Genomic DNA, 111506 nt, shown 5'->3' with positions numbered 1-111506 from the left:
CGGTCACGCGCTGTTCCACGAGCGGCTCGGGGCGCACCGCACGCTCGACCTCGTCTACACCGGACGGCTGATGTCGGGGTCCGAGGCCGTGGCGGCGGGCCTGTTCTCCCGCGCGATGCCCGCCGACGAGGTGCTCGACACCACGCGTGCCGCGGCCGCGACAGCCGCCCGCGGGGCGACGCAGGCGTTCCTCGCGTCGAAGGCGCTCGTGCGCGAGCTGCGCGACCGCCGCGTCGGCCTGTGGGAGTCGATGTCCGCGGAGAACCGCGCGCAGGCCGCCCTGTGCGACACCGACGACTACCGCGAGGGCTTCGCCGCCTTCCAGGAGAAGCGCACGCCGGTGTTCACCGGCGGCGAGCGCGGCGGTGTCGCATGAGCACGGCGAGGGTGACGGACCCCGGGACCGCTCCGGTCGGCGCCGGCAACTGGGTCGCGGAGAACGGCTCGGGCGAGCTCGCCGACATGATGGGCATCGAGTTCCTCGAGTACACGGTCGAGCGGACCGTCGGGCGGATGCCCGTGCGCGGCAACCGCCAGACGGTGGGCTACCTGCACGGCGGGGCGTTCGTCGTCCTCGGCGAGTCGCTCGGGTCGATGGCCGCCAACCTCCATGCCGGCGCAGGACGCCTCGCCGTCGGCGTCGACGTCAACGCGACGCACACGCGATCGGCGACGGAGGGCTACGTCACGGGCGTGTGCACGCCCGTCCACCTGGGGCGTTCCCTCACCGTGCACGAGATCGTCGTCACCGACGACGACGGCCGGCGCTGCTGCACGATGCGCATCACCAATCTCGTCAAGGACGCGCCCGTCCCGTAGCGGTCCGCGCCGCACGGCCCGCTCGTCCCCCCCTCACCGAAACGCTCGGTCGCCCCCGCGGGGTGACACCGCGCAGACAGGAAGGTCCATCCCCATGCCCGAGGCATATCTCGTCGACGGGGTCCGCACACCGGTCGGCCGGTACGGCGGAGTGCTCGCCGGCGTCCGCCCGGACGACCTGGCCGCGCTGGTGCTCGGCACGGTCCTCGAGCGGTCGGGCGTCCCCGCGGACGCGGTCGACGAGGTCGTCCTCGGCGCGGCCAACCAGGCCGGTGAGGACAACCGCAACGTCGCCCGCATGGCGGTGCTGCTCGCCGGACTGCCCGACTCGCTGCCCGGGTACACCGTCAACCGTCTCTGCGCGTCGGGCATGACCGCCGTCGCCAACGCCTCGCAGGCCATCCGTGCGGGTGACGCCGACCTCGTCGTCGCGGGCGGTGTCGAGTCGATGACCCGCGCGCCCTGGGTGCAGGAGAAGCCCGCCCGTGCCTGGGCCAAGCCGGGCGCACAGTTCGACACCTCGATCGGCTGGCGCTTCCCCAACCCCGTCCTCCTGAGGCGCGACAAGGCGACCTACTCGATGCCGGAGACCGCGGAGGAGGTCGCCCGCGTCGACGGCATCAGCCGCGCCGACGCGGACGCCTTCGCCGCGGAGAGCCACCGCCGCGCCGTCGCCGCGACCGAGGCCGGCCGCTTCACCGACGAGATCGTCCCGGTCAAGGCTCCGGCCGGCCGTGGGGAGACGCGGCTCGTCGACACCGACGAGGGCCCTCGTCCCGGCACGACCACCGAGGTGCTGGCGGGCCTGCCGCCCGTCGTCGCCGGCGGGAGCGTCGTCACCGCGGGCAACTCGTCGTCCCTCAACGACGGTGCCTCGGCACTCGTCGTCGCGAGCGGCGACGCCGTCGACAGGTACGGGCTCCGTCCGCGGGCGCGCATCCTCACGAGCGTGTCGGCCGCCCTCGCCCCCGAGATCATGGGCCTCGGCCCCGTGCCCGCGACGCAGAAGGCGCTCGAGCGCACGGGCCTGTCGCTCTCCGACATCGGCGCGGTCGAGCTCAACGAGGCCTTCGCCACCCAGTCACTGGCCACGATCCGCCGGCTCGGTCTCGACCCGGCCCTCGTCAACGCCGACGGCGGCGCGATCGCGCTGGGCCATCCCCTGGGCTCCTCGGGGTCGCGACTGCTCGTGACCCTGCTCGGCCGCATGGAGCGTGAGGGGTCCCGCTACGGCCTCGCCACCCTGTGCGTCGGCGTCGGCCAGGGGTCCGCCACCATCGTCGAGAGGATCGATCCGTGAGCCGAGCAACGACGGGCGTGGGACACCAGGCTCCCCTGAGGGTCGAGGACCGTGACACCCACGTGCTCGCGAGCCTCGACCGCCCCGAGAAGCGCAACGCGATCGACCAGGACCTGGTCGACGCCCTGCACGCGCTGTGCGCCGACCTCGAGGAGGAACCGCGCACGCTCGTGCTGCGCGGCGAGGGCGGCGACTTCGCCGCGGGCGCCGACATCGCGCAGCTGCGAGACCGACGAGCGGCAGATGCTCGTGACGGCATCAACACCCACGCCTTCCTGCGTGTCCGTGCCCTCCCGATGCCCGTGATCGCCGTGCTCGACGGCTTCGCGCTCGGCGGCGGCGCGGAGCTCGCCTACGCGGCCGACGTCCGCATCGGTACCCGCTCCCTGCGGATCGGCAACCCCGAGACCGGCCTCGGCATCATCGCCGCGGCCGGGGCGACGTGGCGCCTGCCGGAGCTCGTCGGTGAGCCCCTGGCGGCCGAGATGCTCCTGACAGGGCGTGTCCTCGACGGTGCCGAGGCGTTCGCCGCCGGGCTGGTCACCCAGCTGCACGACGACGGCGCCGCCGCGCTCGTGGCGGCCGAGGGCATGGCCGACCGGATCGCGAGACTCGATCCCGCAGCCCTGCAGGCGTCCAAGCGCGCGCTGCGAGCCCCGCGGAGCGAGCACCCCCAGGTGGATCTCGCGGAGCAGGCGATCCTCTTCGAGAGCCCCGAGAAGACGCGCCGCATGACCGAGTTCCTCGAGCGGAAGCAGCAGAGCAGATGACGACCGCACCCCGCCCCGCACCCCGGTCCCGCCCGGACGGCACGGTCCCCGCGCGCGTCGGCGTCCTCGGCGGTGGCCGCATGGGCGGCGGGATCGCCCACGCCTTCCTCCTCGCGGGGGCCTCCGTCACCGTCGTCGAGCGCGACGTCGAGTCGGCGGCGGGCGCACGAGCACGCATCGAGAGGAGCATCGACACCTCCCTCGCGCGGGGCTTCGACGGTGACGCCGCGGCACTGCGGCGGGCCCTCACCGTCGCCCCGGACATCGGTGCCTTCGGCGCCTGCCGGCTCGTGCTCGAGGCGGTACCGGAGTCGCTCGACCTGAAGCTCGAGGCCCTCGGCGAGATCGAGCGACAGCTTCCGGCCGACGCCGTGATCGCCTCGAACACCTCCTCGATCCCGCTCGCACAGCTCGCCGACGGGCTGGAGCGGCCCGAGCAGTTCATCGGACTGCACTTCTTCAACCCGGTGCCGGCCTCGACGCTGGTCGAGGTCGTCGTCCACGAGCGCAGCGGTCCCGGCCTGCCAGACCTGGCGCGCGGCTGGGTGCACGCGCTCGGCAAGACCCCGATCACCGTCACGGACGCGCCGGGCTTCGCCTCGAGCCGGCTCGGCGTCGCGCTCGCGCTCGAGGCCATCCGGATGGTGGAGCAGGGCGTCGCGAGCGCGCAGGACATCGACCTCGCCATGGAGCTCGGCTACCGGCACCCGACCGGCCCGCTCCGCACCACCGACCTCGTGGGCCTCGACGTCCGTCTCGGCATCGCCGAGCAGCTGGAGCGGGACCTCGGTGCTCGCTTCGCACCGCCGCAGCTGCTCCGCGACATGGTGGCCGCGGGCACGCTCGGCCGCAAGAGCGGCCGCGGCTTCTACGACTGGAACGACAGCTGACCGCGGCTCGGCCGCACGAACGGAGGACTGATGACGCGCACGTTGCAGAGCTATGTCGAGGACACCTGGTGGAGCCCCGCCACGAGCGCGACCGGCACCGAGGTGCGGGATGCCGCCACCGGCGAACCGGTCGCGATCGTGTCCAGCGAGGGCCTCGACCTCGCCGGCGCGATGGAGCACGCCCGCACCGTCGGCCAGGCGAGCCTCGGCCGGCTCACGTTCCACCAGCGCGCGGTGCTGCTCAAGAAGCTCGCGCTCGTCCTCACCGAGCGCAAGGCCGAGCTCTACGAGCTGTCCTCCCGCACGGGCGCGACGAAGTCCGACTCGTGGATCGACGTCGACGGCGGCATCGGGGTGCTGTTCACCTACTCCGGGAAGGGCAGGCGCGAGCTCCCGAACTCGACCGTGCAGCTCGACGGGCCGCTCGAGCCGCTCTCGAAGGACGGGTCGTTCCTGGGACGCCACGTCCGCACGGCCCTGCCGGGCGTCGTCGTGCAGATCAACGCGTTCAACTTCCCCGTCTGGGGTCCGCTCGAGAAGTTCGCCCCGGCCTTCCTCGCGGGCATGCCGACGATCGTCAAGCCCGCCACACCCGGCGCGTACCTGACCGAGCACATGGTGCGGATCCTCGTCGAGTCGGGTCTGCTGCCCCCGGGTTCGCTCCAGCTCGTCTCCGGCTCCGTCCGCGACGTCCTCGACCATGCCCGGCTCGGCGACGTCGTGGCCTTCACCGGCTCGGCGTCGACGGCCGACCTGCTCCGGCGCCACGACGCCGTCAGGTCCGGCGGCGTCGTCTTCGGCGCCGAGACCGACTCGATCAACGCCTCCGTGCTCGGCCCCGATGCGGTGGAGGGCACCGCCGAGTTCGACGCCTACGTGCGTCAGCTCGTCACCGAGATGACCGCGAAGGCGGGGCAGAAGTGCACCGCGATCCGCCGCGCGATCGTCCCCACGGCGAGCGCCGATGCCGTGGTCGAGGCCGTGCGACGGCGTCTCGAGGCGAAGGTCGTCGTGGGCGACCCCCGCGACGAAGGCGTCTCGATGGGCCCGCTGGCGTCGGTCGACCAGCGCGACGAGGTCCTGCGCCAGGTGCGCAGGCTCGCCGACGGCGGGGGGAAGATCGTGGTCGGTGACCAGCAGGAGGAGGGGCGTGACAGCGCCTTCCTCTCGCCGATCCTGCTGCGCTTCGAGGACGCCGAGGCCCCGCGGGTGCACGACACCGAGGCGTTCGGCCCGGTGTCCTCCGTGATCGCCTACGACACCCCCGAGCAGGCCGCGGAGCTCGTCGTGCGCGGCGGTGGCTCGCTCGTCACGAGCGTCGCCTCGGCCGACCCCGGGTTCGTCGCGACGCTGACGCGGCGAGTGGCCTCCGCCAACGGCCGGATCCTCGTGCTCGACGCCGCCGCGGCACGCTCCTCGACGGGGCACGGCTCTCCCCTGCCGATGCTCGTGCACGGCGGGCCCGGACGTGCCGGTGGCAGCGAGGAGCTCGGCGGCGTGCGCAGCGTCTTCCACTACATGCAGCGCACGGCGATCCAGGGCAGCCCCGAGATGCTCACGGCGATCACCGGCGTGTGGCACCCGGGCGCGGCGACCCGCGGCGACGCGCACCCGTTCCGGAAGTCGCTGGACGAGCTCCGCGTGGGCGACCAGGTGGTGTCGGAGGAGCGCGAGGTCACCCTCGACGACATCACCCACTTCGCCGAGTTCACGGGCGACACCTTCTACGCGCACACCGACGAGGAGGCGGCGGCCGCGAACCCGTTCTTCCCCGGACGGGTGGCCCACGGCTACCTGCTGCTCTCCTTCGCGGCGGGCCTGTTCGTCTCGCCCGAGCCCGGCCCCGTGCTCGCGAACTACGGACTCGAGAGCCTGCGTTTCACGACGCCGGTGTCCCCGGGGGACAGGATTCGCGTGGCGCTCACCGCCAAGCAGATCATCCCCCGCGAGACCGACGACTACGGCGAGGTGCACTGGGACGCCGTGCTGACCAACCAGGACGACGAGACCGTCGCCACCTACGACGTGCTCACGCTGGTCAGCAAGGACGGCCACGCGGCGTAGCGCGGGACGGCGCACGACGGGCCCCGGCGGAGACCAGCTCCGCCGGGGCCCGTCCTCGTCCTGCCGGCGGTGCGGCTCGTCCCCACCCTTCCGGCCCCGCTCCGACGGGCGCGGCGGCCCGCCCCGGGAACGACGAAGGCCGGCCCACCGTGATGGTGGACCGGCCTCGTACGACGTGGAGCTGAGGGGACTCGAACCCCTGACCCTCTGCATGCCATGCAGATGCGCTACCAGCTGCGCCACAGCCCCGTGAACCGACCGAAGGTCTGATTCGTGGAGTTCCGGGGGGCTTGCCCCCTCGGGAACGACGTTATCTTAGGCAGACTTCGGCTCAGGTTCCAAATCCGCGTGCGGGCCCGCCTGCCAGCGGTCCAGCGGGTAGCCGGCACCGACGTTGTGCGCCACCAGCCGCCACCCCGGGACCGCTCCGGGCGCGGATCGGTGCAGGTGGGACCAGTGCACGTTGTGCATGCCGGAGATCCCGCGCCATGCCGTCGCGTCCAGGTCGAGCAGTCCGGTGATGGCCAGCGAGATGGCTGCCCCGTGCGAGACCACGACGAGACACTCGTCACCGTCGAGCAGGTCGGCGTGGTCCCGGACCGCTGCGGTCGTCCGCGCGGCGACCTCGGCCTTCGTCTCGGCGTCCACGCCGCGGGGTTCCCCGCCGCGGCGCCACGTCGCGTACTCCTCGGGCCAGCGGTCGACGATCTCGTCCTGGGTCAGACCCTCCCACTGGCCGAAGGACCGTTCGCGCAGCCGCGGGTCGGTCTCGACCGGCAGGCCCATCAGCTCGGCGTAGGCGGCCGCGGTGTCGGCGGCCCGTTCGAGGTCCGAGGACACGACCCGCGCGGCACGGTGCGAGGTCGCCAGCGCGGTCGCGCCCTGCTCGGCCTGCCAGCGGCCGACCTCGTCCAGCGGGATGTCGACCTGGCCCTGCAGCCGCATGGTGGCGTTGTAGGCGGTCCGACCGTGCCGCAGCAGGACGACGGTGCGGGCGGTCATCGCCTCACATCCCGCCGTGCAGACGGATCGCACCGTCCGCGCCGTCGTCGCCGAACTCGGCACGGGCCGCGGCACCGTCGCCCCCGCGGGCGTCCGGCGGCAGGTCCACGGACGGGCAGTCCTTCCAGAGCCGCTCGAGCGCGTAGTAGACCCGGTCCTCGGCGTGCTGCACGTGCACCACGACCTCGCCGAAGTCGAGCAGGACCCAGCGCGCCTCGGACTTGCCCTCGCGCCGCAGCAGCTTGGCCCCCGCCTTGTGCATGGCCTCCTCGACGGCGTCGACGACGGCCACCACCTGGCGCTCGTTGGTCCCGGTGGCGATGAGGAACACGTCGGTGAGCACCAGCTGCTCGCTCACGTCGAGCGCGATGATCTCCTGCGCCTTGCGCTCGGACGCGGCTCGCGCCGCGACGACCGCCAGCTCGACGGCACGGTCGGTCGCGGTCATCGACGTCCTCCCAGATCGGTCGTGGCGGTCGCCACGGGGGTCGGCGGCACCGGCGCGGACGCCTCCTCCGGTGCGAAGTCGTCCGGCGGGCTGAGCACGAGGTTCCAGATCAGCAACCCCAGGACGAACGCGACCACGACCAGGATGATGTAGTGCAGCCACGTGTAGGAGGGCTCGTGCTCGTCGTCCCAGTCCTCCTCGTCGTCCTCGAGGTACCGGGGACCGGCCGGACCCGGGGGCTGGGCCGCCAGCCCGCCGAACGGCGAACCGGTGGTCGGTGGGACGGAGGCCGGCGCGGCACCGGTCCCCGACGACGGCGAGCCCCACGGCAGCGCGGGCCCGTCCGTGCCCGACGCCTGCCGCGAGGCACCACCCGGTCCCGGGGAGGCGCTGGGCCAGGCGGGCGGAGGCGTCGTGCCGGCCTGCGTCTCGCTCCGGCCGGGCGCCCCGAAGGGAGAGCCGGCGCCGAAGGCCGACCGGCGCCCGGGCGTCGTCCCCTCGGACGGTGCCGGGGCCGGGGAGGAGCCGGACGCCGCCCCGGCGGACGGTCCGGGGCCGAACGGGGAGGGCGGCGTGGACGCGGGCGGCGTCGACGCGGGCGGCGTCGACGTCGGCGGGGTGTCGTTCCGCGGCGCCGACGGCGCGGGGCCCGACGTGGGCGGGGTCGCCGACCGGGACTCCGGAGGCTGCCCGAACGCCCGGGTCGAGGCGCGGCGGGGCGTGGCCGACCCGCCCTGCGCACCGGAGGACGGGAAGCCCGCCGACGGTGCGGCGGACGAGCCGTCGCGCGGGGGCGCGGCGTCGTTGCGCTGCACGGGCGCCAGCCGACCGGTCTCGTCCAGACCGCGCACACCACCGGAAGAGCTCGGCGGGCGGACGGTGGGCGCGGGGGCCGGCGCCGGGGACGCCGAGGAGCGTTCCCGCATCGCCCGGCGGGACGGGGGCGGCGTCGGTGCGGCGCGCGGGGGCGTCGGCGCGTCGCCCGTGGCGGGGGCAGGCGTCGGCGCCGGACCCGGCGACGGGGCGGGGGCCGGAGCGGGCGACGGGGCCGGCGTCGGGGCCGGGGACGCACCGCTGCCGAACGCGGCAGGACCCGCACCGGGGACCGGCGCCGAACCCGCGGACTGCGCGCTCTCCCGCGCGGCCGCGGCCGCACGCTCACGCTCTCTGATCTCCCGACGCGTCATCGGCCGGGACGTGTTGTCACTCATCGAGACCTCGATACAGACCGTGCTTGGCGATGTACTGGACGACGCCGTCCGGGACCAGGTACCAGACCGGCAGGCCCGCGGCGGCGCGGCGGCGGCAGTCGGTCGACGAGATCGCGAGGGCGGGGACCTCGAGCGTCGTCACGCCGTGGGTCGGCAGCTCGTCGACCGTGAGCGAGTGGCCCGGCCGCGTCACCGCGACGAAGTGCGCCATCTCCCACAGGTCCCCGGCGTCCTTCCACGTGAGGATCTGCTCGATGGCGTCCGCGCCGGTGATGAAGTGGAGATCGGCGTCGGGACGCGCCGCCTGCAGGTCGCGCAACGTGTCGACCGTGTAGGTCAGACCCGGCCGGTCGATGTCGGCCCGGCTGACGGTGAACCGGGGGTTGGACGCCGTCGCGATGACGGTCATCAGGTACCGGTGCTCGGCCGGTGAGACCTGCGCGTCCTGCTTGAAGCTCGGCTTGCCGGTGGGGACGAACACGACCTCGTCGAGGTCGAGCAGCGCCGCCGCCTCGCTCGCCGCGACGAGGTGGCCGTGATGGATCGGGTCGAACGTCCCGCCCATCACCCCGATCCGGGGTCTCGCCTGCTCGCTCACGTGCTGTCGCGGCGTCGTCAGTGCTTGTTGTGCGCGTTGCGGAAGGCGTACGTCGCCAGCAGCGCGACGACGAAACCACCGAACGCGAGCACACCGAACAGGACCGGCGGGATCTCGAACCCGGAGTGCTCAACGGCCTCTTCGGCGGCAAGGACGGCGATGTGCAGCACGAGTGCTCCTCAGTGATGGTCCGGACGGGTCGCAGCACAGTCTCTCACGACGCGGGGTCAGGGCCGCACGTGGCCGTCGCCGTGCACGACCCACTTGGTGGTGGTGAGCTCGGCGAGACCCATCGGGCCACGGGCGTGCAGCTTCTGCGTCGAGATCCCGAGCTCCGCACCCATCCCGAACTGGGCGCCGTCGGTGAACCGTGTCGACGCGTTCACCAGGACGGCCGCGGCGTCGACCTCCGCGACGAACCGCTCGGACGCCGCGAGGTCGTTCGTGACGATGGCCTCGGAGTGCCCGGAGCTCCACGTGCGGATGTGCTCGATCGCCTCGTCGAGGGAGTCGACGACGCGCACGGCGAGCTCCGCCGCGAGGTACTCCGTGGCCCAGTCCTCCTCGGTGGCCGCCAGCACCTCGACGCTCTCGGGCGCCTGGCCCGCGGTCCGGTCGTCGACGTGCAGCACGACCCCGGCACCGCCCAGCGCCGCGAGCGCGGCCGGCAGGAACCGGTCGGCGACGTCGGCGTGCACGAGCAGCGTCTCGGCCGCGTTGCACACACCGACGCGCTGGGTCTTGGCGTTCATGACGATCTCGACGGCCGAGGCGACGTCGGCGGCGGCGTCCACGTAGACGTGGACGTTGCCGGTGCCGGTCTCGATGACGGGCACGGTGGACTGCTCGACGACCGTCCGGATCAGGTCGGCGCCCCCGCGGGGGACGAGGAGGTCGACGAGACCGCGGGCCTGCATGAGCGCGACACCGCCGGGTCGGCCGTGGGCGTCGATGGACTGCACGAGGTCGGCGGGCAGGCCCTGCGCCGTCAGACCCCGTCGCATCACGTCGACGATGACCGTGTTCGACGACGCGGCGGCGCTGCCCCCGCGCAGGATGACCGCGTTGCCGGACTTCAGCGCGAGCCCGGCGGCGTCGACCGTGACGTTCGGCCGCGCCTCGTAGATCATGCCGACCACGCCCAGCGGCACGCGCAGCCGGCGCAGCCGCAGGCCGTTGGGGAGCGTCCGGCCCGTCACGACCTCGCCGACCGGGTCCGGGAGCCCGGCGACCTCGCGCAGGGCCTCCGCGATGGCGGCGACCCGCTCGTCGGTCAGCGCCAGGCGGTCCAGGAGCCCCTCGCTCATGCCGTGCTCGCGACCGCGGCGCAGGTCCTCGGCGTTGGCGGCCACGATCTCGCCGGACGCCGCGACGAGGGCGTCGGCGAGGGCGTGCAGCGCGGCGTCCTTGGTGGCACGGGTCGCGGTCGTCAGGGACCGGGCGGCGACCTGGGACCGCCGGGCGACGTCCTGCACCGCGGCGAGCACCTCGGCGTCCGGCTGCGGTCGCTGCGCGGGTCCGGGCGTCGTGCCGGCTGAGGGTTCGAACGTCGTGGTCATGCGTTCGAGACTACGACGACGACGGCGGTGAGGACAGGCCGTTCCGCCCTTCGAGCACGAGGTCGTCGCGATGGACCACCTCGCGGTCGTACCCCTCCCCCAGCTCCTCGCGCAGGGCGTAGGTGGACCGTCCCAGCAGGTCGGGAAGGTCACCGGCGTCGTAGGCGACCAGGCCCCGGGCCACGACCGTCCCGTCGGGCCCGACCAGCTCCACCGGGTCGCCGGTCTCGAAGTGTCCCTCCACCCGGGTGATCCCGGCCGGCAGGAGGGAGGCCCGTCCGCCGAGCACCGCGCGGGTGGCGCCGTCGTCGAGGTGCAGCCTGCCCTCGGTGCGCGCGGCGTGCGCGATCCACAGCCGACGGGCCGTCGACCGCTTGCCGCCGGCGGCGAAGAAGGTGCCGACGTCCTCGCCCGCGAGGGCCCGCGCGACGTTGTCCGCGCAGGTCAGCACCACCGGCACCCCGTCCTGGGTGGCGATGCGGACCGACTCGAGCTTGGTGACCATCCCGCCGGTGCCGACCGCGCTCCCCCGGCCCGTGACCTCGACGCCGGCCACCTGCGCCAGGTCGGCGACGTGGCTGATCCGGCGGGCGCCGGGCCGGCTGGGCGGGGCGTCGTGCAGGCCGTCGACGTCGGTGAGCAGCACCATCGCGTCGGCACGCACCAGGTGCGAGACGAGGGCGGCGAGCCGGTCGTTGTCCCCGAAGCGCAGCTCGTCGACGGTGACCGCGTCGTTCTCGTTGACCACGGGCACGACGCGCAGGGCGAGCAGCTTCTCCAGGGACCGCTGGGCGTTGCGATACCGGGCCCGACGCACCGTGTCCTCGGCCGTCAGCAGCGCCTGGCCGACCCGGATGTCGTGCGTGGCGAACGCCTCGCTGTACCGGGCCACGAGCTGCCCCTGGCCCAGCATGGCGCAGGCCTGCATGGTGGCCAGGTCACGGGGGCGAGCGCTCAGTCCCGCCGGCCCGATCCCGGCGGCGATGGCCCCGGAGGTCACGAGGACGACCTCCTGACCCTCCCGGTGCCGTGCCGCGAGCACGTCGACCAGCGACCGCAGCGCACCGAGGTCGAGGTGGCCGTCGGCGCGCGTGAGCGACGACGAACCGATCTTGACGACGATCCGGCGGGCGGCCGGCAGAGCGGAGCGGGACTGGGCGTTCACGCCTCCATCATCCCCGACCCGGCGCTCAGTCGTCGGAGGGGTCCGCCCAGTGGCCGGCCTCGCGCTCGGTCCACAGCTCCTCGCGGGCGGCCGTCTTGGCGTCCATCCGCTCGACGAAGTCACGACGCTTCTCGGAGCGCGTCGGGCGGCGGCTCTCCTCGAGGCGGCGGTCCTGCCCGCGGGCGCCGAGCAGCTCCGCACCCGTGGACAGCGTCGGCTCCCAGTCGAAGACCACGGCGTCCTGGTCGGTGCCGATGCGGACCTCGTCGCCGGCCACGGCGCCGGCCTCGAGGAGCTTGTCCTCGACCCCGAGCTTGGCGAGGCGGTCCGCGAGGAACCCGACGGCCTCGTCGTTGTTGAAGTCGGTCTGCCGCACCCAGCGCTGCGGCTTGCTGCCCTGGACGAGGTAGTAGACGTCCCCGGTGGACCCGTCCGTGCGGCGCACGACGGTGAACCCGGAGTCGTCGACGGCCCGGGGCCGCAGCACGACGCGTGCGGGCTCCGGCGCCGGGGCGGCGGCCCGGGCCTGCTCCACGAGCTCGGCCAGGGCGAAGGTGAGGGCCTTCAGCCCCTCGTGCGAGGCCGTCGAGATCTCGAACACGCGCAGCCCACGGGCCTCGAGGTCGGGCCGGACGAACTCGGCCAGCTCCCGCGCCTCGGGCACGTCGATCTTGTTGAGCACGACGAGCTGAGGGCGCTCGGTGAGCGGCACGCGGCCGCCCTGGATGTCGAGGTCGCCGGCGTAGGCCGCCAGCTCCGCCTCGAGGACCTCCAGGTCGGTGATCGGGTCGCGCCCGGGTTCCAGCGTGGCGCAGTCCAGCACGTGCACGATGACGGCCGTGCGCTCGATGTGCCGCAGGAACTCCAGGCCGAGGCCCTTGCCCTCGCTCGCACCGGGCAGCAGCCCGGGCACGTCGGCGATGGTGTAGCGGGTCGACCCCGCCTGCACGACGCCCAGGTTCGGCACGAGGGTGGTGAACGGGTAGTCGGCGATCTTGGGCCGGGCCGCCGAGACCGCGGCGATCAGCGAGGACTTGCCGGCGCTGGGGAAGCCCACGAGGGCGACGTCCGCGATGGTCTTGACCTCGAGCGTGACGTCACGCTCCTCGCCGGGCTCGCCCAGCAGGGCGAAACCGGGGGCCTTGCGCTTCGGCGAGGCGAGCGCCCGGTTGCCCAGGCCGCCGCGCCCGCCCGCGGCCACGACGTACTCGGCACCGATCCCGACGAGGTCGGCCAGCACGGTGCCGTCGCGGTCCTTGACGACGGTGCCGTCGGGGACGCTGAGCACCAGGTCGTCGCCCTGGGCCCCGTGCCGGTCGCCGCCCATGCCCTGCCCGCCGTTGGCCGCCTTGCGGTGCGGCGAGTGGTGGTAGTCGAGCAGCGTCGTCGTCTGCCCGTCGACGACCAGCCGGACGCTGCCGCCGTCACCCCCGTTGCCGCCGTCGGGGCCGCCGAGCGGCTTGAACTTCTCGCGGTGCACGGAGGCGACCCCGTGCCCGCCGGACCCCCCGGCCGCGTGGAGCACGACTCGATCGACGAAGCTGGCCATGGGTAGATCCTCTCAGGTGAGCGTGCGCCACCACGACGGACGGGTGGCCGGACGCGCACGAGGGGCGCACCCCGCTCGGTGGTGCGCCCCTCGTGACGGACGGTGCAGCGTGGCTGCGGTGCCGGGTCGGCTCAGACCTGGGCCGCGACGATGTCGACGACCTTGCGGCCGCGACGGGTGCCGAAGGCGACCTCGCCGGCCGACAGGGCGAACAGCGTGTCGTCGCCGCCACGGCCGACGTTCTCGCCGGGGTGGAAGTGGGTGCCGCGCTGGCGGACGATGATCTCGCCGGCGTTGACGACCTGGCCCGCGTAGCGCTTCACGCCGAGGGACTTGGCGTTCGAGTCACGACCGTTGCGCGAGGAGCTCGCGCCCTTCTTGTGTGCCATCTCAATCCTGCTTTCTCGTCAGTACGAAGAGTGTGGGGAACCGTGCGGGCCGGGGCCCGCCGGACATCACTTGATACCGGTGACCTTCAGGCGGGTCAGCTGCTGGCGGTGACCCTGGCGCTTCCGGTAGCCGGTCTTGTTCTTGTACTTGTGGATCGTGATCTTCGGACCCTTGGCGTCCTTCACGACCTCGGCGGTGACCTTGACCTTCGCCAGCTTCTCGGCGTCGGTGGTCACGGTGTCGCCGTCCACGAGCAGGATCGCGGTCAGCTCGACGGTGTCACCGGCCGAGCCCTGGACCCGGTCCGTGACGACGATGTCCCCGACGGACACCTTCTCCTGCCGGCCACCGGCCTTGACGATCGCGTACACCATGTTGATGCTCATCTCTCCTGGTCTTGGCGTGCTCACCCGACGTCGGTCACCGGCTTGGTCTGGAACTCGCACCGCCGCGGCGGTGGAGTGCGGTGCGCCGAGGGCACACGGGACAGGCGCGCTCACAACGCGCCGACGCAACACCTTACGCGACCGGCCCTCGGCGGATCAACCTGGCCCGACGGGCCGGACCGTGAGGTGGGCCACGTCACGGGCAGGTCTGCGAGCGGGGCACGGCCGTCGGACCATGGTCGCATGAGCCCCGTCCGCGACGACGCCGTCCCCGTGGACGGGCACGACGCCGTGGCCGCCGCGATGCGCGCGGTGGACCGGCGCGGCTTCCTGCCGCGGGCGCAGCGGGCGTCGGCCGCCTTCGACCAGCCCCTGCCCATCGGCCACGGGCAGACGTGCTCCCAGCCGTCGACCGTGGCGGCGATGCTGCGGATGCTGCGGGTCCCGCGCGGCGCCGCCGTGCTCGACGTCGGCGCCGGGTCGGGGTGGACGACGGCGCTGCTCGCCCACCTCGTCGGCCCGGAGGGCGAGGTGCTGGGCGTGGAGCGGATCGCCGACATCGCGGCGTGGGGCGCGGCGAACGTCGCGCGCGCGGGGATGCCGTGGGCCCGGCTGGTGCCGGCGGCGCCCGGCGTCCTCGGCTCGCCCCGGCCCGGCGGGTGGTCCCGCGTCCTGGTCTCGGCGTCGGCCCGGTCCCTGCCGCAGGAGCTGGTCGACCAGGTCGCACCCCGCGGACGGATGGTCATCCCGGTGGGCCACCTGATGATCGTCCTCGACCGCGACGCCGACGGCACCGTCCGCACGACGCAGGAGGGCACCTACAGCTTCGTCCCGCTCGTGGAGGACTGAGCGGACCCGCGCACGCTGCGGTGGGCCCGGCAGCGCGCCTGGTAGCTCTCCGCTCCCCCGACGTACCCGGCCACGGTCGTCAGGGCGTCGGACGCTGCCTCGTGACCCGGCGCCCCGTGGAGCCGGACGTGGTAGGCGGCGTCCCGCCCGCACACCGTGCACACCGCCGTCAGCCGCGTGACGGACTCCGCCAGGGCCATGAGGGACGGCAGCGGCTCGAAGGGGCGGCCGTCGAACGTCACGGTCAGACCGGCCACGACGACGTCGACCCCGCGGTCGGCGAGGTCCGTGACGACGTCCACGAGCTCGAGGCCGAGGAACTGCGCCTCGTCGACGGCGACCAGGACCGTCCCGGGCCCCAGGTGCCCGGGGATCTCCGACGCCCGCGACACCGCCCGGGACGCCACCGCCAGCCCCGTGTGCGAGGCGATCCGCCCCGGACCGTGCCGCTCGTCCAGGGCGTGCGAGACCACCAGCACCTCGCGGCCGGCGATGCGTGCCCGGTCGACCCGGCGCACGAGCTCGGTGGTCTTGCCCGCGAACATGGGCCCACCGATGACCTCGAGACGGCCGGGGGCTCGACGATCGTCCATGACGTCCAGTCAAGCACCCCGGCCGTACGGTCGCTCAGGGGGTGTCGGTCAGCGACGCAGCCGGCGTCGCAGCCTGCTCAGGAGCCTCTGCGGCTCCGGCTCCTTTGGGCGGCGCGTCGCCACCGGCCGGGTTGTCCTCCGAGGTCTCCTCGGCACCCGTGGCGGGCGACGGGTCACCTGCGGCGTCGGGGTCCGGGGCGGTCTCGGCCGGGGTCCCGGCACCCTGCTCGACGGCGGGCGCTCCGGCCACGTCGTCCGTGGCGGTCGTGCCGCCACTCGTCGGCGCGGCCTCGTGCCCCTCCTCGTCCTCGTGCTCGTGGGCGTGCGCAGCCGCCGCAGCGATCGTCGCCAGGGTGGCCTTGACGGCCTGGCGCTTCTCGGACTCGTCGTCGGGAAGCTTCGGCACGTCGGCGTGCGCCGGCGCCTCCTCCTTCTTGGCACCCGAGCGCTTGCGGCGCGAACGCTTGGCCCCGCCGCCGTCGCCGTCGCCCGAGGACGCCGCGCTCTTCTCGACCGGGTGCTCGTGGACGATGAAGCCGCGGCCCTTGCAGTGCTCGCACGTCGAGCTGAAGGCCTCGACGAGACCCTGGCCGACGCGCTTGCGCGTCATCTGGACCAGTCCGAGCGAGGTCACCTCGGCGACCTGGTGCTTGGTGCGGTCCCGGCCCAGGCACTCCACGAGCCGGCGCAGGACCAGGTCGCGGTTGGACTCGAGGACCATGTCCACGAAGTCGATGACGATGATGCCGCCGATGTCGCGCAGCCGGAGCTGTCGCACGATCTCCTCGGCCGCCTCGAGGTTGTTGCGCGTCACCGTCTCCTCGAGCGTGCCGCCGCTGCCGGTGAACTTGCCCGTGTTGACGTCGATGACCGTCATGGCCTCGGTGCGGTCGATCACCAGCGAACCGCCGGAGGGCAGCCAGACCTTGCGGTCCATGCCCTTGGCGAGCTGCTCGTCGACGCGGTGCTGGGCGAACACGTCCCCGGACCCGGTCCACCGCGTGACCCGCTCGCGCAGGTCGGGCGCCAGCTCGGCGACGTAGGAGGAGATCTCCGTCCACGCGTCCTCGCCCTGGACCACCAGGGAGGCGAAGTCGTCGTTGAAGATGTCGCGGACCACGCGGATGGCCATGTCCGCCTCGCCCTGCAGCAGGGCGGGCGCGTTCGTCGAGGACTTCTCCGCCTTGGCAGTGATGGCCCGCCACTGCGACTGCAGCCGCTCGACGTCCGCGCGCAGCTCCTCCTCCGACGCTCCCTCGGCGGCCGTGCGCACGATGACGCCCGCGCCGTCCGGGACGACGTCGCGCAGGATCTTCTTGAGGCGGTTGCGCTCGGTGTCCGGCAGCTTGCGGCTGATACCCGTCATGCCGCCACCGGGGACGAAGACCAGGTACCGGCCGGCCAGCGTGACCTGCGAGGTCAGGCGCGCACCCTTGTGCCCGATCGGGTCCTTGGTCACCTGCACCAGCACCGAGTCGCCGGACTTCAGCGCCTCCTCGATGCGCCGCGGCTGCCCCTCGATCCCGGCGGCGTCCCAGTTGACCTCACCGGCGTACAGCACGGCGTTGCGTCCCTTGCCGACGTCGACGAAGGCCGCCTCCATCGACGGCAGCACGTTCTGCACGCGGCCGAGGTAGACGTTGCCGACCATGGAGGCCTGCGCCTGCTGGGAGACGTAGTGCTCCACGAGCACGCCGTCCTCCAGCACCGCGATCTGCGTGCGGCCGTCGTGCTCGCGCACGATCATCGACCGCTCCACGGACTCGCGCCTCGCCAGGAACTCCGCCTCGGTGATGACCTGGCGGCGGCGACCCGCGTCGCGTCCCTCGCGGCGACGCTGACGCTTCGCCTCCAGCCGCGTCGATCCCTTGAGCGCGGTGACCTCGTCCTCGGCCTTGCCCGAGCGGCCGGCCTCACGCTCGCCACCCCGTCCCCGGCGGCGCCGGCGGCGGCGCCGGCTGCTGCCGGACGTCTGCTCGGACTCGTCGGTGCCCTCGGACCGCTCGGCCTCGGTGGCCGATTCGCCGGACGTCTCCGCGCCCTGCTCCTCACGGCGCGCGCCGTCCTGGTCCGCGTCGCGGTCCTGCTCGTCCTCGGCGGCGGACGACTCGGAGCCGTCGCCCTCGGTGTCGTCCTCGGGACGACGGTCGCCCTTGCGGCCGCCGCGGCGACCGCGGCCCCCGCGCCGGCGCCGACGCCGGGGGCGGATGTCCGACTCGTCGCCGTCGTCGAGGAAGTCCGCGGGGCCGAACCCGACCAGCTCGACCCCCTCGTCGACGATCTCGGTCTCGATCAGCTCGAGCTCGTCGACGGCCGCCTCGTCCACGTCGCTCAGCTCGAGCGGGGCGGAGGTCGGCGCCTCGACGGGCTGCGCGGCCGAGGTCGCGGACGCCGCGTCCTGCGCTGCAGTCTCCGTGGTCTCCGTGGCGTCCTTCGCGGTGGCGTCCTCGGCGCGCCGCGACGTGGAGGACTTCCCGGCCTTCTTCGTCGAGGACTTCTCGGCCGTGGCGGGCTTCTCGGACGCAGCGGACTCGTCCGCGGCCGCGCTCCTGCGCTGCTGCCGTGCCGAGGTCGCCGGGGTCTCCTCCTCGCTGGGGCGCGGCGGGCCCGCCGGGGCCTGGGCGCGGCGCGCGGCCCGCTGACCCGACAGCTCCGGCGCCTGGAACAGCAGCGCCGTGGTGGCCAGGCGGGGCGTGGCCGAGCCTCCGGCCGTCCCGGTGGTGGTCGGCCCGGCCGGGCGCTCCGCGCTCGGGGACTTCTCGGACGTCGCGGACTCCGGCGCGGCCGTCTTCGACGTCGCGGCCGCGGTCTTCTTCGGCGCCGCCTTCCTGCCCGACGGCTTCTTCTCGTCCTCCGTGGCGGCGGCCTTCTTCGCACCGGCCTTCGTCGCACCGGACTTCTTGGCACCGGACTTCTTCGTCGCCGCGGGCTTCTCGGCCCCGGCGGACTCGTCCCGGGCCTCGCCCGGTGCGGGGGCCTCGGACGTCGCCTGCTCACCGGACGCGGCGTCCCGGCCGGGAAGCACGATGTCGTCGAGGGACAACGACGGGGTGGCGCTCGTCGGCGCCTCCTCCGCCTTCGTGGGCAGCGTGATCGGCTCCGCGGGGGGCGTCGCGTCGTCGGCGGCCGCCGGCTCGTCCGTCGCGGCCTGCTCCTCGGGGGCCGGCGCGGCCTCGGGCGTGGGCGCGGCCTCCACCGGGGCCGGGCCGCCGGCTCGGCGGCTTGCGCGCCGGGACCGGCGGGCCGGGGTGGACGAGGGCGCAGCCGTCGTGGACGACGCGGGCTGCGGCGCCGCGGTGGTCGTCGGCTCGGACGCCGCGGGCGTCGAGGCCGCGGTCGTGGCCGGCACGACGATGGGCGCGGGAGCGCTCGTGGTCGGTGCCGACGTCGCGCGGGTCACCCGGCGCCGCGTGCTGCGACGGGGCGTCTCCTCGGCGGAGGCCACGGGCTGGTCGGGGGTGTCGGATGTCACGGGGGTGCTCCTGCTCTGCGGCGGCCGGCCCACACCTGCCGGCCGCCCCGGCGGTCGTCGGCGACGGCGGCGCTGCGAAGCGCGCCGTCCGGACGGAAGTCTCGGTCGGCTGCAGCCCCACGACTTCGCGGACGCCAGGCGGCCGGGCCCTTCACCCCGGTCGCGGCACCGCGTGCGGACGCGGGAGCGGCGAGCTCGTCGATCCCCGGGGGATGTGGGCCCCGGAGGTCTCGATCCAGTATCGCACCCTTGGGCGCGCCCTCTCGCCCCGGTCCGTCCACCGGCGTGGCGACCGTCACGTCGCGCCCTGACGGCTTGACTTGCGGGGACCCTTCACGGGACAGTCGTGAAAGTCTTCACAAGTTGCGAGATGCCGCCTCTCCCCGTGCGGACCTGGGACGCCGGTCCTACCGTCGAAACAGCCCCGCACGAGGGGCGGCCTCTCCCCCTGGCCCGCATCGAAGGAGTCCACGTGGACGCTCTCGACCTGGCACGGTGGCAGTTCGCCATCACCACCGTGTACCACTTCATCTTCGTGCCTCTCACGATCGGTCTGGCGCCCCTCGTGGCCGCGATGCAGACGGCGTGGGTCGTCACGAAGAAGGAGCGCTGGCTCCGGCTGACGAAGTTCTTCGGCAAGCTGCTCCTCATCAACTTCGCCCTCGGTGTCGTGACGGGCATCTGGCAGGAGTTCCAGTTCGGGATGGCCTGGAGCGAGTACTCCCGGTTCGTCGGCGACGTCTTCGGGGCGCCGCTGGCCATGGAGGCCCTGGCCGCGTTCTTCGTCGAGTCCGTCTTCCTCGGCGTGTGGATCTTCGGCTGGGACCGCGTGTCCAAGAAGGTCCACCTGGCCTCGATCTGGCTCTTCGCCCTGGCCACCAACCTCTCGGCGTTCTTCATCCTGGCGGCGAACTCCTGGATGCAGCACCCCGTCGGCGTCGTCTACAACGAGGCGACCGGCCGCGCCGAGATGGAGTCCATCTGGGCCGTGCTGACCAACAACACGCTGCTCGCGGCCTTCCCGCACACGATCACCGCCGCCTTCCTCACGGCGGGCACCTTCGTCACGGGCGTCGCCGCCTGGTGGATGGTCCGCCTGGCCCGCACCAAGAAGGCCGAGAACCTGGAGACCGCCCGGGACGTCTACCGCCCCGCCGTGCGGCTGGGCGTGTGGGTGATGATCGTCGCCGGCCTCGGCGTGATCTGGTCCGGCGACGTCCAGGGCAAGCTGATGTACGAGCAGCAGCCCGGCAAGATGTCCTCGGCCGAGGCCCTCTGCGAGGGCACCGAGTCCGCGGAGTTCTCGATCCTCGCCGTCGGTCCGCTCTACGCGGGCTGCGAGGACGTGGCCCACCTCATCTCGATCCCCGGCGTCACCAGCTACCTGGGCACCGGGGAGTTCTCCGGCCCGGACTCCTACCTGCCGGGGGTCTACGACGTCCAGGAGGAGTACGCCGAGCGCTACGGCGAGACCACGGCCGACGGCCAGGAGGTCACCTACACCCCGCCGCTGGCGGTCACCTACTGGTCGTTCCGCCTGATGATGGGGTTCGCCGCGTTCTCCGTGGCCCTCGCCCTCGCGGCGCTGTGGCTGACCCGCAAGGGCCGGATCAGCGACAACGTCTGGCTCAGCCGGCTGGGGATCCTGGCCATCCCCATGCCCTTCGTCGCGAACTCGTTCGGCTGGATCTTCACCGAGGTCGGCCGTCAGCCGTGGGTGGTGGCCCCCAACCCCACCGGCATCGACCAGGTCCGGCTGCTCACCGAGCGCGGGGTGTCCACCGCCGTGCCGCCGGGCGTCATCCTGACCTCGATGATCGTGCTCACGCTCATCTACGCCGTCCTGGCCGTCGTCTGGTACCGGCTCATGCACCGGTACGCGATCGAGGGCGTGCCCGACGCCGTCCGGGACGAGTCGCCGGAGGCGCAGGACCCCGACGACGCCGACCGCCCGCTGTCCTTCGCGTACTGAGCGCCCGAACCTGAAGAGACTGGAGACCTGACGTGGACCTCGCGATCCTCTGGTTCGTCATCATCGCCGTGCTGTGGACCGGCTACCTCGTGCTCGAGGGATTCGACTTCGGCGTGGGCATGCTGCTGTCGATCCTGCCCCGGGGCGACAAGGAGCACCGGGAGAAGGAACGGCGCGTGCTCGTCAACACCATCGGACCCGTCTGGGACGGCAACGAGGTGTGGCTGCTCACCGCCGGCGGCGCGACCTTCGCCGCCTTCCCCGAGTGGTACGCCACGATGTTCTCCGGCTTCTACATCCCGCTGCTCATCATCCTGGTCGGCCTGGTCGCCCGCGGCGTGGCCTTCGAGTACCGCGGCAAGATCGCCGACCCGGTCTGGGCCCGCCGGTGCGACCAGGCGATCCAGCTCGGCTCCTGGATCCCCGCGGTGCTGTGGGGTGTCGCCTTCGGCAACCTCGTGCGCGGTCTGCTGCTCGACGCCGACCACCAGTACGTCGGCGGCTTCTGGGCCCTGCTCAACCCCTTCGCCCTGGTCGGCGGCCTGACGACGCTCACGCTGTTCCTGCTCCACGGCGCCGTGTTCATCGCCCTGAAGACCGACGGCGAGATCCGCGACCGCGCCCAGCGGCTCGCGTCCGGCCTGGCCGTGGTCGCGCTGGTCGTCGCCGGCGGCTGGGCGATCTGGGCGCAGGTCGCCTACTCGGTGACCTGGACCTGGGGGGCCGTCGTGGTGGCGGCGCTCGCCCTGCTCGGTGTCGTGGCCGCGACCCGGGCCCGCAGGGAGGGCACGGCGTTCACGCTGTCGGCCGTGACGCTCGTGGCAGCCGTCGTGCTCATCTTCGGGTCGATGTACCCCGAGGTCATCCCCGCGGTCGACGGCGGCAACTCCCTGACGATCGCGGAGGCCTCCTCGACGGACTACACGCTGACCGTGATGACGTGGGTCGCCGTGTTCCTCACGCCGGTCGTCATCGCCTACCAGTCGTGGACCTACTGGGTCTTCCGCCGCCGGCTCTCGACGAAGGACATCCCCGCCCCCGCGGGTCTGAGCTGGCAGAAGATCAAGGACGCGGCGTTCTGAGGTGAGACCGCTCGACCCCCGGCTGCTGCGGCAGGCCCGGGCCGCACGCTCGTACGTCCTGCTCACCACCGCACTGGGCGTGGCCTCGGCCGCCCTGGTGGTGGTGCAGGCCTTCGCGATCGCGTTCGTGCTCGGGCCCGTCGTGATCGCCACGAGCCCGGGCGGCGACGGCGTGGTGGACCAGAGCGGGACGGCCCGGTGGCTCGCCGTCCTGGCCGCCGCCGCCGCGGGACGCGCCCTGGTCGCCTGGGCGCAGGAGCGGTTCGGCCGGCGGGCCGCCACGGCCGTCGTCGCGGACCTGCGCGAGCAGGTCGTCGACCACGCCGTCGCCCTGGGGCCACGCCCGCCCGCCGGGGCGACGCCGTCCGACGTCGCCACCCTGGCCACCCGCGGGCTGGACGACCTGCAGCCCTACCTGGTGCGGTTCCTGCCGCAGCTGCTGCTGACGGCGCTCGTCACCCCCGCCACGGTGCTCGTGGTGCTCGGTCTGGACTGGGTCTCCGCGCTCATCGCGGTGGTGACGCTGCCGCTCGTGCCGTTCTTCATGTGGCTCGTCGGCACCATGACCGCCGGGACCTCGGAACGGCGGCTGGCCACGGTCGAGCGACTCGGGTCCCAGGTGCTCGACCTGATCGCCGGGCTGCCGACCCTGCGGGCGTTCGGCCGCGAGGTCGGCCCGGCCGCCCGGGTCCGGTCCCTGGGCGAGTCCTCCCGGCGCGCCACGATGGGCACGCTGCGGGTGGCGTTCCTGTCCGGGGCGGTGCTGGAGCTGCTGACCACCCTGTGCGTGGCGATCATCGCCGTCGGCGTGGGCCTGCGGCTCGTGCACGGGGGCATGGAGCTCGTCCCGGCCATCGCCGTGCTGGTGCTCGCGCCCGAGATCTTCCTGCCGCTGCGCCGCGTCGGCTCCGAGTTCCACGCCTCCACCGACGGGCTCGCCGCCACGCACCGGGCGTTCGCCGTCCTGGACCTGCCGGCGGACGACGGGTCGCGCCCCGGTGCCGACCGCGAGCCGGAGACCGCACCGGCGGTCGAGGGCGCGACGCTCGTGCTCGACGATGTCAGCGTGCGCGCACCCGGCCGGGACGTGGACGCCCCCGCGCACCTGTCGGCACGGCTGGCCCTCGGCACGGGCCTCGCCGGCGGCGGCCGCGTCGTCGCGCTCCGTGGTCCGAGCGGGGCCGGGAAGTCCACGCTCGTGCTGCTGCTGCTCGGTCTGCTGCGCCCCGACCGCGGCCGCGTCGTGCTCGAGCCGGCCGCAGGCGGCCGGACCGACGTGGCCGACCGGGCCGGTCGCGGCTGGTGGGACCAGGTGGTCTGGGTCCCGCAGCGCCCGGCGATCGGTCCCGGCACGGTGCGCGAGGTCGTCACCGACGGTCACGACGTCGACGCCGCCGCCCTCGCGGAGGCCGCGCGCACGACCGGGCTGGACACCGTGCTCGACGACCTGCCCCACGGCTGGGGCACCGCCGTCGGGCTCGGCGGGGCCGGGCTCAGCGTCGGTCAGCGCCAGCGCGTCGCCCTGGCCCGCGCCCTGGTCGGGGCCGCCGACCGACCCGTGGTGGTCCTCGACGAGCCGACGGCGCACCTGGACGCCCGCGGCGAGCAGGTCGTGCTCGACACCGTCCGCGCCTGGCGCGCGGCGGGCCGCACGGTGATCGTGGTCGCCCACCGCACGTCGCTGCTGGAGCTGGCCGACCAGGTCGTCGACGTCGAGGCGAAGGAGGCCGCCCGTGCCTGACGGCCTGCGCCACCGCGTCACCCGCGACCCGCTGCTGCGCCTCGCCCCCCTGCTCGAGATCCGCTGGGGCCGGGTCGCCCGGGCCGTCGGGCTCGGCACCGCCACGCTCGTGTGCGCGATCGGGCTGGCCGCGGCCGCGGCCTGGCTCATCGCCCGCGCCTCGCAGATGCCGCCGGTGCTCACCCTGTCGGTCGCGACCGTCGGCGTGCGGGCGTTCGGCACCGGCCGGGCGTTCTTCCGCTACCTGGAGCGGCTCGCCTCGCACGGCGTGGCGCTGCGGGGCATGGCCGCGCTGCGCGCCAACCTCTACGACCGGCTCGCCCGCGGCGGGGCCGACGTCGTGGCGCTGCACCGCGGCGACCTGCTCGCCCGGGTCGGCAGCGACGTCGACGACGTCGGTGACGTCGTCGTGCGCGCGCTGATCCCCGCAGCCGTCGCGGTCGTGACGGGGTTGGGGTCGGTGCTGCTGGTCGGGATCTTCCTGCCCGCTGCCGGCGCGGTGCTGCTCGCCTGCCTGCTGCTCACGGGGGTCCTCGCCCCGTGGCTGGCCTCGCGGGCCTCGCGGTCCGTCGAGCAGCGGGGTGCCGCGGCCCGCGGCGAGGTCGCGGCCCGCACCCTCGAGCTGGTCGAGAACGGCCAGCAGCTCCGCGTGGCCGGGCGGCTCGACGAGCGTGCCGACGGGCTGCGGGCCGCCGACCGGCGCCTCGCGGACGCGACCGACGACGGCGCCCGCGTCGCGGGACTCTCGGCCGCGATCGAGGCGGGAGCCCAGACCCTGGCCGTGCTCGGCTGCCTGCTGCTCGGGATCCCGGCCGCGCTGACCGGCGACCTCGCGGCGACCGAGCTGGCGGTGGTCGTGCTCACCCCGCTGGCCGTGTTCGAGGTGACGACCGCACTGCCCGCCGCCGCGGTGCAGCTGCGCCGGTCGCGCGAGGCCGCGCGGCGGCTGGTCGACCTGCTGCCGGCGTCCGAGGGCGTACCGGGCGGACCGCGCCCCGTCGCTGCCGATGACGCGACCGGGCTCGACCTGGAGGAGGTCTCCGCGGGGTGGCCCGAGGGTGGCCGCACCGTCGTGCGGGACGTCGACCTCACGCTGCGGCCCGGTGGGGTCGTGGCCCTGGCCGGTCCGTCGGGGGTCGGCAAGACGACGCTGCTGCTCACCGCGGCGGGGTTGCTCGCCCCCGTCGCCGGCCGGGTCCGCGGCGAGGGGCTGTTCGTCGCGGAGGACGGCCACGTGTTCGGCACCACCGTGCTGGAGAACCTGCGGGTCGCCCGCGCCGACGTCACCGAGGCGGACGCCCGCGAGGCGCTGGCGGCCGTCGGGCTCTCCACCTGGCTGGAGGGTCTGCCCGCCGGGCTCGACACCCCGCTCGGCTCGGGCGGCACGGACGTGTCCGGCGGGGAGCGCCGCCGGCTGCTGGTGGCCCGGGCGCTGCTGGCGCCGCACCGGGTGCTGCTCGTGGACGAGCCCGTCGAGCACCTCGACGCCGCCACCGCGGACGCTCTGGTGGAGATGCTGGCCGGGCTCGCCCGCACGACAGGGCGCGCCGTCGTCGTCGCCTCCCACCGGCTGACCCCGCTGGCGGCCGCCGACGAGGTGCTGCTGCTCGGCCCGGGCGAGGCCCCGGGCGATCCGGCCCGTGTCGTCGCGCGCGGCACGCACGACGCGCTGCTGCACGAGGTGCCGGACTACCGCTGGGCGACCGACCGGGAGGGTGCCACGCCCCGGCCCTGAGCGGGGTGGACGGTTCTCAGGGCTGGAACCGGGGTGGTCCCCGATGTGCCGGGACCCGCAGCTCCGTAGCGTCCGAGACATGATCAGGATCGCATCCCTCACCCGACGGTACGGGGACCTCACGGCCGTCGACGACCTCACCTTCACCGCGTCCCCCGGACGCGTCACCGGCTTCCTCGGCCCGAACGGCGCCGGGAAGTCCACCACCCTGCGGATCCTCACCGGACTGGCCACCCCGACCTCGGGGACGGCGACGGTGCTCGGCCGCCGGTACGCGGACCTGCCCAACCCCGGCCTGGACGTCGGGGTGCTGCTGGACGCCTCGGCCCAGCACGGCGGACGCACCGGGCGCGAGACCCTCGTGCTCGCCCAGCGCACGATGGGCCTGCCCGAGGCTCAGGTCGACGCGATGCTCGATCTCGTCGGCCTGACCCGCACCGAGTCGCGGCGGCGCGTGCGCGACTACTCCCTCGGCATGCGTCAGCGCCTGGGCATCGCCACGGCGCTGCTCGGCGACCCGCGCGTGCTGATCCTCGACGAGCCGGCGAACGGGCTGGACCCCGCCGGCATCCGCTGGATGCGCGACCTGCTGCGGTCGTTCGCCGACGACGGCGGCACCGTGCTGCTCTCCAGCCACCTGCTGGCAGAGATCGAGGCGATCGCCGACGACATCGTCGTCATCGGCCACGGCCGCGTGGTGGCCGCCGGCTCGACGGCCGAGCTGCTGGACGGGGCGGGGACCCTGGTCCGGGCGCACGACGCGGCCGCGCTGTCGGCGGCCCTGACGTCGGCGGGCTACCGTGCCACGGCCGGTGCCGACGGCGCCGTCGTCACCGACGCCGGGACCGTGGACGCCGGGCTGGTGGCCTTCGCCGCCGGCCTGCCCGTCACCGAGCTGCGGTGCGCCGACGGCACCGCGCTGGAGGAGATGTTCCTCGACCTGACCGCCGACGACCGGCGTGACCGCCCGTCCGTCGGTGCCGTCCCGATCCCGAGCGGAGCCCTCGCATGACCACCCTCGCCCCGGACGCTGTCCCGCCCCTCGCACCGGCGGCACGCCGACCGGTCCCCCTGACCCGGCTCGTGGACGTCGAGCTGCGCAAGCTCGTCGACACCCGGGCGAGCCGGTGGCTGCTCGCCGCCGTCCCGCTGCTCACGCTGCTCACGGCCGTCGCCCTGGCGGTCTGGGGCCCGGACACCGAGGTGACGTTCGGCGCGTACACGGCGACCAGCCTCATGCCGCTGGAGCTGCTGCTGCCGCTGGTCGCCGTGCTGTCCGTGGCCGGGGAGTGGAGCCAGCGCTCGGCCCTGACGACCTTCGCGCTGCTCCCCCGCCGGGGACGGGTGATGGCCGCGAAGGCCGTCGCCCTGCTGCTGGTCACGCTCGCCGCGGCCGCGTCGGTGGTCCTGCTCAGCGCCGTCGCCACGGTGGTGGCCGCCCAGGCCCGCGGGCTCGACGCCGTCTGGGACCTGTCGACGACCCTGACCCTGCGCTCCGTGCTGGCCTACGCGGCAGCCGTCGCGTTCGGGTTCACGACCGCCGTGGCGCTCCGGAGCACCGCGCCGGCGATGGTGGCCTGCCTGGGGTTCCTCTTCGTCGTGCCGATGGTCTCCTCCGTGGTGGCGGGGGTCTCCGGCTGGTGGGCCGAGCACGGCGCCTGGGTCGACCTGAGCTGGTCCCTGAGCTTCCTGACCCTGCCCGGGATCACCGGGGAGCAGTGGGCGCAGGTCGGCACCGGGGCGCTGCTGTGGATCGCCCTGCCCCTGGTCCTGGGCCTGCGCCGGCTGCACCGGGTCGAGATCCGCTGAGCCGCGGCGCGACCGCCCCCGGCTACGGCGCCGGGGGCGGCGTCGTGTCGGTGGTGGCCAGGTAGTGGTGCTCGTAGTCGGACAGGGCGATGCTGCCGTCCTCGGTGACGAGGACGGGGACCACCAGGTCCCCGGTGCCCTCGGGGTCGTAGGCCTCGGCGACGTTCCCGGTGACGACGTTGTGCGCGCGCAGGGAGTCCCCCACCCGCAGGTACACGAGCGCCCCGCTGACTCCCTCGACGGCCGTCTCCTGCCCGGAGGAGGACGTCCACAGCTCGGCCCCCTCGGCGTCCAGGCCCCGCACCTCGTCGACGTCCACGGTGATCACGGTGCCCGTCGTGGGGTCGACGCCGACGTCGGTGAACCCGTCGGCCAGGACGGTCCCGTCGGCGAGGTCGACCAGTGCCTCGGACGCGTCGTCGGTGCGCACCCGCACGACGCCGGGACCGGGTGCCGGCTCGGTGGCCGCCACGAGCGCCTCCGGGTCCCAGCCCTGCGCGGCCGCGTCCAGGCGCCAGCTCTCGGCACCGGCCGTGTCGGTGGCGACGAGGTCGTCACCCTGCCGGGTCACGACGGTGCCCCGGTACTCCCCCAGCACCGTGGCACCGTCGTCCTGCCCGAGCACCTGCCCCGTGCCGGCGTCGAGCACCACGCGTGCGTCGCCGGTGCCCATCGGCTCCGTCGGCTCCGCGCTGAACACCAGCCCGGGGCCGACCAGCGGTCCGGGGACGTCGACGGGTCCCCAGACCTGCTCGCCGGTGCTCAGGTCGTAGGCCGTGGCGCTGGTCGCGACCCCGGCCTCGCTCTCGTCGGCTGCGGGACTGTCAGTCAGCACCGCGAGCGCCCGGCCGCCGGGGGTGGTGGTCACGGCGTAGCCGGTACGGCTGACGGGCCGGTCCGCGCTCCACAACGCCTCGCCGTCGGCGGCCACGGCGGTGAACCGCAGCAGTCCGTCCCGTTCGCCGACGCCCAGGGTGATGCCGTCGGCCGACTGCGGGACGGCGTCCCACCCGGGGTCGACGATCCGCACGGTGTCGACCTGCAGCGGCAGGCGCAGGCCGTCCGGGTCGACCTCGGCCGGCGCCTCGACGGCGCTGGTCGGCGTGCGGTCGATCTCGACCGGGGGCGGTCCGGGCTGGTCCGCGCACCCGGCCAGCAGCAGGGCGCCCGTCAGCACGAGGGCCGGCGGGCCGGTCCGGCGGGTCCGCGTCATCGGGAGGCCTCCTCGGTCTCGGCGGCGGCGGCACGCTCGCGGCGCGCCCGGTGGCGGGTCCAGACGACGACCACGACGGCGGCGACGGCCAGCAGCAGCCCGACGTCGAGGACGGGGTTCGCCAGCAGGGCGCCCTGGCCCTGCAGCCACGCCTGGGTGCTCACGGGCACCAGCTCCGGCATCCCGACCAGGCCGTTGGTGGCCCAGAACAGGACGCCGGCCGCGACGAGCAGCAGGCCGGTGACGATCGAGGTGGTGTGCAGCTCACGCCCCAGCACGGTGACCGTCCGCCCCCGCAGCGCCGCACGACGGCGGTCGTCCAGCCGCCCCCAGAGCGTGGCCAGGACGAGCAGCGGCAGGACCATGCCGACGCCGTAGACGGCCAGCAGCAGCCCGGCGCCGACGACGTCGCCCTGGGCGGCGGCGAGGGTCAGCACGGCACCGAGGATCGGGCCGGCGCAGAACCCGGCGACGCCTCCGGCCGCGCCGAGCAGGAACGTCTTGGCCCACCCGGTGCGGGTGGCCGACGACCGCTGCACGGCCCGGACCCCGGGCACCACGCGGGCGAGGTCGACGCCGAGGCCGAGGAGCTGCACGACGCCGAGCACGACGAGCAGCACGGCGGCGACGGCGACGACCAGGTCGCGGCGGGTGACGAACAGGGTGCCGAGCGCGCCCGCGCCGACACCGAGCGGGACCAGCACGACGAGCAGTCCGGTGAGGAACACCCCGCCGTGCGCCCACAGACGGGGGCCGGCGCCGACGGTGGAGGCGAAGAACGCGGGCAGCAGCAGCGCACCGCAGGGGCTGAGGAGCGCGAGCGCACCACCGAGGAACGCGGTGAGGAGGCCGACCTCCATCGCTCAGTCCGCGCTCGCGGCGAGCGCCGCGTCGTAGGCGTCACGGAAGACCTGCGTCGGCTGCGCCCCCACGAGTGGCCGGCCGCCGAGCAGGAAGGCGGGTGTGGAGTAGGCGCCGAGGTCGAGGCCGAGCTTCTCGTTGGCGGCGACGGCCCCGGCCGTCTCGGACGAGGCCATGTCGGCGGTGAACCGCTCGACGTCCAGGCCCAGCTCGGCGGCCAGGTCGGTCAGCGCCTGCTCGGACAGCTCGGCCTCGGACCGCTTCTCCCCCTCGGGGTAGAGGGCGTCGTGGTAGGCCCAGAACTCGTCCTGGAGCCCGGCGGCGTAGGCGGCACGCGCCGCACGCTCGGAGGCCTCGCCGAAGACGTTGACGTCCCGGTACTCGATGCGCAGGTCGCCGTCCTCGGCGTGCTGCATCATCTCCGGCAGCGTCTCGTGGCTCCACTGCGCGCAGAACGGGCACTGGTAGTCGGAGAAGACGACGAGCACGACGGGGGCGTCGACCGGGCCCGCGGCGAGCGGGTCCTCGGGGTCGCGACGCTCGACGGCGGCGGGGTCGAGCTCGGCGGGCCCCTGCACGTCGGTCGGGGCGTCACCCTGCCCGGGGGCGGTCGCCGCACCGGGGGCCGCTGCCGGGCCGGCCGGTGCGTCGTCGCCGGACGACCAGAGCACGGCCGCCGCCAGCACCAGGGTCAGCACGGTGACGACGACGGCGGGCAGGACCCACGGCCGGGACGCGGTCGGGGTACGGGGGTCGGCCACGGGTTCCTCCGGGAGGTCGGCTTACTATCTTGCGTAGTCGACTATGCACCATAGTCGACGATGGGTCATCATGGCACCGTGACTCCCGTGACACCGACCCGCGCCTCCTGGCGCGACACCGCCGGCCTCGCGCTGCTCGGCCTGCGCACCTGGACGCCACGTCAGCGCGTCGTCGCCGTCGGGGCGGCGCTCGCCGTCGGCCTGCTCATCGGGTGGGCGACCGTGCTGATCCCCAACCCCGTCTTCTCCCGGGAGATCCCCCCGGTGTGGTGGAACTACCCCGTGTGGATCCTCACCTCGGCGCTGTCCGGGATGCTCGTGGCCACCTACGTCCGCTCGGCGGCGCCGGACCCGGACGAGGCCCGGTCCAGCCGGCTCGGCATGGCCGGCGGCGTGCTGGCCTGGTTCGCCGTCGGCTGCCCCGTGTGCAACAAGCTCGCCCTGCTGGCCCTCGGCTACAGCGGTGCGATCACCTGGTTCGCCCCGGTCCAGCCGTTCCTCGGCCTGGCCGCTCTCGCGCTCACCGCCGTCGCGCTCGTGTGGCGGCTGCGCGGCCAGGTGGCCTGCCCGGCACCCCCGGCGGCGCCGGCACCCACGCCCGAGGGGGCTGCTCGATGACGGCGCGCGAGCACGACGAACCGGCCCGCCTGGGCACCCTCGAGGCCCAGGTCATGGACGTCCTGTGGGACTGCGGCGGCTGCACCGTCCGGCACGTCATCGACCGGCTCGGCGGCCGCCCCGCCTACACGACCATCGCCACGGTGCTCGGCAACCTCGAGCGCAAGGGCTTCGTGGAGCACGTGCGCGAGGGCCGCAGCGCCCGCTACCTGCCGGCCTCCAGCCGGTCCGAGCACGCCGCCGAGATCATGGAGCACGCACTGGCGAGCAGCGGCGACCGCGCGGCCTCGATCCTGCACTTCGTCGAGGCCATGCCCGAGAGCGACCGCGCCCTGCTGCGCGACTACCTCGCGGGGCAGGACGCGACGGGGTCCGCATGACGACCGCCGTCGCCGCCCTCGCCGGCCTGGGCATCGTCCTCGCGGCGCTGAGCGGTCCGTGGCTCGTCCGCCGTGCCGCGCCGGCCCTGGTCCGGGCACCGCTGACCGCGGCCGTCGTGCTCACCGGCGGCGTCCTGCTCTGGCTGGCCGCCGTGCTCGCCGTCGGTCCGATGCTCGCCTGGACCCTCTCCGGTCCCGCCGTGCTGCCCGGGGCGGCGGGTGACGTGTGCCGGCGGTGCCTGGCCGCGGCCGACCCGTTCGCCGGCACCCCGCTCGACACCGCCGTGCCCGTGGTGCTGCTGCTGGCGGTGCCCGCCGTCGTCGCCGGGGTGCTGGCCACCGTGCTCGGGCGCGACCTGCTGCGGCGCCGACGCGAGACCGCCCGGACGGCCGCCGTCCTGCGGTCCACCGGTGCGCCGCGGGTCGTCGGCGGGCACCGGGTGCTGGTCGTGCCCGACGACGCGGCGGCCGCGTTCGCCCTGCCGGCCCGGCACGGCGGCGTCGTGGTGACGACCGGTGCCCTCGAGGCCCTCGACGACACAGGGCTCGCCGCCGTCCTCGCCCACGAGGACGCCCACCTGCGCCAGCGCCACCACCTCGTGGCGGCGGTCGTCGAGGCCCTGGCGACCCACCTGCGCTGGATCCCCGTGGTGGCCGCCGTCGCGGACGCCGTGCCCACCTACCTGGAGATCGCCGCCGACGACGTCGCCCGGCACCGCGTCGGCACGACCGCGCTCGCCGGGGCGCTGCTCACGCTCGGCGACGCCCCTGACCGTGCCCCGGTCGCCGTCGGTGCCCTGCACGCCGGCGGACCGGACCGGATCCGGCACCTCGTCGCTCCCGGGACGGCGTCCGCCGGCACCTGGCCGGCCGTCGCCGTCGGGGCGCACCTCGGGGTGCTCGCCGCCGTGGCCCTGGCCGTCCACGTGCCGTACGCGGGCGCCCTGCTCTCGGGGTGCGCCTAGTCACGCCTCAGTCGAGCAGCGCCATGGCGGCCGCCCGGCCCGGGATGCCGCTCACTCCCCCGCCGCGGCGCGCACCGGCCCCGGCGAGCAGGACCTGGGGGTGCAGCGTCTCCACGCCCCAGGTCCCCGGGGCGTCGAGTCCCTCGGGGTCGGTGTCCTCGTCCGCCCACGGCCACGACAGGTCACGGTGGAAGATGTGCCCGCCGGGCAGCCCGACGCTGCGCTCCAGGTCCACCGGCGTGCGCGCCTCGAGGCAGGGCTCGCCGTCCGGGCCCCGCCACAGCACGTCCTCGATCGGCTCGGCCAGCACGGAGTCCAGGGAACGCAGGGTGGCCGCGAGCGCCGCCTCGCGGGCGGTGTCGTGGTCCTCCCGGAACAGCCGGGCGGGCATGTGCAGCCCGAACAGCGTCAGCGTCTGCGCCCCGGCGGCCCGCAGGTCGGGACCCAGGATCGTGTCGTCCGTCAGGGAGTGGCAGTAGATCTCGCACGGCGGCGTCTCGGGGATCCGGCCGGCCGCGGCCTGGGCGTGGGCGGTCTGCAGCTCGTCGAAGGACTCGTGCACGTGGAAGGTCCCGCTGAACGCGGCGACCGGGTCGACGTCCTCGCGCAGCCGCGGCAGCCGACGCAGCAGCATGTTGACCTTGAGCTGGGCACCCTCGGGCGCCGCGGCCGTGGCCCGGCCCGACGGCGTCGCGCCGGCGGCGTCGAGCAGCGCGTCCAGCACGCTGGGGGCCGCCCCGCTGACGACCGCCCCGGCCCGCACCCCGCGGGTCCGCCCGCCGTCCGCGGTCCACGCGACCTCGGCGTCCCCGCCGGTCGGCCCGGGGTCGACCGCCGTCACGTCGGCACCGGTGACGATCGTCGCCCCGGCGGCGAGCGCCGCGTCGCGCAGCGCACCGGAGACCGCCCCCATCCCGCCGACGGGCACGTCCCAGTCCCCCGTGCCGCCGCCGATCACGTGGTAGAGGAAGCAGCGGTTCTGGATCAGCGAGGCCTCGTCCAGGTCGGCGAAGGTCCCGATGAGACCGTCCGTGGCCGCCACGCCGCGCACGACGTCGGCGTCGAACCGCTCGCGCAGCGTCCGGCCGAGCGGCTGTTCGACGACGGCCCGCCACAGGGCGTCGTCGCCCACCCGGGCGCGTGCCTCGGCCGCGGACAGCAGCGGCTCGGTGACCGTGGGGAAGACTCGACCCGCCAGCCGCTCCAGGTCGGCGGACAGCTCCTGCCAGCGGGTGTGGTCGCGCCCCGCCCCGATCGCCTCGAACGAGGCCCGGGTGGCGTCGTCGGACCCGGTGTCCACCAGCAGGCCGCGGTCGCCCACGGGCGTGTAGGAGGAGTAGCGGCGCCGGGCCAGACGCAGCGACAGCCCGAGCTCGTCGACGACCTGGCGCGGCATGAGCGAGACCAGGTAGGAGTACCGCGACAGCCGCGCGTCCACGCCGTCGAACACCGGGGCCGAGACGGACGCCCCGCCGACGTGGTCGAGCCGTTCGAGCAGCAGCACCGACCGGCCGGCCCGGGCGAGGTAGGCGGCGGCCGTCAGGCCGTTGTGCCCTCCCCCGACGACCACGACGTCGTAGCGGGCGGCGGTGCGGGGCGGAGGCGCAGGTTCCATGCGGGTCATCGTGGCACGGCGGGTAACGTCACCGCCGTGAAGATCCTCGTGCCGAGCAACGTGCCCTTCGACCTGACCGTCGACGTCGAGGGGGTGGACGCCGTCGGCTACGTCATGCGTGAGGAGATCCCCGCCGCGCACGTGGACGCCGAGGCGATCGTCACCTGGGCGAGCCCGCAGCGGGTCATGGACGACGCCGCGCGCCGGCTGACGAACCTGCGCTGGGTGCAGACCCTCAACGCGGGCCCCGACCAGGCGCTCGCCACCGGCTTCGCCCCCGAGGTGGTCATCTCCTCCGGGCGCAGCCTGCACGACGCGACCGTGGCCGAGCACACCCTCGCCCTGCTGCTCGCCTCCGTCCGGCGGATCGACCGCACGCTGGAGGCGCAGCGCCGGCACGCGTGGGACCGGGACCTCGGTCGCGAGCAGGCCCGCGACGAGCAGGCGTTCACGCTGCACGGCGCGCACGTCGTGATCTGGGGCTTCGGGTCGATCGCTGCTCGGCTCACCCCGCTGCTCGAGGCCCTGGGCGCCCACGTCACGGGCGTGGCGTCGTCGGGCGGTGAGCGGTACGGCCGTCCGGTGGTCGGCCAGGACCGCCTGGCCGAGCTGCTGCCGACGACGGACGTGCTGATCTCCCTGCTGCCCGCGACCGCGGCCACCCACCACGCGCTGGACGCGTCGGTCCTCGCGCTGCTGCCGGCCCACGCCCGGTTCGTCAACGCCGGACGCGGCACCACGGTCGACGAGGCGGCCCTGGCCGAGGCGCTGCGCTCGGGATCGATCGCCGGGGCCGCCCTCGACGTCACCGAGACCGAGCCGCTGCCCGCCGACTCCGCGCTCTGGGACACCCCGCACCTGATCCTCACCCCGCACGTCGCGGGCGGGCGGCCGCAGGAGGCGTCCGCGTTCGTCACCGCGCAGGTGCGGCGGTGGCGCGAGGGCGGGGCCGCGGCGCTGGAGAACGTCGTCGCGCGCTGACCGGCCGCCGGGGCGGAAGGCTCACGACCCGGCGGTCTCGGGAGCGGCGGGCATCCGCTGCTGACGTCGGTACCGGCGCTCCTGGACGAGGGTCGCGACGATGGTCACGCCGAAGAACAGCCCGACCGCGCGCAGCCGGTCCTCCACCGAGGACGTCGCCAGCACGGCCACGAGCAGGACGAGCACGGCCCCGAGGTAGAGCGCGAACCACCCGTGCTGCCGCGGGTCCCGCAGGTCTCGGGCCTCCCAGTAGCGTCCGGTGAGGAACGACGCCGCCATCGGCCCCGCGAGCGTCGTCAGCGAGCCGATCATCTGGGCGTCGTCCACGCGGTCTCCTTCGACGGTGCTGGTCACGGCGGTCCGAGCCTAGGGCCTCCGCCGAGTGCGCGGTAGGGCACGCGGCGATGCGACCGGTGCCGGGTCACGAGCGGTGCCCGTCGTCGCTCGACCCGAGGTGCTCGTCGAAGAAGGCCACGATGCGCCGGCGCGCGGCGTCGGCGGAGTCGGCGTGGTAGCCGGACCGGACGAACCGCCCCGGGACGAGCGCCCACAGCGGCATCTCCTCGCGGGGGTGGTCGTTGAGGAACGAGTGCCCGGCACCCTCGTAGACGGTGACCTGGTGCGGGACCTCGGCGCGGGTCAGGGCCCGCTCGAGCCGGGCGGGGGCATCGGCCAGGCTGCGGTCCAGCGCCCCGTAGCTGCCGAGGACCGGGCAGGCGTCGGCGAGGAGCTCGTCCGCGTCCTCGGGGACACCGCCGTAGTTGACGCTCGCCGCCTGGTACCGGCCGCCGCCCGCGAGCAGCACCGCGAAACCGCCGCCGAGGCAGAAGCCGATGACGCCCACCCGCCCGGTGCAGTCCTCGTGGGCGGCCAGCCAGGACCGGGTCGCCTCGAGCTCGTCGAACCCGCGGCCCCGGCGGCGCACGAGGGAGCGCATCGCCGACACCACGCACCACAGCCGCGGCCCGTGGTGCAGCAGGTCGGGCGCGACGGCGAGGAACCCGTGGTCGGCGAGCCACTCGCACTGGCGACGCAGGTCGCTCGTCATGCCCAGGGCGTCGTGGATCACCACCACGCCCGGCCACGGCGGTCTCCCGGCAGGACGCGCGAGGTAGACCGGCAGCCGGCCGTCGTCCGTCTCCACGGTCGTCAGGGACATGGGCTCAGCCACCCTCCATGAAGCGGTTCCGCTCTAGCGTAGTGACGCGGACGGGCCACGCCCGCTGTCAGCGCCCGGGGTCGTCGGCGAGCAGCTCGGCCAGCACCGGCAGGTGGCTGCCGTCGACCTCGCGGGTGGAGGTCACCAGCGTGACCGTTCCCTGTCGCGCGATGTCGCGCAGCTCGGCGAGTGCGTCCGCCCCCGGCCCCGGCGTCTCCAGCTCGGCCCGGTACCGGTCACGGAACTCGGCGGCACGGTCCGGGTCGTGGGAGTACCAGCGACGCAGCTCGGTCGAGGGCGCGACGTCCTGGAGCCAGACGCCGACCCGTGGGTCGCCCTTGCGCACGCCCCGCGGCCAGAGCCGGTCGGCCAGCACCCGACGGCCGTCGTCGGGACCGGGCTCGGTGTACACACGCGCGAGGTGCACCGTCATGGTCCGAGCCTAGGGCGCGGAGTCCACCGGCAGCAGGTCGAGCCGCCGACGCAGCAGGCAGAACTCGTTGCCCTCGGGGTCGGCGAGCACGTGCCACGGCTCGTCGCCCGTCTGGCCGACGTCGGCCGGGCGTGCACCCAGCGCCAGGAGACGCTCGAGCTCGGCGTCCTGGTCACGGTCGGTCGGGTTGACGTCGAGGTGCAGCCGCGGCTTCGCCGGCTCGGGGTCCGGGTGCGGACTGAGGATGATCGTCGGCTGCGGGCCACCGAACCCGGACCGCGGCCCGATCTCCAGGGCGCCGTGGTCCTCGTCGAGCACCACGTAGTCGAGGACCTCGCACCAGAACCTCGCCAACGCCTCGGGGTCCTTGCACTCGAGCACCAGCTCGCTGAGTCGACACGCCATGGTCGCGACCCTAGGGGTGCCCGTCGGCGGACGCGAGGGAATTCTGCGCGGTCACCAGCGGCCGTGGCGGGGGCGCGGCTGGCAGCGCGGGCAGGTGTACGACGACCGGTTCATGAACTCGTCCCGGCGCACGGGCGTCCCGCAGCGCGGGCAGGCCTCGCCGAGGCGGCCGTAGACGGCCAGCGACCGCGAGAAGTAGCCGGACTCGCCGTTGACGTTGACGTACAGGGCGTCGAAGCTCGTGCCGCCCTGCGTCAGCGCCTCGGCCATGACCTCCGTGGCGGCGTCGAGCACGCGCCGCACGACGGGGCGCGTCATCGTGTCCGTCGCCCGGGCGTAGTGCACGCGGGCCCGCCACAGGGCCTCGTCGGCGTAGATGTTGCCCACCCCGGACACGACGGTCTGGTCGAGCAGCGCCCGCTTGATCCCGGTCCGACGCCGGCGGATGCGTTCGACCAGCGTGTCCCGGTCGAGCGCGGGGTCGAGCAGGTCGCGGCCGATGTGCGCCACGGGTTCCGGCACCGCGGCCAGCGGGCTGCCGTGCCCGCCGGGTGCGCCGTCCGGCGTCGGGGCGAGGTCGGTGACGGAGAGGTGCCCGAAGGTGCGCTGGTCGACGAAGTCCAGGTAGTGCGCCCCCGACGGCGCCTCGTCCAGGTGGACCCTGACCCGCAGGTGGGGGTGCGCCCACTCCCCCGCGACGGCCGGATCGCGCACGAGGAGCTGGCCGGACATGCCCAGGTGCGCCAGCAGCGCGGACGCCGGGTCGCCCGTGGCGGCGGGGTCGGTCAGCGGGAGCCAGAGGTACTTGCCGCGGCGCGCGGCGCCGGCCAGCCGGCGGCCGCTGAGCTGGTCGGCGAACCCGGTCGGCCCGCCCTCGTGCCGGCGCACGGAGTAGTCCCGGAACACCTCGACGTCGCGCACGACGGCGCCGGTCACGAGCCGGTCGAGGCCGTCGCGGACGGTCTCGACCTCGGGGAGCTCAGGCACCGGCCGGCTGCTCCCCCGGACGGGCGCCCGCGTCCTGCGCCTGGCCCGGCAGCGGCAGGGCGATCACGGCGCGGTAGGCCTGCGCGGCGGCGGCCTGCTCGGCGTGCTTCTTCGCGGTGCCCTCGCCGAACCCCGTCACGGGACCGGCGGTGACCTGCGCCGAGAAGCGGCGGGCGTGCTCGGGGCCCTCACCGGTGACCTCGTAGACGGGGGCGTCGAACCCGCGCTCGGCGACCGCCTCCTGCAGGGAGGTCTTCCAGTCCAGCCCGGCCCCGAGGTCGGCCGCCGCCTCCATCGTGTCGTCGACCAGCCGGAGGACCAGCTCGCGCGCGACCTCGAGGCCGTGCGAGAGGTAGGTGGCTCCGAGCAGCGCCTCGACGGTGTCGGACAGGATCGAGTCCTTGTCGAACCCGCGGGTGCGCTTCTCGCCCTTGCCCAGCAGGACGTAGCGGCCCAGCTCGAGCCGGCGGGCCACCGCCGCGAGGGACCGCTGCGAGACCGTCGCCGCCCGCATCTTCGCGAGCTCGCCCTCGGGCTTGTCCGGATGGCGCCGGTACAGCGCCTCGGTCACCACCAGCCCGAGCACCGTGTCCCCGAGGAACTCGAGGCGCTCGTTGGTGGGGATCCCGCCGGCCTCGTGCGCGAACGACCGGTGGGTCAGGGCAAGCACGAGAAGCTCGGGATCCAGATGGACCCCGAGCTTCTCGAGAAGTGCTGACGGCTCCGGACGTTCTCCGTTGCCGCGTGCAGGCATGTCAGCCCGCGTGCTCGGTGCGCAGCGCCTCGGCGTACTGACGGCCCTTGTAGGAGCCGCAGGTCGGGCACGCGGCGTGCGACAGCTTCTGGCCCTTGCACTGGGGGCAGGTCGCGAGCGGCGCTGCGGTGGTCTTCCACTGCGAGCGGCGCGCGCGGGTGTTGCTGCGCGACATCTTGCGCTTGGGAACAGCCACGGTCAGCTCTCTTTCGTCTCGTCGGACACGCTCGACTCCTCGAGCATGGTCTGCAGCGCCGCCCATCGGGGGTCGACGATGTCGTGGTGGTGCTCGGGGTCGTCCTCCAGCCGTGCTCCGCACTCGGAGCACAGACCGGGGCAGTCCGGCCGGCACAGCGGTTGAAATGGTAGTGCAGTGACCAGGGAATCCCGAACCACGGGTTCGATGTCCGCCTGGTCGTCGATCAGCAGGGCCTCGTCCTCGGCCTCCTCGTCCCCGGCTTCCTCGGCGGCCTCGGCGCGCTCGGGGTAGACGAAGAGCTCCTGGACACGGACGGTGACCTCCTGGGAGATCGGGTCCAGGCATCGCGCGCACTCACCGACGGCGGTGCCGCGCACGACGCCGGAGACGAGCACGCCCTCCATGACGGCCTCGAGACGCAGCCCGAGGGTCAGGTCGGCGCCCTCGGGCACCCCGATGACCGCCGTGCCCAGGTCTGCGGGCGCGGCGACGACGGTCGCGACCTCCCGCATGGTTCCGGGACGCCGCGTGAGCTCGTGCGTGTCGAGCACGAGCGGCGAGCGCTTGGCGGTGGTGATGGTGATGCTCCAGACGACGGCGCCGAGCACGGCGCGGTGTGCAGGTGGGACGGTCCTCACGGACCAGCGGTTCAGTCTACGCGATCGCCCCGCGCGGGCCAACGCACCGACGACGTGACGTACGCAACGGCGCCGGCCCCGTCGACCGCCGGCGTCAGGCGCTGCGGCGGTCGCCCGGGTCGTCCTCGTCCGGCCACTCGGGGTCGGAGACCGCGTCCCAGCGCACGCGCGGCGACCCCGTGCCCAGACGCTCGGCCAGCTTCGACCGGCCCGCCCGGACCTGGGTGGTCAGCCGCCCCAGGTCGGCCTCGAAGTCGGCCAGCCGACCGTCGCAGTACTCGTCGGCGTCGGCGCGCAGCGCCGCGGCCCTGCGCTCCGCCTCGGCGACGATGTCCGCCGCGCGGGACTCCGCCTGGACGACGACCTGCTCGTCCTGCACCAGCTCGATGGCGCGCGCCCGCGCCGTGGCCACGATCTCCTCGGCACGGCGGTGGGCGTCCTCGAGGGTGCGTTCGGCGTCCGCCAGCACCTCGTCCGCCCGGGCGACCTGGGTGGGCAGGTTGTCGCGCAGCTCGGCCACGAGCCCCAGCGCCTGGTCGCGGTCGATCTTGATGTTGGTCGACAGCGGTGACGTGCGCGCTTCCTCCACGAGGGCGGCCAGGTCGTCGATGATCTCCAGCAGTCCGGCCGTCGGGTTCGGGGTGTCGGTCATGTCGTGCTCCTCACGCACGGTGCGCCACGGTGGAGCGCACCGCCTCGGCCGCGGCGGACGGGACGAGATCGTCGATCGGCCCGCCGTGCCGGGCGATGTCCTTGACCAGCGACGACGCCACGTGCGCGTACCGCGGCTCCGCCGGCAGGAAGATCGTCTCCACACCGCTCAGGTGGCGGTTCATCAGGGCCATGGGGTGCTCACCGTCGAAGTCGGCGCCGCCGCGCAGCCCCTTGACGACGGCGGCTGCCCCGACCTCGCGGCAGAAGTCCACCAGCAGGCCCGGGACCACGTCGACGCGGACGTCGGCGGTCTCAGGGTCGTCCGCGACGGCGGCACGCACCAGGTCGACCCGCTGGTCGGCGGTCAGCAGGGCGTTCTTGGCGGCGTTGCGGGCGACCCCCACCACGACGACGTCGAACAGGCGGTTCGCCCGACGCACGATGTCGAGGTGCCCGAGCGTGATCGGGTCGAAGGACCCGGGACAGACGGCGATGCTCACGTCGCCCACGGTAGGTCGGGCGGTCACGTTTCCGTGGGACCTTCCTCGGCCTGCCGCCGTTCGGCGTAGTGCACGACCGTGTCCCCGTACCGCTTGGCCGACAGCTCGACGAGCGCGTCCGGCCAGACGAAGGGTGCGCCCCGCCGGGCCTGCTCGAGGACGACGACGGCGTCGGGCGCCAGCACGCCCGGGACGGCCAGGTCGGCGAGCACCCGGTTGAGCACGCCCGGGTCCAGGTCGTAGGGCGGGTCGATGAGCACGAGGTCGAACCCGTCGCCGGGCCCACCGTCGGCCGCGATCCGGGCCGTCGCCCGCTCAGCCGGTTCGGCGAGCACGCGCACGACGCGGTCCAGGCCGAGGTCGGCGGCGTTGCGGCGGGCGATGTCGGCGGCCTGCCGCGCCGCGTCGACGAGCAGGACCTCGACCGCGCCGCGGCTGGCGGCCTCGAGGCCGAGCGCGCCCGACCCCGCGAAGAGGTCCAGCACACGGGCGCCGTCGACGACGCCGAGGTGCTCGAGCCGCGAGAACATCGCCTCCCGGACGCGTTCGCTGGTGGGGCGGGTGCCCGACGGCGGCACGGTCAACGACCGCCCACCGACGGTTCCGGCGACGATCCTGGTCATGGCCCGGACTCTACCTGCGCCCACCACCGACCGTTGTGGGCATGAAATCTGCAGCCCCGGTCCGCCGGGGTGCTGCAGATTTCATGCCCACAACGGTCGGTGGGGCACGACGGCGTCGGGAGCGGATCGGCGCGCTCAGGCGCGCTCGAGGAACTCCTCCTGCTCGGCGTCGAGCTGGACGGCGATCGCCGCGGCCAGCACGGGGTGCTGACCGAGGCCGGGGTCGGCGTCGACGACCCCGGTGGCCTCGGTGCGCGCCGAGTCGATGAGGTCGGCGTCCTGGACCACGCGGAGCAGGCGCAGGGAGCTGGTGCGTCCGGACTGCGCGGCGCCGAGCACGTCGCCCTCGGAACGCAGCTCGAGGTCGAGGGTGGCGAGCTCGAACCCATCGGTGGTGGCGGCCAGCGCCTCGACGCGGGCGGCGGCCGGGGTGCCGGGCCGCGCGGTCGACACCAGCAGGCACAGGCCCGGGTCGGCTCCGCGACCGATGCGGCCCCGCAGCTGGTGGAGCTGGGAGATGCCGAACCGGTCGGCGTCGAAGACCACCATGACGGTGGCCTCGGGCACGTCGACACCGACCTCGACGACGGTCGTGGACACCAGCACGGGTGCCTGGCCGGCGGCGAACCGCGCCATCGCGGACTCCTTGTCGGCGGGTGCCATCTGGCCGTGCAGCACCCCGACCTCGACGCCCGCGAGCCGCGGCTCGGCGCGCAGCGACTCCGCGACCTCGAGCACGGCACGCAGCGGGGCTCGGTCGGTGCCACCGCCGTCGGGCTCGGTGAGCTCGAGGAACTCCGGGACCTCGTCGAAGTCCTGTCCCGCCCCCGCCCGCCGTGCCGAGGCGTCGCCGTCGTCGTCGGGATGGATGCGCGGGCACACCACGTAGGCCCGCCGGCCGGCGTCGACCTCCTCGCGGACCTTCTCCCACACCCGTTGCATCCACCGGGGGTTGTCCGCGGGGACGACGTGGGAGGTGATGCCGGAGCGCCCCGCCGGGATCTCGGTGAGGGTCGAGGTGGTGAGGTCGCCGAACACCGTCATCGCCACCGTGCGCGGGATGGGTGTGGCGGTCATGACCAGCAGGTGCGGGGCCACCCGGGCCTTGGCCCGCAGGGCGTCCCGCTGCTCGACGCCGAACCGGTGCTGCTCGTCGACGACGACCAGCCCCAGGTCGGCGAACTGCACCTGGTCGCCCAGCAGCGCGTGCGTGCCCACGACGATCCCCGCCTCGCCGCCGGCGGCGTCCAGCAGCGCCTCCTTGCGGGCGGCCGCGTTCAGCGAGCCGGTGAGCAGGGCGACGCGGGTGCCGTGGGCCGCTCCGCCGAGCAGGCCGCCCTCGGCGAGCGGGCCCAGCATCGCGCGCAGCGTGCGGGCGTGCTGCGCGGCGAGCACCTCGGTGGGGGCGAGCAGCGCCGCCTGCCCACCGGCATCGATGACCTGCAGCATCGCCCGCAGCGCCACGACCGTCTTGCCGGATCCCACCTCGCCCTGCAGCAGGCGCTGCATCGGGCGCGGGCGGGCGAGCTCGCCGGCGATCTCGTCCCCCACCGCGCGCTGGCCCCCGGTGAGCGTGAACGGCAGGGCGGCGTCGAAGTCGGCGAGCAGACCGCCCTCGCCGTCGGGGCGGGGCGGCCGCGCGGTGGCCTCCTGCTCGGCGACGGCGGAGCGACGCTGGGCGAGCGCCGCCTGCAGCACGAAGGCCTCCTCGAACCGCAGCCGGCGCCGTCCCGCCTGCCAGTCCTGCGCCGCCTCCGGCACGTGCACGGCACGCAGGGCGTCCAGCCGGGTCGGCAGCGCCAGCCGGGTGCGGACCTCGTCCGGGACGGGGTCGGGCACGTCGTCCTCCGTGAGCGGGTCCAGGACGGTGCGCACGGCCCGCTGGATGCGCCACGTCGGCACCGCGGCGGTGGCCGGGTAGATCGGGATCGGGCGCGAGGCCTCGCTCAGGGCGGACTCGTCGTCGTCGGCGTCGACCCCGACCAGCACGTAGTCCGGGTGGGTGAGCTGGCGGGTGCCGCGGTACTCGGAGACCACACCGGTGAACAGCCCCGACCGCCCCGGACGCAGCTTGTCCTCGTGCGGGCGCAGCGCGCCGGGGCGCTTGGCGAAGAAGGTCAGGGCCAGCTCGTGCCGTCCGTCGGTCACCGTCGCCTGCAGCAGGGCGCCGCCGCGGCTGCGCATCGGGCGCACCGTGGCGCTCGCGACGCGTGCCATCACGGTGACGTGCTCCCCGAGCTGCAGGCGGTCCATGTCGGTGAGGGTGCCGGGTTCGCCGTAACGGCGCGGGTAGTGCCGGAGCAGGTCGTCGATCGTGACCAGACCCATCTTCTCGAGCGGCCCCGCGGCCCGCTTGCCCAGGGTGGCGGTCAGCGGCTCGGACAGCCGCGGGGTCATCGCCCGCCCCCGTCGCGCAGGGGCAGCAGCGCGTCGTCGACGACGTCCTCGACCGGCTCGACGCCGATCCCGACCCGGTCACCCGGGCGGCCGGTGGCGAGCACGACGACGTCGGCCCCGGGCGCGCACGCGGCGGCCCGGTCCACGACCTGCCCCAGCACGACCGCTCCGACGTCGGCGTCGGGCAGCACGGCGACGATCCCGGGGTCCTCGCACTCCTCGACCAACCGGGCGACGGCGGTCGCGGCGTCGGCGGCGGCCACCCGGTCGGCCCGCAGCCGCCGGTGCGCCGACAGCACCACGCCCGGCACGTCGAGGGCGTCCCCGCCGGCCCGCACCGCGTCCAGCGCACCGGCGAGCGCCGACACCGCGGTGACGAGGTGGACGTCGTCGGGGGCCGGCACCGCCGCGAGCCGGGGCTGGTCACCCGGACCCCCGTGGGCGACGTCCCGGGCGACCAGGTCGTCGATCGCGTCGTCCAGCCCCTCCAGCAGCTCCGGCGAGGCCATGACGAGCACGTTCGGGGTCCCGGCAGCGACCGCCGCCTGCGCCAGGTCGTCGACGGCGGGAGCGGTGTCGAGGTCCAGCAGCACGACCGCACCGCCGGTGGCGAGCTCGGCGGCCAGCGCCGGTGCCGAGGTCGTCACCACCACGGCCCAGTCGGTGGGGGGCACCGCGAGGTGGCGCACGTGGACGTGGGAGATGGCGCCCCGCTCGGCCCAGCGTCGGGGCACCGCCAGGGCCGCGTCGAGGTCCGGTGCGTGCACGTGCGCCTGCCAGAGCGAGTCCACGTCGTCGGCGCTGCCGCCGACCACGACGACGGAGTTGCCGACCCGGTCGAGGTCGGCACGCAGGGCGTCGGCCACGGCCCCCGGGACGAACCCGTCCGCGTCGGCGGAGCGGTGCAGCACGAACATCAGCTCGACCTCGTCGAGGCCGCCGGACTCCGGTTCGGCGACGTCGGCGGGCACCTCCGCCGCCACGTCGTCGCCGACGGGGGCGTGGCCGCGCAGGTCCATGTCGAGCAGCACGGGCGCCGTGGCACCGGGCTCCGGCGAGACCCCCGCCTCTCCCGCAGCCTGCTGGGCGGCGGCCAGGGACGCGAGCACCAGGACCAGGCCGCAGGCCCCGGCGTCGAGCACCCCGGCGTCGCGCAGGGGCGCCAGCGACCCGACGCTGCGCAGGGCCGCCTCCCGCGCCCCTCGCCGGGCGGCGTCGAGCACGCTGAGCCGTCGCGGCGCCCCGAGCGGCCCCACCATGCCACCGGCCTCGGCGTGCCGGGCAGCGGCCGCCGCGGCGTCGGCGGCCGTGAGGATCGTGCCGGGCATCGGGTGCGCCACGGCGCGGCGGGCCGACCGTGCCGCGACGTCCAGACCGACTCCCAAGGTGTCCTGCCGGCTCGCGGCGACCGCGAACCCGCGCAGCCACTCGCTGAGGATGACCCCGGAGTTGCCGCGGGCGCCGAGCAGGGCGGCCCGGGCGGCGACCCGCAGCAGCTTGGCCCCGCCGCTGCCGGCATCCGCGTCGTGGACAGCCCCGGCGGCCTCGCGCACGGTCAGGTACATGTTGGTCCCCGTGTCGCCGTCGGCGACGGGGAACACGTTGACCCCGTCGAGCTCCGGTCGGGCGGTGTCGAGGGCCTCGACCACCGTGTGCGCCCAGGTGCGCACCACGACGGCGTCCAGGAGCTCGGGCTGATCCACGCTGCCCACCGTAGCGGTGACGGAGGGCACGTCGCGGGAGCGTTGAGGGTTTCCGCGGCGATCCGCTATCATCATGTGGTTGCCTGGACTCCGGGCACCCCCCAAGACCACCGACCTTCACGTCCTGCTGCCCTGCTGGCGCGCGACGTGACACGACGATTCAGGAGACACCGTGGCTGCCAACTGCGACGTCTGCGGCAAGGGCCCGGGCTTCGGGCACAGCGTTTCGCACTCCCACATCCGGACCAAGCGCCGCTGGAACCCGAACATCCAGCGCGTGCGCGCCGTCGTCGCGGGCACCCCCAAGCGCGTGAACGTGTGCACCTCGTGCCTCAAGGCCGGCAAGGTGCAGCGCCAGGCCTGAGCCTCCGCCGCACGGCGACATCATCGACAGACGCCCGTCGGGTCCGACCCGGCGGGCGTCTGTCGTGCGATCACGGCCCGTGAACCGCCGCCCATGAACTGCAAAGAGTTCGTGAACCGTTCACCAATACCTCTTGGCGTGCCCGGCGGACCGTGGCAGTCTGAATCCATGATGGTCGAGACCGACAACGACGTGGTGATCCGTTCGGCGAACCCCTCGGACGCCGGCGCCATCGCCCGGGTGCACCTGACCTCGTGGCGCAGCGCGTACGCCCACGTCCTGCCGTCCGACTACCTCGACTCCCTCGACGTGGACGAGCAGACCCGGACCTGGGAGAAGTCCCTCGGCCAGGAGAACAGCACGACCGTCGTCGCCGAGGCCGACGGGCGCACGCTCGGCTTCGCGAGCTGGGGGCCGTCCCGCGACGAGGACGCCGAGGACGGCTGCCTCGAGCTCTACGCGATCTACCTCGACCCGGAGTCCTGGGGTCGCGGCGTGGCCCGCGACCTGATGCGCACGATGCTCGGGGAGGTCGGCCCGCAGGCCCGCATCACCCTGTGGGTGCTGTCCGAGAACGCCCGGGCCCACCACTTCTACCGGCGGCACGGCTTCCAGCCCGACGGGATCGAGCGCATGGAGGACTACGCCGACGTGCCCGTGACCGAGGTCCGCTTCGTCCGGGAGCCCGAGCGCTGACCCGGAGCGCAGCCGACGGTACGCGCCAGGATCAGGGACGGAAGTGGTCCCACCCGGTCGCGACGTGCGGGACCTCGCCGTCGAGCAGCACGCGCGGCGCGTCGTCCGCCGGCGCCCTGACGTCGCCGACCAGCCGGAAGCCGTTCGGCAGCCCCCGGTCGGCCACCTCCGCGGGGAAGGTCGCGAGCAGCCCGTGGTCCTCTCCCCCGGACAGCACCCAGGTCCGCGCCCGGTCGGCCCCGTCGGGATCCTCCGTCGCCACGGCGACCTCGACGGCGGCAGGGACCAGCGCGGTCACGTCGCGCATCAACGCACCCTCGGCGAGGTCGACGTCCACACCGCTGGCGCGGGCGAGCCGGCCCGCGTCCCGCAGCAGCCCGTCCGAGACGTCGAGCATTGCCGTCGCCCCCGCGAGCGCCGCCGCGGGCCCGGCCTCGAGCGGGGCCTCCGGGCGCAGGTACGCGGCGACGTAGGGCGTGCGTGACGTCGCGGCGCCGGGCGCACCGTCGTCGGGCGTCGCCGCTCCGCTGGTGAGCAGGTCGAACCCGGCGGCCGAGGCGCCGAGCACGCCGGCGTGCGCGACGACGTCGCCCGGACGCGCACCCGATCGCAGCACCGGCGCCCGCCCGGCGAGGTCGCCGTGGACCGTGACGGACACGACCACCGCGTCACCGCCGGACAGGTCGCCGCCGACGACCGTCGCCGGACCGGAGGCGTCGGCCAGACCACGCGCGAGGTCGGTCACCCACTGCACCGGCAGGTCGGCAGGCATCACCAGGGAGACCACCATGGACGTCGCGCGCGCTCCCATGGCAGCGACGTCGGCGAGGTTCTGGACCGCCGCCCGGTACCCGACGTCGTACCCGCCCGACCACTCGCGGCGGAAGTGGCGGCCCTCGACGAGGACGTCCGTGGTCACGACGAAACGTCCGTCGGCGGCGCGCACCACCGCCGCGTCGTCACCCGGCCCGACGTCGACCCCCTCGCCGACGGGCAGGAGCGGGAAGATGCGTGCCAGGAGCGCGGTCTCGTCGAGGTCGCGCACGCGCAGGATGGGGTCGGTCACGACCGAACCCTAACCGGACGCCGGGCCGTGACGGAGACGGTTACCGTAGGCACGTGCTCGTCCGTCGACTCGCCGCCCTGCTCGCCCCGCCGTGCCTCGTGCTGCTCGCCGGCTGCACCCCGACGATCGGGGTCGAGCCGGGCGAGGACGCCGCGAACCCCGACTGCGCACCCGTGATGCTGGCACTGCCGGACGTCGTCGCCGGGGACCTGGAGCGCGCCGACGTCAACGCCCAGTCGACGGCCGCCTGGGGCTCACCGGGCGCCGCGGTCACGCTGCGGTGCGGGGTCGAGGAGCCGGGCCCCTCCCCGGACTGCCAGCGGATCGACACGGCCAACGGTTCCGTGGACTGGGTCGTGGAGACCAACGACAGCGGCACCTGGCGTTTCACGACCTACGGCCGGACCCCCGCGATCGACGTGACCGTGCCGCCGTCGGTGACGACGGACCACTCGACGTCGTTCATCGCCGACCTGACGTCCGCCGTCTCCCTGATCCCGGCGACCAGGAGCTGCACCTGAGCTAGCCGAGCTCCGCCCGCCACAGCTCCAGACCCGGCTCACCGGCCTCGACGCAGGCGTCGGCGACGTCACCCACGGCGCCGCGCAGGTCGTCGTGCTCGCCGCCCGCACCGACGACGGCGTCACCACTGGTCCACGCCGTCCCGTCGTCCGCTACGAGGCGCCCGTCGTCCGCCACCGAGAACCCGGCGGGCCAGACGACCACCCGCACGTCGTCGGAATCCGCCTCGGACGCGAGGCCCCAGCAGCCGTCGTCGTCGAGGGCCAGCACACCGGCCCATGCGGCGTCCATGCCGCCCTGCCTGACCAGCTGGACCAGGGCGACGTGACCGCCGGCCTCCTCCACGCGCACCCCCGTCAGCGCACCGCAGGCACCGGTCGGCAGGAGCAGGCCGGCGACCGTGGTCGTCGTGATCGACCGGTGCACGGCACCGCACACAGCCCACCGTCGCGCCATCGCACGCCTCCTCGACCGGACATGGTCAACGTAGCGGCACGGACGGTCCGACGCACCGGCGTCGTGCCGGCGTCCGACGAGCAGGTCAGCGCAGCCCGGTCGGCCTCTCGAGGGCGAGCTGGATCAGCTCGTCGACCAGCGCCGGGTAGCTCATCCCGGTCGCCTCCCACATGCGCGGGTACATCGAGAACGGGGTGAACCCCGGCATGGTGTTGATCTCGTTGACGACGACCTGCTGCTCGGGCGTGACGAACACGTCGACGCGCGACAGCCCCTCGGCCTCCACGGCCTCGAAGGTGCGGACGGCGAGGTCGCGGACCTCGGCGATCACCGGCTCGGGGAGGTCGGCGGGGCACGACAGCTCGACGTGCGCCTCGTCGAGGTACTTGGCCTCGAAGTCGTAGAAGGCGTGCGTGCCGTCCACGACGATCTCCCCGGGCAGCGACGCCCGCGCGCGGTCTCCGCCGCGGCCGCCGAGCACCGCGCACTCGATCTCGCGGCCCTCGATCCCGGCCTCCACGATCACCTTCGGGTCGTGCTCGCGGGCCTCCTCCACGGCGGCCGGCAGGTCCTCGAGCACGTCCACCCGGGTGATGCCGAGCGACGACCCCGCCCGGGCGGGCTTGACGAAGACGGGCAGCCCGAGCCGCTCGACGCGGGCGACGCAGGCCTCGGGGTCGGCGTCCCAGTCGTGGGGCTTGATGACCTCGTAGGGCCCGACGGGGATGCCGTGCCCGGCCAGGACGAGCTTCATGAAGTGCTTGTCCATCCCGACCGCGGACGCCAGCACCCCGGCGCCGACGTACCGCACGTCGGCCAGCTCCAGCAGCCCCTGGACCGTGCCGTCCTCGCCGAACGGCCCGTGCAGCAGCGGGAAGACGACGTCGACCTGACCGAGCACGTCGGGGACCTGCCCGGGCTCCAGCGTGCGCAGGGTGCGCTCGCCCGCCGTCAGGGACAGGACCACCTCGGCACCCTCGTCGGAGGTCACCTCGGGCAGCCGGCCCGCCGTGATCCTCCAGCGCTCGGCGTCGTCCTCGGCGACCACCCAGCGCCCGGCGCGGGTGATCCCGATCGGGACGACGTCGTAGGCGTCACGGTCGATCGCGCCGAGCACCCCGGCGGCGGTGGCGGCGGAGATCGCGTGCTCGCCGGAACGGCCTCCGAACAGGAGGGCGACGCGCGGCTTGCGCGGGGGCGCGGAGGGCTGGGTCTCGGGCATCGGCCCGACCCTACCGGACCGCTCACCCGCTCCGGCACGCGGTCGCCGTCACGCCGCGCGCAGCTCCTTGCGCAGGATCTTGCCCGACGCCGACTTGGGGACGGCGTGGGTGAACTGCACGGCACGGACCTTCTTGTAGGGCGCGACCCGGGCGGCCACGTACTCCATCACGTCCTCCGCGCTGAGCTCCGCGCCCTCAGCCCGCACGACGAACGCCTTGGGGATCTCCTCGCCGTCGTCGTCGACCACCCCGATGACGGCGGCGTCGGCGATCTGCGGGTGGGACAGCAGCAACGCCTCGAGCTCGGCGGGCGGCACCTGGTATCCCTTGTACTTGATCAGCTCCTTGAGCCGGTCGACGACGTGGAACACGCCCTCGGCGTCGACGGTCACCACGTCCCCGGTGTGCAGGAACCCGTCGGCGTCGATGGTGTCGCGCGTCTCGGCCTCGTTGCCCAGGTAGCCGACCATGACGTTCGGGCCGGCGCAGAGCAGCTCGCCGGGAGCGCTCGTGCCCTCGGCCGGCTGCTCGATCTCCTCACCGGTGGCGGGGTCCACGACCTTGGCCAGCATGTTGGGCACCAGCAGCCCGATCGAGCCGGGATCGATGTCGTCCCGGTCGAACGGCACGACGTGGGAGACGGGTGACATCTCGCTCATGCCGTAGCCCTGCATGACACGGGCCCGGGGCAGCCGTTCGCCGACGGCTGCCGCGAGCTGGGCGTCGAACGGTGCGGCGCCGGACATCATGATCCGCACGCTGGACAGGTCGGCCTCGAGCGCGAGCGGGTGCTTGGCGAGCGCCAGCGCGATGGGCGGGGCGACGAACAGCACGGTCGCCCGGTGCTCGGTGATGACGCGCAGGTACTCCGGCAGGTCGAACCGGGGCATCGTCACCACGGTGGACCGCTGGTGCAGGGCGCAGTTCATGAGCACGGTCATGCCGTAGATGTGGAAGAACGGCAGGACCGCCGGGACCACGTCGTCGCGCACCAGCGGGATGTAGGGCTCGGACTGCAGGACGTTGGCCACGAGGTTGCGGTGCGTCAGCATCACACCCTTGGGCAGGCCGGTCGTGCCCGAGGAGTACGGCAGCACCGCCAGGTGGGTGGCGGGGTCGAAGGACACCTCCGGGGCGGGGGCGCCGGCCGCGAGGAGGTCGCGCAGGTTCGAGTACCCCTCGGCGCCGTCCATGACGACGACGTCGTCGCGCGAGAGCCCGGCGGCCTCGGCGCCCTCCGTGGCCTGCGCCAGCAGGGGCGACACGGTGATCAGCGCCTTCGACCCGGAGGCGGTGAGCTGCTTGCCCACCTCGGGCCCGGAGGCGAGCGCGTTGAGCGTGGTGACGGTGACACCGGCCCGCAGCAGTCCGTGGAAGACGCTGATGAAGGCCGGGACGTTCGGGCTGTGCAGGGCGACCACGTCACCGACGCCGAGGCCGCGGGCCGCGACGGCACCGGCGACGGCGTCCACCTGGGCGCGCAGGGCACCGAAGGTCGTGGCCTCGCCGGTCGGGCCGTCGACGACGGCGGTCCTGCCGAGGTCCTCCTCGGTCAGGGAACCGAACAGGAAGTCGTACAGGCTGAGGTCGGGGATCTCGACATCCGGGTGCGGGCTTCGGACGACCAACGGTGGCTCCTCTCTCCGACGCGGTCCTCGGCGACCGCTGCTGGCGCCACCCTAGCCCGGCGTCGGTCGGCAGCCCGCACCGATGTTTGAATCGGGGCATGACGACGCTGCTCTCCGACGACCTGCTGGCCACCATCCGTGGCCGGGCCGCGATCCACGACCGGGAGAACTCGTTCTTCGCCGACGACCTGGACGACCTGCGGACCGCCGGCTATCTCGGGGCGCTCGTGCCGACCTCGACGGGCGGGCGGGGACTCTCCCTGCGCGAGCTGTGCCACGAGCAGTCCCGGCTGGCCGGGGCGGCACCGGCCACCGCGCTGGCCGTCAACATGCACCACGTGTGGACGGGCGTCGCCCGCTACCTGCACGAGCGGGGCGACGACACGCTCGACTGGCTCCTCGCCGAGGCGGCGGCCGGGGAGGTCTTCGGGTTCGGGTACTCCGAGGCCGGCAACGACCTCGTGCTGCTGGGGTCGCGCACCGAGGCCCGGCCCGACGGCGAGGGTGGCTACACCTTCCACGGCCGCAAGATCTTCACGTCGAACTCCCCGGGGTGGACCCGGCTGGGCGTCATGGGGCTGGACAGCACGACCGACCCGGACGACCCGCGCATCGTGCACGCCTTCATCACGCGCGACGGCGGCGGGTTCGAGATCCTCGACGACTGGGACACGATCGGCATGCGGGCGTCGCAGTCGTGCACCACGGTGCTCGACGGTGCGCACGCCCCCGCCGAACGGGTCATGCGTCGGATCGCGCCGGGTCCGAGCCTGGACCCCTACGTGCTGGGGATCTTCACCAGCTTCGAGATCCTGCTCGCCGCCGTGTACGCGGGCATCGCCGACCGCGCGCTCGAGCTGGCGGTGTCCACGGTGGAGCGGCGCACCTCGATGAAGACCGGCAAGGCGTACTCCCAGGACCCGGACATCCGCCGGCGCATCGCCGCCGCGGCGCTGGCCCAGGACGGGATCTGGCCCCAGATCGACCAGATCGCCGGCGGGATCGACGCCCTCGAGGACCGGGGCGCCGGGTGGTTCCGCGCGACGTCGGGCCTGAAGATCCGCGCGACCGAGACCGCCCGCGACGTGGTCGACGAGGCGATCCGCTGCTCGGGCGGCTCGACGTACTTCCACCGCTCGGAGCTGGGGCGCCTCTACCGGGACGTGCTGGCCGGCATCTTCCAGCCCAGCGACGACGAGTCGGCGCACGCCCAGGTGGCCCAGTCCCTGCTCGGTCCGCTCCGGCAGGACTGAGTCCGGGCCGGCGGCCCGCCGCGACGGTCAGACGCCGTCGCGGCGGGCCCGCTCGATCCCGTCGAGGAGCAGGCCGAGCGTGAACTCGAACTCGGTCTGGCTGTCGCACCAGCCGAGGGTCGGGTCGGCCGGGTCGTGCAGCTCGGCGGCGACCATCGCGGTGAGATGGGGCAGGGACTCGGCCATGGCCGCCAGCTCCTCCTCGGCGACGTCGTCGTCGCCGGCCTGGGGGTCGAACACCTCGGGGGTGAACCCGAGCACCATGCCGCCCAGGGCGTGCATCGCGCGGTGCGCCAGCCGGTAGGAGCACCCGCCGCGCACCATCGCGCCGAGCGCCTCGTCGTAGAGCTGGTAGACCCCTGGCCGGAGGTTCGGTCGTGACCCGAGCAGCCGGGGCAGCCACGGGTGGCGCACCACGACGTCGCGCGCGACGAGGCAGCGCGACCTCACGTCCGCCACCCAGTCGTCCCCGGGATCCTCCCGCTCCGCCAGCCCGGCATGGATCTGGGCGGCCACGACGTCGACGAGGCCGTCGAGCAGCTCGTCCTTCTTGCCGGGCAGGTAGTGGTACAGGGACATCGCCTCGACGCCGAGCCGCGTCGCCACGCCCCGCATGGTCACCGCGGCGAGACCGTCCGCGTCCGCGAGCGCGACCCCGGCACCGAGCACGCGGTCGCGGCTCAACGGTCCGTCGGAACCCATCTGCGTCCCCCTCTTCCCTCACTCGACCTTACGCCGTATGGTTGCCTTACGCCGTATGGTTGCCTTACGCCGTAAGGACGCGGCCCTCCGCCTCTCGGAAGGAACCCATCATGGACCAGCGCATCTCCCGGCCGGTCGCCCGCACCACCGGACTGCTCTACCTCGCCCTCGGGATCACCGGCATGGCGGGCTTCCTGCTCGTGCGCCCGCTGGTCTTCGACCCGACCGACGCCGCGACCACCGCGACCCTGCTCGTCGAGCACGAGCTCCTGGCGCGCGTCGGGATCGCTCTCGAGCTCGCCCTGGTGGTCAGCCAGGCGCTCGCCGCCCTCTGGTTCGTCCGGCTCTTCCGCCCGGTCGAACCCTTCGCCGCGGCTGCGGTCGGCGTGCTGGGCATGATGAACGCCGTCGCGATCCTCGGCAGCACGGCCGCTCTCGGCACGGCCCTGGGCACCGCGCTCGCCGGGGACCCCGCCGGACCGCAGCAGATGTTCCTGCTCTCGGAGAACCTGTGGCTCGCCGGTGCGGCGTTCTTCGGACTCTGGCTGATCCCGATGGGTCGTCTCGTGCTGCTGTCCGGCCTGCCCCGCGCGCTCGGCTGGTTCCTGCTCGTCGGGGGTGTCGGCTACCTGCTGCAGTCGTTCCTGCTCGTCCTCGCCCCCGACGCGGGTCCGGTCGCCGACGTCATCGTGCTGCCCGCCACCGTCGGCGAGCTGTGGATGATCGGCCTGCTGCTCTGGATCGGGTTCCGACGCGACCGCTCGCGGACCGACGTCGCCGAGGAACCGGCCCTGCGTCCCTGACGAGGACCGTAGGCTGGGCTGCCATGACGCCCGACCCGCACGCCCACGCCGTCCCGAGCCTCGCACCCGCCACCGTCGCCGTGACGGCCGGCCGCCCGTCCCGCGTGCAGGGCGGCCCGGTCAACCCGCCGGTCGTGCTGTCCTCGACCTACGTCTCGCGCGGCATCCCGGGCGACGAACCGCTCTACGCCCGCGGTGGCACCGAGACCTGGGAGTCGTTCGAGCAGGCCCTCGCCGCCCTCGAGGGCGGCGAGCACGGCATCGTCCTGGGATCGGGCATGGCCGCCATCGCCGCCGCGATCGGGGACCTGCCCCCGGGCAGCACCGTCGTGGTGCCACGGCACGCCTACCAGGTCACGCTGGGCTACCTCGACGACCGTGCCGCCCGGTACGACGTCGAGGTCCGCCGCGTCGACGTCGCGGACACCGAGGCCGTGGTGGCGGCCCTGGACGGCGCGGACCTCCTCGTGGTCGAGTCGCCCACGAACCCGATGCTGGAGATCGCCGACCTGCCCGCCCTCCTGGCCGCCGCCCGCGACCGGGGCGTGCGGTCCGTGGTCGACAACACCTTCGCCACCCCGCTGGGACAGCAGCCGCTCGCCCTCGGGGCCGACGTCGTCGTGCACTCGGTGACGAAGTACCTGTCCGGGCACACCGACGTCGTCCTGGGCGCGGTGGTGACGAACGACGACCGGATCGCCGCCGACGTGCGCTCCTACCGGACCCTGCACGGGGCGATCGCCGGGCCGATGGAGGTCTTCCTGGCGCTGCGCGGGCTGCGCACCCTGCACCTGCGCGTCGAGCGGGCCGCGGCCAACGCCGTCGAGCTCGCCCGCCGCCTGCACGACCACCCGGCCGTGGCCGAGGTGCGTCACCCCTCGCTGCCCGACGACCCGGGGCACGGACGGGCCGCGGCACAGATGGCGCACTTCGGCGCCGTGGTCGGGGTGCGCCCGGTCGGCGGCCGGAACGCCGCGGACGCGCTGGTCGACGCCGTGCGGCTGTGGGTTCCCGCCACCTCGCTGGGCGGCGTGGAGTCGCTGCTGGAACGGCGTCGGCGCCTGGCGACGGAGTCGCCCACGGTGCCGGAGGACCTCGTGCGGCTCTCCGTCGGCGTCGAGGACGTCGAGGACCTGTGGGCGGACCTCGCGCAGGCCCTGGAGCGGGCGACCGCCTGAGCTGCCGACGCGCCACGTCCCTGCGCGGTGCCGGGAACCGCCGGCGGGCCTAGGCTCGTCGGAGGGACCCGTCCACCAGGGAGGCACCGTGCACCCTTCATCGCACCGCCGCCGGGCTGCGGGGACCTGTGCCCTCCTGGCCCTCGGTGCCCTGCTGGCCGCCTGCGGCGACGGCGAGGGGACGTCGGGCTACGGCGGCGGCGTGTCGACGGCGGACGCCTCGCCGACGACCACCGCCGCGACGCCCACGGCGTCGGCCACCGACGACGCCGGCACCGCGGAGCCCACGGACACCCCCGACGAACCGTCACCCGACGCGGCGAGCGCGACGGAACCCGTCACGCCGTTCGCGGGCGGGACCGCCCTGGACGAGGGCGACCCGAGCGCCGACGCGATGCTGACCGTCACCGGCATCCGCGTCGGCGCGCACGAGGAGTACGACCGTGTCGTGTTCGACCTGGACGGCACCGGCACCCCCGGCTACCGCGTCCAGTACGTCGAGGAGGCCGTCGAGCCGGGCAGCGGCGAGACGGTCGACGTCGCCGGTGACGCCGTGCTGCAGGTGGAGATCACGGGGTCGGCGATGCCGACGGACTCGGGCGTGACCGAGTACGGCGGCGACCCGGTCGCCGGTCCGGGCGGGTCGATCGAGCAGGTCGTCTACCGCTTCGTGTTCGAGGGCACCACGACGGCGTTCGTCGGGGTCGACGGCGAACCGCGCCCGTTCCAGGCGTTCACCCTGGAGGACCCGGTGCGCCTGGTGGTGGACGTCGGGAACTGAGCGTCGGGCCGGCCGGCCGCTCAGTCGGCGAGGCTCTCGGACTTCTGCGGGCGAGACAGCAGCGCGCGCGCCATCTCGTCCACCGAGAGCCCCTCGTGCAGCACGGCCACGACACCGGCCGTGATGGGCATGTCGACACCGTGCTGCTGGGCCAGCTCGAGGACGGAGCGGGAGGACTTCACGCCCTCCGCCGTCGTGCCGGTGGCCTCCAGCGCCTCCTCCAGGCTCATGCCCTGGCCGACGTACTTGCCCAGCGAGTGGTTGCGCGACAGCGGCGAGGCGCAGGTGGCGACGAGGTCGCCCATGCCCGCCAGGCCGGCGAACGTCTCCTGCTCGGCGCCCAGCGCCCGCCCCAGGCGGGTGATCTCGACGAGCCCCCGGGTGATGACGGTCGCCGTCGTGTTCCAGCCGAACCCGCTGCCCTGCGCCATGCCGACGGCCAGCGCGATGATGTTCTTCACCGCGCCGCACAGCTCGACACCGACGACGTCGGAGTTGGTGTAGGGCCGGAAGTACGAGTTCGAGCAGGCCTCGGCCACGACCCGCGCGTTCTCGGCGTCGGAGCACGCCACCACCGTCGCCGTGGGCTGCCGGGCGGCGATCTCCTTGGCCAGGTTGGGCCCGGACACGACGGCCACGCGCTCGTCCGGGACGTCGAGGGCCTCGGCCACGACCTGGCTCATGCGCTTGTCGGTGCTGAGCTCGACGCCCTTCATCAGGGAGACGACGATCGCGTCGGGCTCGAGGTGCTCGCGCAGCGGCTCCAGGGTGCGCCGGGCCACCTGGGAGGGGATGGCGACGACGACGATCCTCGCCCCGGCGAGCGCGGCGGCGGCGTCGGTCGTGGCGGCCATCGCCGGGAGCTCGACGTCGGGCAGGTACTTGCTGTTGCGTCGCTCCTCGGCCACCTGGCGGACCAGGGCCTCGTCCCGGCCCCACAGGGTGACGTCGCAGCCGGCGTCGGCCATGACCATCGCGAACGTGGTGCCCCAGGAGCCGGAGCCCAGGACCGCTGTCGTCGGGCCCCTCACGGGCGCTCCACCGGCGGGTAGTGCATCTGTCTCACCTCGTAGTCAGGGTGCTTGCGCAGGTCGAACCGTCGCGCCGGCGGCTCCTCGCCCCGGAGCGTGGCGAGCTGGGCGGTGATGGCGTCCATCACGCGGTCCATCGCCTCGCGCAGGGTGGCGGAGTCGAGCGGTCGGTCGTACAGGTCGCTCAGGTCGACCGGCGGGCCGGCCGTGACCTGGACCCGCTTGCGCGGGAAGAGCCGCGGCAGCTTGCCGTAGCGGGGCAGGATGTCCGTCGCGCCCCACTGCGCCACGGGGACGACCGGCAGCTTCGACGCCAGGGCGATCCGGGCCAGACCCGTCTTCGGCTCCATCGGCCACAGGTCGGGGTCGCGCGTCAGCGTCCCCTCCGGGAACACCGCCACGCAGGCGCCCTCCCCGAGCTCGCGACCCGCGCGCTCCAGCGAGGCGGCGGCCGCCTGGCTGCCCCGGTCGACGGGGATCATGTTCGTCGCACGCAGCGCACCCCCGACGACCGGCACGTCGAACAGCCCGCGCTTGGCCAGCACGCGCGGCTCGACACCCTGGTCGAACAGGTAGTGCACGAACGTCAGGGCGTCGAGCTCGGTCGCATGGTTGGCGGCCGCGATGAATCCGCCGTCCGTGGGGAGGTTCTCGCTGCCGCTCCACTCGTAGCGGCACATCGAGAACAGCACGGGCCGGACGATCTTCGCGATGACGCGGTAGAGCCGCGACTCAGGTCTGGCGATGGGCACGGCCGGAAGCCTACCTGCCGACCGCAGGCGTCAGCCCCGGGCGACGTCGGCGCCCAGCGCCGCCAGCTTGTCCTGGAAGGACTCGTACCCGCGGTCGATGAGGCTGATGCCGCGCACCGTCGAGGTGCCCTTGGCCGCCAGCGCCGCGATGAGGTGGGAGAACCCGCCGCGCAGGTCCGGCACCTCGATGTCGGCCGCCTCGAGGGGGGTCGGCCCGGACACCACGGCGGAGTGCTGGAAGTTGCGGCGGCCGAAACGGCAGGCCGCGCCGCCGAGGCACTCCTTGTAGACCTGGATCGTGGCGCCCATCTGGCGCAGCGCCTCGGTGAACCCGAACCGGTTCTCGTACACGGTCTCGTGCACGATCGACAGACCCGTGGCCTGCGTGAGCGCGACGACCAGCGGCTGCTGCCAGTCGGTCATGAAACCGGGGTGGACGTCCGTCTCGAGCACGATGGAGCGCAGCTCCCCGCCCGGGTGCCAGAACCGGATGCCGTCGTCCTGGACGTCGAACTGGCCGCCGACCTTGCGGTAGGTGTTGAGGAACGTCATCATCTCGGGCTGGGTGGCGCCCTTGATGGTCACGTCACCGCCGGTCGCCAGCGCGGCCGAGGCCCAGGACGCGGCCTCGATGCGGTCGCCGAGGGCGTTGTGGACATAGCCGTCGAGACGGTCGACGCCCTCGATGCGGATCACCCGGTCGGTGTCGACCGAGATGATCGCGCCCATCTTCTGCAGCACCGCGATGAGGTCCATGATCTCGGGCTCGATCGCCGCACCGGTCAGCTCGGTGATGCCCTCGGCCCGCACGGCCGTCAGCAGCAGCTGCTCGGTGGCCCCGACGGACGGGTAGGGCAGCTCGATCCGAGTGCCCTGCAGGCGCCGCGGCGCACGCAGGTGGATGCCGTTGGGCCGCTTGTCGACGACGGCACCGAACTGGCGCAGGATGTCGAGGTGGTAGTTGATCGGCCGGTCGCCGATCCGGCAGCCGCCCAGGTCCGGGATGAAGGCCTCACCGAGACGGTGCAGCAGGGGGCCGCAGAACAGGATCGGGATGCGGCTGGACCCGGCGTGCGCGTCGATGTCCGCGACGTGCGCCGACTCGACGTTCGACGGGTCGAGGTCGAGGATGCCGGCCTCCGGGTCGTACTTGACGTTGACCCCGTGCAGCTCGAGGAGGCCGGAGACGACCGCGACGTCACGGATCTGCGGGACGTTGCGCAGCACGCTCGCCGACTCTCCCAGCAGGGAGGCCACCATCGCCTTGGACACGAAGTTCTTCGCTCCACGCACCTCGATGGTGCCCTGCAGCGGCGTGCCGCCGTTGACGTACAGCAGATCAGTCATAGGTCGTCGTTCGTCCTGTCGTCGCGGAATCCGCAGCACGGTGGTGCTGCTCGTCGGTGCGGGCCCCCGGCTCGCAGTGGCGCGGTCGTGCGCAGCGCGCACGATCCTCCCCCCGGAGGCCCTCGGGTGCCAACACCCGGCACCGCCACAGTATTCACGTTCACCACACCTTCACTCCGCGGGCGCGGACTCGCGCGGGGGCACGCCACGGTTGGCCGGATCGTGATGCGGTGCAGGCCGGATCGTGACCCGGACGCACCCTTCTGACACGCGGGTGAAGTCCGTCACAAACACATACCCCCCAGGGTGTGAGGAGTAGCCTGGAAACAACGGTAGGTCCGCGATGAAGGAGTCGATCATGACCGCTCGTGTCCTGGTTCTCGGCGGCAGCTTCGCAGGGATGACGGCCGCCCTGTCCATCAAGTCCGACCTGGGCGACGAGGTCGACGTCACCGTCGTCTCGGCCTCGGACCGGTTCGTGTTCAACCCCTCCCTGATCTGGCTGCCGTTCGGCCGTCGCGGCCGCACCGACATCACGTTCCCCCTGGAGCCGACGTTCACCAAGAAGGGTGTGCGGTTCGTCCACGGCGAGGCGAGCTACGTCGACCCCGACCACCACCGGGTCGAGACCACCGAGGGCACGTTCGACTACGACTACCTGGTGATCGCCACGGGGTACCGCAACGACCTCGACGTCGTCCCCGGGATGCGCGACACGCCCACCATCACCACGCTCCACGACGCCGAGCGCACCTACGACGCCTGGCGCCGGTTCCTCGACGACCCCGGTGACGTGGTCATCGGCGCCACGCAGCGCGCGAGCTGCTTCGGGGCGGCGTACGAGTTCCTCTTCAACACCTCCTACCAGCTGCGCCGCGCCGGCCTGCACGGCAAGGTCAAGCTGACCTACGTCACCTCCGAGCCCTTCGCGGGACACTTCGGCATCGACGGCATGCCGGGCGCCAAGCCGCTGATGCGGATGTTCGCCAAGAAGGAGGGCATCACCGTCGAGCCGAACCAGTCGATCCAGGAGATCAAGCCCGACACGGTCGTGCTGTCCGACGGGCGCGAGCTGCCGTACAAGTTCGCCATGATCGTCCCCCCGTTCCGCGGGCAGGACTTCCTCGCCAAGACCCCGGACCTGGTCGACGCCGGCAACTACGTCAAGGTCCGCCCGACCTACCAGTCCGAGAAGTGGGACGACGTCTACGCCGTCGGCATCGCCGCCGCCGTGCCCGTGCCCTGGACGACCCAGGTCGCGACCGGCATCCCCAAGACCGGGTTCCCGAGCGAGCAGCAGGCGCACATTGCCGCCGAGAACATCGTCGCCCAGGTCCGCGGCGAGGAGCCGACGGCCGCCAAGGAGTTCGGCAAGATCCCGGCCCTGTGCGTCATGGACGCCGGAAACAACGGTGTGGCGATGGTCGCCGACCACATGCTGCCGCCGCGCAAGGCCGCCGTCATGGTCCCCGGACCGCAGAACCACGCGTTCAAGATCGGCTTCGAGAAGTACTCCCTGGCCAAGATGAAGGCCGGCAAGGTCAAGCTGCCCTGACCTCGCGCCGCGCCGGCGTGCCGTGGTCCCGGGCCGGACGGTCCGGGACCGCGGTGCGTTCAGCCGCGGAACACGCCGGCGAGCTCGTCCCACCGATCCGCGCGGACGAAGACGGGCACCCGGTGCCGCGGCATTCTCGTCGTCACGACCTGCGCGCCGCCGACGGCCTCGCCGCTCCAGGCGTCGACCCACTCCCCGGCCGGCAGGTACACCGGCCACCGTTCGCTCCCGGGCTCGAGGACCGGGGCGACCAGCAGAGCGTCGCCGAGCGTCCACTGCACCGGGTGGTTCCAGACCTCCGGGTCGTCCGGGTGGTCGAAGTAGAGCGGCCGCATGAGGGGCGCACTCGTGTCGACGGTGCGGGCCGCCTCCCGGCGCAGGTAGGGCACGAGGCGCTCGCGCAGGTGCACGAGCTCGCGCACCTCGTCGACCACGGCCCCGTCACCGGTGAGCTCGGCGACGTTCCAGGGGGTGCGGTCCCGCGACGGCGTCCGGTGGTGGTTGAACTCCGAGTGGTATTGCATGATCGGGACGAACACGCTGGCGGCCACGGCCCGGACGTACAGCTCGGCGTCGGGGACGGGACCGGAGAACCCGGCGACGTCCCAGCCCCAGTAGACGATCCCGCACGCCGCGGCCGACAGGCCCGCCAGCATCGACCAGCGGAACGCCTCCCAGGTCGAGTTCTCGTCCCCCGCCCAGAACGCGCCGTGCGCCTGCGACCCGGTGAATCCCGCCCGGCTGAACGTGACCGGCGCCTTGCCGCACGACTCGAGCAGTCGGCCGTACGCCGCCGGGTACGCCACCGGGAACAGGTTGTTGCCCTCGTCACCCCGCGTGCCGTCCAGGTAGGACAGGTCGGCGCCCCAGGCGTGCTCCCCGCCGTCGGTCTTGAACCCGTCGACACCGATCTCCTCGACGAGGTACCGGCGCTTCGCGGTCCACCAGTCGGCCGCGCCGTCGTCCGTGAGGTCGGGCATCAGACCGAGCGGGAACCACCAGCCCCGGTTCCGGTAGGGACGCAGGGAACCGTCCGGGGCCTCCTCACGCACGAGCACACCCTCCTCGACGGCCGCCCGGGCGTCCGCCTTCGCCTGTCCGGTGGGGTGCGGGCGCATCTTGATCAGCGGGATCTGCCACAGGTGGACCTTGACGTCCTGGTCGTGCAGGGCGTCGACCATGCCCTTCGGGTCGGGCCAGGCACCGTCCGCCGGGAACTCGAAGTCGGCCAGCCGCAGCGGCCCGCCGTCGGAGCGGACGGTGTACCGCGCGTCGCGGAAGGCCACGAAGGTCGACTCGTCGCTCCAGGCCTCGATCACGACGTTGCCCACCGGGACGTCGTGCTCGCGGTGCAGCGCCATCTGCCGCTCGACCTCGGCCTGCGTGTTCCACTCGTTCCCCGACGCCCACAGCCGGAATACCCAGTCCGGCAGCTCCGTGGGGCGCCCGACCTCGGCCAGGAACGCGTCCAGCACGGACCGGGGGTCGCCGTCGTAGAGCGCGACGGACAGGGCCCCCTCGGCGCCCGACGGCGCGGACACCTCGGACTCGACCACGAGCCGGTCCGGAGCCGCCGCACCGAGGTCGAACCAGACCCGGCGCGAGGTCCGCACGTGGAACCCCCACCCCGATCCGCCGACGACGTGCGCGAAGGGCATCGGCAGGTAGGTCCGCCGGTGGGCTCCCTGGGACTTGTACTGCTCGAACACGACCGAGTCGAGCGTTGTGCCGCGGTGGTCCAGGGCGTCGAAACGCTCCCCGAAGCCGGCCACGTGCTCGGTGCCGGCGAGCGGCAGGGCGAAGCGCACCCGGTGGAGGCGCTCGCCGTCGTCAAGCACCTCGACCGAACCCGGCAGCACCGTGACGGCGTCGCCGTCGACGGCCAGCACGGAGGCGTCGGCCGGGCGCCACGTGGCCGGCCGGGTGGCGAACCAACGCGTCGACCGGGTCGTGCCGTCCGCCGACGTCGCGGCGAAGCGGTAACGGAACGCCTCCCGGGGGGCCGGGAGCTCGACCTGCCAGCCGCCTGCGCGACGAGCCTGGCGCGCCTGCGCCGAGGCGAGGTGCCCGCCGTCGACGGCCTGGCCCCTCGACGAGCGCGGCACGGTCGACAGGGGGATCCGCCGCGTCTCGTCGTCGCCCACGATCAGCTCGAGGTCGACGGACGCGACGTCCCCGGAGGTCCTGACGCCCAGCCGGAGCGGCTCGCCGGCCACGGGCAGGACGGGCGAGCGCTGCTCGGTGTCGGGCGAGTACGGGTGGCCGGAACCGGACGGACGGTGGCGTATCACGGGGTCTCCTCGGTGTCGGTGAGGTCGATGGCCGCGGCGAGCCGCAGCAGCATGGCGTGGCTCCACAGCAGGGGCGTGGCGACGGTGCCCCAGCGGTCGACCCACTCCTGGCGCGTCGAGGGGTCGAGCAGGGCCCCGTCGACCTGCTCGGGCAGCAGGAGGTCGTCGGTGGCGGTTGACGCAGCCCAGTCGAGCGCGGCCCGGGCCTTGTCCCGCTCGCCACGAGCCGCGCGGGCGAGCCCGTAGAAGCAGGTCAGCAGAGGCCAGCGGCCCCCGCCGTAGAAGGTGTCCGCCCTGAACCGGTAGACGCCGCCGTCCGTGGACAGCTCGCGCTCGACGACGTCCAGCGTCCGGCCCGCGAGCTCACCGGCGGGGTCGATCAGACCCAGCGGCGCGACGAGCGCGCTGAGCGACCCGTCGGGCTCCCGTGTGCCGAGCCACTTCGTCAGGTGCCCGTCGACGGTGCCCCGGGTTTCCAGGACGTCGAGGATCCGGGCCACGACGGCGAGCGCACGCTCGGCCCGCTCCCCGTCGACCACGCCGTGGTCGACAGCGGCACGCAGCCCGGCCGCGACGCAGCCGAGCGTGGAGACGTGGACGTGCTCGTCGTGCTCCTCCCACCAGTCGTAGCAGGGACGGTCCCACGAGCTGACGAGGTAGTCGACGGTCAGCCCCGCAGCGGTCCGCCAACGATCGCGGTCGAGGCCGTGGCGGGACGCATGCTCGGTCATCGCCCACAGCCAGGTGCCGTAGCCGTCGAGCTGGAAGTCCCACCACTGGTCGTGGCCGAGGTCGCCGTCCATGGTGAAACGTGCCGGGAGCATGCGGTCGTCGGGCAGAGGCGCCCCGGCGGCGGCCGCCCTGACGATCGCGTCGATCGTGTCCGCGTGACGCAGCACCACCGTGGAGCACCAGTCGAAGAACCGCCCGGCGGACTCCGGCGCGCCGGCGGCGGACATCCCCTCGGCGATGAACGAGCCGTCGCGGAGCCAGCAGTAGCCGCGGTACGCGGAGAAGGTCGGGCTCGCGGGGTAGGCGCCGTTGTCGGCCTGCTGCGTGGCGATGACCTCGCGCGACCTCGTGAGCAGCGCGTCGAGGTCGGGGTGCGGGTGGTGAGGCGTCATGGGCGTCTCTCTCCAGAAGGCGTCGTCGGACCCGGGGCGGGCGCAGTGCCGCGCCCGCCCCGGGCGGGGAAGGTGCTCGTCAGCCGAGCAGGGCGTTGACTCGCTCCTCGGCCGAGGCCAGGGCCTCCTCGACGGACTGACGTCCGGCAGCGGCCTCGGTGAGCTCCTCCGTCACGATGTCCTGCATCTCTGCCTGCTTCTCGCCGATCGACGGTGCGAGGGCGACCGACTCGAGCGAGTCGAACACGGCCTGACGGTTCTCGGGGCTCCCCTGCTCGAGGTACGGCGCGAGCCGGTCCTCGTCAGCGACCGGCGGCAGCTCCCACCCGGACTCCAGCCGGGTGTCGACCATGACCTCGGACGAGGTGAGGAACTCCGCCCACCGCTGCGCGGCCTCGACGTTCTCGCTGCCCGCCGAGACAGCCACGCCGTTGGAGAACATGGCGGACGCCTGGCGATCGTCACCGGGCTCGACGGCGATGTCCCACGCGAACGACGCGTCCGCGAGCGCACCGAACATCCAGATCCCGGTGTGCCACATGGCGAGCTTGCCGTCCGTGAACAGGGTGGTGTCGAAGTCGGGCGTGCCGGCGCCCTGCTCGGCCGTGGGCATGACGGTGCCGGACTTCTCGACGAGCCAGCGTGCCGCCTCCAGCCCTTCGGGGGAGTTGAACGCCACGGAGCTGCCGTCCTCGCTGAGGAAGGAGCCGCCGGCCTGGTCAACCGTCTTGTAGAACTCGTGGAAGCTGATCGGCTGGTAGTCACCGAACACCCCGGCGTCCGCGTCGGTGAGCTTCTCGGCGGCGGCCTTCTCGTCGGCCCAGGTCCAGTCCGCGTCCGGGTGGTCGAGACCGGCAGCGTCGAACAGGTCTGCGTTGTAGTAGAGCACGACGTTCGAGAACGACGACGGCAGGGCGTACTGGGTGCCGTCGGTGGCGTAGGCCTCGGCGAGCGACTTCTGGTAGGCGCTGGTGTCGGCGCCCTCCAGCGGCGCGAGCACGCCGTTCTGCTGGTAGCCCTCGTAGTCGGCGAACTCGATGTCGAAGACGTCCGAGGCCGTCCCGCCGGCCAGGTCGGTCTTCAGTGCCGTGGAGTAGTCCGCGTACGGCAGCGTCGTCACGTCGACGGTGATACCCGGGTTCTCCTCCTCGAAGGCCTCGACGATCGTCGCGAGGTTCTCCTCGTTGCCGCCGTTCGAGATGAAGTTCGTGTAGGTGATCGTGACGTCGCCGCCGCCCTCGGCGTCGGCAGCATCGGTGCCGCCCGCGCAGGCCGTGAGGGTCAGGCCGGTGGCGGCGGCGAGCGCGACACCGGTGGTGAGTCGTGAGCGGAACATGAGCGTGTCTCCTTCGACAGTCGTGCGGACAGGTGGTGAGGGGTGGCTGGTGCCGTGCGGGGACTCCTGGTGCCGTGCGGGGGCTACTTGATGCCCGAGCCGGCGACCCCCTGGATCACGTACTTCTGGGCGGCCAGGTAGATGGCGAGCATCGGCAGGATCGACACGACGGAACCGGCCATCATCACGTCCCACTGCGTCGTGTACTGGCCCTGCAGCCCGGCGAGCGCGAGCGGCAGGGTCTGCAGCTCGTCGGTCCGCAGGATCACCAGCGGCCACAGGAAGCTGTTCCAGCTGCTCATGAACGAGAAGACCGTGAGCGTGGCCAGGGCCGGACCGACGAGCGGGAGCACGATGCGGGAGAAGATCCGCAGGTGCCCGGCACCGTCCAGGGTCGCGGCCTCGTCGAGCTCCCGCGGCACGGAGTTCATCGCCTGCCGGAGCAGGAAGACGCCGAACGCAGACGCGACGCCCGGGAGCAGGACCCCGAGATAGGTGTCGACGAGCCCGAGCGCTCGCATCTGCACGAAGAGGGGGACGATGAGCACCTGGATCGGGATCATCATCGTGGCCAGGTAGACGGCGAAGACCACGCCTCGTCCACGGAACGGCATGCGCGAGAACACGTACGCAGCCGTCGCGCTGGTCACGAGCTGCAGGACCGTCGTGGCCACGGCCAGGCCTACCGAGTTGAGCACGACCCGGGCGAACGGGGTGTTGCCGAACAGCTCACGGTAGGCGTCGAGCGAGGGATCGGCCGGGATCAGCGACGGCGTCGCTGCCAGGCCGGTCTGCGACGACAGCGAGGTGACGACCGTCCAGAGGAACGGGAAGAACATCACCAGGGCGCCGAGCACCACGAGGGCGGTCAGAGCGAACTTCCTAGGCATAGTGGACCCACCTCCGCTGGCCGCGGATCTGGACGAGCGTCACGAGCATGACGAGAGCGAAGAGCAGCCAGGACAGGGCTGACGCCATGCCGGCCGACCCGTAGCGGAACGTCAGGTCGTAGATCTGCTGCACGACGACGGTGCTCGCGCCGGCGGGGCCTCCTCCGGTCATCGCGTACACCTGGTCGAAGACCTGGAATCCGTTGATGAGCGAGATGACCAGGACGAAGAACGTCGTGGGCGACAGCATGGGCAGGGTCACCGAGACGAGCCGGCGCCACCACCCCGCGCCGTCGAGGGTCGCGGCCTCGTAGAGCTCCTCAGGAATCAGCTGCAGGCCGGCCAGCAGGATGATCATGACGAACCCGAGGTCCTTCCACGCCGAAGCGAGGATGATCGAGGGCATCGCCCAGGTGGGATCGGTCCACCATCCTGGTCCGTCGACGCCGAGCAGGCCGAGGACGTGGTTGACCACGCCGTTGGACGGGTTCAGCAGCCACCGCCAGACGATCGCGACGACGATCCAGCTCGTGACCACCGGGAGGAAGTACACGCCGCGGAGCAGGTTGCGTCCCGGGATCGCCGCGTTGAGGGCGAGGGCGAGGAAGAGTCCGCCGACATAGACGATCGGCAGGTACCCCGCGATGTAGTAGAGAGTGTTCCCGAAGGCCCGGTGCGTCTCCGGGTCCTGCAGGAGCGCGGCGTAGTTGCCGAGGCCGACCCACCGCATGTCGGACAGCAGGTTCCACTCGTGCAGGCTGGTCCACAGCGCGCCGATCATCGGGTAGACAGTGAACAGAGCGAGCGGGACGGCGCTGGGCAGCAGGAAACCCACGACCGTCAGGGCGTAGCGGACCCGCCGCGCGCGGGGCCTCGGGGTGCCTACGGCGGGCGCGGGGGCCTTCGGCCGGGGACGGGCGAGCGTCGGGGTGACCATCAGTGGGCCCCCTCGGGCTGCTCCTCGCGCGAGGCCACGTTCATGCGCTCGCGCACCAGGCGGCCCTGCTCGCCGGAATGTCCCTGGGCGTCGAACGGGGTCGAGAGCACCAGGCTCGCGGCCCCCTGCGCCCAGCGGTCGTCCTGCCAGGTCTCGACGGCGACGACGATCCCTCGCTTGCGCGGGATGACGGCGGAGCGCAGCGCCGGCTCGAAGCCGGTCGCCCAGTACGGCCAGGCGGTGACCCCCTCGCCGAGCACCACGACGATCTCGGGGTCGAGGAGGTTCACGGCCCCGGCCAGAGCGCGGCCGAGCAGGGCGCCGGCCTGCTCGAAGAATCGGCGCGCACCGTCGTCGCCGTCGTCGGCGAGCGCTCGGAGGTCGGCGATGGTCCCGGCCGGTTCCAGGAGACCGCGTCGGACGGCGTCGCGGACGAGGGCGTGCTCGCCGACGAGCGCCTCGAGGCATCCGCGCGCCCCGCACTGACATTCCGGGCCGTCCGGGACGACGGGCAGGTGCCCGAACTCGCCCACGCTGCCGGTCGCTCCCCGCAGCACGACGCCGTCGCTGACGATGCCAGCGCCGACACCGGTCCCGATCGTGACGACGAGCACGTCGTCGTGGCCCCGCGCCTGGCCGAACAGTCGCTCGGCCATGGTCAAGGCGTTGACGTTGTTCTCCACCAGGACCGGCATCGCAAGCTCGCGCCGCAGGATGTCGCCGAGCGGAACGTGCTGCCAGCCCAGCTGGGTCGAGTCGACGGTCCCCACGGCCTGGGCGTCGACGCTGCCGGGGATGCCGACACCGATGCCGAGCAGCGGGTCGTGCTGCGAGGAGGCCACGAACCGGCGCAGGATCTCGACCAGCTCGCCGACCGCGGTGGGCGCCGTGGCGTCGAAGGACTCGGTGACGGACCGCAGCACGGTGCCGTCGATGCCCGCCTCGATGGCCGTGACGTGGCCGGCGACGACCTTGACGCCGACCGCCGCGCCGGACGTGGAGGCCAGGCCCAGCAGCCGGGCCGGCCGACCGCCGGTGGACGGGGTGGTCTGCAGCTCCACGAGCAGCCCGTCGGCGAGGAGTCGCTTGGTGGTCTGCGTGACCAACGCCGGCGAGACCGCCAGCTCTCGGGCGAGGTCCGCCCGGGACATCGGCCCTCGCGCCCCGATACGCGCCAGGACGGCGGACCTGTGGGCGTCGGCCCGGTCCGACGACTGCTTCATCCTGAACTCCTTCGTTTAGGTCTAAATAAACCCTAGAACGAAGTACCACTACGACGCAACGTCGCCGGGTCACGGTTCGGCAACGGGAGCGGCCCGGGCCGAAGGTCCCGCCACCGCGGGACCGACGGCCCGGGCGAGCGCCGCACACGGGGAGCATGATCGAACCAGGACGGGCGCCGACCCCGGGGCCCGCACGGACGGGGATGGGCGTGTGATGAACGCTCCACGGACCACGGACACCACCCGTCGTCGGCCCCCCGGCGCCGCGCGACGGGTCGGCTACTCCTTCGCGGTGCTCGCCAACGGCCTGCTGCTCGTGCTCATCCACGGCTGGCCCGGCTGGGAGGCGGTGCCGTTCCTGACCCCGGCGACCCTCGAAGTCCTCCCCCTGGTCGACGCCTCGATCGTCGTCGGCATCGCCGCCAACGTCGTCTACCTCGTGGTGGACCCGCTCTGGCTGCGAGCGCTCGGCGACCTCGTCGTCACGGCGGTCGGGCTCGTCGCCACCGTGGCCGTGTGGCGGGTCTTCCCGTTCGACTTCGCGGGCTGGTCGTTCGACTGGACGATCGTCGTCCGGATCCTGCTGGTCGTGGCCATGGTGGGCAGCGTCATCGGGATCGTCACCGGGATCGCTCGCCTCGTGACCGTGCCAGGGAGACACCGATGACCGACACGAATCCGCCCCGACCCACCGGGCCGGCCCCGTACCCGTTGCGGATGGACGCCGAGCCGCCCGCCCAGCTCTCCCGCGGGCTGTGGCTGGTCAAGTGGTTGCTGATCTTCCCCCACGTCGTGATCCTCATCGGGCTCTGGATCGCCTTCGCGGTGCTGACCGTCATCGCGTTCTTCGCGATCCTGTTCACGGGGCGCTACCCGCAGGGGATCTTCACCTTCAACGTCGGTGTCCTGCGCTGGTCCTGGCGGGTGTCGTACTACTCCTACGGTGCCCTCGGTACGGACCGGTACCCGCCGTTCACCCTCGCCGACGTGCCCGACTACCCCACCCACCTCGACGTCACGCCCCCGCAGCATCTCTCCCGCGGTCTCGTGCTGGTGAAGTGGTGGCTGCTCGCCATCCCCCACTACATCGTCGTCGGCATCCTGCTGGGCACCAGCTCGCGCACGACGGAGATCGCCTCCGACGGGACCGTCGTGGTCACCGACTGGCCGCCCGGCGTCGGGCTCGTCGGCGTGCTCGTGTTCTTCGCCGCGGTCGTGCTGCTGTTCCGGGGCGACTACCCGCGCGGGATCTACGAGCTCGTGCTGGGCCTGCAGCGCTGGGCGTTGCGGGTCGCCGCGTACGCGGCACTCATGACGGACGAGTACCCGCCGTTCCGGCTCGACATGGGCGCGCGGGAGACCGTTCGCGGACCGGCCGACCCGGGACCGCCACCACCGTCCGTCTGACACGGGCCGGCTCCTCGCCGACGCGCGAGGCAGGGAGGCAGACATGGCGAGCCCGCGCCCCGCACCCCAGCGGGTCGCCTGGCCGGCGGTCGCACGGTGCGTCGCCGTCAGCGTCCCGCTGCTGGTTCGCGGACAGGTGCGACTCCCCCGCCACAACCTCGGCAGGACGTTCCGCTTCGCCGACGGGACGACGGCGACGACCTACCGCGAGACGGTTGTTGCCCGGGGACCTCGCGACCCCTGCTTCCTGGCGGTCTCGTTCCGGCTGCGCGGTGTCCGGGGGCCACGTGGGCACGCCGCGTTCCGCGCCGAGAGCCTGCTGAACACCCCGCTGTTCGTCGGGTTCCCGGGTTTCGTGTCCAAGCTGTGGCTCGCGGCCGACGAACGGCACGTCTACCGCGGCCTGTACGAGTGGGACGGCAGCGAACGTGCCGAGCACTACGCCCGGTCGCTGTGGCGCGTGCTCGCGCTCGTGAGCGAGCCGACCTCCATCGACTACCGGATCGAGTCCGGTCTGGGACGTGACGAGGCGATCCGGCGGTCCGCCGAGACGGCACTGCCGGGGAGCGGCGGCTGGTGGCAGGTGGTCGAGGGATGAGCACCGACGTCGACGTCCTGGTGGTGGGCGCCGGTCCCACCGGGCTCACGACGGCTCTGCAGGCGCACGACCACGGGGCGTCGGTCCGTGTCATGGAGCGCCGCCCGGAGGCGTTCCGCCCGTCACGGGCGATGATCCTGCACCCGCGCACGCTCGAGTCCCTGCGTCCGCTCGGAGTGGTGGACGAGCTGCTGGACCGCGCCGACCGTGCTCCGCGGGCCTCGGTCCACCTCGGGAGGCGCGTGGTCGACGTCCGGCTGACCGACGTCACCTGGCCGGGCACGCCCTACCCGCACCTGACGCTGGTGCGGCAGGCGGACGTCGAGGCCGTGCTCGGGGCCGCGCTCCAGGAGCGCGGCGTCACGGTCGAGCGGGACGCCGAGCTCGTGACGGCGTCCACCACGGACGACGCCGCCCGCGCCGAGGTGCGCGTCGGGGGGTCCGTGCAGCAGGTGACCAGCCGGTTCGTCGCGGGGTGCGACGGGCCGGCGAGCACCGTCCGTCGGATCGCGGGGGTCGGCTGGCGCGGTGGTCCGTACCGCGAGGAGGTCGTCCTGGCCGACGTCGAGCTCGACGCCGCCCTGGCACCGGGTCTGCTGCACGTCGTGGTCGGCCGCCCCGGCCTGGTCTTCCTCTTCGCCCTGGGCGAGGGGGCCACCTGGCGTGTCCTCGCCACCCGAGCGACGACCGGGCACGGAGCCCCCTTCGGGCAGCCCGGGGAGCCGGTCCCCGCGTCCGAGGTGCACCGGCTGCTGGAGGCCGCCGGCCTGCCCGCCGCCGTCACCGACCTGCGGTGGTCGGCGCGCGTCCGGCTCCAGCACCGGATGGCCGGCGCCTTCCGTCGCGGTCGGCTCTTCCTCGCCGGCGACGCGGCGCACGCGCACTCACCGGCTGCGGCGCAGGGGATGAACACGGGGATCCTCGACGGCGTGAACCTGGGGTGGAAGCTCGCTTTCGCGGCGTCCGGGTGCGGGGACCCCGAGGCACTGCTGGACTCCTACGGGCTCGAGCGACGTCCGGTCGACCGCCGGGTGCTGGCCCTGACCCACCTGGTCTTCTACGGGGAGGCCTCGACGACACCGCTGCCGACGCTGCTGCGGGGCACCCTGCTGCCGTGGGCCGCACCGTTGGTCCCGACCGTCACCGCACAGCCGCGGGTCATGGCGTTGCTCGTCCGGCTGCTGTCCCAGGACTGGACGAACTACCGCAGCAGCCCCGTGTCCGCCGACGGGACGTCCGCCCGACGGAGCCCTCGCCCGGGACGGCACCTCCCCGACCGCGCCGTCGTCCACGAGGGACGGCGCCGACGGCTGCACGAGCTGACCGCGCACCCCGGGATCCACCTGCTCCTCGACCGGGACGCCCCGGCGCCCGACGCGCGCGGCCTCGGCCCGTGGGTCAGCACGCACCGCCTCCAGAGCAGTCCCGGGCACGGCCTGGTGGCCGTTCGTCCGGACGGGTTCGTGGGGTTCGGCACCGCGGAGCGCGACCCGGAGGGCCTGGCCCGATGGTTGGAGCGGGTCTGCACCCCGGAACGCGTGGTGCGCGCGGAGGGCCCGCTCAGCCGGAGCAGCTCCCCGGTGTGACGGCGTCCTGCAGGTCGGGGGCCTGCGCGACCACCGGCATCAGCTCGTTCGTGGTCACGCCGTAGCCGAGCCCGTCGTCGGACTGCGACCTGCCGAAGATCACGCCGACGACCTCACCCTCCGGGGACAGCACCGGGCCGCCGGAGTTGCCGGCGCGGATCTCGGCGGCGAGCGCGTAGACGTCGCGCTCGACCCGGCCGCTGCCGTCGCTCGCGGGGACACGCACGCCCCCGGCGTCGAGCACCTCCGCACCGACCGAGGTGAACGGGCCGCCGTAGGGGTACCCCTGCACGACGGCCGCGTCGCCGACCTCGAGCGTCGGGGCGACGGCGAGCGGCGCGGCGTCCAGGCCGTCGACGGCGACGACGGCGAGGTCGGCGTCGGGGTCGTAGTAGACGACGCGCCCCTCCTCGGCCGGCCGGCCCGGCAGCTCGACGAGCGGCCGCTCGACGCCCGCCACGACGTGCGCGTTGGTCACGACGCGGTCGGACGCGACGACGAACCCCGAGCCGGTCACCCCCGTCCCGCAGGCGTAGGCCGTGCCCCAGACCCGCGCCACCGACTGGGCGGAGGTGTCCAGGGCCGGGTCCGCGAGGTCGACGTCGGGCGCGACGCGCGTCCGACGCGGATCGAGCAGCCCGTCCAGGGTCGGCAGCCCGTCGTCGACCACCGCGGCACGCGCCTGGGCCAGCGATCGGGTCACGGGGGCCGGCGTGTAGTCCTCGATGGTGCGCAGGACCGACGACGACGAGACGGCCGGCGCGAGCACGGGCGACCCGGTCGCTTTGACCGTCGTGCCGAGGAAGGACAGCGCCACGGCGGCCACCAGCAGGCTCGCCACGCCACCGAGCAGACGCTCGAGCGGACCGAGCGGGGTGCGGTCGACCTGCCGCCGCAGTCCGTGCCCGATCCCGGAACCGACCGAGGCACCGATCAGCGGGATCACGACGGCGAGGAAGAGCGTCGCCGGGCCGCGCCACTGAGCGGTGGGCAACGCGTCGACCACGAGGGGCACGGCCAGGAAGGTGACGACTCCGCCGACGACGAGACCCACCAGACCGCCGAGCGTGGCCAGCAGCCCCCGGGACAGCCCGGCGACGACGGCCACCACGAGGAGCACGACGAGCACGGCGTCGAGGGGTGTCACCGGGATCCTCCGGGGTGCTGGGCGACGAGGAACGCCGAGGATACGTGGTCGGGCTGTGTTCTTCCTGAGAACGGGGCCGCCCTCCGGTGGTCGCTGGCCACCAGGCATATCGCCGCAGAGGCACCTAGGCCCACGTCGATTTCGGCCTGGACGCACTCACCTACTGCGCGCTGTCGATCTGGACGATCCACTCGTTGACCGCCGCGACCGCACCGTCGAGCGGCATCGACAGGCCGGCGTCTCGGGCTGCCGTCGCGTAGTCGCGCGCCGCCCAGTGTTCATGAGCAGTGACGTTCGGCGGCCATGAGCGCTCGGGGCGACCCAGTGCACGCGCATCCTCAGCGCGCGCGTCGAACACCGCTATGGCGGCCGGACGAATGTCGCTCAGGCTCGGCTCGCCGTCCTCGTCGATCATGGACCGCAGGAGGACGAGGTCGACGACGTCGCGGGGCCGGTCGTTGACCCACATCGGGGGCTCGTGCGGATCCGAGGCCGCGTGGAGCTTCTGCGCGATCTGGTAGCGCATCGCGATCGTGACGAGTGCGTCCGGCGTCGGCAGCCCGAACGGCTCGAGGCGCGGAGCCGGGATCGTCTCAGGCATCGCGCCCGCGCCACCCTCGTCTGGCGCGAGCTCGACCTGGACCTTGCGCCACACCTGTCCCTTCAGACTCACGAACACCTGGAAGCGGCGGGGCTGGACGACACGGGTCGGGGTCTGGATCGTCTCGACCTCGGACCGGGTGAGCGTGAGCGGTCCCCACTGCTCTTCGAACGCGGCATCGAGCGCGACGATGAAGTCGTCGATGTCTCCACGGACGAGGCCGTCGAGGTCGCTCGTGGCACGCGCGGTCTTGCCCAGTCGATGCTGGAGGTAGGTACCGCCCTTGAGCAGGAAGCGGGGTGCGCCTTCGGAGTCGACCGCGCGTTGGAGCGCGGCGATCACGACCGTGGACGCGACGAGCCAGCCCATCCGCCCACCAGCGGCGGGCACGTCGAGCGCCTTCTCGGCATGGGTGACCCACTGTGCGAGGATCGACGCGCTGGCCGGCGGCTTGGCCTTGGGCTTGAGGTCGGCGAGCGTCTTGGCGGGCGGCTCGGCCTCGGTCATGCGCGATCCTCCAGGAGCTGGGTCAGACGGGCCACGTCGGCGCGCCGGACTGCGCCGGTCCGCTCCCCGCGCTCGATCGCCTGACGCAGGAGATACGTGGGCGTGCCGTAGGCGATGCACTGCTCGATCGCGGTCGTCGCCGTGACGACGCGCATGAGGTTCCACCAGCCGAGCTGGTCCGGCATCAACCTTTCGACGTGGACCACGAAGGCGTCGTTGTCGGACCGTCGAATCCGACGAGCCGTAGGGATGGTGACGTGGTAGCGGGCGGGGTTCACGTCGCTGATCTCGTGCAGCGCGAGGGCCGTCTCATGGCTCAGTGCCGCCTCCGGGTCACCCGTGCGCAGGAGCGCGACCTGGTACCGCTCGTTCTCGACGCCTGGCAGGTAGGGCACGCGGTAGATGCCGCGAGCCACGGGGAGCAGCCCTCCACGAGCGACGAGATGGTCGAGGGCACCCGGGGTCACGCCCAGGTCGTCGACAGCCTGCCTGCGGGACACCAGGCCGTTCTGCCCCTCCGCAAGATCACGCAGGGCATCGCGAGCGAGAACCTCACCAGGACCAGGCATGTCAAAAAACTACCACTAGTGGGGGTGTTTTGACATGTCTTGCTTGCCAGAGCTCCTACCCACGCGTCGCCCGACCTCTTGCCCAACCGGCTCCTGACCTCGGCGCAGGGAAGCACCCCCGCCCTCGGCCGACCCTGGTCGCCCACCACGGTCGAGGCGCAGAAGAGGCCCTGAACTGCGGCGATACCGCAGTTCAGGGCCTCCGAGCAGGACGGTCGAACCTGTCCGTGCTGTCGCAGGGATCAGAGGTTGAGCATGTGCCCCGCGAGACCGTGCACGGCCTCCTGGACGGACTCCGACAGCGTCGGGTGGGTGTGCACGTTGCGCGCCACCTCGTCGGCCGTGAGGTCCCACTTCTGGGCCAGGGTGAGCTCGGGCAGCAGCTCCGAGACGTCCGGGCCGATCAGGTGGGCGCCGAGCAGCTCGTTGTACTTCGAGTCGGCGACGAGCTTGACGAAGCCGGCGGTCTCGCCCAGGCCGTGTGCCTTGCCGTTGGCCATGGTCGGGAACTTGGCGACCTTGACGTCGTAGCCCTCGTCCTTGGCCTGCGCCTCGGTGAGGCCGAAGGAGGCGACCTGCGGCGAGCAGAACGTCGCACGCGGCATCATCCGGTAGTCGCCGAGCGTCATGGTCTCGGCACCGGCGATGGTCTCGGAGGCGACGACACCCATGGCCTCGGCCACGTGGGCGAGCATGAGCTTCGCGGTGACGTCACCGATGGCGAAGATGTGCGGCACGTTCGTGCGCATGTGCTCGTCGATCTCGATGGCGCCCTGCTTGGTGAGCTGCACACCGGTGTTCTCCAGACCGAAGCCCTCGACGGCCGGGGCGAACCCGACGGCCATGAGCACCTTGTCGACCTCGAGCGAGCCGGGCTTGTCGTCCTTGACGCCCTTGTACTCGACCTTGACCGAGGAGCCGTTGTCCTCGACGGACTGCACGGCGGTGGAGGTGAGGATCTTGATGCCGAGCTTCTTGTACTGCTTCGCGATCTCCTTGGAGACCTCGGCGTCCTCGTTGGGCAGCGCCCGGTCGAGGAACTCGACGATGGTGACGTCCACGCCGTAGTTCTTCATGACGTAGGCGAACTCCATGCCGATGGCGCCGGCGCCGACGATGGCGACCGACTTCGGCAGCTCGCGCGTCATGATCTGCTTCTCGTAGGTGACGACGTTCTCGGAGAGCTCGACGCCGGGAAGCAGCTTGACCTGGGAACCGGTCGCGATGATCACGTTGTCGCCGGTCACGGTCTCGGTGCCGCCGTCGTTGAGCGCCACCTCGATCGTGTTCGCGTCACGGAAGGTGCCGCGGCCGTCGTACTCGGTGATCTTGTTCTTCTTCATGAGGAAGTGGACGCCCTTGACCCGGCCGTCCGCCACCTCGCGGGACCGGTCGTAGGCCTTGCCGAAGTCGAAGCTCACGTCCCCCGACATGCCGAAGTAGTCGGCCTGCTCGTGGAAGATGTGCGACAGCTCGGCGTTGCGCAGGAGAGCCTTGGAGGGGATGCAGCCCACGTTGAGGCAGACACCACCCCAGTACTTCTCCTCGATGATCGCAACGGACTTGCCGAGCTGGGCCGCACGGATCGCGGCGACGTAGCCGCCGGGGCCAGCTCCGAGGAGAACGACGTCGTAGTGAGAAGCCATGGGCCACAGCCTATGGGGTGCGCGCCGGTGCGTGCGTCGTGAGGTCCGTCGCAGGTTTCAGCGCACCGAGTCGACCCCGTCGTTGGCGAGCTGGTCGGCCCGCTCGTTGCCCGGGTCGCCCGCATGGCCCCTGACCCAGACCCAGTGCACGTCGTGCTCGGCGACCTCGGCGTCGAGGGCCTTCCAGAGGTCGGCGTTCTTCACCGGCTTCTTCGCCGCGGTCTGCCACCCGTTGCGCTTCCAGCCGGCGATCCAGGACTTCATGCCGTTCATCACGTACTGGGAGTCGACGTGCAGTGTGACGTCGCTCGGGCCCTTCAGCGCGCGCAGCGCCTCGACGACGGCCGTGAGCTCCATGCGGTTGTTCGTCGTGGCCTTCTCGCCGCCGAAGAGCTCCTTGCGGTGCTCGCCGGAGCGCAGCAGGGCGCCCCATCCCCCGATGCCGGGGTTGCCCTTGCAGGCACCGTCGGTCCAGATCTCCACGGTCGGCTTGTCGCTCACGGGGGTCACCCTACGTCCCGGCACCCCTGCCCCCGCCGCCGACGCCGACGCCGACGCCGACGCCGACGCCGACGAGCGTGCGCACTCGCTCCCTCATCGGGCCGGACGAGGGAGCGAGTGAGCACGCTCGTTGTCGGAGGGGGTGTCTAGCGTCACGGAGATGAGGTTCGGGTTCATCAGCAGCTTCGGCACACCCGCCCAGCACGTGGAGATCGCCCGCGCGTGCGAGGAGCACGGCTGGGACGGCTTCTTCACCTGGGACGGCGTCAGCCTGGGCGAGTTCGGCGAGGGCGCGGTGGCGACGTGGGACCCCTTCGGGATCCTCGCGGCCGCGGCGACGGTCACCGAACGCGTCACGCTGGGGGCGATGGTCTTCGCGCTACCCCGGCACCGGCCGTGGGAGCTGGCGCAGCGGGCGCTCACCGTCGACCACCTCTCGGGCGGCCGCCTCGTGCTGCCGGTGGGCGTCGGCGTCACCGACGACCGCGCCTTCAGCTCGGTGCCGGGGCAGCCGCTCACGCTGAAGGACCGTGCGGCGGCCCTGGACGAGACCCTGGCCTGGCTCGAGCGGTCGTGGTCGGGCGAGCCCTTCACCGCCGACGGCGAGCACGTGCGCACCGGTGTGTTCCAGTTCCCGCAGCGGCCCGTCGCGGGCCGCGTCCCCGTGTGGCCGGTGGGGGTCTGGGACGCCACCCGGCCGCCGGCCCGGAACCTGCGTCGCGCGCTGCGCTGGGACGGCGTCGTCCCCCAGCTGCGCGGCACGGCCGAGGTCCCGGGGCCCGACGACGTCGCGGGTCTCGTCGCCTGGATCGAGGCCGAGCGCTCCGCGCGGGACGGAGCCGGACGTCCGTTCGACGTCGTGGTGCAGGGTCGCCTGCCTGACGACGACGCCGCGGCCGCCGAGCTCGTCGCGGCGATGCGGGAGGCGGGCGCGACGTGGTGGGTCGAGTCGCGCTGGGACCCGGCGCAGGACACCCCCGAGTCGCTCCTGGCCCGCGTCCGCCAGGGACCACCGGCCACCTGACGGCACCGATGGACGACGCGCCGCCGATTCAATGGTTCAATGTGTTGACTCATTGGATGAACAGGGAGGTTCCCGTGGCGGTCGTCGTCCTGGCGCTGGGGGTGGCCGCGGCCGCCGTGCCCGCGCTGCTCGTGAGCGCCGTGCTGTGGTTCCGGCGCCGGCCCACCGACGTCGGCGAGCCCACCCTCGCGGCCCGGCGCCACGAGGTGCTGGTGTCCACCGCGGCGCTGCTCGCCGCCGCGGTGTGCGCGGGCGCGCTCCTCGCACAGCCGGTGACCTGGCAGCCGGGCACGCCGGCCCCGGGGCTGCTGCAGGCGCTCACCCCCTGTGCCGTCGCGGCCACGTTCGCCGCCGTGCGCGGTGTCGGTGAGCTGACCTGGCCCCGGCCGCGCGGCGAGGTCCGCAGCGCCCCGCTGCGACGCCGCACCGCACGCACGCTCGGCGGAGCACGCCTGCGCCTGATGGTCATGACCGCGGGATGCCTCGCCGCGACGCTGGTCGGGTTCGGCCTCACGGCCGACCCGACGGGCCGCGCGTTCCCGACCGGACCGGTCGCCCTCGCCGACGGCGGGACCCTGAGCGGCGCCACCGGCCCCTACCCCGGATGGCCCTACGGCGGTCCCCTGCTCGTCGCCGTCCTGATCACCCTCGGGGTGACCGGCCTCGCACTCGCCACGATCGTCCGACGGCCGCCGCTGCACGGGGTCCCGGGGCACCACGACGACGCCGTGCGTGCCACGAGCACCGCGCGCCTGCTGGGTGCGGTCCAGCTCTGCCTCGGCGTCACGCTCGGGGGCGTGCTCGCCGTCGGCGGCATGGCACTGCGGAACGCGGGAAGCTCCCTGCTGCTGAACGGGGCGTCGCCGCACGGACTGGTCGCCGTCGGCACCGCCCTGGCCCTGGCCGGTGGCGCGATCCTGCTCGCCTCGGTCGTCGCGGGTCTCGTGACCGTGGCCCCGCGGCAGGCGCCCGACCCCGCGACCCCGGCGGACGCGGCCGTCGCATGAGCGACGTCGTCGTCGACCTCGGCTCTCCCGTCCCGGCCTACGAGCAGATCCGGGCCCAGGTCGCCGCTGCCGTCGCGGTGGGCACGCTCCGGCCCGGGGACCGGCTGCCGGCATCCCGCGCCCTGGCCCACGACCTCGGTATCGCGGTGGGCACCGTGCAGCGGGCCTACCGCGAGCTGGAGGGCGACGGCGTGGTGGTCTCGCGACGGCGCACCGGCACCGTCGTCACGCCGGGGAGGACGACGACGGGCGGCGGGACCGTGGTCCCGCCGCCCGTGATCGTCGAGCGGACCCGCGCGCTCGTCGTCGAGGCGCGGGCCGCCGGCCTCACCGACGAGGCCGTGCTCGACGTGGTCCGGGGCGTCCTGGCCGCACCGCGCGGCCAGGACTCCGACGTCAGCTGACCGGACGCGCCGGCTCGATCTCTACCTTCGGCAGGTGCTTGGCCGGCAGGGTCGTGGGGCGCCAGGACGACCGTGACTGCTCGTACGCGGAGATGTCGTCCTCGTGCTGGAGGGTGAGACCGATGTCGTCCAGACCCTCCATGAGCCGCCAGCGGGTGTAGTCGTCGATCTGGAACGGCACGGTGACGTCGTCGGCGTGCACGGTCCGCTGCTCGAGGTCGACGGTGACCTCGGTACCCGGCTTCGTCTCGAGGATCTTCCAGAGCAGCTCGATGTCGTCCGGGGCCACGACGCCGGCCACGAGGCCCTGCTTGCCCGAGTTGCCGCGAAAGATGTCCGCGAACCGGGAGGCCAGCACGACGCGGAAGCCGTAGTCCTTCAGCGCCCAGACGGCGTGCTCGCGCGAGGAGCCGGTGCCGAAGTCCGGGCCGGCGACCAGCACCGAGCCGTTGCGGTAGGCGTCCTGGTTGAGCACGAACGACTCGTCCCCGCGCCAGGCGGCGAACAGGGCGTCCTCGAAGCCGGTGCGCGTGACCCGCTTGAGGTAGACGGCGGGGATGATCTGGTCGGTGTCGACGTTGCTGCGGCGCAGCGGCACCCCGACGCCGGTGTGGGTGAGGATCTTCTCCATGAGGGGTTCTCCTGTCGGAAGGACGCGGGGCGGGCTCAGACGAAGGACGGCGCGGTCAGCGGCGCCAGCGGGGACCCGTCGAACGTGGTCAGGTCGATGTCCTCGCCCAGGTCGAGGTCGGCCACGGAGGACAGCGTGCCGCGCACGGCCGTGGCGGCCGCGACGAGCGGCGAGACCAGGTGCGTGCGGCCGCCCTTGCCCTGGCGGCCCTCGAAGTTCCGGTTCGACGTCGACGCCGCCCGCTCCCCCGGCTGCAGCTGGTCGGGGTTCATACCGAGGCACATCGAGCACCCGGCGTTGCGCCACTCGGCCCCGAAGTCCTTGAAGACGACGTCCAGACCCTCGGCCTCGGCCTGCAGCCGGACGCGGGCGGACGCGGGCACGACGAGCACCCGCACGCCGTCGGCCTTGGTGCGGCCCTGCAGGACCTTCGCCACGGACCGCAGGTCCTCGATGCGGCCGTTGGTGCACGAGCCGATGAACACGGTGTCCACGGCGATGTCGCGCAGCGGCGTGCCGGCCTCGAGCCCCATGTACTCCAGGGAGCGCTCGGCGGCCACGCGCTCGCCCTCGTCGGCGATCTCGGCGGGCACGGGCACGGAGGCGGACAGGGGCAGTCCCTGGCCGGGGTTCGTCCCCCAGGTGACGAACGGCTCGAGGTCGGCGGCCTCGAGCACCACCTCGGTGTCGAACTCGGCGTCGTCGTCGCTGCGCAGCGTCCGCCAGTACTCGACGGCGGCGTCCCAGTCCTCGCCCTCGGGGGCGTGGGGGCGGCCCTTCAGGTACTCGAACGTGGTCTCGTCGGGGGCGATCATGCCCGCCCGGGCGCCGGCCTCGATGGACATGTTGCAGATGGTCATCCGCGCCTCCATCGACAGCCGGCGGATCGCCTCGCCGCGGTACTCGAGCACGTAGCCCTGGCCGCCGCCGGTGCCGATCTTGGCGATGATCGCCAGGATGATGTCCTTCGACGTCGTGCCGGGGGGCAGGTCGCCGTTGACGGTGATCGCCATCGTCTTGAACGGGGCCAGCGGCAGCGTCTGGGTGGCCAGCACGTGCTCGACCTCGGAGGTGCCGATGCCGAAGGCGAGCGCCCCGAAAGCGCCGTGCGTCGACGTGTGTGAGTCGCCGCACACCACGGTCAGCCCCGGCATGGTGAGACCGAGCTGCGGGCCGACCTGGTGGACGATGCCCTGGTCGGCGTCGCCGAGCGAGTGCAGGCGCACGCCGAACTCCGCGGCGTTGTTCCGCAGGGTGTCGATCTGGGTCCGGCTCGTGGGGTCGGCGATCGGCAGGTCGATGTCGAGCGTGGGGGTGTTGTGGTCCTCGGTGGCGATGGTCAGGTCGGGGCGGCGGACGGGCCGTCCCGCGAGACGCAGCCCCTCGAAGGCCTGGGGGCTCGTGACCTCGTGCACCAGGTGCAGGTCGATGTAGAGCAGGTCCGGTGCTCCGTCCGTGCCCTGGCGCACGAGGTGCGCCTCCCAGACCTTCTCTGCCAACGTGCCGGCCATCGCGACCTCCTCGTCCGCCGCCTCGTGAGCGGCTGTCGTCCATTCCATCGTGCGGGCTCTGACGTGACGGCGGGAGCCCTCACCCGCTGAGAACTTGCAATCTCAGTACGCGAGACGTCAGTATCGACCTATGGACGATACTAGCGGAGTCGGCGTACTGGACAAGGCCGCGTCCGTACTCGGAGCACTGGAGGCCGGTCCGGCCACCCTCGCGCAGCTGGTCGCCTCGACCGGACTGGCGCGACCTACCGCGCACCGCCTGGCGGTCGCGCTCGAGCACCATCGGTTCGTCGCACGGGACATGCAGGGACGGTTCGTGCTCGGGCCCCGGCTCAACGAGCTCGCCACCGCGGCGGGCGAGGACCGGCTGCTCGCCGCGGCGAACCCGGTGCTGACCGCGCTGCGCGACCACACCGGCGAGAGCGCGCAGCTCTACCGCCGCCAGGGCGACCACCGCGTGTGCGTCGCGGCCGCCGAACGGCCCGTCGGCCTGCGCGACTCCATCCCGGTCGGCGCCACGCTGACCATGCAGGCCGGCTCGGCCGCCCAGGTCCTGCTGGCCTGGGAGGAGCCGGACCGCCTGCACCGCGGGCTGCGCGAGGCGGTGTTCACCGCGACGATCCTGTCCGGCGTGCGCCGGCGCGGCTGGGCGCAGTCCGTGTCCGAGCGGGAGCTCGGCGTCGCGTCGGTCTCGGCCCCGGTCCGCGGACCGTCGGGGCGGATCGTCGCCGCGGTCTCGGTCTCCGGACCGGTGGAACGCCTCACGCGCCAGCCCGGCCGGCTGCACTCGGCCTCGGTGATGGCCGCGGCGAACCGCCTGACCGAGGTGCTGCAGCGCGCCGGGGACTGACGGCGCGCCGACCCGATTGTCACGAACATCACGTCCCGGTCAGTAGGCTCACCAGCAGCGGGACAACACAGTCTCGTGACCCGAGAGGCGTGAGGACCGGATGTCGGGAAAGGCCAAGACCGTGCTGATGTGGATCGTCGTGATCTTCCTGATCTACGCGATCGTGACGAGCCCTGAGCGCTCCGCCGACATCGTCCAGGCCCTGTGGGACGTCATCGTGGGGGCGTTCGCCAGCTTCGGGGAGTTCGTCTCGAACCTGATGTCATGAGCAGCTTCGCCGACCCCGAGCTCGCGGTCCGGCGCCACCGGCACCTGCGGCGCTACGTGCTGGCCGGCGAGAAGGTCACGGTGGCCACCCGCCTGCACTGGTCCAAGCTCGTCGAGCCGGTCGTGACGACGATCGCCGTGACGATGCTCGTGGCGTGGCTGCACTCCGCGACCGAGGTGGGCTGGGTCTGGATCCTCTGGGCCCCGGTCGTGGCGCGCCTGGTGCTGCGGTGGGCCGAATGGCACTACGAGTGGTTCGTCGCCACCGACAAGCGGCTGCTCCTCAGCTACGGCTTCATCATCCACAAGGTGGCGATGATGCCCATGACCAAGGTCACGGACATGGGGTACACACGGACGCTGATGGGTCAGCTGCTGGGTTACGGCCGCTTCGTCATGGAGTCGGCCGGCCAGGACCAGGTGCTGCGGCAGATCGACCGCGTCCCCGACGCGGACCAGACCTACCGCACCCTCTGCGACACGATCTTCTCGCCGAGACCACCGTCCGCGCAGGGCGACCCGGCACCCCGACCGCCCGCGATCGTCCCGTCCGAGCGGGCCGCCCGGCGGCCGGGCACGGCGGAGATCCCGGTGGTCGCCGCCGGAGAGCCCGCACCGGCGACGGGGTCCCCCACCACGCTCGAGGACCACCCGACGTCGACGGAGGAGCCGGCCACGGTGGGCCCGTCGGACGTGCTGCGTTCGTGGCGACGCGCCCGGCGGCGGCGCTCCGGCCGCGACGACGCGGAGGACTCCACCGGCGGCACCACCGTCCCCGACCCGTTCCTGTGACGCGGCGGGGTCGGTCCCGGCGGCGAGCACCCCACGCACGACGAAGGCCCGGTCCTGTCGGACCGGGCCTTCGCGATGTGTACCCCCAGCGGGATTTGAACCCGCGTTACCGCCGTGAGAGGGCGGCGTCCTAGGCCGCTAGACGATGGGGGCCGGACGTGACCCCGCGAACGGAGTCTGCGCACCGTCCGTGACGGACGATGATGCGTACCCCCAGCGGGATTTGAACCCGCGTTACCGCCGTGAGAGGGCGGCGTCCTAGGCCGCTAGACGATGGGGGCCTATGGTTGGTCGATCCGAGGAGCGACTCGCCGGTGAGAACTCTAGCGCACCGTGAGACCGGATCAGGGCCTCGTGAGGTGTGACGTAGAGCGCTGCGCTGGGGTACCAGGACTCGAACCTAGACTAAGTGGACCAGAACCACTCGTGCTGCCAATTACACCATACCCCATGGTGTCCGGACCAAGCGGGACATATCCGACCTTTGTCGGCGTTCCCTGCGTGGCCCAACGACCGGAAACATTACCGGACGAGAGCCCCGGATCCAAACCGGCCGACGGGTGCCCTTCGTCACGCCCGCCGCGCCCGCTCGACGCCGCCGGACCGACCGGCCCGCGGTCGGCGCGGCGCGCCCGTCAGGCGTCGCCGACGAGGTCCGGGAGCGCCGCCGCCAGCCCCGGCACGACGACGATGCCCCGTGCCCGCATGGCCGCGACGTCGGCGTCGTGCTCGTCCGCGCGCCGGGCGCCCGGCCGGTCCAGCCAGACGCCCAGCAGGCCCGCCTCGTGCGCGGCGGTCGCGTCGACACGCGGCTCGTCCCCCACGTAGGCGGTGCGACCCGGCAGGGTCCCCAGGCGCCGCGCCCCCTCGACGAAGACGTCCGGGTGCGGCTTGCCGTAGCCGAGGGTGTCGACGCCGACGAGGATCGGCAGGTCGAGGCCGACGGCGGCGAGCTTCTGCTCCTGCAGCGCCACGCCGGCGTTGGTGACGACCCCCAGGGCGACGCCCGCCGCCCGGAGCCGGTCGAGGAACCCGGCGGCGTCGTCGAAGGCCCGCCACGACCGTTCGAACGTCCCCCAGAACAGCTCGTCCCAGGCGTCGAACGCCTCCTCGCCCACCGGGGCCCCGCCGAACGTCCGGTGCAGCAGGTCGGCACGCAGGCGGCGCTGCGTGCGGTGGTCGGTCTCGCCCCGCGTGTAGCGGCGGTAGTGGCCGGCCGGGTCGGAGCGCCAGTGGTCCAGCACCGCGCCGTGGTCGACGTCCTCGGGCAGGTGCGCCTCCGCCACGGCCCGCAGCGCCGCGGCGAACGCTCCCCGCGTGTCCACCAGGGTGTCGTCGATGTCGAGCAGGACACCGTCGACGCGGCGTGGCGGGACGCCGAACGTCGTCATCGCACCGGGTCCTGCGGGGGGTTCTCGGCGAGCGCGGCCAGGGCGGCGTCGATCCGGCCGAGGGTCCGCTCGCGACCGAGCACCTCCAGGGACTCGAAGAGCGGCAGACCGATCGTGCGGCCGGTGACGGCCACACGGACCGGCGCCTGCGCCTTGCCGAGCTTCATCCCGTGCCACTCCCCCGCCGTGGCGACGGTGTTCTTCAGCGGCTCGGCCTCCCACGGGTCGAGCGTCGCCAGCGCGGCCCGCACGTCCGTGAGCAGCTCGACGGCGCCGGGCTTCATGGCCTTGTTCCAGGACTTCTCGTCGAACACGGGCTCGTCGAGGAACAGGAAGTCGACGTTGTCGGTGATGTCGCCGAGCAGCGCGACCCGCGACTGGGCCAGCGGCGCGACGGCGGCGAAGGCGGCAGGGTCGAACTGCTCCTCGGCCCACGGGGCGTGCGGGGCCCGCAGCCACGGTCCGACGGCGGCGATGAACTCGTCGACGCTCAGCGCGCGGATGTACTCACCGTTGAACGCGGCGAGCTTCTTGAGGTCGAAGAACGCCGCGGCGCTGTTGACGTCCTCGATGCGGAACCGCTCGATCATCTCCTCGAACGGCAGGATCTCCTCGTCGTTGCCCGGCGCCCAGCCCAGCAGCATGAGGTAGTTCACCATCGCGGCGGGCAGGTAGCCCTCGGCGAGGTAGTCCTCGAGCGCGACCTTGTCGCGGCGCTTGGAGAGCTTCTGGCGCTTCTCGTTGACGATGACCGGCAGGTGCGCCCACACGGGCGGCTCCGCGCCCAGCGCGATCCACAGCAGCTGCTGCTTGGGCGTGTTCGACAGGTGCTCCTCGCCCCGGATGACGTGCGTGATGCCCTCGTCGAGGTCGTCGACCACGTTGGCCAGCAGGAAGACCGGCGACCCGTCGCCGCGCGCGACGACGAAGTCCTCCATCGCGCCGTTCGGGAAGACGGGGTTGCCACGGATGAGGTCCACGACGCGCGTCTCGCCCTCGTCCGGGGTGCGGAAGCGCAGCGCCCGGCCCGGGGCCTCGGTCAGCCCGCGGTCGCGGCAGTGCCCGTCGTAGCCCGACTGCTGGCTGCCGGTCCGCGCGGTGACGTCGTCGCGGGTGCAGTCGCAGTAGTAGGCGCTGCCGGCCGCGAGCAGGGTCTGGAGCGCTTCGCGGTGCTTGTCGAGGTTCGCCGACTGGAAGTACGGCCCCTCGAACGTCGGGTCGTCGGCGTGCATGCCGAGGGCCGCGTGCGCCGCGAGGATGCCGTCGACCCACTCGGGCTTGTTGCGCGAGGTGTCGGTGTCCTCGATCCGCAGCACGAACCGGCCGCCGGTCTGCTTGGCGACGGCCCAGTTGAAGAGCGCGGAGCGCGCACCGCCGACGTGGAACATGCCGGTCGGGGAGGGTGCGAAGCGGACACGGACGGAGGAGGTACCAGCTGCGGGGATCACGGGCACAGCCTAGTTGTCCGACGCCGACGGGTCGCCCGGGGTCCGCTCAGCGCGCGAAGACCAGGTGGTGGTCGAAGGCGAAGCGCTCGTCGCGCACCAGGCGCAGCCCGGCGTCGGTGGCCGCACGCGCCACGTCGTCCGGCCGGTGGACCCGGAAGCGCCAGTCGCTGCCCCGCAGGCGCGGGTAGACGTTGAGCACGCCACCCGCCGCGCGCATCCACCAGGTGTCCCGCGGGAACGCCAGCACGAGGTAGCGCCGTGTCCGGTCCGCGGCCGCGGTGACGAGCGCTCGGGCGTCGGGGTAGCAGCACACCACGCTGTGCAGGGCGACGACGTCGGCCGGGCCGGCCAGGTCCGGGTGCGTCACCAGGTCGCCCGTGCGGCGGCTCGCCCGGCCCGTCAGGCCCGCGTCGGCCAGCAGGCGGGCGGCCACGGCGTCGTAGCCGGTGGAGATGTCCACGCAGACGGCCCGGTCCACGCCGGCTCCGAGCATCTCGGCGGAGAAGTCACCGATGCCGCCGCCCACCTCGAGCAGCGTCGAGCCGCCGATCACGCCGTCGCGGTAGAGCTCCAGCGTGCGCCGCGGCAGCGTGGTCAGCCCGGACCGGGCGTACCGCGCGGCGGCGCGACGTGCCTCGCGGTCGTCGAAGACCTTCTCGTAGCCCTGCGGCTCGCAGCACGCCGCCATCGCACGCCCTCTTTCCGCTCAGTCCTCGCGACGCACCACGGGGTTGGCCAGCACGCCGATCTCGTCGACCTCGCACTCGACGCGGTCACCGGCCTCGATCCGCCCCACCCCGGCCGGGGTCCCGGTGAGCAGCACGTCACCGGGCAGCAGGGTCATGGCCTTGGAGGCGTAGGAGATGAGGTAGTCGACGTCGAAGATCATCTCCGCGGTGCGACCGTCCTGCTTGGTCTCGCCGTTGACGCGCGAGACCACGCCGACGTCCTCGGGGTCGAGGTCGGTCTCGATCCACGGCCCGAGGGGGCAGGCCGTGTCGAAACCCTTGGCCCGCGCCCACTGGTCGTCGGTGCGCTGGGCGTCCCGGGCGGTGACGTCGTTGGCGACGGTGTAGCCGAGCACGTAGGCGCGCGCGTTCTCCGGCTCGACGTCCTTGCACGGCTTGGCGATGACGACGGCGAGCTCGGCCTCGTAGGAGACCTCCGTCGTCCACTCCGGCAGCACGACGGGGTCGTCCGGGCCCACGACGGACGTGTTGGGCTTGAGGAAGAGCAGCGGCGCCGTCGGCGGCTCCCCGCCCATCTCCCGGACGTGGTCCATGTAGTTGCGGCCGACGCCCACGATCTTCGAGCGCGGGATCACGGGCGAGAGCAGCCGCACCCCGTCGCCGAGCTCGATCCGCTCGCCCGTCGGCATCGCCGGCATGGACAGCGGGTCGCCGCTGAGGACGGCGAGGTAGGTCCTGTCGCCCTCGGTCTGGACGAAGCCGAAGCGGGGGTCGTCACCGGTGGTGAATCTCGCGATACGCACGGGTCCAGGCTAACCGGCCGTACGCCCCCGTGGGCGGAGGCGCAGGCGCCCCGAAGCCGATAACCTGCATCGACACACTCAGCGACCGAAGGGGCATCATGAGCACGCCGCACGACGACTCGAACGCACCGCACCGCGACGAACCGCCCCGCCCCGACCGCCACGACACCGAGCACCACGACGCCGACCGCCGCGACGCCGGGCGCTACGACGCCGGGCACCAGCAGCCGTACGCGGCCCAGGGCGCACCGGCCGCCCCCTACGCCGGCGGCACGCCCACGCAGGGGCCGGCCCCGAGCCGTGGGCTGGCGATCGCCGCGCTGGTCCTCGGCATCCTCGCGGTGCTCGGCTCGTGGATCCCGGTGCTCAACATCGGTGCCATCGTCCTCGCCATCATCGGCATCGTCCTGGGCATCATGGCGCTCGTGCAGGCGAAGCGGGGGACGGCGGCCGGCCGAGGCATGGCGCTGTTCGGCACGGTGCTGTCGGTCGTCGCGATCATCCTGGCGATCGTCGTCAACGTGTTCCTCGTGTCGACCCTCGAGGAGCAGGCCCCGGCGATCCAGCAGGAGCTGGAGCGCCAGCTCGAGGAGCAGGGCTACTCCGACGAGGAGATCGAGGAGCTGCTGGGCAACGGCTGACGCCGGTCCGCACGCCCGCACGGCAACGCCCGGTCCGCCTCCTGGCGGACCGGGCGTTCCCGCGTCCGACGGCGTGGCCGGGCCACGGCTGGTCAGGCCCGGGCGAGCACCTCGCCGTGCAGGACGGCGAACCAGCCGTCCGGCGCCTGGGCCCAGGCCCGCCAGTCGTGGGCGAGCTGCTCGAGGGCGACGTCGTCGGCAAGGTGGGACTCCTGGGCCTGCCGCGCGAAGTTCGACTCCACGCACCGCTCGGCCCAGACCTGGCCCCACCACTCCCGGTCCGTCGGGGTGGCGTAGCACCACGAGGACGCGCTGGGCACGGTGCCCGCGACGTCGAACCCTGCCTGCAGCACCCAGGAGAACAGCCGACGCCCGGCATCGGGCTCGAACCCGTAGGCGCGCGTGACCTCGTGGTACAGCGTGTTCCACTCGGTGAGCCCGGCCGACTCCGGGTACCAGGCCATGGCGAGGTAGTCGGCGTCACGGGCGGCGACGAGACCGCCGGGCTTGGTGACCCGCTTCATCTCGCGCAGCGCGGCGACGGGGTCGGACAGGTGCTGCAGGAGCTGGTGGGCGTAGACGACGTCGAAGGTGTCGTCGTCGAAGGGGAGCTCGTAGGCGTTGGCCTGCTCGAACCGGACGTTCTGCGCCCCGAGGGCGTCGGCGTGCGCCTGGGCCGCCTCGAGCACCGTCGCCGAGGCGTCGACGCCGACGACGCGCCCGCCGGCGAGGACCCTCCCGAGATCGGTCGTCACCGTGCCCGGACCGCACCCGACGTCGAGCAGGTGCATGTCGTCCTTGAGGTGCGGCAGCAGGAACCCGGCGGAGTTCTGCGCCGTCCGGGCGCGGTGAGCGCGCAGCACCGACTCGTGGTGCCCGTGCGTGTAGGACTCCGACTCCTGGCTCGGCACCGTCTGGTGGGTGCTCGGGGCCTCGATCGCGTCGGAGAGGGCCGCGCCCGACGGCTCGTCGGAGGCGTTCCCGTTCGGGCCGTCGGCCGGGCTGCCCAGGCTCGGGGGCTCCGGGAAGTCGGGCTCGGAACCCGTCGGCAGATCACTCATGGCGCCAACCTAGTGAAGACGTCCTGTCAGCACATCCCGTTTCTCACGAGACGGGACGGCTGGCAAGATCGCTGCCATGCCCACGGTCCGCGAGCGCCTCCTCGGCGGTCCCGCACGCGTCGTGGGGCTCGACGTCGCCCGCGGACTGGCCGTGCTGGGCATGTTCACCGCCCACGTCGGCGTGGCCGAGGACTCGACGGCCTGGCTCACCATCGCCGACGGCCGGTCCTCGGTGCTGTTCGCCCTGGTCGCCGGCGTCTCGCTCGCCCTGGTCACGGGTGGCCCGCGGGTCCTGGCCGGTGACGTGCTGGTCCACGCGCGGGCCCGGCTGCTCGTCCGGGCCGTCCTCCTGCTCGCCCTCGTGGCGCTCCTCGACCTGCTCGGCACGCGCGTGCTGCTCATCCTGGGCTTCTACGCGGCGTACTTCGTGCTGGCGCTGCCGTTCCTCACGTGGGGGCCGCGGCGGCTGGCCGTGGCGGCGGTCGTGGTGGCCGTGGCCGGGCCGCCGGTGGCGTACTGGGGCCCGGTCGCCCTGAGCCGCGCGGGCCTGCACCTGCCGGACGACGGGTCCGGGGCCGTCACGGACTTCCTGCTGACCGGCCACTACCCGGCGGTGGTCTGGATGGCCTACGTCTTCGCCGGCATGGCGATCGGGCGGTGCGACCTCTCCTCGACCGCGCTGCGCCGCGGGCTCGTGATCGGCGGCCTGAGCGCCATGGTGGTGGGCACGCTGGCGTCCTCGGCGGTCGTGGACCGGTTCGGGGGCCAGTTCGTGGTGCGCGACCAGGTGGAGGCGGCCTCCACGCCGGGCTGGTCCTGGACCGACCCGTGGCCGACGCCGGTGTACCTGGCGCTGGCCGGCCCGCACGACGACAGCTGGCTGGAGGTGGTGGCCACCGGTGGGTTCGCGGTGGCCGTGGTGGGGCTGTGCCTGTCCGTGGGGCGGATCAGCGGCTGGGTGCTGTCCCCGCTGGCCGCGGTGGGCTCGATGGCGCTGACCGTGTACTCGCTGCAGATCGTGGCGATCTGGCGGTGGGACCTCATCGGGTCCGCGACGAACGGGCCGCTGCTGGTGATGATCCTGGCCTCGCTGGTGACGGCCACGCTGTGGCGGCTGTGGCTGGGCCGCGGCCCGCTGGAGCGGCTGTTCACCGCGGTGGCACGACGCACCGCTCCCCCGCCACCCACGACGCGGGTCAGCACCACCGACCCGCGGTGACCGTTCGGCCCGCGCCCGGGGGCCGAAAGCCTCTACGCGGCGGGTGGCCACCGGCATAGCCTCGGGGCAGGACGGAGGGGGTGAGCGTCATGGCGGACCGTGAGACCACGGACCCGGCACGGCGCCGGGCGAAGGCGGCGACGGGTCTGATGTGGCACGTCGGGGTCTTCGTGATCGTCAACGGCTTCCTGTGGGCCATCGACCTGGCCACGGACCCGGGGGTGGACTGGGCCTTCTGGACCACGCTGCCCTGGGCGGTCGGTCTGGCCTTCCACGCGCTCGCGTACCTCATCGACGGCCGGCAGGTCGAGGACCGCCTGACCCGGAAGTACGAGGAGCGTCGGGGCGGCTGACCCTCGTCAGACGGTGACCTCGCCGCGCACGGTGGTGACCGTGGAGCCACCGACCCGGACGACGTCGCCGTCGCGGCGCACGTGCACGCGCCCCCGCCGACCGAGCACCGTTCCCTGGGAGGCGACGTAGGCCGTCGGCAGGACGGTGCCCGCGAGCCACTCCCCCAGCCCGGCGTTGAGCGAGCCGGTCACGGGGTCCTCGGCCGCACCGATCTCCGCGATGAACGCGCGCACCTCGACGTCCGCGTCGGGCTCCCCCGGACCGTACGGCCCGACGACGCCGACGGCGAGTCCGCCGAGCGCGGCGGGATCGGGGTCGACGGCGAGCACCGCGGCGGCGTCGGCGAGCCGGACGCCCACCCAGCCCGGTCCGTTGTCGACCCACGCGGCGTCGACGACGTCGGTGTCCCGGATGCGCAGCGCCCGGACGATCCGCTCGCGGTCGGCCGGCGAGACCGGTCCCGACCGGCGCAGCGGCGGCCCCACGAACGCCAACCCGTCCGCGGTCCGCGAGACCTCGACCAGCCCGACGCCGCACTCCTGGACGACGACGTCCTCGCGACCCGGCGTCCCGCCCGCCTCGAGCCATGCGTGGGCGGTCCCGAGCGTGGGGTGCCCGGCGAAGGGGAGCTCGCCGCCCGGGGTCCAGATGCGCACCCGGTAGTCGGCATCGGGGTGCGTGGCGGGCAGCAGGAAGGTGGTCTCGGACAGGTTGGTCCAGCGCGCGAAGGCGGCCATGCGCTGCTCGTCCCAGGTCCCGGCGTCGTGCACCACGGCCACGGGGTTGCCGGCCAGGGGTCCGTCGCCGAAGACGTCGACCTGACGGAACGGGAAGCTCGTCATGGCGGCAAGGTACCGCCGGACGACCCCCGGCGCCGCGCGGATCAGTCCACGTAGCGCAGCAGGGTCGCGATCACGGCCGCGATCCCGACCAGCAGACCGACCGTTGTGCCGTGACGTTCCACCCACGTGTCCAGCGGGACGTGCGGCGTGGGTTCGACCTCGTCCTGGTGCGGGTCGAAGTCCGACTGCGTGCCGACGGTGGCCATCGTCACCACCTCCCGTCTGCTTCCACGATACGACGGCCGCCGTACCCTGGCCGGGTGACACCGCCCTCTCTCCTCGCCGGTCCCGAGGCTCTCCGCGAGCCCGTCGGGGACGTCGTCGTGGACGGCTGGCGCGAGCCCGCGGCGGCGCACGCGCGGCGTGCGGACGCGCTCACCGCCGTCTGGCGCGCCGCCCGCGACCGGGGCGAGAAGCACGCCGTCGAGGACTTCCTGTTCACCTACTACCCCACCCGGGTGAGCCACCTGCGGCGCTGGCACCCGGGTGCCGGCAGGGTGCTGCCCGGGGCCGACGACCACGCCTCCTGGCGCTGGTACCGCACGGTGGACCTGCCCGACGGCGGCACGGGCGCCACGCTGGACACGGCGGCGTTCCTCGCCGGGCGCGGCGACACCGTGCGCTACGTGCGGTCGCTGGTGGGTGCCACGGCCGGTCGGACCGGGACCTTCGGCTGCTTCGGGCTGCACGAGTGGGCGATGGTCTACCGCGACGCCGCGGCCGGACGCGACCATCGCCACCCGCTGCCGCTGCGGCTGGGGGCGTCCGGCACGGACGAGGTCGTGGAGTCGCACCGCGTCGGGTGCTCGCACTACGACGCCTTCCGGTTCTTCACCCCGGAGGCCCGGGACGCCAACGAGCTCCGCCCGACCCGCGAGCGCCAGGTCGCGATGGAGCAGCCGGGCTGCCTGCACGCGAACATGGATCTGTACAAGTGGTGCCAGAAGCTCGGCCCCGCGGTCCCGGGCGAGCTGCTGCTGGACGCCTTCGAGCTGGCCCGCGACATCCGGTACACCGACATGGCGGCCTCCCCCTACGACGTCTCGTCCTACGGCGTCGAACCGGTCGCGATCGAGACGGCGGCCGGCAAGGCCGAGTACGTGCGGCGCCAGCGGGCCTTCGCCGAACGGGCGCAGGCGCTGCGGGCACGGCTGCTGGACGTCTGCGACGCGCTGCTCGCCGCCGAGGGCTGAACCGCTCCGCGACGGCGTCGCACCGGCGCTCTCGTATCACCCGAGCCCCGCGACGCCTCCTTCCAGGAGAGGGCCCGTGGCGCGGACCCCGGTCGAGCTCGAGGAGATGACCCGCCGTGGGACTCGGCAGCACGTTCGGGAAGATCGCCAAGAAGGCGAAGAGCGCAGCGAAGAAGGTCGGGCGCAGCGCCCAGGGTGCGGCCACCACGCTCGGACGCAGCGCCCGGCGCGCGGGGAAGAAGACCGCGCGCGTCGCGCGACGTGCCGGTCGGAGCGTCCGCAAGGGCGCCGGCTCGGTCGGCTCAAGCGGTCTCCACGTCGTCCAGGAGACGGTGAACCGCGCCGTCGGTCTGCCGGGAGCAGCGCTCGGTGCGTTGGGCGTCCGGCCGATGAAGAAGCTGCGGCTCCGGGTGATCGTCCTCGCGGGCGCTGACGGCGCCCCGGTGACGGGGACGTCGGCCGCGCGCGCCCGCGCACGGGTCCGTGAGGCGGTCGAGGTCGCCGACGAGCTCTTCCGCCGCGAGGCGCGGTTCCGCCTGGTCCCTGCCGGTCGGCGGTTCGTCACCGTCGACGCCGAGCCGGCGCCCGCGCCGGCCCGGCGGGTGCGCTGCAACGGCGGCGCGCTGCAGGACGACCTCACGGACGCGGGCGGGTACTTCCGGGCTCGGGCCGCGAGCAACCTCGTCGGCACGCTCACAGGCGCCGGCTCCCCGCTGACGGCGTTCGTCGTCGAGGACGTCGAGGGCAAGGCCGGGTGCTCCCTCGGCCCGCTGACGGACTACGTCACCGTGGACGACGGCGGGCTGGGCGCGCGGCGCACGCTCGCGCACGAGATCGGCCACGCCCTGGGACTCCCGCACACCGGCGGGGCGGGCAGCGCTCTCTCGGGCAGCAGCACGTCGAACCTCATGACGCCGTCCGGCCACGGGGCGACCCTCAACGACCGTCAGGTGCTGACGTTGCGCAGCTCGCGCCACGTCACCCTGCTGTGAGCGCGCCCCGAGGATCACCAGCTCGGCGTGCACGGTGCGCGACCGCGGCGGTCCCGGCCGCCGGGTCGACGACCTGTCAGGATCACGACATGTCTCGCGACCTCGCCGCCCCGCCGCGCGGACCCGTCGTCGTCCCGGACGCCGTGGCCGCGCTGGCCGGTGCCGACGACGTCGCCCCGGTGTGGCGCAACACCCTCGGTGGCCTGACCTTCCGGCTCTTCGGCGGCCAGGGCGAGCGGTACGTCAAGTGGGTGCCCACGGGGACGCCGGAGATCGACCTGGACGCCGAGGCGGAACGCCTCGTCTGGGCCGGCCGGCACACCCGGGTGCCGCGTGTGCTGGGCCGCGGCCAGGACGCCACCGGGAGCTGGCTGGCGACGGCGGCGCTGCCGGGCCGGTCCGCCGTCGACCCGACCTGGCTGGCCCGTCCCGAGACCGCGGTCCGCGCGATCGGCGCCGGGCTGCGGGCGCTGCACGACACTCTGCCCGTCGCGGACTGCCCGTTCTCGTCGAGCGCGACCGACCGGGTCGCGCGGCTCGAGCCCGCCGTCGGTGCCGACGTCGGACCCGTGCCGCCCGTCGACCGTCTCGTGGTCTGCCACGGCGACGCCTGCGCCCCCAACACCCTGGTGGCCGACGACGGCACCTGGGCCGGGCACGTCGACCTGGGCACCCTCGGGGTCGCCGACCGGTGGGCGGACCTCGCCACGGCAAGCCTGAGCCTGGGCTGGAACTACGGCGACGGGTACGAGCCGCTCTTCTTCGCGGCCTACGACATCGAGCCCGACGCGGAGCGGATCGCCTTCTACCGCCGCCTGTGGGACCTGGGCTGAGCGGGCTTGCGGAGAACCGGCACCCTGGAGTGCTCCCCGCCGCCCGCACGCCCCGGCGCCAACGAGGGTGCTCGTTCGGTACCCCAACCAAGCACTTGACGTACCGAACGAGCACGCTCGTCGGGGGTCATGCGGGGCTGCTGACAGAATGACCGCACGATGACTGCCACCGACACCGCCTCCTCGTCCGTCACGCCCGCACCGCGCCCCGCCGGCACCCTGCTGCCGCACCTGCCCGCCCCGACGGGCCAGGCCCCGGACCCGGACGCGCTGTTCGAGGGCTTCGGCGAGTGGGCGGCCGCGTCCGGACGGCCGCTGTACGCGCACCAGGAGGAGGCGCTGCTGGAGCTCATGACGGGCTCGCACGTCGTCCTGGCGACGCCGACCGGGTCGGGCAAGTCGATGGTGGCGATGGGAGCGCAGTTCGCGGCGCTGGCGGCGCGGCGGTCCGGCCTGGGCGGGCGCACCTACTACACGGCACCGCTCAAGGCGTTGGTCAGCGAGAAGTTCTTCGACCTCGTGGCCGCGTTCGGGTCGCGCAACGTCGGCATGATGACCGGCGACAGCGCGGTCAACGCCGACGCCCCCATCATCTGCTGCACGGCCGAGATCCTGGCGAACCTCGCGCTGCGCAACGGGGCCGGGAGCCCGGGCGACGACGACTTCATCGGCCAGGTCGTCATGGACGAGTTCCACTTCTACGGCGACCCGCAGCGTGGCTGGGCCTGGCAGGTGCCGCTGCTCGAGCTGCCGCACACCCAGTTCCTGCTGATGTCCGGCACGCTCGGCGACACCACACGGCTGCGGGAGGACCTCACCGAGCGCACCGGCCGTGACGTCGCCGAGGTCACCGGCGCCGAGCGGCCGGTCCCGCTGGAGTTCTCCTACGTCCAGGAGCCGCTGCCCGAGGTCATCGAGGAGCTCGTGCACACCCACCGTGCCCCGGTGTACGTCGTGCACTTCACCCAGAAGGACGCCGTCGACCGGGCCCAGGCCCTGCTGAGCACCAAGCTCGCCTCCAAGGAGGAGAAGCAGGCGATCGTCGACGAGATCGGCGCGTTCCGGTTCGGCACCGGGTTCGGCAAGATCCTGTCCAAGTACCTGCGCGCCGGCGTCGGGGTGCACCACGCCGGGATGCTGCCCAAGTACCGCCGGCTCGTGGAGCGCCTCACCCAGAAGGGGCTGCTCAAGGTCGTCTGCGGCACCGACACCCTGGGCGTGGGCATCAACGTGCCGATCCGCACCGTGCTCATGACGTCGCTGGTGAAGTTCGACGGCGAGCGCATGCGCCATCTGACGGCTCGGGAGTTCCACCAGATCGCCGGCCGAGCCGGTCGCGCGGGCTACGACACCCTCGGCGAGGTGCTGGTCATGGCGCCCGAGCACGTCATCGAGAACCGCAAGGCCCTCGCCAAGGCCGGGGACGACCCGAAGAAGAAGAAAAAGATCGTGCGCAAGAAGGCCCCGTCCGGCGCGGTCAACTGGACCGAGTCGACCTTCGACCGCCTGCGCGACGCCCCGCCGGAGCCGCTGGCCAGCCAGTTCCACGTCAACCACGCGATGGTGCTCAACGTGCTGGCCCGCACCCGGGGGACGGGCGACGGCGCCGCCGCCGACCCGGTCGAGGCGATGCGCCACCTGCTGACCGCCAACCACGACACCGCCGCCCAGCAGGCCGGCCACGTGCGCCAGGCGCTGCGCATCTACCGCTCGCTGCGGGTGGCCGGCGTCGTGGAGAGGGTCCGCGTCCCCGACGACACCCGCCCCGCGGGCTACCGCCCGAGCGTGCGGCTGGTCGTGGACCTGCCGCGGGACTTCGCGCTCAACGCCCCGCTGTCGCCGTTCGCGCTGGCGGCCATGGACCTGCTCGACGTCGACTCCCCCACGCACGCCCTCGACGTCGTCTCGGTCATCGAGGCCACGCTCGACGACCCGCGCCAGATCCTGTTCGGCCAGCAGAAGAAGGCGCGCGGCGAGGCCGTCGCCGAGATGAAGGCCGAGGGCATCGAGTACGACGAGCGCATGGAGCTGCTCGAGGAGGTGTCCTGGCCGAAGCCGCTCGCGGACCTGCTCGAACCCGCGTTCGCGCAGTACAAGCAGTCCAACCCGTGGGTCGCCGGGGCCGAGCTGGCCCCGAAGGCCGTGGTGCGCGACATGCTCGAGCAGGCGATGACCTTCGCCGAGATGGTCAGCACCTACGGCCTGGAGCGCACCGAGGGCGTGGTGCTGCGCTACCTCGCCGACGCCTACCGCGCGGTGCGTCAGGTCGTGCCCGAGGAGCACCGCACCGAGGAGGTCGCCGAGGTCGTCGAGTGGCTCGGCGAGCTGGTGCGCGGCGTCGACTCCTCGCTGCTGGACGAGTGGGAGCGGCTGCAGAACCCCGTCGACGACGACGCCGACACCGTGGTGGAGGGCGAGCTCGCCGAGGCGGGCGCCGAGGCGCCCGCCCGCCCGGTCACCGGCAACCCCCGCTCGTTCCGCCGGCTCGTGCGCAACGCCATGTTCCGCCGGGTCGAGCTCGCCGCCCGGGAGGACTACGACGCCCTGGAGACCCTCGACAAGGCCTCCGGCTGGGACGGGGACGCCTGGGCCGACGCGCTGGAGGACCTCTTCGAGACCCAGGGCGACGACGCGATCGGCTTCGGGGCGGACGCCCGCTCGGCCGCGCTGCTGACCATGCTGGAGCCCGGGGCCGCCCTGCCCGCCGGCGCCCCGCCGTCGGACGCCTCGACCGTGCCGGCCGACACCTGGTGGGTCCGTCAGATCCTGGACGACGCGAACGGCGACCGCGACTGGGCGATCACCGCGCTGGTGGACCTGCCGGCCTCCGACGAGGCGGGCCGTCCGGTCCTCGAGGTCCTCGCGGTCGGGCGGCTGTAGCTCACAGCAGTCCGGTCAGGCCGCGCACCAGCGTCGCGACACCGCCGACGTAGGCGAGCACGATGAGCACCCGGCGGGTCGCGGTCGCCGAGACCCGCGGGGCGAGCCGGTCGCCGACCACGAGACCCGCGAGGATCGAGACCATGAGCACCACCCACTCCCAGGGCGCCATGGACGGGAACGAGGCGTCGGAGAGCACCAGCTTGGCCACCATGGCCGCCAGCGCGTTCGCCGCGAAGAACGGCTGGGCCGTGGCCGCGAACCGCTTCGGGTCCCAGCCGCTGAGCACCGCGTAGACCGCGACCGGCGGCCCGCCGATCCCGGCCGCGACCGACCCGATCCCGCTGGCCGTCCCCGTCACCGCGAGCGGCCAGCCCGCGGCGGCGTCCACCGGGTGCCGGCCCTCGCGGCGCAGCCGGGTCGTCACCACCGCGAGGGTCATCGCGGCTATGACGAACGCCCCGATCGTCACCTCGAGGGCGGGGGCGCTCACCTCGCGCAGGGCGAGGGCGGCGGGGACGGTGACGACCAGCGACGACAGGGTCAGCCACGCGAACTTGCGCCACTCCACGTCCCGGACCACGCGGCCGAGGATGAGGGTCGACGCGGTCGCACCGGCCAGGTTGACGAACAGCACGCCCTCGAGCGGCCCGACGATCAGCACGATGAACGGTCCGGCCACCAGGCCGAACCCCATCCCCGAGACCCGCTGCAGGACGCCACCGACGAGGATGGCCAGGACGAGGAGGGCGAGCACGGCCCCACCGTACGCCGAGCGGGGCGGGCGGGCCGGACCGTGCCGTGGGGCGGACCTGCCCGCCGGCGAGTCGTCGGGCACACTGGCCGCGTGACACGCCGGAGGAACAGCGCACCGACCCTCGCCGTGCTCGCCCTGGAGAGGGCCGGGATCCCGCACAGGCTGCACCCGTACGACCACGACCCCCGCAGCACCCTGGGCTACGGGCTCGAGGCGGCCCGGGCGATCGGCGTCCCGCCCGAGCAGGTGTTCAAGTCGCTCGTCGCCGACGTCGACGGCGAGCTGGTGGTCGCCGTGGTCCCCGTGACGGGCGAGCTCGACCTCAAGGCGCTCGCCCGCGCCGTCGGCGGCAAGAAGGCGGTGATGGCGCCGGTCGCCCGGGCCGAGCGCGCCACCGGCTACGTCGCCGGCGGCATCTCGCCGCTGGGGCAGCGCACCCGCCTGGTCACGGTCCTGGACGCCTCCGCGACGTCGCTGGCGGTCGTCTACGTCTCGGGCGGTCGGCGCGGCCTGGACCTCTCCCTCGCCCCCGCGGACCTGGTGCGGCTCACCGGCGCCACCACCGCTCCCCTGGCCCGGTGAGGCCGGCCCCCGGGCGGCCCGGTGCCGGGGCGGGGACGGACGGCGTCAGGAGGGCTGGTAGGTCGGGTACCGGGTGTCGGTGGAGACGATGTCCTTGCCGAGCGGCAGCAGGGAGATCGGGATCATCTTGAGGTTGGCGATGCCGAGCGGGATCCCGATGATCGACACGAACAGCGGGATCGCGGTGACGACGTGCCCGAGGGCCAGCCACCAGCCCGCGACGACGATCCAGATGATGTTGCCCAGCACGGACCAGCCGCCGGCGCCGGGGCGGTCCACGACGGTGCGACCGAACGGCCACAGGGCGTAGCCGGCGATGCGGAACGAGGCGATCCCCCAGGGGATCGTCACGATGAGCAGGCAGCAGATGATGCCCGCGGCGGCGTACCCGATCGCGAGCCAGAAGCCCGACAGGACGAGCCAGATGACGTTGAGGATCGCTTTCACGCCGTCGATTCTGCCCCGTGGGACCGGGCAGGGCATCCGGGAGGTCCCTGATCCTGCCCCGGAGGTTCCTACACTGGGCGCCATGCCGTCCGACCTCCCCGACCGGATCGCCCGGGTACGCGCACGGATCGACGACGCCGCCACCGCGGCGGGCCGGCGCCCCGACGACGTCCGGCTGATGCTGGCCACCAAGACCCAGGACGCCGGGACCGTCCTCGCGGCCGTCCACGCCGCCGCCGACCTGGCGGCCGCGCGGGGGGACGACCGGCCGGTGCTCGTCGGGGAGAACCGGGTCCAGGAGCTGGTCGCCAAGGCGCCGGCGCTGGCCGACCTGGTCGCGGCCGGCCGGCTCGAGGTGCACATGATCGGGACGCTGCAGCGCAACAAGATCAACCAGATGCTGCCGACCGTCACGGGGCTGGCCGCCGTGGACCGGCTCTCCCTCGCGGAGGCGGTGGCGCGGCGCTGCGTGCGCGACGGCCGGACGCTGGACGTCATGGTGCAGGTCAACGTCTCCGGCGAGGGGTCCAAGTCCGGGGTGGCGCCGGCGGAGGCCGTCGAGCTCGCGACCGCCGTCGCGGCGCTGGAGGGGCTGCACCTGACCGGGTTCCTGACCATCGGGGCGAACACCCCCGACGAGGACGAGGTCCGTGCCGGGTTCGCCCGGCTGCGCGCGGTCCGCGACGAGGTCGTGGCCGGTGGCACGCCCGCCACCGAGGACGCCCGGGAGCTGTCGATGGGGATGTCGACGGACCTCGAGCTCGCGGTCGCCGAGGGGGCCACCGTCGTGCGGGTCGGCACCGCCGTCTTCGGCGCGCGCCCACCCGCCTGACCGGCTCAGGGCACCCGGTGGATCCACTCGGCGGTGTCGAACTTGGTGCGCACCAGGTCCTCGGCCCGCTCGAGCTCCTCGGGGCGCAGGTCGGAGGCCTCGGTCCGGTGCCGCTCGGCGAAGTACACCGCGAACGCCTCCACGACGTCGTCGCGCGTCATGCCGGTCTGCGAGCGCAGCGGGTCGACGCGCTTGTTCGCGCTGCGGGTGCCCTTGTCGGACATCTTCTCCCGGCCGATGCGCAGCACCTGCATCATCTTGTCGGCGTCGATGTCGTAGGCCATCGTCATGTGGTGCAGCACCGCTCCCCCCGCCAGCCGCTTCTGCGCGGACCCGGCGAGCTTGCCGCCGGGTGAGGCGACGTCGTTCATGCCGCTGAAGTACGCCTCCACACCCAGCTCGCCCAGGGCGCCGAGCACCCAGGTGTCCAGGAACGCGTAGGACTGCTCGAAGCTCATCCCGTCGACGAGTGAGCCGGGCACGACCAGGGAGAACGTGACGCAGTTGCCCGCTTCCATGAACATCGCGCCGCCGCCGGAGATGCGTCGCACGACGGTCACGTCGTGCTCGGCGACGCCGTCCTCGTCGATCTCGTTGCGGTAGGACTGGAAGGAACCGATGAACACGGCCCGCTCGTCCCAGTCCCAGAACCGCAGGGTCGGGCCGCGGCGGCCGGCCGCGAGCTCCTCGGTGAGCACCTGGTCGAGCGCGGCGAGCGTGCGCGGGGGCAGGGGTCCGGGGCGCAGCACCTCGAAGGTGTGGTCCTCCCACGTCGTGGCCAGGCCCAGCGCGCGCCGCACGGCGACGGCCACGGCCCGGGCGTCGAAGCCGACCATCGCCACGGGTCCGGCGATCTCCCCGCCCTGCTCGGCCTTCTCCAGCGCCTCGGTGACGGTGCGCGCGAGCTCGCCGGTGCCGGTCGTGGCCGGCAGCCCGCTCAGGGCGGTGTCGATGACGCCCAGCGCCTCGTCGGGTTCGAGGAAGAAGTCGCCCGACACGCGCACGTCCGTCAGGACGCCGTGGCCGGTGGACTCGTCGACCGCAAGGTCGACCGCGACGAGCTTGCCGCCCGGGACCTTGTACTCACCATGCACCCCGCCAGCCTAACCGCCCCGCGCGGACCGTTGTGGGCATGAGATCTGCAGCTCCGGGTGCGCCCGGAGCTGCAGATCTCATGCCCACAACGGGAGAGGAGTCAGCGCGGCTCGACGTCGGCGTGCAGCAGCCCGTAGACGTGGGCGTCGATGAGCGCCTCCCAGGCGGCCTCGATGATGTTGGGCCCGACCCCCACGGTCGACCACGTGTGGTGGCCGTCCGTGGTCTCGACCAGCACCCGGGTGGTGGCGTCCGTGCCGTGCTCGGCGTCCATGATCCGCACCTTGAAGTCCACCAGCTCGAAGGTCTCGATGGTCGGGTAGACCTTCCGCAGGGCATGCCGCAGGGCCTGGTCCAGGGCGTTGACCGGACCGTTGCCCTCCCCGGTGACCACGATGCGCTCGCCACCGGCGTGCAGCTTGACCGTCGCCTCGGCCAGCGCCTCGGCGTCCCGCTGGTCGGCGTCCGGCACGCCGCCGCGCCCGCCCGTGGTCTCGACGATCGCGCGCCACGACTCGACCCGGAAGTAGGCGGGCCGCTGCCCGGTGAGCTCCTCGCGCAGGATGAGCTCGAACGACGCGTCGGCGGCGTCGAACGTGTAGCCCTGCGCCTCGGCGTCCTTGACGCGGTTGGTCACGCGGGTCAGCAGCTCTCCCTGGCCGGCCAGGTCGAACCCCAGCTCGCGGCCCTTGAGCTCGACCGACGCCCGCCCGGCCATGTCGGAGACCAGCATCCGCATGTCGTTGCCCACGGCCGTGGGGTCGATGTGCTGGTACAGGTCCGGGTCGATCTTGATGGCGCTGGCGTGCAGGCCGGCCTTGTGCGCGAACGCGCTGGCCCCGACGTACGGCTGGCGGGTGTAGGGCGCGATGTTGGTGATCTCGGCGACGGCGTGCGCGATGCGGGTCGAGTCGGCCAGCCCGTCGCCGGCGAGGGTCGGCAGGCCGCGCTTGAGCGCGAGGTTCGCGACGACGGACACCAGGTCCACGTTCCCGGTGCGCTCGCCGTAGCCGTTGACGGTGCCCTGCACGTGCGCGCACCCGGCGGCGACGGCGGCCAGCGTGTTGGCCACGGCGCAGCCGGAGTCGTTGTGCGCGTGCATGCCGAGCAGCGGGTCCCCCGGCAGGGCGTCGCGGCCGTGCGGCAGGTCGAGCCCGGTCCGCAGCTCCTCGACGACGTCGGTGACCCAGTCCGGCAGCATGCCGCCGTTGGTGTCGCACAGCGCGACCACCTCGGCACCGGCCTCGAACGCCGCCGCGACCGCGGACCGCGTGTAGGCCGGGTCGTACCGGTAGCCGTCGAAGAAGTGCTCGGCGTCCACCACGACGCGGCGCCCCTCCCCCACGAGGAACTGCACGGTGTCGGTGACCATCGCCAGTCCCTCGTCCGGCGTCGTGCGCAGCGCCCGCTCGACGTGCCGGACGTCGGACTTGGCCACGAGCGTCACCACGGGAGCCTCGGAGTCGAGCAGGGCGCGCACCTGCGGGTCGTCCCACGCCCGGGAACCCGCGCGCCGGGTGGCTCCGAAGGCCGCCAGCACGGCGTTCTTCAGCTCGAGCTCCTTGGCCGCACGCCGGAAGAACTCGGTGTCCTTGGGGATCGCGCCGGGCCAGCCGCCCTCGATGAAGCCGACGCCGAGCTCGTCCAGCAGCGGCGCGATCGCGAGCTTGTCCGCGACGGACAGGTTCATGCCCTCCTGCTGGGCGCCGTCGCGCAGGGTGGTGTCGTACACATGGAACGGTGCGGTGGCCATCGGTGGCTCCGTAGGTGCGGTGGCGGCAACAAAAAAGACCCTCCGGGTACGGAAGGTCTGCGCGTCCGGCGGGGGTGCACCGGACGCGCTAGCTAATGAGGCAGTGACGGCGCTGGTCGCACCGCCGTGCGTGAGTCATACGTCACATGGTGCCACAGGTGGCCACCCATCGGTCAGCCCCGTCCGAGCCGCGGACACCCCTCGCCAGTTCTAACCAAAGTTGGTCATCTTTTGATTGCATGTCGCCGTAAGTCCCGCTAGCGTGACGGCCGGAGGCAGGGACGCCTCCGACGCCACGACCGGTCCGCGCGACCGGCTTCTGGGGGGAGCGACGATGCACCACGGGACCACGACCGCCACGCAGCCGCCCGCGACGACGGGCCGCACCGGCCTCTGGTTGGTCGGCGCCCGCGGCTCGGTGGCCACCACGGCCACGCTCGGGCTCGCCGCGCTCGCCGCCGGCCACGCCCCGCCGACCGGCTGCGTCACGGCGGCCGGACCGTTCGACCGGCTCGCCCTGCCCGCGTTCGACGACCTGGTCGTCGGCGGGCACGACGTCGCCCCGACGACGGTGGTCAAGCAGGCCGAGGCGCTCGCCGACGCCGGCATGATCCCCGGCCACCTGCTGGCCGGCACGCGCGACGCCCTGGCCGCCGCCGACGCCGAGATCCGGCCCGGCCACGACCCCCGCCGGCACCTGGGCTCCCAGCAGGAGGCCGCCGAGACGCTCGCCGCCGACCTCGTCGACTTCCGCGAGCGCCACCGCCTCGCCCGGGTCGTCGTGATCGACGTCGCCTCGACCGAACCGCCGCTGGACCCGGTCCCCGAGCACGACGACCCCGAGCTGCTGCGTGCCGCGCTGCTCGACCCGGACCGCGCCGTGCTCCCGGCCTCCTCGGTGACCGCGTACGCCGCCGTGCTCGCCGGCTGCGCCTACGCCTCGTTCACCCCGTCGGCCGGCATGACCGTGCCGGTCCTCACCCGCTGGGCCACCGAGGCCGGGCTCCCCGTGGCCGGCCGCGACGGCAAGACGGGACAGACCTGGCTGCGCACCGTCCTGGCACCCGCGCTCACCGCCCGCGGCCTGCGGGTGCTGTCCTGGGCCGGGACGAACCTCCTCGGCGGCGGCGACGGCGCCACCCTGGCCGACCCCGTCGCGGCCCGCAGCAAGCTCACCTCCAAGAACCGCGGCCTGCGCGACCTGACCGGCACCGACGTCACCCCGCTGCACATCGACAACGTCCCCGACCTCGGCGACGTCAAGGTCGCGTGGGACCACGTGCACGTCGAGGGGTTCCTCGGCTCGCGCCTCACCCTGCAGACCACGTGGAGCGCGCACGACTCCATGCTCGCCGCGCCGATGGTCCTCGACCTCGCCCGCCTGCTGGCCCTCGCGCACGCGGCCGGGCTGGCCGGCCCCGTCCCGGAGCTGGGGTACTTCTTCAAGGACCCCTGGGGGTCCGACGTGCACGGGGCCGCCGCCCAGGCGGTCGAGCTCGCGGACTGGGCCGGCCGCACCGCCGACGCCGTGGCACGGCGGCCATGAGGGCGGGCGACCTGGTCGAGCTCGTCCGCGCCCCGGCGGCGCTGACCGTCCTCGGCGACACCCTCGCCGGGATGGCCACGGCACGGCCGCCGGACCTCCGCCCGCCGCGGCACGCCCTGCTGCCCGTCGCCTCGACCTGCCTCTACCTCGGTGGCATGGCGCTCAACGACTACGGCGACCGCGACCTCGACGCCGTCGAACGTCCCGAACGCCCCATCCCCTCCGGACGCGTGACGCCCCGGCAGGCGCTCGCCGTCGGCACGGGGCTCGTCGCCACCGGCGTCGCGGCCGCGGGTGCGGCGAGCGGCCGGCGGGGGCTCGCCGTCGCAGTGCCGCTCGCCGCGTGCGTCCTCACCTACGACCTCGCGGCGAAGGACCGGCCCGCCGGTGCCGTCGTGATGGCCGCCTGCCGCGGGCTCGACGTGCTGCTGGGCGCCGCCCCGGGCTCCCTGCGCACGGCGCTGCCCACCGCCGCCGTGCTGACGACGCACACGCTCGCCGTGACGGCGCTGTCGCGCGGCGAGGTCCACGGCACCACCCGCGGCGTGGCAGGGTCCGCCGTGGCCGGCACCGTGGCCGTCGCCGCCACCACGGCCGTCGCGGCGTGGCGGGCACCGGCCGGTTCGCCGGGCGGTCCCACGGTCCGGCGCGTCGCGGCGCTGGCCGCCACCGCCGGGTACGTCGCCACGTGCCTGCCGGCGCAGCGCACCGCGGCCGCGGACCGCACGGCCCCCGCGGCACGCACCGCGACCCGGGCGGGGCTGCAGGCCATGATCCCGTTGCAGGCCGCCTGGACGGCGCGCGGCGGGCGGTGGGCGAGCACCGCCGTGCTGGCCGGCGCCGTCGCCGCCGGACGGCTGCTGCGCCGGGGCCGCCGGCAGGTGAGCATCACGTGACCACCCACCCCGCCCCCGACCGGCCCCCGTTCGCGCTCGGGTACGGCACCAACGGGTTCGGCGACCACCCGCTGCCCGCCGCGCTCGACGTCCTCGACACGCTCGGCTACGAGGCCGTCGCCCTCACGCTCGGCCACCCGCACCTCGACCCGTTCGCACCCGGTGCCGCGTCCGTGACGGCCCGGCTGGCCGACCGTCTGGGCCGGATGCACGACGGCGCGGGGGCGGACGTCGTCGTCGAGACGGGGACGCGCTACACCCTCGACGCGTGGACGAAGCACCGGCCCACCCTCGTCGACCGCGAGGCCGACCTGCGGATGCGCTACCTGACGCGGGCGATCGACGTCGCCGCCACCCTCGACGCGACGTGCGTGTCCTTCTTCTCCGGCGTGCTCCCGGACGGCGACCGCCCTGCCGAGGGGTGGGCCCGGCTGCTCGACCGTCTGCCGGTCCTCCTGGAGGAGGCCGGCGAGCACGGCGTGCAGCTCGCGATCGAACCCGAGCCGGGCATGCTCGTCGAGACCGTCGAGGACGCCCTGCGGCTGCGCTCGGACCTCGGCGACCCCGCCGGTCTCGGTCTGACCGTCGACGTCGGGCACTGCCTCGTCGTCGAACCCGACGGCGTGGTCGGCGCGCTGCGCGCCGCCGCCCCGGTGCTGACGAACTTCCAGCTCGACGACATGCCCCGCACCCACCACGAGCACCGGCCCTTCGGCGAGGGCGACCTCGACCTGCCGCTCGTGCTCGCCACCCTGGCCGACATCGACTACCGCGGCGTCGCCGCGGTCGAGCTGCCCCGCCACTCCCACGACTCCCCGGCGCTCGCCCGCCGCAGCCTCGCCGCGGTGCGGCGCGCCTGGGCGGACGTCGTCGGGCACCCCCACCCGGAGGCCCCCTGATGAGCGACACCTGGATCGACCGGACCCGGGCCGAGGTCGCCCGTGACCCGCGCACGCTGCCCCGCGCCTTCGCCCTGGCTCCTCGGCGGGCCGGCCGCGGACCCCGGCGGCCCGGGGCCGACCCGCACGGCCTCGTGCACGGCACGTTCGAGGACGAGGCCCGCGCCGCCCTGGTCGTGGCGCTGGCCCACGCCGCCGGCGACGGCGAGGACGTCGCCGGACGGCTGCGCGACCTGTTCACGCAGGGGGACACCGGCGAGCGCCGCGGGGTGCTGCGCGGCCTCGACGCCCTGCAGTCCGACGGCGCGGTCGCGGCCGGCTCCCCCCTGGCGCGGACCGGCGTCGAGCTCGCCCACGACGCGCACCGCGCCAACGACCCCTCCCTCGTGGCCGCCGCCGTCGGACCGTTCGGCGCGGCGCACCTGGACCAGCACACGTGGCGGCACACGGTCCTCAAGCTCGTCTTCCTCGGGGTGCCGCTCGACGCCGTCGCCAGGCTGGCCGACCGCGTCGACGCCGAGACCGCGCGGATGGTGTCCGACTTCGCCGCCGAACGACGCGCCGCCGGGCGCCCCGTCCCCGCCGACGTCGACCGGCTGCTGCAGCACCGACCCGACCCGGCCGTCCCGGCCCCGACCACCGCGGAGTGACCATGCGCATCTTCGACCCGCACGTCCACATGACCAGCCGGACCACCGACGACTACGAGCGGATGTACGCCGCCGGGGTGCGCGCCGTCGTCGAACCCGCGTTCTGGCTCGGCCAGCCGCGCACCGGGGTGTCCTCGTTCACCGACTACTTCGACTCGCTGCTCGGCTGGGAACGGTTCCGGGCCGAGCAGTTCGGCATCCGGCACCACGCCACCATCGCCCTCAACCCCAAGGAGGCCAACGACCCGCGCTGCCGCGAGGTGCTCGCCGAGGTGCCGCGCTACCTGCTCAAGGACGGCGTCGTCGCGGTCGGCGAGATCGGCTACGACTCGATGACACCCGCCGAGGACGAGGTGTTCGCCGCCCAGCTCCAGATGGCGCGCGAGGCCGGGCTGCCCGTCCTGGTGCACACGCCGCACCGGGACAAGCTGAACGGCACCCGCCGCACCCTCGACGTCGTGCGCGAGTCCGGGATCGACCCCGCTCGGGTGCTCGTGGACCACCTCAACGAGACCACCGTGGCGATGGTGCGCGACGCCGGCGCCTGGGCGGGCTTCTCCATCTACCCGGACACGAAGATGGACCCGCACCGCATGGTGGCGCTGCTGGACGAGTACGGCACCGAGCGGATGATCGTGAACTCGGCCGCCGACTGGGGCCGCAGCGACCCGCTGCTGACGGCGCGTACCGGCGCCGAGATGCTCGCCGCCGGGTTCACCGAGCACGACGTCGACCGCGTCCTGTGGCGCAACCCGGTGACCTTCTACGGGGCCTCCGGCCACCTTGTGCTGGAGCCGGTCCCCGGCGTCGTCGCCGGCGAGGTCCCGGCCCCGGCTGAGTTCGAGGGCTCCTCCGTGCTGCGCGGCGCGCGCGTCTGAGGACCCCGATGCACCTGTCGTACTGCACCAACGTCCACCCCGCCGAGGACCTGGACGGCGTGCTGGACCAGCTCGCCCGCAGCGCCGGCCCGGTCCGCCGCGCCGCCGGGCTGGACCGGCTCGGGATCGGGCTGTGGCTGCCCTCCCGTCTCGCCCACCGCCTCGACGCCTCCGCGGCCGACCGCGACCGCCTGCGTGTCGCCCTGCACGAGCACGGCCTCGAGGTCCGCACGCTGAACGCCTTCCCCGCCGGCGGGTTCCACGCCGACGTCGTGGGCCGCGCCGTCTACCGCCCCGACTGGACCCGGCCCGAGCGCCTGGCCTACACGCTCGCCTGCGCCCGGGTGCTCGCCGACCTGCTGCCGACGGGCGCCGACGGGTCGGTCTCGACGCTCCCGCTGGGGTGGCGCACCGGCTGGACGGCGTCGGACGACGAGGCCGCCACCCGGGCGCTGGCCACGCTGTCCGCCGAGCTGCGCGCCCTCGCCGAGCGCAGCGGGGTCGTCGTCCGGCTCGCCGTCGAGCCCGAACCCGGCTGCGTGCTGGACACCGTCGACGACGTCGTGGGGTGGCTGGGCGCCCGGACCGGCGCCGACCGGCCCGCGACCGCGCGGATCGACCCCGCACTCGTCGGCGTCTGCCTCGACACCTGCCACCTGGCGGTGTCGTTCGCCGACCCGGCCGCCGCGGTGCGGCGCATCACCGGGGCCGGGCTCCGGGTCGTCAAGGTGCAGGCCTCCGCCGCCCTGCACGTCGCCGACCCGGCGGCGCCCGCCGCCCGTGATGCCGTGCGTCGGTTCGCCGAACCGCGCTACCTCCACCAGACCCGCGAGCTCGGTGCCGACGGGCGGGTGCACGGCGTCGACGACCTGACCGAGGCGCTGGCGGGCGGTCTGCCGGGCCGCGGGCCGTGGCGCGTGCACTTCCACGTCCCGCTGCACCACGACCCGGCGCCGCCCCTGGCGGCCACCACCGACGTGCTGCGCGAGGCCGTCGCCGCGGTCGCCGCGGCGCCGCACGGCGAGGAGGCGCACCTGGACGTGGAGACCTACACCTGGTCGGTCCTGCCCCCCGACGTGCTGCCGTCCGGCACCGACGAGCTGGTGGCGGGCATCGCCGCCGAGCTGCGCTGGGCCGCCGACCACCTGACCGCCCGTGACACCGTCCTGACCCCCGCCGGGAGGAGCACCCCGTGAGACCCGTCCTGCTGCTCGACGTCGTGGGGCTCACGCCCCGCGCCCTGGCCCACATGCCCCGGCTCCGCCGTCTCGCCGACGGCGGATGGTCCTCGTCGCTGGCGACCGTGCTGCCGGCGGTGACCTGCACGGTCCAGTCGACGATGCTCACGGGCCTGTCCCCCGCCCAGCACGGCGCCGTCGCCAACGGCTGGTACTTCCGCGACCTGGGCGAGGTCCACCTGTGGCGCCAGCACCACCGCCTGGTCGCCGGCGAGAGGGTCTGGGAGACCGCCCGGCGGCGCCGTCCGGGGTACTCCGCGGTGAACGTGTGCTGGTGGTACGCGATGGGGATGACCACGGAGGTCACGGTGACGCCCCGGCCGATCTACCACGCCGACGGCCGCAAGTCCCCCGACGCCTACGTGCGACCGCCCGGCCTGCACGACGAGCTGGTCGAGCGCTTCGGCGACTTCCCGCTGTTCACCTACTGGGGCCCGACGGCGTCGCTCACGTCCAGCCGCTGGGTCGTGGACGCCACCCGGCACCTGCTGCGCACCCGGGCCGCCGACCTCACCACCGCCTACGTCCCGCACCTCGACTACGACCTGCAGCGGTTCGGCCCGGAGTCTCCCCAGGCCGACGCCGCCGCGGCCGACCTGGACGGCGTGCTGGCGCCGCTGCTCGACCAGGCCGAGGCCGACGGCGTGACCGTCCTGGTCGTCTCCGAGTACGGCATCACCCGGGCCGAGCGCCCCGTGCACCTCAACCGGGTCCTGCGTCGCGAGGGCCTGCTGGAGGTGTACACCCAGGCGGGCCGCGAACAGCTCGACCCGTGGACCTCGCGGGCGTTCGCCGTCGCCGACCACCAGGTCGCGCACGTGTACGTCGACGACGCCTCCGACGTGGCCCGGGTCGCCGCCCTGCTGCGCACCGTGCCCGGCGTCGACGAGGTGCTCGACCGCGAGGCCCAGGCCCGCCACGGGCTGGACCACGAACGCTCCGGCGAGCTCGTCGTCGTCGCCGAGCCGGGCGCCTGGTTCACCTACTACTTCTGGCTCGAGGACGACCGTGCCCCCGAGTACGCCCGCGCCGTGGACATCCACCGCAAGCCGGGGTTCGACCCGGCCGAGCTGTTCTTCGACCCCGCGGACCGGTTCGCGAAGGCCAGGGCCGGGCTGAACCTCGTGCGCAAGAGGCTCGGCCTGCGGTACGCGATGTCGACCGTGCCGCTCGACGCCTCCTGGGTCGGCGGCACGCACGGTCGGTTGCCGGACTCCGCCCTCGACGCCCCGATGGTGCTGTGCTCCGACCCGACCGTCCCCGACCCCGTCGCGTCGTGGGTGCACGACGACGACCGGGCCGTGCCGGCCGCGTCCGTCAAGGATCTCGTCATGTCGCTGCAGGGCCTCGCGCACCCGGTCGGCGCGGCGCGGTGAGGTGCTCCCGGGCGACGTCCCGGGGGGCGCCGACGGCCCGGATGTGGTCCTCTAGGGGCACGACGACGGCGAGGAGAGGGACAGTGAGCGATCAACAGCGTCCGTACGGGTCCGAGGACCCGACGCAGCGCTACCGGCCGGTGAACCAGCCGGCGGAACAGCCTCCCGGGATGATGCCGGCGCAGAAGCCGACCTGGGAGGCCGCACCGAAGCCGCCTCCGCCCGAGCCGCGCCTCGACATCGGCCGGTACTGGGCCGGAGCCGCCGCCACCGTGCTCGTGTGCGCCCTGCTCGGTTTCACCGCCTCGGTGATCTTCGACGAGGTCTTCGGCATCGAGCTGATCCCGCCGCCCGACGTCGCCGGCGGCGGGGACGACGCCTCGTGGGCCGCCGCCGGGGCGCTCTTCGCGCTCGCCGCCGCCATCGTGCTCAACCTTCTCGTGGTCGTGGCCCCGCGGCCGCGGATGTTCTTCGGCTGGCTCGTCGGGCTGACGACGGTGATCCTCGCGGTGCTGCCGTTCACCGGCAACCCCGACCCGCTGTCCGGCGCGATGACCGCGCTGGTGTGGGCGGTCCTGGGGATCGCGGTCGCCTCGATGCTCGGCAGCGTCATCACCCGGACGCTCGTGGTGCCGACGGTCCCGCCGCGCTGAGGATCCGACGACGAGGGGGGCCGGGGGGGCGGGCCCCCCCCCCCCCCCCCCCGGGGCCCGCGCCGCCCCCCCGCGCCCCCCCCCCCGCCCGGGGCCCCCCCC

The 111506-nt window shown here is 73.8% G+C and carries 113 protein-coding genes and 4 tRNA genes (1 of these 117 cut by a window edge); 52 read left to right on the top strand and 65 right to left on the bottom strand.

Translation table 11 applies throughout. The annotated features are described in order from the left end of the window. The 6 genes from Q6347_RS06245 to paaZ form a co-directional block, all read left to right on the top strand. Positions 1–376, top strand: the 3' portion of a protein-coding gene (locus Q6347_RS06245; protein ID WP_304604347.1) for an enoyl-CoA hydratase/isomerase family protein. Its footprint begins 413 nt before the window's first position; the window shows 376 of its 789 coding nt (coding positions 414–789); its start codon lies off the left edge, out of view; it ends in the stop codon at positions 374–376. Between the two features lie 86 nt (positions 377–462). Then, positions 463–819 carry a hotdog fold thioesterase gene (locus Q6347_RS06240; protein WP_304604472.1) on the top strand — a complete coding sequence of 119 codons (357 nt, stop codon included), beginning with the start codon at positions 463–465 and terminating at the stop codon, positions 817–819. Positions 820–913: 94 nt separating this feature from the next. After that, on the top strand, positions 914–2119 hold the full coding sequence (locus tag Q6347_RS06235; protein ID WP_304606939.1) for a thiolase family protein: 1206 nt from the start codon (positions 914–916) through the stop codon (positions 2117–2119). Beyond that, on the top strand, positions 2116–2889 hold the full coding sequence (locus Q6347_RS06230) for an enoyl-CoA hydratase/isomerase family protein (protein WP_304606938.1): 774 nt from the start codon (positions 2116–2118) through the stop codon (positions 2887–2889). The genes Q6347_RS06235 and Q6347_RS06230 overlap by 4 nt, the downstream gene beginning before the upstream one ends. Next, entirely contained in the window at positions 2886–3779 is an 894-nt protein-coding gene (locus tag Q6347_RS06225; protein WP_304606937.1) for a 3-hydroxyacyl-CoA dehydrogenase family protein, read from the top strand. The genes Q6347_RS06230 and Q6347_RS06225 overlap by 4 nt, the downstream gene beginning before the upstream one ends. Positions 3780–3809: 30 nt before the next feature. Beyond that, positions 3810–5843 (top strand): phenylacetic acid degradation bifunctional protein PaaZ, encoded by a 2034-nt coding sequence (paaZ, locus tag Q6347_RS06220; protein ID WP_304606936.1) that lies wholly within the window; start codon positions 3810–3812, stop codon positions 5841–5843. Positions 5844–6019: 176 nt separating this feature from the next. Here the strand turns inward: paaZ and Q6347_RS06215 are convergent. From Q6347_RS06215 to rplU, 11 genes are all read right to left on the bottom strand, one after another. Beyond that, positions 6020–6092: transfer RNA gene (locus Q6347_RS06215), tRNA-Ala, on the bottom strand. Positions 6093–6158: 66 nt separating this feature from the next. Then, positions 6159–6845: a histidine phosphatase family protein gene (locus Q6347_RS06210; protein WP_304604352.1), complete on the bottom strand. Its 687-nt coding sequence runs from the start codon at positions 6843–6845 to the stop codon at positions 6159–6161. A 4-nt stretch (positions 6846–6849) separates the two neighbouring features. Then, positions 6850–7293, bottom strand: coding sequence for a ribosome silencing factor (gene rsfS, locus Q6347_RS06205; RefSeq protein ID WP_171247890.1), 444 nt, complete (start codon positions 7291–7293; stop codon positions 6850–6852). Beyond that, positions 7290–8108, bottom strand: a complete 819-nt coding sequence (locus tag Q6347_RS06200) for a hypothetical protein (protein ID WP_304606935.1) — start codon at positions 8106–8108, stop codon at positions 7290–7292. Before Q6347_RS06200 ends, rsfS begins: the two co-directional genes overlap by 4 nt. Before the next feature lie 388 nt (positions 8109–8496). Next, positions 8497–9102: a nicotinate-nucleotide adenylyltransferase gene (gene nadD, locus Q6347_RS06195; RefSeq protein WP_304604354.1), complete on the bottom strand. Its 606-nt coding sequence runs from the start codon at positions 9100–9102 to the stop codon at positions 8497–8499. A 17-nt stretch (positions 9103–9119) separates the two neighbouring features. Further along, complete coding sequence (locus Q6347_RS06190; protein WP_171247185.1) at positions 9120–9272, bottom strand: hypothetical protein; 153 nt, start codon at positions 9270–9272, stop codon at positions 9120–9122. Between the two features lie 57 nt (positions 9273–9329). After that, positions 9330–10661: a glutamate-5-semialdehyde dehydrogenase gene (locus tag Q6347_RS06185; protein ID WP_304604355.1), complete on the bottom strand. Its 1332-nt coding sequence runs from the start codon at positions 10659–10661 to the stop codon at positions 9330–9332. A gap of 10 nt (positions 10662–10671) precedes the next feature. After that, positions 10672–11826, bottom strand: coding sequence for a glutamate 5-kinase (proB, locus tag Q6347_RS06180; RefSeq protein ID WP_171247187.1), 1155 nt, complete (start codon positions 11824–11826; stop codon positions 10672–10674). A gap of 25 nt (positions 11827–11851) precedes the next feature. Continuing rightward, complete coding sequence (gene obgE / locus Q6347_RS06175) at positions 11852–13375, bottom strand: GTPase ObgE (RefSeq protein WP_171247188.1); 1524 nt, start codon at positions 13373–13375, stop codon at positions 11852–11854. Positions 13376–13506: 131 nt separating this feature from the next. Next, positions 13507–13764, bottom strand: coding sequence for a 50S ribosomal protein L27 (gene rpmA / locus Q6347_RS06170; protein WP_171247189.1), 258 nt, complete (start codon positions 13762–13764; stop codon positions 13507–13509). 66 nt (positions 13765–13830) lie between these two features. Continuing rightward, positions 13831–14139: a 50S ribosomal protein L21 gene (gene rplU, locus Q6347_RS06165; RefSeq protein WP_171247281.1), complete on the bottom strand. Its 309-nt coding sequence runs from the start codon at positions 14137–14139 to the stop codon at positions 13831–13833. A gap of 255 nt (positions 14140–14394) precedes the next feature. On the opposite strand from rplU, the gene Q6347_RS06160 reads away from it, so the two are divergent. Then, the gene (locus tag Q6347_RS06160; protein WP_171247190.1) at positions 14395–15000 is read left to right on the top strand and encodes a protein-L-isoaspartate O-methyltransferase; all 606 of its coding nucleotides are present in this window, start codon (positions 14395–14397) and stop codon (positions 14998–15000) included. Here the strand turns inward: Q6347_RS06160 and Q6347_RS06155 are convergent. Both Q6347_RS06155 and Q6347_RS06150 read right to left on the bottom strand, forming a co-directional pair. Continuing rightward, positions 14970–15593, bottom strand: a complete 624-nt coding sequence (locus Q6347_RS06155) for a thymidine kinase (RefSeq protein WP_304604357.1) — start codon at positions 15591–15593, stop codon at positions 14970–14972. The two genes, Q6347_RS06160 and Q6347_RS06155, sit on opposite strands and share 31 nt — an antisense overlap. Before the next feature lie 34 nt (positions 15594–15627). Then, on the bottom strand, positions 15628–19065 hold the full coding sequence (locus tag Q6347_RS06150) for an Rne/Rng family ribonuclease (protein WP_304606934.1): 3438 nt from the start codon (positions 19063–19065) through the stop codon (positions 15628–15630). Positions 19066–19537: 472 nt separating this feature from the next. Here Q6347_RS06150 and Q6347_RS06145 point away from each other — a divergent pair, with 472 nt between their 5' ends. From Q6347_RS06145 to Q6347_RS06120, 6 genes are all read left to right on the top strand, one after another. Then, entirely contained in the window at positions 19538–21037 is a 1500-nt protein-coding gene (locus Q6347_RS06145) for a cytochrome ubiquinol oxidase subunit I (protein WP_171247194.1), read from the top strand. 32 nt (positions 21038–21069) lie between these two features. Further along, the gene (gene cydB / locus Q6347_RS06140) at positions 21070–22119 is read left to right on the top strand and encodes a cytochrome d ubiquinol oxidase subunit II (RefSeq protein WP_304604359.1); all 1050 of its coding nucleotides are present in this window, start codon (positions 21070–21072) and stop codon (positions 22117–22119) included. A gap of 1 nt (position 22120) precedes the next feature. Continuing rightward, complete coding sequence (cydD, locus tag Q6347_RS06135) at positions 22121–23860, top strand: thiol reductant ABC exporter subunit CydD (protein WP_304606933.1); 1740 nt, start codon at positions 22121–22123, stop codon at positions 23858–23860. Beyond that, the gene (gene cydC, locus Q6347_RS06130) at positions 23853–25595 is read left to right on the top strand and encodes a thiol reductant ABC exporter subunit CydC (protein ID WP_304606932.1); all 1743 of its coding nucleotides are present in this window, start codon (positions 23853–23855) and stop codon (positions 25593–25595) included. The genes cydD and cydC overlap by 8 nt, the downstream gene beginning before the upstream one ends. Positions 25596–25674: 79 nt before the next feature. Next, positions 25675–26607 carry an ABC transporter ATP-binding protein gene (locus Q6347_RS06125; RefSeq protein ID WP_304604362.1) on the top strand — a complete coding sequence of 311 codons (933 nt, stop codon included), beginning with the start codon at positions 25675–25677 and terminating at the stop codon, positions 26605–26607. Further along, on the top strand, positions 26604–27404 hold the full coding sequence (locus tag Q6347_RS06120; protein WP_304606931.1) for a hypothetical protein: 801 nt from the start codon (positions 26604–26606) through the stop codon (positions 27402–27404). Before Q6347_RS06125 ends, Q6347_RS06120 begins: the two co-directional genes overlap by 4 nt. A 22-nt stretch (positions 27405–27426) precedes the next feature. Here Q6347_RS06120 and Q6347_RS06115 read toward each other — a convergent pair whose 3' ends face one another. From Q6347_RS06115 to Q6347_RS06105, 3 genes are read right to left on the bottom strand one after another with little or no spacing between them, the layout of a single operon-like run. After that, on the bottom strand, positions 27427–28617 hold the full coding sequence (locus tag Q6347_RS06115) for a hypothetical protein (RefSeq protein ID WP_304606930.1): 1191 nt from the start codon (positions 28615–28617) through the stop codon (positions 27427–27429). Beyond that, the gene (locus Q6347_RS06110) at positions 28614–29477 is read right to left on the bottom strand and encodes a cytochrome c biogenesis CcdA family protein (RefSeq protein WP_304606929.1); all 864 of its coding nucleotides are present in this window, start codon (positions 29475–29477) and stop codon (positions 28614–28616) included. Before Q6347_RS06110 ends, Q6347_RS06115 begins: the two co-directional genes overlap by 4 nt. A 3-nt stretch (positions 29478–29480) precedes the next feature. Further along, positions 29481–30239, bottom strand: a complete 759-nt coding sequence (locus tag Q6347_RS06105) for a thioredoxin domain-containing protein (RefSeq protein WP_304604366.1) — start codon at positions 30237–30239, stop codon at positions 29481–29483. Positions 30240–30317: 78 nt separating this feature from the next. Between Q6347_RS06105 and Q6347_RS06100 the strand changes: the two genes are divergently transcribed. Genes Q6347_RS06100 through Q6347_RS06090 form a run of 3 tightly spaced genes read left to right on the top strand, consistent with a single transcriptional unit; the run spans position 30318 to position 32202 of the window. After that, entirely contained in the window at positions 30318–30857 is a 540-nt protein-coding gene (locus tag Q6347_RS06100) for a hypothetical protein (RefSeq protein WP_369810813.1), read from the top strand. Beyond that, on the top strand, positions 30854–31237 hold the full coding sequence (locus Q6347_RS06095) for a BlaI/MecI/CopY family transcriptional regulator (protein ID WP_171247202.1): 384 nt from the start codon (positions 30854–30856) through the stop codon (positions 31235–31237). Before Q6347_RS06100 ends, Q6347_RS06095 begins: the two co-directional genes overlap by 4 nt. After that, positions 31234–32202, top strand: coding sequence for a M56 family metallopeptidase (locus Q6347_RS06090; RefSeq protein WP_304606928.1), 969 nt, complete (start codon positions 31234–31236; stop codon positions 32200–32202). Before Q6347_RS06095 ends, Q6347_RS06090 begins: the two co-directional genes overlap by 4 nt. A 7-nt stretch (positions 32203–32209) precedes the next feature. On the opposite strand, the gene Q6347_RS06085 is transcribed toward Q6347_RS06090, so the two are convergent. Continuing rightward, positions 32210–33817 (bottom strand): NAD(P)/FAD-dependent oxidoreductase, encoded by a 1608-nt coding sequence (locus Q6347_RS06085; protein WP_304604368.1) that lies wholly within the window; start codon positions 33815–33817, stop codon positions 32210–32212. A gap of 36 nt (positions 33818–33853) precedes the next feature. Here Q6347_RS06085 and Q6347_RS06080 point away from each other — a divergent pair, with 36 nt between their 5' ends. Beyond that, on the top strand, positions 33854–34798 hold the full coding sequence (locus Q6347_RS06080) for an NAD(P)-dependent oxidoreductase (RefSeq protein ID WP_304604369.1): 945 nt from the start codon (positions 33854–33856) through the stop codon (positions 34796–34798). Between the two features lie 21 nt (positions 34799–34819). On the opposite strand, the gene Q6347_RS06075 is transcribed toward Q6347_RS06080, so the two are convergent. The 13 genes from Q6347_RS06075 to Q6347_RS06015 form a co-directional block, all read right to left on the bottom strand. Further along, positions 34820–35152 carry a hypothetical protein gene (locus Q6347_RS06075; protein ID WP_304604370.1) on the bottom strand — a complete coding sequence of 111 codons (333 nt, stop codon included), beginning with the start codon at positions 35150–35152 and terminating at the stop codon, positions 34820–34822. 67 nt (positions 35153–35219) lie between these two features. Then, entirely contained in the window at positions 35220–35957 is a 738-nt protein-coding gene (locus Q6347_RS06070) for a dienelactone hydrolase family protein (protein ID WP_304604371.1), read from the bottom strand. Positions 35958–36024: 67 nt separating this feature from the next. Further along, positions 36025–36390, bottom strand: a complete 366-nt coding sequence (locus Q6347_RS06065; RefSeq protein ID WP_304604372.1) for a DUF488 domain-containing protein — start codon at positions 36388–36390, stop codon at positions 36025–36027. A 9-nt stretch (positions 36391–36399) separates the two neighbouring features. After that, positions 36400–36795, bottom strand: a complete 396-nt coding sequence (locus tag Q6347_RS06060) for a VOC family protein (RefSeq protein WP_304604373.1) — start codon at positions 36793–36795, stop codon at positions 36400–36402. A 51-nt stretch (positions 36796–36846) separates the two neighbouring features. Further along, positions 36847–37782, bottom strand: coding sequence for a bifunctional DNA-formamidopyrimidine glycosylase/DNA-(apurinic or apyrimidinic site) lyase (gene mutM / locus Q6347_RS06055; protein WP_304604374.1), 936 nt, complete (start codon positions 37780–37782; stop codon positions 36847–36849). Further along, positions 37775–38536: a ribonuclease III gene (gene rnc / locus Q6347_RS06050; RefSeq protein ID WP_304604375.1), complete on the bottom strand. Its 762-nt coding sequence runs from the start codon at positions 38534–38536 to the stop codon at positions 37775–37777. Before rnc ends, mutM begins: the two co-directional genes overlap by 8 nt. Position 38537: 1 nt before the next feature. After that, on the bottom strand, positions 38538–38732 hold the full coding sequence (rpmF, locus tag Q6347_RS06045) for a 50S ribosomal protein L32 (protein ID WP_171247212.1): 195 nt from the start codon (positions 38730–38732) through the stop codon (positions 38538–38540). A gap of 2 nt (positions 38733–38734) precedes the next feature. Beyond that, complete coding sequence (locus tag Q6347_RS06040) at positions 38735–39286, bottom strand: DUF177 domain-containing protein (RefSeq protein WP_304604474.1); 552 nt, start codon at positions 39284–39286, stop codon at positions 38735–38737. Positions 39287–39467: 181 nt separating this feature from the next. After that, a complete protein-coding gene (locus tag Q6347_RS06035; RefSeq protein WP_304604376.1) occupies positions 39468–40025 on the bottom strand; it encodes a hypothetical protein in 558 nt (185 codons plus the stop codon). Between the two features lie 10 nt (positions 40026–40035). Beyond that, entirely contained in the window at positions 40036–40527 is a 492-nt protein-coding gene (gene coaD, locus Q6347_RS06030; RefSeq protein ID WP_304604377.1) for a pantetheine-phosphate adenylyltransferase, read from the bottom strand. Positions 40528–40550: 23 nt separating this feature from the next. Further along, a complete protein-coding gene (rsmD, locus tag Q6347_RS06025; RefSeq protein ID WP_304604378.1) occupies positions 40551–41150 on the bottom strand; it encodes a 16S rRNA (guanine(966)-N(2))-methyltransferase RsmD in 600 nt (199 codons plus the stop codon). Positions 41151–41285: 135 nt separating this feature from the next. Next, the gene (locus Q6347_RS06020) at positions 41286–43547 is read right to left on the bottom strand and encodes an ATP-dependent DNA helicase RecG (RefSeq protein ID WP_304604379.1); all 2262 of its coding nucleotides are present in this window, start codon (positions 43545–43547) and stop codon (positions 41286–41288) included. Further along, positions 43544–45250, bottom strand: a complete 1707-nt coding sequence (locus Q6347_RS06015) for a DAK2 domain-containing protein (protein WP_304606927.1) — start codon at positions 45248–45250, stop codon at positions 43544–43546. The genes Q6347_RS06020 and Q6347_RS06015 overlap by 4 nt, the downstream gene beginning before the upstream one ends. 172 nt (positions 45251–45422) lie before the next feature. Between Q6347_RS06015 and rpmB the strand changes: the two genes are divergently transcribed. Continuing rightward, on the top strand, positions 45423–45614 hold the full coding sequence (gene rpmB, locus Q6347_RS06010) for a 50S ribosomal protein L28 (protein ID WP_171247217.1): 192 nt from the start codon (positions 45423–45425) through the stop codon (positions 45612–45614). 168 nt (positions 45615–45782) lie between these two features. Then, complete coding sequence (locus Q6347_RS06005; protein ID WP_304604381.1) at positions 45783–46310, top strand: GNAT family N-acetyltransferase; 528 nt, start codon at positions 45783–45785, stop codon at positions 46308–46310. A gap of 31 nt (positions 46311–46341) precedes the next feature. Here the strand turns inward: Q6347_RS06005 and Q6347_RS06000 are convergent, their stop codons facing one another. Next, on the bottom strand, positions 46342–47376 hold the full coding sequence (locus Q6347_RS06000) for a thiamine-phosphate kinase (RefSeq protein WP_304604382.1): 1035 nt from the start codon (positions 47374–47376) through the stop codon (positions 46342–46344). Positions 47377–47429: 53 nt separating this feature from the next. Here Q6347_RS06000 and Q6347_RS05995 point away from each other — a divergent pair, with 53 nt between their 5' ends. Then, positions 47430–47897 (top strand): DUF3515 family protein, encoded by a 468-nt coding sequence (locus tag Q6347_RS05995; RefSeq protein ID WP_304604383.1) that lies wholly within the window; start codon positions 47430–47432, stop codon positions 47895–47897. Position 47898: 1 nt separating this feature from the next. On the opposite strand, the gene Q6347_RS05990 is transcribed toward Q6347_RS05995, so the two are convergent. The 3 genes from Q6347_RS05990 to Q6347_RS05980 all read right to left on the bottom strand — a co-directional run bounded on the left by Q6347_RS05990 (position 47899) and on the right by Q6347_RS05980 (position 51205). After that, positions 47899–48354, bottom strand: coding sequence for a hypothetical protein (locus Q6347_RS05990; RefSeq protein WP_304606926.1), 456 nt, complete (start codon positions 48352–48354; stop codon positions 47899–47901). Between the two features lie 85 nt (positions 48355–48439). Then, positions 48440–49576, bottom strand: coding sequence for a D-alanine--D-alanine ligase family protein (locus tag Q6347_RS05985; RefSeq protein WP_171247219.1), 1137 nt, complete (start codon positions 49574–49576; stop codon positions 48440–48442). Positions 49577–49624: 48 nt separating this feature from the next. Further along, a complete protein-coding gene (locus Q6347_RS05980; RefSeq protein ID WP_304606925.1) occupies positions 49625–51205 on the bottom strand; it encodes an AMP-binding protein in 1581 nt (526 codons plus the stop codon). Between the two features lie 98 nt (positions 51206–51303). Between Q6347_RS05980 and Q6347_RS05975 the strand changes: the two genes are divergently transcribed. After that, positions 51304–52458, top strand: coding sequence for an acyl-CoA dehydrogenase family protein (locus tag Q6347_RS05975; protein ID WP_304604386.1), 1155 nt, complete (start codon positions 51304–51306; stop codon positions 52456–52458). Between the two features lie 27 nt (positions 52459–52485). On the opposite strand, the gene Q6347_RS05970 is transcribed toward Q6347_RS05975, so the two are convergent. Next, positions 52486–53160 (bottom strand): TetR/AcrR family transcriptional regulator, encoded by a 675-nt coding sequence (locus tag Q6347_RS05970; RefSeq protein WP_171247222.1) that lies wholly within the window; start codon positions 53158–53160, stop codon positions 52486–52488. Positions 53161–53270: 110 nt separating this feature from the next. Between Q6347_RS05970 and Q6347_RS05965 the strand changes: the two genes are divergently transcribed. The 3 genes from Q6347_RS05965 (at position 53271) to Q6347_RS05955 (ending at position 55922) form a co-directional block, all read left to right on the top strand. Continuing rightward, complete coding sequence (locus Q6347_RS05965; protein ID WP_304606924.1) at positions 53271–53963, top strand: DUF4386 domain-containing protein; 693 nt, start codon at positions 53271–53273, stop codon at positions 53961–53963. 23 nt (positions 53964–53986) lie between these two features. Further along, a complete protein-coding gene (locus Q6347_RS05960) occupies positions 53987–55141 on the top strand; it encodes a PLP-dependent aspartate aminotransferase family protein (protein WP_304606923.1) in 1155 nt (384 codons plus the stop codon). An 88-nt stretch (positions 55142–55229) separates the two neighbouring features. Continuing rightward, a complete protein-coding gene (locus Q6347_RS05955) occupies positions 55230–55922 on the top strand; it encodes a hypothetical protein (protein ID WP_304604389.1) in 693 nt (230 codons plus the stop codon). A 20-nt stretch (positions 55923–55942) separates the two neighbouring features. On the opposite strand, the gene Q6347_RS05950 is transcribed toward Q6347_RS05955, so the two are convergent. The 3 genes from Q6347_RS05950 to murA are packed head-to-tail and all read right to left on the bottom strand — an operon-like array spanning position 55943 to position 59052. Next, complete coding sequence (locus tag Q6347_RS05950) at positions 55943–56953, bottom strand: NAD(P)H-dependent glycerol-3-phosphate dehydrogenase (RefSeq protein ID WP_304604390.1); 1011 nt, start codon at positions 56951–56953, stop codon at positions 55943–55945. Beyond that, positions 56950–57705, bottom strand: a complete 756-nt coding sequence (locus Q6347_RS05945; RefSeq protein ID WP_304604391.1) for a 1-acyl-sn-glycerol-3-phosphate acyltransferase — start codon at positions 57703–57705, stop codon at positions 56950–56952. The genes Q6347_RS05950 and Q6347_RS05945 overlap by 4 nt, the downstream gene beginning before the upstream one ends. A gap of 30 nt (positions 57706–57735) precedes the next feature. Beyond that, positions 57736–59052 carry a UDP-N-acetylglucosamine 1-carboxyvinyltransferase gene (murA, locus tag Q6347_RS05940; protein ID WP_171247226.1) on the bottom strand — a complete coding sequence of 439 codons (1317 nt, stop codon included), beginning with the start codon at positions 59050–59052 and terminating at the stop codon, positions 57736–57738. A 358-nt stretch (positions 59053–59410) separates the two neighbouring features. Between murA and Q6347_RS05935 the strand changes: the two genes are divergently transcribed. Continuing rightward, positions 59411–60607: an NAD(P)/FAD-dependent oxidoreductase gene (locus Q6347_RS05935; protein ID WP_304604392.1), complete on the top strand. Its 1197-nt coding sequence runs from the start codon at positions 59411–59413 to the stop codon at positions 60605–60607. A 59-nt stretch (positions 60608–60666) separates the two neighbouring features. Here Q6347_RS05935 and Q6347_RS05930 read toward each other — a convergent pair whose 3' ends face one another. The 6 genes from Q6347_RS05930 to Q6347_RS05905 all read right to left on the bottom strand — a co-directional run bounded on the left by Q6347_RS05930 (position 60667) and on the right by Q6347_RS05905 (position 68408). Further along, complete coding sequence (locus tag Q6347_RS05930; protein WP_304606922.1) at positions 60667–62898, bottom strand: TIM-barrel domain-containing protein; 2232 nt, start codon at positions 62896–62898, stop codon at positions 60667–60669. After that, positions 62895–64022 carry a glycoside hydrolase family 15 protein gene (locus Q6347_RS05925; RefSeq protein WP_304606921.1) on the bottom strand — a complete coding sequence of 376 codons (1128 nt, stop codon included), beginning with the start codon at positions 64020–64022 and terminating at the stop codon, positions 62895–62897. Before Q6347_RS05925 ends, Q6347_RS05930 begins: the two co-directional genes overlap by 4 nt. Positions 64023–64101: 79 nt before the next feature. After that, positions 64102–65358, bottom strand: coding sequence for a sugar ABC transporter substrate-binding protein (locus Q6347_RS05920; protein WP_304606920.1), 1257 nt, complete (start codon positions 65356–65358; stop codon positions 64102–64104). Between the two features lie 83 nt (positions 65359–65441). Beyond that, complete coding sequence (locus Q6347_RS05915) at positions 65442–66248, bottom strand: carbohydrate ABC transporter permease (RefSeq protein ID WP_304606919.1); 807 nt, start codon at positions 66246–66248, stop codon at positions 65442–65444. After that, positions 66241–67185 carry a carbohydrate ABC transporter permease gene (locus Q6347_RS05910; protein WP_304606918.1) on the bottom strand — a complete coding sequence of 315 codons (945 nt, stop codon included), beginning with the start codon at positions 67183–67185 and terminating at the stop codon, positions 66241–66243. Before Q6347_RS05910 ends, Q6347_RS05915 begins: the two co-directional genes overlap by 8 nt. Further along, positions 67185–68408, bottom strand: coding sequence for an ROK family transcriptional regulator (locus tag Q6347_RS05905; protein ID WP_304606917.1), 1224 nt, complete (start codon positions 68406–68408; stop codon positions 67185–67187). The genes Q6347_RS05910 and Q6347_RS05905 overlap by 1 nt, the downstream gene beginning before the upstream one ends. 214 nt (positions 68409–68622) lie before the next feature. Between Q6347_RS05905 and Q6347_RS05900 the strand changes: the two genes are divergently transcribed. Genes Q6347_RS05900 through Q6347_RS05885 form a run of 4 tightly spaced genes read left to right on the top strand, consistent with a single transcriptional unit; the run spans position 68623 to position 71999 of the window. After that, the gene (locus Q6347_RS05900; protein ID WP_304606916.1) at positions 68623–69075 is read left to right on the top strand and encodes a hypothetical protein; all 453 of its coding nucleotides are present in this window, start codon (positions 68623–68625) and stop codon (positions 69073–69075) included. Further along, complete coding sequence (locus Q6347_RS05895; RefSeq protein ID WP_304604394.1) at positions 69072–69815, top strand: DUF4389 domain-containing protein; 744 nt, start codon at positions 69072–69074, stop codon at positions 69813–69815. Before Q6347_RS05900 ends, Q6347_RS05895 begins: the two co-directional genes overlap by 4 nt. 43 nt (positions 69816–69858) lie before the next feature. Continuing rightward, on the top strand, positions 69859–70413 hold the full coding sequence (locus tag Q6347_RS05890) for a hypothetical protein (RefSeq protein WP_304606915.1): 555 nt from the start codon (positions 69859–69861) through the stop codon (positions 70411–70413). Next, complete coding sequence (locus Q6347_RS05885) at positions 70410–71999, top strand: FAD-dependent monooxygenase (protein ID WP_304606914.1); 1590 nt, start codon at positions 70410–70412, stop codon at positions 71997–71999. Before Q6347_RS05890 ends, Q6347_RS05885 begins: the two co-directional genes overlap by 4 nt. Here Q6347_RS05885 and Q6347_RS05880 read toward each other — a convergent pair. From Q6347_RS05880 to rnhA, 5 genes are all read right to left on the bottom strand, one after another. Then, positions 71974–73146, bottom strand: a complete 1173-nt coding sequence (locus Q6347_RS05880) for a MarP family serine protease (RefSeq protein ID WP_304606913.1) — start codon at positions 73144–73146, stop codon at positions 71974–71976. The two genes, Q6347_RS05885 and Q6347_RS05880, sit on opposite strands and share 26 nt — an antisense overlap. A 160-nt stretch (positions 73147–73306) precedes the next feature. After that, positions 73307–74254, bottom strand: a complete 948-nt coding sequence (locus tag Q6347_RS05875) for a nucleotidyl transferase AbiEii/AbiGii toxin family protein (protein WP_304606912.1) — start codon at positions 74252–74254, stop codon at positions 73307–73309. After that, entirely contained in the window at positions 74251–74823 is a 573-nt protein-coding gene (locus Q6347_RS05870) for a type IV toxin-antitoxin system AbiEi family antitoxin domain-containing protein (protein ID WP_304604400.1), read from the bottom strand. Before Q6347_RS05870 ends, Q6347_RS05875 begins: the two co-directional genes overlap by 4 nt. A 242-nt stretch (positions 74824–75065) precedes the next feature. Beyond that, a complete protein-coding gene (lpdA, locus tag Q6347_RS05865; protein ID WP_171247241.1) occupies positions 75066–76469 on the bottom strand; it encodes a dihydrolipoyl dehydrogenase in 1404 nt (467 codons plus the stop codon). A gap of 57 nt (positions 76470–76526) precedes the next feature. Beyond that, a complete protein-coding gene (gene rnhA / locus Q6347_RS05860) occupies positions 76527–76970 on the bottom strand; it encodes a ribonuclease HI (RefSeq protein ID WP_304606911.1) in 444 nt (147 codons plus the stop codon). A gap of 160 nt (positions 76971–77130) precedes the next feature. On the opposite strand from rnhA, the gene Q6347_RS05855 reads away from it, so the two are divergent. Genes Q6347_RS05855 through Q6347_RS05845 form a run of 3 tightly spaced genes read left to right on the top strand, consistent with a single transcriptional unit; the run spans position 77131 to position 79405 of the window. Beyond that, positions 77131–77994, top strand: coding sequence for an LLM class flavin-dependent oxidoreductase (locus Q6347_RS05855; protein WP_304606910.1), 864 nt, complete (start codon positions 77131–77133; stop codon positions 77992–77994). Between the two features lie 56 nt (positions 77995–78050). Beyond that, on the top strand, positions 78051–79001 hold the full coding sequence (locus Q6347_RS05850) for a hypothetical protein (RefSeq protein WP_304606909.1): 951 nt from the start codon (positions 78051–78053) through the stop codon (positions 78999–79001). Then, entirely contained in the window at positions 78998–79405 is a 408-nt protein-coding gene (locus Q6347_RS05845; protein ID WP_304604404.1) for a GntR family transcriptional regulator, read from the top strand. Before Q6347_RS05850 ends, Q6347_RS05845 begins: the two co-directional genes overlap by 4 nt. Here Q6347_RS05845 and leuD read toward each other — a convergent pair. Both leuD and leuC read right to left on the bottom strand, forming a co-directional pair. Beyond that, positions 79398–80036: a 3-isopropylmalate dehydratase small subunit gene (leuD, locus tag Q6347_RS05840; RefSeq protein WP_171247246.1), complete on the bottom strand. Its 639-nt coding sequence runs from the start codon at positions 80034–80036 to the stop codon at positions 79398–79400. The genes Q6347_RS05845 and leuD overlap by 8 nt on opposite strands. A 35-nt stretch (positions 80037–80071) precedes the next feature. Further along, positions 80072–81547, bottom strand: coding sequence for a 3-isopropylmalate dehydratase large subunit (gene leuC, locus Q6347_RS05835; RefSeq protein WP_171247247.1), 1476 nt, complete (start codon positions 81545–81547; stop codon positions 80072–80074). A 130-nt stretch (positions 81548–81677) separates the two neighbouring features. On the opposite strand from leuC, the gene Q6347_RS05830 reads away from it, so the two are divergent. The 3 genes from Q6347_RS05830 (at position 81678) to Q6347_RS05820 (ending at position 83456) form a co-directional block, all read left to right on the top strand. Next, complete coding sequence (locus Q6347_RS05830; protein ID WP_171247248.1) at positions 81678–82397, top strand: IclR family transcriptional regulator; 720 nt, start codon at positions 81678–81680, stop codon at positions 82395–82397. A gap of 100 nt (positions 82398–82497) precedes the next feature. Further along, positions 82498–82665, top strand: coding sequence for a hypothetical protein (locus tag Q6347_RS05825; protein WP_171247249.1), 168 nt, complete (start codon positions 82498–82500; stop codon positions 82663–82665). Further along, positions 82662–83456: a PH domain-containing protein gene (locus Q6347_RS05820; protein ID WP_304604405.1), complete on the top strand. Its 795-nt coding sequence runs from the start codon at positions 82662–82664 to the stop codon at positions 83454–83456. The genes Q6347_RS05825 and Q6347_RS05820 overlap by 4 nt, the downstream gene beginning before the upstream one ends. Before the next feature lie 80 nt (positions 83457–83536). Here Q6347_RS05820 and Q6347_RS05815 read toward each other — a convergent pair. From Q6347_RS05815 to Q6347_RS05785, 7 genes are all read right to left on the bottom strand, one after another. After that, positions 83537–83609, bottom strand: a tRNA-Glu gene (locus tag Q6347_RS05815). 55 nt (positions 83610–83664) lie between these two features. Then, positions 83665–83737: transfer RNA gene (locus tag Q6347_RS05810), tRNA-Glu, on the bottom strand. Positions 83738–83835: 98 nt separating this feature from the next. After that, positions 83836–83907 (bottom strand) — tRNA-Gln (locus Q6347_RS05805). A gap of 184 nt (positions 83908–84091) precedes the next feature. Further along, on the bottom strand, positions 84092–84847 hold the full coding sequence (locus Q6347_RS05800) for an HAD family hydrolase (protein WP_304606908.1): 756 nt from the start codon (positions 84845–84847) through the stop codon (positions 84092–84094). Then, positions 84844–86295 (bottom strand): glutamate--tRNA ligase, encoded by a 1452-nt coding sequence (gltX, locus tag Q6347_RS05795; RefSeq protein ID WP_304606907.1) that lies wholly within the window; start codon positions 86293–86295, stop codon positions 84844–84846. The genes Q6347_RS05800 and gltX overlap by 4 nt, the downstream gene beginning before the upstream one ends. A gap of 46 nt (positions 86296–86341) precedes the next feature. After that, entirely contained in the window at positions 86342–86983 is a 642-nt protein-coding gene (locus Q6347_RS05790; protein ID WP_304604408.1) for a bifunctional 2-polyprenyl-6-hydroxyphenol methylase/3-demethylubiquinol 3-O-methyltransferase UbiG, read from the bottom strand. Between the two features lie 18 nt (positions 86984–87001). Continuing rightward, positions 87002–87787, bottom strand: a complete 786-nt coding sequence (locus Q6347_RS05785) for a fumarylacetoacetate hydrolase family protein (RefSeq protein WP_304604409.1) — start codon at positions 87785–87787, stop codon at positions 87002–87004. A gap of 98 nt (positions 87788–87885) precedes the next feature. Here Q6347_RS05785 and Q6347_RS05780 point away from each other — a divergent pair, with 98 nt between their 5' ends. After that, complete coding sequence (locus Q6347_RS05780) at positions 87886–88428, top strand: DUF4190 domain-containing protein (RefSeq protein ID WP_304606906.1); 543 nt, start codon at positions 87886–87888, stop codon at positions 88426–88428. Positions 88429–88520: 92 nt separating this feature from the next. Here Q6347_RS05780 and Q6347_RS05775 read toward each other — a convergent pair whose 3' ends face one another. After that, positions 88521–89339, bottom strand: a complete 819-nt coding sequence (locus Q6347_RS05775) for a class I SAM-dependent methyltransferase (RefSeq protein WP_304604475.1) — start codon at positions 89337–89339, stop codon at positions 88521–88523. A gap of 226 nt (positions 89340–89565) precedes the next feature. On the opposite strand from Q6347_RS05775, the gene Q6347_RS05770 reads away from it, so the two are divergent. Continuing rightward, on the top strand, positions 89566–90708 hold the full coding sequence (locus tag Q6347_RS05770; protein WP_304604411.1) for a heparan-alpha-glucosaminide N-acetyltransferase domain-containing protein: 1143 nt from the start codon (positions 89566–89568) through the stop codon (positions 90706–90708). Between the two features lie 89 nt (positions 90709–90797). Further along, positions 90798–91061 carry a 2TM domain-containing protein gene (locus Q6347_RS05765; protein WP_304604476.1) on the top strand — a complete coding sequence of 88 codons (264 nt, stop codon included), beginning with the start codon at positions 90798–90800 and terminating at the stop codon, positions 91059–91061. Positions 91062–91067: 6 nt separating this feature from the next. Here Q6347_RS05765 and Q6347_RS05760 read toward each other — a convergent pair whose 3' ends face one another. Next, the gene (locus Q6347_RS05760; RefSeq protein WP_304604412.1) at positions 91068–91904 is read right to left on the bottom strand and encodes a PhzF family phenazine biosynthesis protein; all 837 of its coding nucleotides are present in this window, start codon (positions 91902–91904) and stop codon (positions 91068–91070) included. A 41-nt stretch (positions 91905–91945) separates the two neighbouring features. Beyond that, the gene (locus tag Q6347_RS05755; RefSeq protein ID WP_171247259.1) at positions 91946–92110 is read right to left on the bottom strand and encodes a hypothetical protein; all 165 of its coding nucleotides are present in this window, start codon (positions 92108–92110) and stop codon (positions 91946–91948) included. A gap of 117 nt (positions 92111–92227) precedes the next feature. Between Q6347_RS05755 and Q6347_RS05750 the strand changes: the two genes are divergently transcribed. The 4 genes from Q6347_RS05750 (at position 92228) to Q6347_RS05735 (ending at position 97802) form a co-directional block, all read left to right on the top strand. After that, positions 92228–93097: a 3-methyladenine DNA glycosylase gene (locus Q6347_RS05750; RefSeq protein ID WP_304604477.1), complete on the top strand. Its 870-nt coding sequence runs from the start codon at positions 92228–92230 to the stop codon at positions 93095–93097. Between the two features lie 116 nt (positions 93098–93213). Further along, positions 93214–94089 (top strand): M12 family metallo-peptidase, encoded by an 876-nt coding sequence (locus Q6347_RS05745; RefSeq protein WP_304604413.1) that lies wholly within the window; start codon positions 93214–93216, stop codon positions 94087–94089. 89 nt (positions 94090–94178) lie between these two features. Continuing rightward, complete coding sequence (locus tag Q6347_RS05740; protein WP_304604414.1) at positions 94179–94922, top strand: aminoglycoside 3'-phosphotransferase; 744 nt, start codon at positions 94179–94181, stop codon at positions 94920–94922. Positions 94923–95081: 159 nt separating this feature from the next. Further along, complete coding sequence (locus tag Q6347_RS05735; RefSeq protein WP_304604415.1) at positions 95082–97802, top strand: RNA helicase; 2721 nt, start codon at positions 95082–95084, stop codon at positions 97800–97802. A 1-nt stretch (position 97803) separates the two neighbouring features. Here the strand turns inward: Q6347_RS05735 and Q6347_RS05730 are convergent, their stop codons facing one another. Next, positions 97804–98559: a sulfite exporter TauE/SafE family protein gene (locus Q6347_RS05730; RefSeq protein ID WP_304606905.1), complete on the bottom strand. Its 756-nt coding sequence runs from the start codon at positions 98557–98559 to the stop codon at positions 97804–97806. A gap of 90 nt (positions 98560–98649) precedes the next feature. Between Q6347_RS05730 and ybaK the strand changes: the two genes are divergently transcribed. After that, complete coding sequence (ybaK, locus tag Q6347_RS05725) at positions 98650–99141, top strand: Cys-tRNA(Pro) deacylase (RefSeq protein WP_304606904.1); 492 nt, start codon at positions 98650–98652, stop codon at positions 99139–99141. A 45-nt stretch (positions 99142–99186) separates the two neighbouring features. Here the strand turns inward: ybaK and Q6347_RS05720 are convergent, their stop codons facing one another. Continuing rightward, complete coding sequence (locus tag Q6347_RS05720; RefSeq protein WP_171247265.1) at positions 99187–99588, bottom strand: YccF domain-containing protein; 402 nt, start codon at positions 99586–99588, stop codon at positions 99187–99189. 82 nt (positions 99589–99670) lie between these two features. Here Q6347_RS05720 and Q6347_RS05715 point away from each other — a divergent pair, with 82 nt between their 5' ends. Next, positions 99671–100420 carry a YggS family pyridoxal phosphate-dependent enzyme gene (locus Q6347_RS05715; RefSeq protein WP_304604417.1) on the top strand — a complete coding sequence of 250 codons (750 nt, stop codon included), beginning with the start codon at positions 99671–99673 and terminating at the stop codon, positions 100418–100420. Positions 100421–100425: 5 nt separating this feature from the next. On the opposite strand, the gene Q6347_RS05710 is transcribed toward Q6347_RS05715, so the two are convergent. Both Q6347_RS05710 and cimA read right to left on the bottom strand, forming a co-directional pair. Continuing rightward, the gene (locus Q6347_RS05710; protein WP_304606903.1) at positions 100426–101514 is read right to left on the bottom strand and encodes a biotin/lipoate A/B protein ligase family protein; all 1089 of its coding nucleotides are present in this window, start codon (positions 101512–101514) and stop codon (positions 100426–100428) included. 101 nt (positions 101515–101615) lie between these two features. After that, positions 101616–103268, bottom strand: coding sequence for a citramalate synthase (gene cimA, locus Q6347_RS05705; RefSeq protein ID WP_304606902.1), 1653 nt, complete (start codon positions 103266–103268; stop codon positions 101616–101618). 334 nt (positions 103269–103602) lie between these two features. On the opposite strand from cimA, the gene Q6347_RS05700 reads away from it, so the two are divergent. The 8 genes from Q6347_RS05700 (at position 103603) to Q6347_RS05665 (ending at position 111404) form a co-directional block, all read left to right on the top strand. Then, a complete protein-coding gene (locus Q6347_RS05700; RefSeq protein ID WP_304606901.1) occupies positions 103603–104814 on the top strand; it encodes an inositol-3-phosphate synthase in 1212 nt (403 codons plus the stop codon). Further along, positions 104811–105710 (top strand): SCO3242 family prenyltransferase, encoded by a 900-nt coding sequence (locus tag Q6347_RS05695; RefSeq protein ID WP_304606900.1) that lies wholly within the window; start codon positions 104811–104813, stop codon positions 105708–105710. Before Q6347_RS05700 ends, Q6347_RS05695 begins: the two co-directional genes overlap by 4 nt. Next, positions 105707–106609, top strand: a complete 903-nt coding sequence (locus Q6347_RS05690; RefSeq protein ID WP_304606899.1) for a sugar phosphate isomerase/epimerase — start codon at positions 105707–105709, stop codon at positions 106607–106609. Before Q6347_RS05695 ends, Q6347_RS05690 begins: the two co-directional genes overlap by 4 nt. Continuing rightward, the gene (locus tag Q6347_RS05685) at positions 106609–107259 is read left to right on the top strand and encodes an EboA domain-containing protein (RefSeq protein WP_304606898.1); all 651 of its coding nucleotides are present in this window, start codon (positions 106609–106611) and stop codon (positions 107257–107259) included. The genes Q6347_RS05690 and Q6347_RS05685 overlap by 1 nt, the downstream gene beginning before the upstream one ends. Positions 107260–107261: 2 nt before the next feature. Beyond that, positions 107262–108137, top strand: coding sequence for a TatD family hydrolase (locus Q6347_RS05680; RefSeq protein WP_304606897.1), 876 nt, complete (start codon positions 107262–107264; stop codon positions 108135–108137). Positions 108138–108145: 8 nt separating this feature from the next. Beyond that, a complete protein-coding gene (eboE, locus tag Q6347_RS05675; protein ID WP_304606896.1) occupies positions 108146–109333 on the top strand; it encodes a metabolite traffic protein EboE in 1188 nt (395 codons plus the stop codon). Then, a complete protein-coding gene (locus tag Q6347_RS05670; RefSeq protein WP_304606895.1) occupies positions 109330–110751 on the top strand; it encodes an alkaline phosphatase family protein in 1422 nt (473 codons plus the stop codon). The genes eboE and Q6347_RS05670 overlap by 4 nt, the downstream gene beginning before the upstream one ends. An 83-nt stretch (positions 110752–110834) precedes the next feature. Then, complete coding sequence (locus Q6347_RS05665) at positions 110835–111404, top strand: hypothetical protein (RefSeq protein ID WP_171247274.1); 570 nt, start codon at positions 110835–110837, stop codon at positions 111402–111404. The last annotated feature ends 102 nt before the right edge of the window (positions 111405–111506 follow it).

It is taken from the genome of Isoptericola sp. b408, from assembly GCF_030588085.1.
In the GTDB taxonomy this organism is placed as follows: Bacteria; Actinomycetota; Actinomycetes; order Actinomycetales; family Cellulomonadaceae; genus Isoptericola; species Isoptericola sediminis.
Note: the sequence above shows the minus strand (reverse complement) of the source record. Positions and strands in the feature narration are given on the sequence as shown.

Excerpts from the sequence above, each read along its gene's own strand:
- Q6347_RS06240 (WP_304604472.1), top strand. The coding sequence starts at position 463 with ATGATGGGCATCGAGTTCCTCGAGTACACGGTCGAGCGGACCGTCGGG.
- Q6347_RS06235 (WP_304606939.1), top strand. The coding sequence starts at position 914 with ATGCCCGAGGCATATCTCGTCGACGGGGTCCGCACACCGGTCGGCCGG.
- Q6347_RS06225 (WP_304606937.1), top strand. The coding sequence starts at position 2,886 with ATGACGACCGCACCCCGCCCCGCACCCCGGTCCCGCCCGGACGGCACG.
- paaZ (WP_304606936.1), top strand. The coding sequence starts at position 3,810 with ATGACGCGCACGTTGCAGAGCTATGTCGAGGACACCTGGTGGAGCCCC.
- Q6347_RS06210 (WP_304604352.1), bottom strand. The coding sequence starts at position 6,845 with ATGACCGCCCGCACCGTCGTCCTGCTGCGGCACGGTCGGACCGCCTAC.
- rsfS (WP_171247890.1), bottom strand. The coding sequence starts at position 7,293 with ATGACCGCGACCGACCGTGCCGTCGAGCTGGCGGTCGTCGCGGCGCGA.
- Q6347_RS06185 (WP_304604355.1), bottom strand. The coding sequence starts at position 10,661 with ATGACCACGACGTTCGAACCCTCAGCCGGCACGACGCCCGGACCCGCG.
- obgE (WP_171247188.1), bottom strand. The coding sequence starts at position 13,375 with ATGGCCAGCTTCGTCGATCGAGTCGTGCTCCACGCGGCCGGGGGGTCC.
- rpmA (WP_171247189.1), bottom strand. The coding sequence starts at position 13,764 with ATGGCACACAAGAAGGGCGCGAGCTCCTCGCGCAACGGTCGTGACTCG.
- rplU (WP_171247281.1), bottom strand. The coding sequence starts at position 14,139 with ATGGTGTACGCGATCGTCAAGGCCGGTGGCCGGCAGGAGAAGGTGTCC.
- Q6347_RS06160 (WP_171247190.1), top strand. The coding sequence starts at position 14,395 with ATGAGCCCCGTCCGCGACGACGCCGTCCCCGTGGACGGGCACGACGCC.
- Q6347_RS06155 (WP_304604357.1), bottom strand. The coding sequence starts at position 15,593 with ATGGACGATCGTCGAGCCCCCGGCCGTCTCGAGGTCATCGGTGGGCCC.
- Q6347_RS06125 (WP_304604362.1), top strand. The coding sequence starts at position 25,675 with ATGATCAGGATCGCATCCCTCACCCGACGGTACGGGGACCTCACGGCC.
- Q6347_RS06120 (WP_304606931.1), top strand. The coding sequence starts at position 26,604 with ATGACCACCCTCGCCCCGGACGCTGTCCCGCCCCTCGCACCGGCGGCA.
- Q6347_RS06115 (WP_304606930.1), bottom strand. The coding sequence starts at position 28,617 with ATGACGCGGACCCGCCGGACCGGCCCGCCGGCCCTCGTGCTGACGGGC.
- Q6347_RS06110 (WP_304606929.1), bottom strand. The coding sequence starts at position 29,477 with ATGGAGGTCGGCCTCCTCACCGCGTTCCTCGGTGGTGCGCTCGCGCTC.
- Q6347_RS06095 (WP_171247202.1), top strand. The coding sequence starts at position 30,854 with ATGACGGCGCGCGAGCACGACGAACCGGCCCGCCTGGGCACCCTCGAG.
- Q6347_RS06090 (WP_304606928.1), top strand. The coding sequence starts at position 31,234 with ATGACGACCGCCGTCGCCGCCCTCGCCGGCCTGGGCATCGTCCTCGCG.
- Q6347_RS06085 (WP_304604368.1), bottom strand. The coding sequence starts at position 33,817 with ATGGAACCTGCGCCTCCGCCCCGCACCGCCGCCCGCTACGACGTCGTG.
- Q6347_RS06070 (WP_304604371.1), bottom strand. The coding sequence starts at position 35,957 with ATGTCCCTGACGACCGTGGAGACGGACGACGGCCGGCTGCCGGTCTAC.
- Q6347_RS06065 (WP_304604372.1), bottom strand. The coding sequence starts at position 36,390 with ATGACGGTGCACCTCGCGCGTGTGTACACCGAGCCCGGTCCCGACGAC.
- Q6347_RS06060 (WP_304604373.1), bottom strand. The coding sequence starts at position 36,795 with ATGGCGTGTCGACTCAGCGAGCTGGTGCTCGAGTGCAAGGACCCCGAG.
- rnc (WP_304604375.1), bottom strand. The coding sequence starts at position 38,536 with ATGCCTGCACGCGGCAACGGAGAACGTCCGGAGCCGTCAGCACTTCTC.
- Q6347_RS06035 (WP_304604376.1), bottom strand. The coding sequence starts at position 40,025 with ATGACCGACACCCCGAACCCGACGGCCGGACTGCTGGAGATCATCGAC.
- rsmD (WP_304604378.1), bottom strand. The coding sequence starts at position 41,150 with ATGACCAGGATCGTCGCCGGAACCGTCGGTGGGCGGTCGTTGACCGTG.
- Q6347_RS06020 (WP_304604379.1), bottom strand. The coding sequence starts at position 43,547 with ATGACCCCGCGGCTGTCCGAGCCGCTGACCGCCACCCTGGGCAAGCGG.
- Q6347_RS06005 (WP_304604381.1), top strand. The coding sequence starts at position 45,783 with ATGATGGTCGAGACCGACAACGACGTGGTGATCCGTTCGGCGAACCCC.
- Q6347_RS05990 (WP_304606926.1), bottom strand. The coding sequence starts at position 48,354 with ATGGCGCGACGGTGGGCTGTGTGCGGTGCCGTGCACCGGTCGATCACG.
- Q6347_RS05985 (WP_171247219.1), bottom strand. The coding sequence starts at position 49,576 with ATGCCCGAGACCCAGCCCTCCGCGCCCCCGCGCAAGCCGCGCGTCGCC.
- Q6347_RS05975 (WP_304604386.1), top strand. The coding sequence starts at position 51,304 with ATGACGACGCTGCTCTCCGACGACCTGCTGGCCACCATCCGTGGCCGG.
- Q6347_RS05970 (WP_171247222.1), bottom strand. The coding sequence starts at position 53,160 with ATGGGTTCCGACGGACCGTTGAGCCGCGACCGCGTGCTCGGTGCCGGG.
- Q6347_RS05965 (WP_304606924.1), top strand. The coding sequence starts at position 53,271 with ATGGACCAGCGCATCTCCCGGCCGGTCGCCCGCACCACCGGACTGCTC.
- Q6347_RS05960 (WP_304606923.1), top strand. The coding sequence starts at position 53,987 with ATGACGCCCGACCCGCACGCCCACGCCGTCCCGAGCCTCGCACCCGCC.
- murA (WP_171247226.1), bottom strand. The coding sequence starts at position 59,052 with ATGACTGATCTGCTGTACGTCAACGGCGGCACGCCGCTGCAGGGCACC.
- Q6347_RS05935 (WP_304604392.1), top strand. The coding sequence starts at position 59,411 with ATGACCGCTCGTGTCCTGGTTCTCGGCGGCAGCTTCGCAGGGATGACG.
- Q6347_RS05925 (WP_304606921.1), bottom strand. The coding sequence starts at position 64,022 with ATGACGCCTCACCACCCGCACCCCGACCTCGACGCGCTGCTCACGAGG.
- Q6347_RS05920 (WP_304606920.1), bottom strand. The coding sequence starts at position 65,358 with ATGTTCCGCTCACGACTCACCACCGGTGTCGCGCTCGCCGCCGCCACC.
- Q6347_RS05915 (WP_304606919.1), bottom strand. The coding sequence starts at position 66,248 with ATGCCTAGGAAGTTCGCTCTGACCGCCCTCGTGGTGCTCGGCGCCCTG.
- Q6347_RS05910 (WP_304606918.1), bottom strand. The coding sequence starts at position 67,185 with ATGGTCACCCCGACGCTCGCCCGTCCCCGGCCGAAGGCCCCCGCGCCC.
- Q6347_RS05905 (WP_304606917.1), bottom strand. The coding sequence starts at position 68,408 with ATGAAGCAGTCGTCGGACCGGGCCGACGCCCACAGGTCCGCCGTCCTG.
- Q6347_RS05900 (WP_304606916.1), top strand. The coding sequence starts at position 68,623 with ATGAACGCTCCACGGACCACGGACACCACCCGTCGTCGGCCCCCCGGC.
- Q6347_RS05895 (WP_304604394.1), top strand. The coding sequence starts at position 69,072 with ATGACCGACACGAATCCGCCCCGACCCACCGGGCCGGCCCCGTACCCG.
- Q6347_RS05890 (WP_304606915.1), top strand. The coding sequence starts at position 69,859 with ATGGCGAGCCCGCGCCCCGCACCCCAGCGGGTCGCCTGGCCGGCGGTC.
- Q6347_RS05885 (WP_304606914.1), top strand. The coding sequence starts at position 70,410 with ATGAGCACCGACGTCGACGTCCTGGTGGTGGGCGCCGGTCCCACCGGG.
- Q6347_RS05875 (WP_304606912.1), bottom strand. The coding sequence starts at position 74,254 with ATGACCGAGGCCGAGCCGCCCGCCAAGACGCTCGCCGACCTCAAGCCC.
- Q6347_RS05870 (WP_304604400.1), bottom strand. The coding sequence starts at position 74,823 with ATGCCTGGTCCTGGTGAGGTTCTCGCTCGCGATGCCCTGCGTGATCTT.
- lpdA (WP_171247241.1), bottom strand. The coding sequence starts at position 76,469 with ATGGCTTCTCACTACGACGTCGTTCTCCTCGGAGCTGGCCCCGGCGGC.
- Q6347_RS05855 (WP_304606910.1), top strand. The coding sequence starts at position 77,131 with ATGAGGTTCGGGTTCATCAGCAGCTTCGGCACACCCGCCCAGCACGTG.
- Q6347_RS05850 (WP_304606909.1), top strand. The coding sequence starts at position 78,051 with ATGAACAGGGAGGTTCCCGTGGCGGTCGTCGTCCTGGCGCTGGGGGTG.
- Q6347_RS05845 (WP_304604404.1), top strand. The coding sequence starts at position 78,998 with ATGAGCGACGTCGTCGTCGACCTCGGCTCTCCCGTCCCGGCCTACGAG.
- leuD (WP_171247246.1), bottom strand. The coding sequence starts at position 80,036 with ATGGAGAAGATCCTCACCCACACCGGCGTCGGGGTGCCGCTGCGCCGC.
- leuC (WP_171247247.1), bottom strand. The coding sequence starts at position 81,547 with ATGGCCGGCACGTTGGCAGAGAAGGTCTGGGAGGCGCACCTCGTGCGC.
- Q6347_RS05830 (WP_171247248.1), top strand. The coding sequence starts at position 81,678 with ATGGACGATACTAGCGGAGTCGGCGTACTGGACAAGGCCGCGTCCGTA.
- Q6347_RS05825 (WP_171247249.1), top strand. The coding sequence starts at position 82,498 with ATGTCGGGAAAGGCCAAGACCGTGCTGATGTGGATCGTCGTGATCTTC.
- Q6347_RS05820 (WP_304604405.1), top strand. The coding sequence starts at position 82,662 with ATGAGCAGCTTCGCCGACCCCGAGCTCGCGGTCCGGCGCCACCGGCAC.
- Q6347_RS05800 (WP_304606908.1), bottom strand. The coding sequence starts at position 84,847 with ATGACGACGTTCGGCGTCCCGCCACGCCGCGTCGACGGTGTCCTGCTC.
- Q6347_RS05790 (WP_304604408.1), bottom strand. The coding sequence starts at position 86,983 with ATGGCGGCGTGCTGCGAGCCGCAGGGCTACGAGAAGGTCTTCGACGAC.
- Q6347_RS05780 (WP_304606906.1), top strand. The coding sequence starts at position 87,886 with ATGAGCACGCCGCACGACGACTCGAACGCACCGCACCGCGACGAACCG.
- Q6347_RS05770 (WP_304604411.1), top strand. The coding sequence starts at position 89,566 with ATGCCCACGGTCCGCGAGCGCCTCCTCGGCGGTCCCGCACGCGTCGTG.
- Q6347_RS05765 (WP_304604476.1), top strand. The coding sequence starts at position 90,798 with ATGGCGGACCGTGAGACCACGGACCCGGCACGGCGCCGGGCGAAGGCG.
- Q6347_RS05760 (WP_304604412.1), bottom strand. The coding sequence starts at position 91,904 with ATGACGAGCTTCCCGTTCCGTCAGGTCGACGTCTTCGGCGACGGACCC.
- Q6347_RS05755 (WP_171247259.1), bottom strand. The coding sequence starts at position 92,110 with ATGGCCACCGTCGGCACGCAGTCGGACTTCGACCCGCACCAGGACGAG.
- Q6347_RS05740 (WP_304604414.1), top strand. The coding sequence starts at position 94,179 with ATGTCTCGCGACCTCGCCGCCCCGCCGCGCGGACCCGTCGTCGTCCCG.
- Q6347_RS05735 (WP_304604415.1), top strand. The coding sequence starts at position 95,082 with ATGACTGCCACCGACACCGCCTCCTCGTCCGTCACGCCCGCACCGCGC.
- Q6347_RS05715 (WP_304604417.1), top strand. The coding sequence starts at position 99,671 with ATGCCGTCCGACCTCCCCGACCGGATCGCCCGGGTACGCGCACGGATC.
- cimA (WP_304606902.1), bottom strand. The coding sequence starts at position 103,268 with ATGGCCACCGCACCGTTCCATGTGTACGACACCACCCTGCGCGACGGC.
- Q6347_RS05700 (WP_304606901.1), top strand. The coding sequence starts at position 103,603 with ATGCACCACGGGACCACGACCGCCACGCAGCCGCCCGCGACGACGGGC.
- Q6347_RS05695 (WP_304606900.1), top strand. The coding sequence starts at position 104,811 with ATGAGGGCGGGCGACCTGGTCGAGCTCGTCCGCGCCCCGGCGGCGCTG.
- Q6347_RS05685 (WP_304606898.1), top strand. The coding sequence starts at position 106,609 with ATGAGCGACACCTGGATCGACCGGACCCGGGCCGAGGTCGCCCGTGAC.
- Q6347_RS05680 (WP_304606897.1), top strand. The coding sequence starts at position 107,262 with ATGCGCATCTTCGACCCGCACGTCCACATGACCAGCCGGACCACCGAC.
- eboE (WP_304606896.1), top strand. The coding sequence starts at position 108,146 with ATGCACCTGTCGTACTGCACCAACGTCCACCCCGCCGAGGACCTGGAC.